The organism is Streptomyces sp. NPDC059874 (assembly GCF_042731135.1).
Taxonomy (GTDB): domain Bacteria; phylum Actinomycetota; class Actinomycetes; order Streptomycetales; family Streptomycetaceae; genus Streptomyces.
Genome location: NZ_JBHWJY010000014.1, coordinates 1 through 109,110 on the forward strand (window position 1 = coordinate 1; position 109,110 = coordinate 109,110).

General features: G+C 72.0%; 113 protein-coding genes and 2 pseudogenes (1 of these 115 only partly in view). 58 read left to right on the plus strand and 57 right to left on the minus strand.

Going from position 1 to position 109,110, the window contains the following annotated elements:
* Nucleotides 1-377: 377 nt before the first annotated feature.
* On the plus strand, nt 378-1,235 hold the full coding sequence (locus ACFV9H_RS10790; protein ID WP_385396200.1) for a helix-turn-helix domain-containing protein: 858 nt from the start codon (nt 378-380) through the stop codon (nt 1,233-1,235).
* A 3-nt stretch (nt 1,236-1,238) separates the two neighbouring features.
* Here the strand turns inward: ACFV9H_RS10790 and ACFV9H_RS10795 are convergent, their stop codons facing one another.
* From ACFV9H_RS10795 to ACFV9H_RS10810, 4 genes are all read right to left on the minus strand, one after another.
* On the minus strand, nt 1,239-4,685 hold the full coding sequence (locus tag ACFV9H_RS10795; RefSeq protein ID WP_385396202.1) for an endo-alpha-N-acetylgalactosaminidase family protein: 3,447 nt from the start codon (nt 4,683-4,685) through the stop codon (nt 1,239-1,241).
* A gap of 169 nt (nt 4,686-4,854) precedes the next feature.
* On the minus strand, nt 4,855-5,229 hold the full coding sequence (locus ACFV9H_RS10800; protein ID WP_385396204.1) for a YbjQ family protein: 375 nt from the start codon (nt 5,227-5,229) through the stop codon (nt 4,855-4,857).
* 52 nt (nt 5,230-5,281) lie between these two features.
* Nucleotides 5,282-5,953 (minus strand): response regulator, encoded by a 672-nt coding sequence (locus tag ACFV9H_RS10805; protein ID WP_385396206.1) that lies wholly within the window; start codon nt 5,951-5,953, stop codon nt 5,282-5,284.
* Nucleotides 5,928-7,154: a sensor histidine kinase gene (locus ACFV9H_RS10810; RefSeq protein ID WP_385396208.1), complete on the minus strand. Its 1,227-nt coding sequence runs from the start codon at nt 7,152-7,154 to the stop codon at nt 5,928-5,930. The genes ACFV9H_RS10805 and ACFV9H_RS10810 overlap by 26 nt, the downstream gene beginning before the upstream one ends.
* A gap of 401 nt (nt 7,155-7,555) precedes the next feature.
* Here ACFV9H_RS10810 and ACFV9H_RS10815 point away from each other — a divergent pair, with 401 nt between their 5' ends.
* A complete protein-coding gene (locus ACFV9H_RS10815; RefSeq protein WP_385396210.1) occupies nt 7,556-8,029 on the plus strand; it encodes a hypothetical protein in 474 nt (157 codons plus the stop codon).
* 18 nt (nt 8,030-8,047) lie between these two features.
* On the opposite strand, the gene ACFV9H_RS10820 is transcribed toward ACFV9H_RS10815, so the two are convergent.
* The 6 genes from ACFV9H_RS10820 to ACFV9H_RS10845 all read right to left on the minus strand — a co-directional run bounded on the left by ACFV9H_RS10820 (nt 8,048) and on the right by ACFV9H_RS10845 (nt 12,918).
* A complete protein-coding gene (locus tag ACFV9H_RS10820) occupies nt 8,048-8,395 on the minus strand; it encodes an NTP pyrophosphohydrolase (protein ID WP_385396212.1) in 348 nt (115 codons plus the stop codon).
* A 21-nt stretch (nt 8,396-8,416) separates the two neighbouring features.
* Complete coding sequence (locus tag ACFV9H_RS10825; protein ID WP_385396214.1) at nt 8,417-9,448, minus strand: AAA family ATPase; 1,032 nt, start codon at nt 9,446-9,448, stop codon at nt 8,417-8,419.
* A gap of 3 nt (nt 9,449-9,451) precedes the next feature.
* Complete coding sequence (locus ACFV9H_RS10830) at nt 9,452-10,660, minus strand: RNA ligase (RefSeq protein ID WP_385396216.1); 1,209 nt, start codon at nt 10,658-10,660, stop codon at nt 9,452-9,454.
* Nucleotides 10,661-10,717: 57 nt separating this feature from the next.
* Nucleotides 10,718-11,404 (minus strand): epimerase, encoded by a 687-nt coding sequence (locus tag ACFV9H_RS10835; protein WP_385396218.1) that lies wholly within the window; start codon nt 11,402-11,404, stop codon nt 10,718-10,720.
* Nucleotides 11,405-11,425: 21 nt separating this feature from the next.
* Entirely contained in the window at nt 11,426-11,860 is a 435-nt protein-coding gene (locus ACFV9H_RS10840) for a VOC family protein (protein WP_385396220.1), read from the minus strand.
* An 80-nt stretch (nt 11,861-11,940) separates the two neighbouring features.
* Nucleotides 11,941-12,918: a tellurite resistance/C4-dicarboxylate transporter family protein gene (locus tag ACFV9H_RS10845; RefSeq protein ID WP_385396222.1), complete on the minus strand. Its 978-nt coding sequence runs from the start codon at nt 12,916-12,918 to the stop codon at nt 11,941-11,943.
* Between the two features lie 170 nt (nt 12,919-13,088).
* On the opposite strand from ACFV9H_RS10845, the gene ACFV9H_RS10850 reads away from it, so the two are divergent.
* The 4 genes from ACFV9H_RS10850 to ACFV9H_RS10865 all read left to right on the plus strand — a co-directional run bounded on the left by ACFV9H_RS10850 (nt 13,089) and on the right by ACFV9H_RS10865 (nt 18,055).
* Nucleotides 13,089-14,129: a helix-turn-helix domain-containing protein gene (locus ACFV9H_RS10850; RefSeq protein ID WP_385396224.1), complete on the plus strand. Its 1,041-nt coding sequence runs from the start codon at nt 13,089-13,091 to the stop codon at nt 14,127-14,129.
* Between the two features lie 272 nt (nt 14,130-14,401).
* A complete protein-coding gene (locus ACFV9H_RS10855; protein ID WP_385396226.1) occupies nt 14,402-16,003 on the plus strand; it encodes a N,N-dimethylformamidase beta subunit family domain-containing protein in 1,602 nt (533 codons plus the stop codon).
* A gap of 72 nt (nt 16,004-16,075) precedes the next feature.
* Nucleotides 16,076-17,458 (plus strand): LCP family protein, encoded by a 1,383-nt coding sequence (locus ACFV9H_RS10860; protein WP_385396228.1) that lies wholly within the window; start codon nt 16,076-16,078, stop codon nt 17,456-17,458.
* Between the two features lie 18 nt (nt 17,459-17,476).
* Complete coding sequence (locus ACFV9H_RS10865; protein WP_385396230.1) at nt 17,477-18,055, plus strand: YdeI family protein; 579 nt, start codon at nt 17,477-17,479, stop codon at nt 18,053-18,055.
* A gap of 216 nt (nt 18,056-18,271) precedes the next feature.
* Here the strand turns inward: ACFV9H_RS10865 and ACFV9H_RS10870 are convergent, their stop codons facing one another.
* Nucleotides 18,272-18,703 carry a DUF5997 family protein gene (locus ACFV9H_RS10870; protein WP_385396232.1) on the minus strand — a complete coding sequence of 144 codons (432 nt, stop codon included), beginning with the start codon at nt 18,701-18,703 and terminating at the stop codon, nt 18,272-18,274.
* A gap of 58 nt (nt 18,704-18,761) precedes the next feature.
* Between ACFV9H_RS10870 and ACFV9H_RS10875 the strand changes: the two genes are divergently transcribed.
* The 4 genes from ACFV9H_RS10875 (at nt 18,762) to ACFV9H_RS10890 (ending at nt 22,998) form a co-directional block, all read left to right on the plus strand.
* The gene (locus tag ACFV9H_RS10875) at nt 18,762-19,562 is read left to right on the plus strand and encodes a LysR family substrate-binding domain-containing protein (protein WP_385396234.1); all 801 of its coding nucleotides are present in this window, start codon (nt 18,762-18,764) and stop codon (nt 19,560-19,562) included.
* A gap of 226 nt (nt 19,563-19,788) precedes the next feature.
* The gene (locus ACFV9H_RS10880; RefSeq protein WP_385396236.1) at nt 19,789-20,979 is read left to right on the plus strand and encodes a PP2C family protein-serine/threonine phosphatase; all 1,191 of its coding nucleotides are present in this window, start codon (nt 19,789-19,791) and stop codon (nt 20,977-20,979) included.
* Nucleotides 20,980-20,998: 19 nt separating this feature from the next.
* Nucleotides 20,999-21,370 carry a VOC family protein gene (locus ACFV9H_RS10885; RefSeq protein ID WP_385396238.1) on the plus strand — a complete coding sequence of 124 codons (372 nt, stop codon included), beginning with the start codon at nt 20,999-21,001 and terminating at the stop codon, nt 21,368-21,370.
* A 140-nt stretch (nt 21,371-21,510) separates the two neighbouring features.
* Nucleotides 21,511-22,998: a cellulose binding domain-containing protein gene (locus ACFV9H_RS10890; protein WP_385396240.1), complete on the plus strand. Its 1,488-nt coding sequence runs from the start codon at nt 21,511-21,513 to the stop codon at nt 22,996-22,998.
* Between the two features lie 87 nt (nt 22,999-23,085).
* Here the strand turns inward: ACFV9H_RS10890 and ACFV9H_RS10895 are convergent, their stop codons facing one another.
* Nucleotides 23,086-24,096 carry a hypothetical protein gene (locus ACFV9H_RS10895; RefSeq protein WP_385396242.1) on the minus strand — a complete coding sequence of 337 codons (1,011 nt, stop codon included), beginning with the start codon at nt 24,094-24,096 and terminating at the stop codon, nt 23,086-23,088.
* Between the two features lie 42 nt (nt 24,097-24,138).
* A complete protein-coding gene (locus ACFV9H_RS10900) occupies nt 24,139-24,810 on the minus strand; it encodes an HAD family hydrolase (protein ID WP_385396244.1) in 672 nt (223 codons plus the stop codon).
* 416 nt (nt 24,811-25,226) lie between these two features.
* On the opposite strand from ACFV9H_RS10900, the gene ACFV9H_RS10905 reads away from it, so the two are divergent.
* Nucleotides 25,227-25,970: a carbonic anhydrase gene (locus ACFV9H_RS10905; RefSeq protein ID WP_385396246.1), complete on the plus strand. Its 744-nt coding sequence runs from the start codon at nt 25,227-25,229 to the stop codon at nt 25,968-25,970.
* Between the two features lie 108 nt (nt 25,971-26,078).
* On the opposite strand, the gene ACFV9H_RS10910 is transcribed toward ACFV9H_RS10905, so the two are convergent.
* Nucleotides 26,079-26,318, minus strand: a complete 240-nt coding sequence (locus tag ACFV9H_RS10910) for a chaplin (RefSeq protein WP_385396248.1) — start codon at nt 26,316-26,318, stop codon at nt 26,079-26,081.
* Between the two features lie 182 nt (nt 26,319-26,500).
* Here ACFV9H_RS10910 and ACFV9H_RS10915 point away from each other — a divergent pair, with 182 nt between their 5' ends.
* Nucleotides 26,501-26,851: an ArsR/SmtB family transcription factor gene (locus tag ACFV9H_RS10915; protein ID WP_385396250.1), complete on the plus strand. Its 351-nt coding sequence runs from the start codon at nt 26,501-26,503 to the stop codon at nt 26,849-26,851.
* Nucleotides 26,852-26,973: 122 nt separating this feature from the next.
* Nucleotides 26,974-28,206, plus strand: a complete 1,233-nt coding sequence (locus tag ACFV9H_RS10920) for an MFS transporter (protein ID WP_385396252.1) — start codon at nt 26,974-26,976, stop codon at nt 28,204-28,206.
* 13 nt (nt 28,207-28,219) lie between these two features.
* Here ACFV9H_RS10920 and ACFV9H_RS10925 read toward each other — a convergent pair whose 3' ends face one another.
* The gene (locus ACFV9H_RS10925) at nt 28,220-28,879 is read right to left on the minus strand and encodes a DUF1326 domain-containing protein (RefSeq protein ID WP_385396254.1); all 660 of its coding nucleotides are present in this window, start codon (nt 28,877-28,879) and stop codon (nt 28,220-28,222) included.
* Between the two features lie 129 nt (nt 28,880-29,008).
* Between ACFV9H_RS10925 and ACFV9H_RS10930 the strand changes: the two genes are divergently transcribed.
* The 5 genes from ACFV9H_RS10930 to ACFV9H_RS10950 are packed head-to-tail and all read left to right on the plus strand — an operon-like array spanning nt 29,009 to nt 33,067.
* Nucleotides 29,009-29,872 (plus strand): DUF2182 domain-containing protein, encoded by an 864-nt coding sequence (locus ACFV9H_RS10930; RefSeq protein WP_385396256.1) that lies wholly within the window; start codon nt 29,009-29,011, stop codon nt 29,870-29,872.
* 16 nt (nt 29,873-29,888) lie between these two features.
* On the plus strand, nt 29,889-30,089 hold the full coding sequence (locus tag ACFV9H_RS10935) for a DUF5988 family protein (RefSeq protein ID WP_385396258.1): 201 nt from the start codon (nt 29,889-29,891) through the stop codon (nt 30,087-30,089).
* Nucleotides 30,090-30,142: 53 nt separating this feature from the next.
* The gene (locus ACFV9H_RS10940; RefSeq protein WP_385396260.1) at nt 30,143-30,523 is read left to right on the plus strand and encodes a hypothetical protein; all 381 of its coding nucleotides are present in this window, start codon (nt 30,143-30,145) and stop codon (nt 30,521-30,523) included.
* Nucleotides 30,524-30,575: 52 nt separating this feature from the next.
* Nucleotides 30,576-31,760, plus strand: a complete 1,185-nt coding sequence (locus tag ACFV9H_RS10945) for a pyridoxal-phosphate dependent enzyme (RefSeq protein WP_385396262.1) — start codon at nt 30,576-30,578, stop codon at nt 31,758-31,760.
* Nucleotides 31,757-33,067, plus strand: a complete 1,311-nt coding sequence (locus ACFV9H_RS10950) for an MFS transporter (RefSeq protein ID WP_385396264.1) — start codon at nt 31,757-31,759, stop codon at nt 33,065-33,067. The genes ACFV9H_RS10945 and ACFV9H_RS10950 overlap by 4 nt, the downstream gene beginning before the upstream one ends.
* A gap of 12 nt (nt 33,068-33,079) precedes the next feature.
* On the opposite strand, the gene ACFV9H_RS10955 is transcribed toward ACFV9H_RS10950, so the two are convergent.
* Nucleotides 33,080-34,879, minus strand: coding sequence for a beta-galactosidase family protein (locus ACFV9H_RS10955; RefSeq protein ID WP_385396266.1), 1,800 nt, complete (start codon nt 34,877-34,879; stop codon nt 33,080-33,082).
* A 135-nt stretch (nt 34,880-35,014) separates the two neighbouring features.
* Here ACFV9H_RS10955 and ACFV9H_RS10960 point away from each other — a divergent pair, with 135 nt between their 5' ends.
* Complete coding sequence (locus ACFV9H_RS10960; protein ID WP_385396268.1) at nt 35,015-36,136, plus strand: substrate-binding domain-containing protein; 1,122 nt, start codon at nt 35,015-35,017, stop codon at nt 36,134-36,136.
* Nucleotides 36,137-36,260: 124 nt separating this feature from the next.
* Nucleotides 36,261-38,645 (plus strand): polysaccharide lyase 8 family protein, encoded by a 2,385-nt coding sequence (locus tag ACFV9H_RS10965; protein WP_385396270.1) that lies wholly within the window; start codon nt 36,261-36,263, stop codon nt 38,643-38,645.
* On the opposite strand, the gene ACFV9H_RS10970 is transcribed toward ACFV9H_RS10965, so the two are convergent.
* From ACFV9H_RS10970 to ACFV9H_RS10995, 6 genes are all read right to left on the minus strand, one after another.
* A complete protein-coding gene (locus tag ACFV9H_RS10970) occupies nt 38,626-39,276 on the minus strand; it encodes an HAD family hydrolase (RefSeq protein ID WP_385396272.1) in 651 nt (216 codons plus the stop codon). The genes ACFV9H_RS10965 and ACFV9H_RS10970 overlap by 20 nt on opposite strands.
* Nucleotide 39,277: 1 nt before the next feature.
* A complete protein-coding gene (locus ACFV9H_RS10975) occupies nt 39,278-40,168 on the minus strand; it encodes an alkaline phosphatase family protein (protein WP_385396274.1) in 891 nt (296 codons plus the stop codon).
* A gap of 49 nt (nt 40,169-40,217) precedes the next feature.
* Entirely contained in the window at nt 40,218-41,072 is an 855-nt protein-coding gene (locus tag ACFV9H_RS10980; RefSeq protein ID WP_385396276.1) for a carbohydrate ABC transporter permease, read from the minus strand.
* Nucleotides 41,069-41,884: a carbohydrate ABC transporter permease gene (locus tag ACFV9H_RS10985; RefSeq protein ID WP_385396444.1), complete on the minus strand. Its 816-nt coding sequence runs from the start codon at nt 41,882-41,884 to the stop codon at nt 41,069-41,071. The genes ACFV9H_RS10980 and ACFV9H_RS10985 overlap by 4 nt, the downstream gene beginning before the upstream one ends.
* A 202-nt stretch (nt 41,885-42,086) precedes the next feature.
* A complete protein-coding gene (locus tag ACFV9H_RS10990) occupies nt 42,087-43,394 on the minus strand; it encodes an ABC transporter substrate-binding protein (protein ID WP_385396278.1) in 1,308 nt (435 codons plus the stop codon).
* A gap of 180 nt (nt 43,395-43,574) precedes the next feature.
* Nucleotides 43,575-44,591 (minus strand): hydroxyacid dehydrogenase, encoded by a 1,017-nt coding sequence (locus tag ACFV9H_RS10995; protein ID WP_385396280.1) that lies wholly within the window; start codon nt 44,589-44,591, stop codon nt 43,575-43,577.
* A 176-nt stretch (nt 44,592-44,767) separates the two neighbouring features.
* Here ACFV9H_RS10995 and ACFV9H_RS11000 point away from each other — a divergent pair, with 176 nt between their 5' ends.
* The 3 genes from ACFV9H_RS11000 to ACFV9H_RS11010 all read left to right on the plus strand — a co-directional run bounded on the left by ACFV9H_RS11000 (nt 44,768) and on the right by ACFV9H_RS11010 (nt 46,765).
* Nucleotides 44,768-45,958, plus strand: coding sequence for an MFS transporter (locus ACFV9H_RS11000; protein ID WP_385396282.1), 1,191 nt, complete (start codon nt 44,768-44,770; stop codon nt 45,956-45,958).
* Nucleotides 45,959-46,040: 82 nt separating this feature from the next.
* Complete coding sequence (locus ACFV9H_RS11005; protein ID WP_385396284.1) at nt 46,041-46,292, plus strand: DUF6213 family protein; 252 nt, start codon at nt 46,041-46,043, stop codon at nt 46,290-46,292.
* A 122-nt stretch (nt 46,293-46,414) separates the two neighbouring features.
* Nucleotides 46,415-46,765, plus strand: a complete 351-nt coding sequence (locus ACFV9H_RS11010; protein ID WP_385396285.1) for a hypothetical protein — start codon at nt 46,415-46,417, stop codon at nt 46,763-46,765.
* A 22-nt stretch (nt 46,766-46,787) separates the two neighbouring features.
* Here ACFV9H_RS11010 and ACFV9H_RS11015 read toward each other — a convergent pair whose 3' ends face one another.
* The 8 genes from ACFV9H_RS11015 to ACFV9H_RS11050 all read right to left on the minus strand — a co-directional run bounded on the left by ACFV9H_RS11015 (nt 46,788) and on the right by ACFV9H_RS11050 (nt 54,490).
* Nucleotides 46,788-47,090 (minus strand): putative quinol monooxygenase, encoded by a 303-nt coding sequence (locus tag ACFV9H_RS11015; protein ID WP_385396286.1) that lies wholly within the window; start codon nt 47,088-47,090, stop codon nt 46,788-46,790.
* A 110-nt stretch (nt 47,091-47,200) separates the two neighbouring features.
* Nucleotides 47,201-48,067, minus strand: a complete 867-nt coding sequence (locus tag ACFV9H_RS11020; RefSeq protein ID WP_385396287.1) for a geranyl diphosphate 2-C-methyltransferase — start codon at nt 48,065-48,067, stop codon at nt 47,201-47,203.
* A 15-nt stretch (nt 48,068-48,082) separates the two neighbouring features.
* Complete coding sequence (locus ACFV9H_RS11025; protein ID WP_385396288.1) at nt 48,083-49,411, minus strand: family 2 encapsulin nanocompartment cargo protein terpene cyclase; 1,329 nt, start codon at nt 49,409-49,411, stop codon at nt 48,083-48,085.
* A gap of 130 nt (nt 49,412-49,541) precedes the next feature.
* The gene (locus ACFV9H_RS11030) at nt 49,542-50,954 is read right to left on the minus strand and encodes a family 2B encapsulin nanocompartment shell protein (RefSeq protein WP_385396290.1); all 1,413 of its coding nucleotides are present in this window, start codon (nt 50,952-50,954) and stop codon (nt 49,542-49,544) included.
* A 436-nt stretch (nt 50,955-51,390) separates the two neighbouring features.
* Entirely contained in the window at nt 51,391-51,894 is a 504-nt protein-coding gene (locus ACFV9H_RS11035) for a hypothetical protein (protein WP_385396292.1), read from the minus strand.
* Nucleotides 51,895-52,034: 140 nt separating this feature from the next.
* Entirely contained in the window at nt 52,035-52,655 is a 621-nt protein-coding gene (locus tag ACFV9H_RS11040; RefSeq protein ID WP_385396294.1) for a nucleoside/nucleotide kinase family protein, read from the minus strand.
* A gap of 27 nt (nt 52,656-52,682) precedes the next feature.
* The gene (locus tag ACFV9H_RS11045; protein ID WP_385396296.1) at nt 52,683-53,495 is read right to left on the minus strand and encodes an ABC transporter permease; all 813 of its coding nucleotides are present in this window, start codon (nt 53,493-53,495) and stop codon (nt 52,683-52,685) included.
* The gene (locus ACFV9H_RS11050; RefSeq protein WP_385396298.1) at nt 53,492-54,490 is read right to left on the minus strand and encodes an ATP-binding cassette domain-containing protein; all 999 of its coding nucleotides are present in this window, start codon (nt 54,488-54,490) and stop codon (nt 53,492-53,494) included. The genes ACFV9H_RS11045 and ACFV9H_RS11050 overlap by 4 nt, the downstream gene beginning before the upstream one ends.
* 269 nt (nt 54,491-54,759) lie before the next feature.
* Here ACFV9H_RS11050 and ACFV9H_RS11055 point away from each other — a divergent pair, with 269 nt between their 5' ends.
* From ACFV9H_RS11055 to hypE, 15 genes and pseudogenes are all read left to right on the plus strand, one after another.
* A complete protein-coding gene (locus tag ACFV9H_RS11055; protein ID WP_385396300.1) occupies nt 54,760-56,535 on the plus strand; it encodes an enoyl-CoA hydratase-related protein in 1,776 nt (591 codons plus the stop codon).
* A 101-nt stretch (nt 56,536-56,636) separates the two neighbouring features.
* Nucleotides 56,637-57,692, plus strand: a complete 1,056-nt coding sequence (locus ACFV9H_RS11060) for a hydrogenase expression protein HypE (protein WP_385396302.1) — start codon at nt 56,637-56,639, stop codon at nt 57,690-57,692.
* Between the two features lie 62 nt (nt 57,693-57,754).
* Nucleotides 57,755-59,539, plus strand: a complete 1,785-nt coding sequence (locus ACFV9H_RS11065; RefSeq protein WP_385396304.1) for a nickel-dependent hydrogenase large subunit — start codon at nt 57,755-57,757, stop codon at nt 59,537-59,539.
* The gene (locus ACFV9H_RS11070; RefSeq protein WP_385396306.1) at nt 59,536-60,072 is read left to right on the plus strand and encodes a hypothetical protein; all 537 of its coding nucleotides are present in this window, start codon (nt 59,536-59,538) and stop codon (nt 60,070-60,072) included. Before ACFV9H_RS11065 ends, ACFV9H_RS11070 begins: the two co-directional genes overlap by 4 nt.
* On the plus strand, nt 60,069-60,722 hold the full coding sequence (locus tag ACFV9H_RS11075) for a DUF5947 family protein (protein ID WP_385396308.1): 654 nt from the start codon (nt 60,069-60,071) through the stop codon (nt 60,720-60,722). The genes ACFV9H_RS11070 and ACFV9H_RS11075 overlap by 4 nt, the downstream gene beginning before the upstream one ends.
* The gene (locus ACFV9H_RS11080; protein WP_385396310.1) at nt 60,719-61,417 is read left to right on the plus strand and encodes a DUF6084 family protein; all 699 of its coding nucleotides are present in this window, start codon (nt 60,719-60,721) and stop codon (nt 61,415-61,417) included. Before ACFV9H_RS11075 ends, ACFV9H_RS11080 begins: the two co-directional genes overlap by 4 nt.
* A complete protein-coding gene (locus tag ACFV9H_RS11085) occupies nt 61,414-62,820 on the plus strand; it encodes a hypothetical protein (protein WP_385396312.1) in 1,407 nt (468 codons plus the stop codon). The genes ACFV9H_RS11080 and ACFV9H_RS11085 overlap by 4 nt, the downstream gene beginning before the upstream one ends.
* Nucleotides 62,817-63,365, plus strand: coding sequence for a hydrogenase maturation protease (locus ACFV9H_RS11090; protein WP_385396314.1), 549 nt, complete (start codon nt 62,817-62,819; stop codon nt 63,363-63,365). The genes ACFV9H_RS11085 and ACFV9H_RS11090 overlap by 4 nt, the downstream gene beginning before the upstream one ends.
* On the plus strand, nt 63,362-63,463 hold the full coding sequence (locus ACFV9H_RS11095; protein WP_385396316.1) for a DUF6893 family small protein: 102 nt from the start codon (nt 63,362-63,364) through the stop codon (nt 63,461-63,463). The genes ACFV9H_RS11090 and ACFV9H_RS11095 overlap by 4 nt, the downstream gene beginning before the upstream one ends.
* A gap of 134 nt (nt 63,464-63,597) precedes the next feature.
* Nucleotides 63,598-64,005, plus strand: a complete 408-nt coding sequence (locus ACFV9H_RS11100; RefSeq protein WP_385396318.1) for a hydrogenase maturation nickel metallochaperone HypA — start codon at nt 63,598-63,600, stop codon at nt 64,003-64,005.
* Nucleotides 64,006-64,008: 3 nt separating this feature from the next.
* Nucleotides 64,009-64,866 (plus strand): annotated as a pseudogene (hypB, locus tag ACFV9H_RS11105) (hydrogenase nickel incorporation protein HypB); the annotation flags it as partial.
* Nucleotides 64,867-65,039: 173 nt separating this feature from the next.
* A complete protein-coding gene (gene hypF / locus ACFV9H_RS11110) occupies nt 65,040-67,445 on the plus strand; it encodes a carbamoyltransferase HypF (RefSeq protein ID WP_385396320.1) in 2,406 nt (801 codons plus the stop codon).
* Nucleotides 67,414-67,701, plus strand: a complete 288-nt coding sequence (locus tag ACFV9H_RS11115) for a HypC/HybG/HupF family hydrogenase formation chaperone (protein WP_385396322.1) — start codon at nt 67,414-67,416, stop codon at nt 67,699-67,701. The genes hypF and ACFV9H_RS11115 overlap by 32 nt, the downstream gene beginning before the upstream one ends.
* Nucleotides 67,698-68,840, plus strand: coding sequence for a hydrogenase formation protein HypD (gene hypD / locus ACFV9H_RS11120; protein WP_385396324.1), 1,143 nt, complete (start codon nt 67,698-67,700; stop codon nt 68,838-68,840). Before ACFV9H_RS11115 ends, hypD begins: the two co-directional genes overlap by 4 nt.
* Nucleotides 68,833-69,897: a hydrogenase expression/formation protein HypE gene (hypE, locus tag ACFV9H_RS11125; protein WP_385396326.1), complete on the plus strand. Its 1,065-nt coding sequence runs from the start codon at nt 68,833-68,835 to the stop codon at nt 69,895-69,897. Before hypD ends, hypE begins: the two co-directional genes overlap by 8 nt.
* An 87-nt stretch (nt 69,898-69,984) precedes the next feature.
* Here hypE and ACFV9H_RS11130 read toward each other — a convergent pair whose 3' ends face one another.
* From ACFV9H_RS11130 to ACFV9H_RS11160, 7 genes are read right to left on the minus strand one after another with little or no spacing between them, the layout of a single operon-like run.
* Entirely contained in the window at nt 69,985-71,847 is a 1,863-nt protein-coding gene (locus tag ACFV9H_RS11130; protein WP_385396328.1) for a complex I subunit 5 family protein, read from the minus strand.
* A 14-nt stretch (nt 71,848-71,861) separates the two neighbouring features.
* On the minus strand, nt 71,862-72,233 hold the full coding sequence (locus ACFV9H_RS11135) for an NADH-quinone oxidoreductase subunit K (RefSeq protein ID WP_385396330.1): 372 nt from the start codon (nt 72,231-72,233) through the stop codon (nt 71,862-71,864).
* Nucleotides 72,230-72,958, minus strand: a complete 729-nt coding sequence (locus tag ACFV9H_RS11140) for an MnhB domain-containing protein (protein ID WP_385396332.1) — start codon at nt 72,956-72,958, stop codon at nt 72,230-72,232. Before ACFV9H_RS11140 ends, ACFV9H_RS11135 begins: the two co-directional genes overlap by 4 nt.
* Nucleotides 72,955-73,224, minus strand: a complete 270-nt coding sequence (locus tag ACFV9H_RS11145) for a hydrogenase subunit MbhD domain-containing protein (RefSeq protein WP_385396334.1) — start codon at nt 73,222-73,224, stop codon at nt 72,955-72,957. Before ACFV9H_RS11145 ends, ACFV9H_RS11140 begins: the two co-directional genes overlap by 4 nt.
* Nucleotides 73,221-73,529 (minus strand): monovalent cation/H(+) antiporter subunit G, encoded by a 309-nt coding sequence (locus ACFV9H_RS11150; protein ID WP_385396336.1) that lies wholly within the window; start codon nt 73,527-73,529, stop codon nt 73,221-73,223. Before ACFV9H_RS11150 ends, ACFV9H_RS11145 begins: the two co-directional genes overlap by 4 nt.
* A 1-nt stretch (nt 73,530) precedes the next feature.
* Complete coding sequence (locus tag ACFV9H_RS11155) at nt 73,531-73,839, minus strand: MrpF/PhaF family protein (RefSeq protein ID WP_385396338.1); 309 nt, start codon at nt 73,837-73,839, stop codon at nt 73,531-73,533.
* Nucleotides 73,836-74,300: a hypothetical protein gene (locus tag ACFV9H_RS11160; protein ID WP_385396340.1), complete on the minus strand. Its 465-nt coding sequence runs from the start codon at nt 74,298-74,300 to the stop codon at nt 73,836-73,838. The genes ACFV9H_RS11155 and ACFV9H_RS11160 overlap by 4 nt, the downstream gene beginning before the upstream one ends.
* Nucleotides 74,301-74,527: 227 nt before the next feature.
* Between ACFV9H_RS11160 and ACFV9H_RS11165 the strand changes: the two genes are divergently transcribed.
* Entirely contained in the window at nt 74,528-76,795 is a 2,268-nt protein-coding gene (locus ACFV9H_RS11165) for a SpoIIE family protein phosphatase (RefSeq protein WP_385396342.1), read from the plus strand.
* A 22-nt stretch (nt 76,796-76,817) separates the two neighbouring features.
* Here the strand turns inward: ACFV9H_RS11165 and ACFV9H_RS11170 are convergent, their stop codons facing one another.
* Entirely contained in the window at nt 76,818-79,733 is a 2,916-nt protein-coding gene (locus tag ACFV9H_RS11170; protein ID WP_385396344.1) for a HAMP domain-containing protein, read from the minus strand.
* A 131-nt stretch (nt 79,734-79,864) separates the two neighbouring features.
* On the opposite strand from ACFV9H_RS11170, the gene ACFV9H_RS11175 reads away from it, so the two are divergent.
* The gene (locus tag ACFV9H_RS11175) at nt 79,865-80,794 is read left to right on the plus strand and encodes a SigB/SigF/SigG family RNA polymerase sigma factor (protein WP_385396346.1); all 930 of its coding nucleotides are present in this window, start codon (nt 79,865-79,867) and stop codon (nt 80,792-80,794) included.
* Nucleotides 80,795-80,807: 13 nt separating this feature from the next.
* Here the strand turns inward: ACFV9H_RS11175 and ACFV9H_RS11180 are convergent, their stop codons facing one another.
* Together ACFV9H_RS11180 and ACFV9H_RS11185 are read right to left on the minus strand one after the other, a co-directional pair.
* Entirely contained in the window at nt 80,808-81,374 is a 567-nt protein-coding gene (locus ACFV9H_RS11180) for an ATP-binding protein (RefSeq protein WP_385396348.1), read from the minus strand.
* A 12-nt stretch (nt 81,375-81,386) separates the two neighbouring features.
* A complete protein-coding gene (locus ACFV9H_RS11185) occupies nt 81,387-81,758 on the minus strand; it encodes an STAS domain-containing protein (protein WP_385396350.1) in 372 nt (123 codons plus the stop codon).
* A 144-nt stretch (nt 81,759-81,902) separates the two neighbouring features.
* Between ACFV9H_RS11185 and ACFV9H_RS11190 the strand changes: the two genes are divergently transcribed.
* On the plus strand, nt 81,903-82,718 hold the full coding sequence (locus ACFV9H_RS11190; RefSeq protein WP_385396352.1) for a VOC family protein: 816 nt from the start codon (nt 81,903-81,905) through the stop codon (nt 82,716-82,718).
* 116 nt (nt 82,719-82,834) lie between these two features.
* On the opposite strand, the gene ACFV9H_RS11195 is transcribed toward ACFV9H_RS11190, so the two are convergent.
* The 4 genes from ACFV9H_RS11195 to ACFV9H_RS11210 all read right to left on the minus strand — a co-directional run bounded on the left by ACFV9H_RS11195 (nt 82,835) and on the right by ACFV9H_RS11210 (nt 85,532).
* On the minus strand, nt 82,835-83,290 hold the full coding sequence (locus tag ACFV9H_RS11195) for a universal stress protein (RefSeq protein WP_385396354.1): 456 nt from the start codon (nt 83,288-83,290) through the stop codon (nt 82,835-82,837).
* 18 nt (nt 83,291-83,308) lie between these two features.
* Entirely contained in the window at nt 83,309-83,464 is a 156-nt protein-coding gene (locus ACFV9H_RS11200; protein ID WP_385396356.1) for a DUF6131 family protein, read from the minus strand.
* Nucleotides 83,465-83,578: 114 nt separating this feature from the next.
* Entirely contained in the window at nt 83,579-84,838 is a 1,260-nt protein-coding gene (locus tag ACFV9H_RS11205) for a cytochrome P450 (protein WP_385396358.1), read from the minus strand.
* Between the two features lie 400 nt (nt 84,839-85,238).
* Entirely contained in the window at nt 85,239-85,532 is a 294-nt protein-coding gene (locus ACFV9H_RS11210; RefSeq protein ID WP_385396360.1) for an acylphosphatase, read from the minus strand.
* A gap of 106 nt (nt 85,533-85,638) precedes the next feature.
* Here ACFV9H_RS11210 and ACFV9H_RS11215 point away from each other — a divergent pair, with 106 nt between their 5' ends.
* Nucleotides 85,639-86,595 carry a nucleoside hydrolase gene (locus ACFV9H_RS11215; protein ID WP_385396362.1) on the plus strand — a complete coding sequence of 319 codons (957 nt, stop codon included), beginning with the start codon at nt 85,639-85,641 and terminating at the stop codon, nt 86,593-86,595.
* A 108-nt stretch (nt 86,596-86,703) separates the two neighbouring features.
* Nucleotides 86,704-87,108: a hypothetical protein gene (locus tag ACFV9H_RS11220; RefSeq protein ID WP_385396364.1), complete on the plus strand. Its 405-nt coding sequence runs from the start codon at nt 86,704-86,706 to the stop codon at nt 87,106-87,108.
* A 39-nt stretch (nt 87,109-87,147) separates the two neighbouring features.
* Here the strand turns inward: ACFV9H_RS11220 and ACFV9H_RS11225 are convergent, their stop codons facing one another.
* A complete protein-coding gene (locus ACFV9H_RS11225) occupies nt 87,148-88,539 on the minus strand; it encodes a (2,3-dihydroxybenzoyl)adenylate synthase (protein WP_385396366.1) in 1,392 nt (463 codons plus the stop codon).
* Nucleotides 88,540-88,670: 131 nt separating this feature from the next.
* On the opposite strand from ACFV9H_RS11225, the gene ACFV9H_RS11230 reads away from it, so the two are divergent.
* From ACFV9H_RS11230 to ACFV9H_RS11245, 4 genes are all read left to right on the plus strand, one after another.
* Nucleotides 88,671-89,165: a MarR family winged helix-turn-helix transcriptional regulator gene (locus ACFV9H_RS11230; protein ID WP_385396368.1), complete on the plus strand. Its 495-nt coding sequence runs from the start codon at nt 88,671-88,673 to the stop codon at nt 89,163-89,165.
* Nucleotides 89,162-89,626 carry a MarR family transcriptional regulator gene (locus tag ACFV9H_RS11235; protein WP_385396370.1) on the plus strand — a complete coding sequence of 155 codons (465 nt, stop codon included), beginning with the start codon at nt 89,162-89,164 and terminating at the stop codon, nt 89,624-89,626. Before ACFV9H_RS11230 ends, ACFV9H_RS11235 begins: the two co-directional genes overlap by 4 nt.
* 26 nt (nt 89,627-89,652) lie before the next feature.
* A complete protein-coding gene (locus tag ACFV9H_RS11240) occupies nt 89,653-90,822 on the plus strand; it encodes a winged helix DNA-binding domain-containing protein (RefSeq protein WP_385396372.1) in 1,170 nt (389 codons plus the stop codon).
* 108 nt (nt 90,823-90,930) lie between these two features.
* A complete protein-coding gene (locus ACFV9H_RS11245; protein WP_385396374.1) occupies nt 90,931-91,410 on the plus strand; it encodes a DUF6328 family protein in 480 nt (159 codons plus the stop codon).
* Between the two features lie 12 nt (nt 91,411-91,422).
* On the opposite strand, the gene ACFV9H_RS11250 is transcribed toward ACFV9H_RS11245, so the two are convergent.
* Both ACFV9H_RS11250 and ACFV9H_RS11255 read right to left on the minus strand, forming a co-directional pair.
* Nucleotides 91,423-91,842, minus strand: coding sequence for an ATP-binding protein (locus ACFV9H_RS11250; protein ID WP_385396376.1), 420 nt, complete (start codon nt 91,840-91,842; stop codon nt 91,423-91,425).
* A gap of 91 nt (nt 91,843-91,933) precedes the next feature.
* Nucleotides 91,934-92,182, minus strand: a complete 249-nt coding sequence (locus ACFV9H_RS11255) for a hypothetical protein (RefSeq protein WP_385396378.1) — start codon at nt 92,180-92,182, stop codon at nt 91,934-91,936.
* Between the two features lie 287 nt (nt 92,183-92,469).
* Between ACFV9H_RS11255 and katG the strand changes: the two genes are divergently transcribed.
* The 6 genes from katG to ACFV9H_RS11285 all read left to right on the plus strand — a co-directional run bounded on the left by katG (nt 92,470) and on the right by ACFV9H_RS11285 (nt 97,791).
* Nucleotides 92,470-94,659: a catalase/peroxidase HPI gene (gene katG, locus ACFV9H_RS11260; RefSeq protein ID WP_385396380.1), complete on the plus strand. Its 2,190-nt coding sequence runs from the start codon at nt 92,470-92,472 to the stop codon at nt 94,657-94,659.
* A gap of 221 nt (nt 94,660-94,880) precedes the next feature.
* Complete coding sequence (locus ACFV9H_RS11265; RefSeq protein WP_385396382.1) at nt 94,881-95,156, plus strand: isoamylase early set domain-containing protein; 276 nt, start codon at nt 94,881-94,883, stop codon at nt 95,154-95,156.
* A gap of 211 nt (nt 95,157-95,367) precedes the next feature.
* The gene (locus ACFV9H_RS11270) at nt 95,368-96,369 is read left to right on the plus strand and encodes a Ku protein (RefSeq protein WP_385396384.1); all 1,002 of its coding nucleotides are present in this window, start codon (nt 95,368-95,370) and stop codon (nt 96,367-96,369) included.
* 72 nt (nt 96,370-96,441) lie between these two features.
* Nucleotides 96,442-96,807, plus strand: coding sequence for an ArsR family transcriptional regulator (locus ACFV9H_RS11275; RefSeq protein ID WP_385396386.1), 366 nt, complete (start codon nt 96,442-96,444; stop codon nt 96,805-96,807).
* 23 nt (nt 96,808-96,830) lie between these two features.
* Nucleotides 96,831-97,244, plus strand: a complete 414-nt coding sequence (locus ACFV9H_RS11280; protein ID WP_385396388.1) for an STAS domain-containing protein — start codon at nt 96,831-96,833, stop codon at nt 97,242-97,244.
* 46 nt (nt 97,245-97,290) lie between these two features.
* Nucleotides 97,291-97,791 carry a hemerythrin domain-containing protein gene (locus ACFV9H_RS11285; protein ID WP_385396390.1) on the plus strand — a complete coding sequence of 167 codons (501 nt, stop codon included), beginning with the start codon at nt 97,291-97,293 and terminating at the stop codon, nt 97,789-97,791.
* Nucleotides 97,792-97,828: 37 nt separating this feature from the next.
* Here the strand turns inward: ACFV9H_RS11285 and ACFV9H_RS11290 are convergent.
* Nucleotides 97,829-98,829, minus strand: a pseudogene (locus tag ACFV9H_RS11290) (glutathione S-transferase family protein).
* 42 nt (nt 98,830-98,871) lie between these two features.
* Entirely contained in the window at nt 98,872-100,488 is a 1,617-nt protein-coding gene (locus ACFV9H_RS11295; protein ID WP_385396392.1) for a phospholipase D family protein, read from the minus strand.
* A gap of 138 nt (nt 100,489-100,626) precedes the next feature.
* Here ACFV9H_RS11295 and ACFV9H_RS11300 point away from each other — a divergent pair, with 138 nt between their 5' ends.
* The 3 genes from ACFV9H_RS11300 (at nt 100,627) to ACFV9H_RS11310 (ending at nt 102,135) form a co-directional block, all read left to right on the plus strand.
* On the plus strand, nt 100,627-101,163 hold the full coding sequence (locus ACFV9H_RS11300) for a hypothetical protein (RefSeq protein ID WP_385396394.1): 537 nt from the start codon (nt 100,627-100,629) through the stop codon (nt 101,161-101,163).
* 45 nt (nt 101,164-101,208) lie between these two features.
* Complete coding sequence (locus ACFV9H_RS11305) at nt 101,209-101,679, plus strand: hypothetical protein (protein ID WP_385396396.1); 471 nt, start codon at nt 101,209-101,211, stop codon at nt 101,677-101,679.
* A gap of 84 nt (nt 101,680-101,763) precedes the next feature.
* On the plus strand, nt 101,764-102,135 hold the full coding sequence (locus tag ACFV9H_RS11310) for a hypothetical protein (protein ID WP_385396398.1): 372 nt from the start codon (nt 101,764-101,766) through the stop codon (nt 102,133-102,135).
* A gap of 308 nt (nt 102,136-102,443) precedes the next feature.
* On the opposite strand, the gene ACFV9H_RS11315 is transcribed toward ACFV9H_RS11310, so the two are convergent.
* Both ACFV9H_RS11315 and ACFV9H_RS11320 read right to left on the minus strand, forming a co-directional pair.
* The gene (locus ACFV9H_RS11315) at nt 102,444-103,097 is read right to left on the minus strand and encodes a DNA alkylation repair protein (RefSeq protein ID WP_385396446.1); all 654 of its coding nucleotides are present in this window, start codon (nt 103,095-103,097) and stop codon (nt 102,444-102,446) included.
* A gap of 106 nt (nt 103,098-103,203) precedes the next feature.
* On the minus strand, nt 103,204-103,626 hold the full coding sequence (locus ACFV9H_RS11320) for a CBS domain-containing protein (RefSeq protein WP_385396400.1): 423 nt from the start codon (nt 103,624-103,626) through the stop codon (nt 103,204-103,206).
* Between the two features lie 169 nt (nt 103,627-103,795).
* Here ACFV9H_RS11320 and ACFV9H_RS11325 point away from each other — a divergent pair, with 169 nt between their 5' ends.
* A complete protein-coding gene (locus tag ACFV9H_RS11325) occupies nt 103,796-103,951 on the plus strand; it encodes a CsbD family protein (protein ID WP_385396448.1) in 156 nt (51 codons plus the stop codon).
* Between the two features lie 97 nt (nt 103,952-104,048).
* Here the strand turns inward: ACFV9H_RS11325 and ACFV9H_RS11330 are convergent, their stop codons facing one another.
* The 3 genes from ACFV9H_RS11330 to ACFV9H_RS11340 form a co-directional block, all read right to left on the minus strand.
* Nucleotides 104,049-104,609, minus strand: a complete 561-nt coding sequence (locus ACFV9H_RS11330; protein WP_385396402.1) for a type 1 glutamine amidotransferase domain-containing protein — start codon at nt 104,607-104,609, stop codon at nt 104,049-104,051.
* A gap of 126 nt (nt 104,610-104,735) precedes the next feature.
* Complete coding sequence (locus ACFV9H_RS11335) at nt 104,736-105,422, minus strand: UdgX family uracil-DNA binding protein (protein ID WP_385396404.1); 687 nt, start codon at nt 105,420-105,422, stop codon at nt 104,736-104,738.
* Nucleotides 105,423-105,570: 148 nt separating this feature from the next.
* Nucleotides 105,571-106,107: an isochorismatase family cysteine hydrolase gene (locus tag ACFV9H_RS11340; RefSeq protein ID WP_385396406.1), complete on the minus strand. Its 537-nt coding sequence runs from the start codon at nt 106,105-106,107 to the stop codon at nt 105,571-105,573.
* Nucleotides 106,108-106,241: 134 nt separating this feature from the next.
* Between ACFV9H_RS11340 and ACFV9H_RS11345 the strand changes: the two genes are divergently transcribed.
* On the plus strand, nt 106,242-107,198 hold the full coding sequence (locus ACFV9H_RS11345; RefSeq protein ID WP_385396408.1) for a TIGR03557 family F420-dependent LLM class oxidoreductase: 957 nt from the start codon (nt 106,242-106,244) through the stop codon (nt 107,196-107,198).
* 112 nt (nt 107,199-107,310) lie between these two features.
* On the opposite strand, the gene ACFV9H_RS11350 is transcribed toward ACFV9H_RS11345, so the two are convergent.
* The 3 genes from ACFV9H_RS11350 to ACFV9H_RS11360 all read right to left on the minus strand — a co-directional run.
* Complete coding sequence (locus ACFV9H_RS11350) at nt 107,311-107,994, minus strand: hypothetical protein (RefSeq protein ID WP_385396410.1); 684 nt, start codon at nt 107,992-107,994, stop codon at nt 107,311-107,313.
* A 78-nt stretch (nt 107,995-108,072) separates the two neighbouring features.
* Nucleotides 108,073-108,774, minus strand: coding sequence for a HemK2/MTQ2 family protein methyltransferase (locus ACFV9H_RS11355; RefSeq protein ID WP_385396412.1), 702 nt, complete (start codon nt 108,772-108,774; stop codon nt 108,073-108,075).
* Between the two features lie 43 nt (nt 108,775-108,817).
* Nucleotides 108,818-109,110, minus strand: the end of a protein-coding gene (locus ACFV9H_RS11360) for a hypothetical protein (RefSeq protein WP_385396414.1). The gene runs 1,243 nt beyond the window's last position; 293 of the gene's 1,536 nt are visible here — the last part of the coding sequence; the start codon falls outside the window, past its right edge; it ends in the stop codon at nt 108,818-108,820.

The following is a 109,110-nucleotide window of genomic DNA, read 5'->3' on the forward strand; positions in this document are numbered from 1 at the left end:
CTGCGGGGACGCCCCGCAGTGCCCCCGCTCCCCCCGACGACCAAAACCCCGCCCCGTGGGTCGGGAGCGTGCCGTTGGGGTGGGGACACGGCGGAGTGTCCCCGCAGGACGAGCGCGCAACCACGCTCCCTGTCGAAGCACCTGCCAAGTGCGCGAGGACGAGGAGATGCTCCGGCGGGGCACCGCCCCAACCCAGGCCGATCCCGGCCCAGGAAACTCCAGCCTCGCCGGCGATTGAGGCGCGGGGTCCGGGGCGGAGCCCCGGCAACGAAGCCGCCCCGACCAGGCCGGTCCCGGCCAGGGGACAAACCCAGCCCCGCCGGGAGGCACCCCGCGTCCCCTTGAGGGCGCCCCGCCCGGTGGATCACAATCCGCAGATGCCGACGCCCCCTCACCCCGCACCCCCGTACAGCAGTTGGATGCGGTACTTCTCCCCCACCGCCAACCATGTCCGGCTCGGCCTGGTCTGCCTCGGCGTGGGGGTGCAGGAGGGCCTGCTGCCGGTCGTGGGCCCGCGTGCGCTCGACCACTACGTCGCCGTGGTGGTCACCCGCGGCCGGGGATGGTTCAGCCACGGCGGGCGGCCGCCGCAACCGGTGACCGCGCCCGCCCTGCTCTGGCTGCTGCCCGGGGTGGAGCACCACTACGGGCCCGATCCGCGGACCGGCTGGGACGAGTGCTTCGTCGACTTCTCGGGTGCGGGCGTCGCCGCGTACACGGACCTCGGCTACGTCACCCCCGACCACCCGGTGGTCGCGTTGGGCGGGACGGCCGGGGTGCGGCACGTGGTCGACGGGATCGTACGGGCCGCGCGGCGCGGCGGACCGCTGCTGGAGGTCGAGGCGGCGGCCGCCGTGCACGCGCTGCTGGTGGCCCTGCGCTACGCCCGCGCCGAGGTCTCCCGGCACGGGGACGCGGTGATGGACGCCCTGGCGCGGGACGCCCTGCTGCCGATATCGGTGGCCGAGCACGCCGCCCGGCTCGGCATGCCGCTGCCCGAACTGCGTTGGGCGGTGCGGCGCAGTACCGGGGAGGGGGTCAAGGAGTACCTCCTCGGGATCAGGCTGAGCCGGGCCAAGGAACTGCTGGCCCGCACCGACCTGCCGGTCGCGGGGATCGCCCGGCGGGTCGGGTACGAGGATCCGGCCTACTTCAGCCGGTTGTTCAGCCGCCGGGTGGGCATGTCCCCCGTCCGCTTCCGCGCCCAGGAGTCGGTACGGGGGCCCGCCCGGTGAACCTCACGACCGGTGGCCGATGTTGAGCTCCGCGACCGAGGTCCACGGATTGCCGCTCACCTCGCTCGTGGCCTTGAGCTTGACGTAGCGCGCGGTGCGCGGGGTGAAGGAGACGTTCTGCTGGGCGGTGGTGTTCGGGAAGGTGCCCGAGGCGGCGGCGGTCCCCCAGTTCGCCCCGTCGGTGGAGGTGAGCACCTGGTAGCCGGCGATGCGTCCGTTGGACTGCGTCTGCCGGGGCAGGTAGTGCAGGGCCGACACGTTGTACGAGGCTCCGAGGTCGAGGGTGATCTCGTGCGGCATGGGGGCGGTGGTCGCGTACCACTGGGTGTGCCAGATGGTGGCGGCGTCGCCGTCCAGGACGTTGGCCGCGCCGCCATTCTCCCCGGTGGTCTCCTGGCTGTCGACCGCCTTCACGCTCATCTGGCCCTGCGGTACGAGGAGTTCTCCGCCGCCTCCCGCTCCGAGGTCGTCGACCGTCAGGTCGTCGAGGATCAGGTCGGCCTCGTTGTGCGAGCCCTCGGGGGTGATCTTCCGTACACCGATCCAGGCGTCGGCCCCGGCGGTGAAGGTGGTGCTGAAGGTGGTGGGCGTACGGGCCTGGTCCAGCGCGGCGGTGGTCTCGGTGGAGCCGGAACCGGTGACGAACTGGTAGTCGCCGCTGAAGCCGGCCTCGTAGGTGAAGCTCACCTTGTACGAGCGGCCCTGGCTCAGCCGCAGGGTCTGCGGGAGGGTGCGGTAGACGAGACCGGTGCGCTCCTCGTGCGATTTCAGCGAGTTCTGGCCGCCGATCACGTCGTCGACCAGCTTGCCGTTCCAACCGGCCTGCGTGTACGGGGTGTTGCGCTGGGCGATGTGTGTGCGCGGGTCGGTCGCCGAGCCGCCGGCGCCGCCGAACACGAAGGGGCCCCAGCCGGCGTCGACGTTCTCGAAGTCCTCGGCGAACCAGTGGCCGCCGAGCGGGGTTCGGGCGGAGGGGACCACGCGGACGTCGTCCAGGTAGACGGTGCCGGTGCCGGATCCGGCGGCCGCGGACAGCTTCAGGGTGGCGGTGGACTGCCCGGCGGGGACGTCGAAGAGCACCTTCATGCGCTGCGTCTTGGTGCCGTTCTTCTCGCTCCCGCCGAGGTTGTTCGTCAGGGGCGAGGAGTCGGCGTACACGGAGGCGGCGCTGCCGCCGGTCGGGGTGACGGTGAGGGTGGTGGCCCGGCCGGTCGGGGTGGAGACCCAGACGGAGGCGGCGTAGGTGCCGGGGGCGAGGCCGGTGAGCTGCTGGGAGACGGCGGGGGTGGTGCCGGGTGCGAAGGTGAGCTCGCTCTGGCCCTGGGCGTTGCGGGCGACGGCGGCTCCGGTCCCGGTGACGGTCCAGGCGTTCAGGTTGCCCGCGTAGAAGGAGGGGTCCTTGACCAGGGTGCCCTCGCCCCACTTGGGGTCGGGCTGGGCCGGTGCCGCGCCGTTGGTGACGACGTACGCGGTCCGGGCGGTGGCGCTCAGGGTCACCGTGTTGCCCGTGCCGACGGTGAGGTCACCGACCGACTGGCGTCCGGTGTCGGTCAGTTTGTAGAGCTTGGGCTCGCTCCAGCCGGTGGGGAGGGTCCAGGTGGTGGAGCCGCCCTTGTCGTTCCAGTGGTACAGCTTGCCGTCGCGGGGCAGCAGGTAGGCGTCACCGGACAGGACGGTACGGCCGCCCGTGGCGATCCGGCGTTTGTTGCCGGCGGTGGTGACGGTGGTGCCGTTCGCGAGGGTGACCGTGTCGGCGGTCCACTTCACGATCGGGGATTCCTGCAGGTACTTGGTCGGCAGGTTGACGCCGAAGGTGGTGTTCTGGAAGGCGGTGAAGTCCTTCTTGCCCTGCCAGCCCTCGTAGGCGGTGACCTCGGCGCCGCCGAGCAGCGGGTTGCGGGCGATCCAGTCGTCCTTGGCGTGGTTGGCGATGAACCGGGCGATGGTGGAGTTGATGCCCTTCAGGTCGCTGCCGCCGTAATTGACGTCAGCGGCCCAGTGGTGCCAGAGGGACTGCTCGGTGAGGGTGTTCGGAAATTCCGTGGTCAGCTGGAGGCCGAGGCCGGAGATCTCGCGCTGGAGCCTGCGCGAGACGTAGCCGTCGCCGTACCAGACGTCCACGTAGAGGAAGTCGAGGCCGGGGGCCGCTGTTTTGAGGTCCTGGAGGCGCTTCAGCCGCTCGCCGGACTGGCCGTCCTTGCGGGTGTCGACGTAGTAGGACTGGTCGAGCCAGTCCCAGCCGAGCCCGCCGCTCTGGTGGGCCGGGTCGAAGGTCGCGGAGACCGGGTACTCCTCGGTGGCGTTGACGTGCACCCCGAAGTCGGCGTTGTAGGCGTGGCCGGCGGTGGTGAGGGTGTTCAGGTCGACGGCGCCGCCCAGTTTGGTGCCGATGTTCTTGTAGTCCATGTGCGCGGAGTCGTGGCCCTCGGAGGCGTACCCCTTGAGGAGGACGAACTGGCCGAGGCCGTCCGTGGCGAGGCTCACCCGTTTGGTCTCGTCGAGGGTCTGGGCGAAGGGATGGGTGGCCTGGGAGGCGAAGTTGAAGGGGATCCGCTGGACGACCCGGTCGGCGGTCTGCTGCCAGCCGGTGGGCGGGGTCCAGATGTCGCGGTAGGCGACGGCGGCGTCCTGCCAGTCGACGACCGAGTCCGCGTTGCGGTCGGCGGTGATCGCGACGCGCGCGTACGGGAGCGGCTCGGTGTCGGTGTCGGCGGCGCCCGCGGCCCGGTAGAGCCAGGAGCCGCTCCACAGGCCGGCGCGGCGGTAGGCGCCCTTGTCGGTGACGCGCTTGGCGATCCGGCCGTTCTCCCGGGCGGTGCCGCCGGAGGGCTGGTCGTAGAGGGAGTTGGAGTCGATGGCGGCGGCCAGCTTGCCGGTGTTGGCCAGGCCGTGCATCACGGTGATCGCGGCGGAGTCGACGGGGGTGTTCGCGGTGACGGAGGTGAAGGTGTCCCCGGTGCCGGTGGTCGCGGTGTGCATGGTGGCCGTGGCGAGGGCGGCGCCCGGCTGGTCGCTGCGGACGCTGACGAGATGGTGGTCGGGGATCGCGAGGCTGCGCACGCGCAACGCGGGGGTGTCCTCGATCGCGGTGACCTTGAACTCCACGGTGGAGCCGGTCACCGAGATCCGGGATCTGATGGTCACTCCGGAGAAGGCCAGCGCGTAGTCCACACCGGAGGCGGAAGGGGTCGAGGTCACGGTGGGCGTGTAACCGGTCCCGTTGACGAGCACGGTGCTCAGCGCGTCCTCGTTGCCGTGCAGTACGTCCCCGGTGGCGCGCCGCGTGTAGCCGATGACGCGGGGGAAGCCGCTGTCCACGCTGACGGACAGCTCGGGCGAGGTGATCGTCACGGGCACGGCCGCCGCGGCGGGGGCGGCGGGGGCGGCCACGACCAGCGTGGCGACCAGACCGGCCACCGCGGCCACGGCCAGCCAGAGAGGGGTGCGCATGGGGCCTCCGGGAGTCGGCGCTTCCTTGGCGGAAGACCGCTCACGGCGAAGACACCCCGAGCGGTCCGCTCACTGGTCTGACAGCTTGCGGACCGGGGCAGGGCAATCCCATGGACAAAGCGGAGCGCCGTCCTGGACTTACGTGGGGGGGGCGGGCGTCGGGCGTGGATCAGGTGGAGGCGGGGACCAGGACCACGGCCGTCCCGTAGGCGCACACCTCGGTCCCCACGTCGGCGGCGTCGGTGACGTCGAAACGCATCATCAGCACGGCGTTCGCGCCCCGCGCCTTCGCCTGCTCGATGAGCCGGTCCATGGCCTGGTTGCGGGTTTCCACCAGGGTCTTGGTGAGGCCCTTCAGCTCGCCGCCGATCATCGACTTCAGGCCGGCGCCGATCTGGCTGCCCAGGTGCCGGGAGCGCACGGTGAGGCCGAAGACCTCGCCGATGACCTGCTCGACCCGGTATCCGGGGACGTCGTTCGTCGTCACGACGAGGATGCCGGTCTCGTGCGCCCCGACGCCGCCGCCGTAGTCTTCGATTCCCATGGCAGCCACTTTCGCCCGGCCCGCCGCCGACCGCATCCGCAGCCGGGCGGCGTCAGGGCATCCGGGCGACGATGCCGCACTCGTGGGCCAGGACCACGGCCTGGGCGCGGCTGGCCAGCGCCAACTTGCTCATGCAGCGGTGGACGTGCGTCTTGACGGTGGCGGCGCTGAGGACGAGCCGCACGGCGATGTCGGCGTTGGAGAGCCCGGCTCCGACCAGGCCGAGCACCTCCCGCTCGCGCGGGGTCAGGGTGTCCAGGCCGGGGTGGGCGGGGCGGGCCGGGACGGGGACGGTGTACGCGTCGATCAGCCCGCGCAGGGCGCGGGGGCTGAACAGCATCTCGCCGGCGTGCACGGTGGCGATGGCGGCGAGCAGCCGGTCGGGCGGGGTGTCCTTGACGAGGAAGCCGGCCGCCCCGACCCGGAGCGCGCGCAACACGTACTCGTCGGAGTCGAAGGTCGTGAGGACGAGCACCTTGGGCCCGCCGTCGGCCGAGTCTTCCCGGCCGGCCGCCACGATCCGCTCGGTGGCGGCGATCCCGTCCGTGCCGGGCATCCGGATGTCCATGAGGACGACGTCGGGCCGCTTCTCGGCGGCGAGCCGGACCGCCTCCTCGCCGTGCTCGGCCTCGCCGACGACCTCGAAGCCCGGCGCGGCGGTCAGCAGCGCGGTCAGGCCGGACCGGATCAGGAACTGGTCATCGACGACGAGTACGGACGGCATCCGCGTCATCCCCTCCCGGTCGGGGCACGGGGACCCGCAGACTGACTTCGAATCCGCCCTCGGGCGCGGGCGCGGCGGTCACCGTGCCGTGGTAGATCGTCGCCCGCTCGCGCATGCCGATCAACCCCTGACCGGTGGCTCTGCCGGGGCCGGCCGGCGCGTGGGCCGGCGTGCGTCCGCTCCCGGCGTCCTTGACCCGTACGCGCACCTCGTCCGCGCCGTAGTGGACGCGGACGGTGGTGGGCGCCTGCGGGGCGTGCTTGATCACGTTGGTGAGGGCCTCCTGGACCACCCGGTACGCGCACAGGTCGATCCCCGGCGGCAGCACGTACGCCGTGCCGGTGACCCGTACGTCCACGGGCACCCCGGCTTCCCCGACTCGTTTGACCAGCTCGTCCAGCCGGCCGAGTCCCTGCACCTCGCCGCTCGGCCCGTCCGGGCCGGGCTCCGGTCCCTCCTCTCGGAGCACCACGAGCATCCGGCGCATCTCGGCCAGGGCCTCGCGGGCGCTGTCCCCCACGGTGTCCAGGGCCCGGCGGGCGGTCGGCGGGTCGGAGGAGAACACGTAGGAGGCGAGCCCGGTCTGGACGGAGATCACCGAGACGTGGTGGGCGATGACGTCGTGCAGTTCGCGGGCGATCTGGATGCGCTCCTCCATGACGGCCCGGCGGGCCTTCTCCTCCTGCTCCAGCCGCAGCCGGCGGGTGAGTTCGCGCAGCCTGCGCGCGCCGTCGCCGACGACCCAGCAGACGACGGTCATCACGGTCACGAAGCCGACGCTGAGCGCGCCGATCCCCGGCTCGGCGAGCCGGGTCCCCCACAAGAACACGACCAGCGCCCCGGCGGCGCACCGCATCGAGACGCGGCGGGGCCGCAGGGAGGCCACGGTGTAGAGCGCGGTGGCCAGACCGCAGACGGCGACGACGTGGTAGTAGCCGAGGGTCAAGTAGGCGGCGACGCAGAGCCCGGTGCCACACAGGACGGCCACGGGGAACCGGCGGCGCAGTACGAGCGGGAGGTAGATCGCGGCGAGGAGACCATAGGCGAGCCCGTCGGTGTCCCGCCAATAGCCGTTGGGATCGGGCCAGTTGTGGAGCAGGGTGGAAGAGATCCAGAGCGAGCCGACAGCCCACACGATCTCGCCGACGACCGGTAGCCCCGCTCGGAGCCGGACCGTCGCCGGGTGTGTGGCCAAGTGCACGTCAACCCCCCTTGTGTACACCCATGGTTGTACATGGTCGCCACCCTGGGGGGTAGCCGGGTTTCAACCCGTGGATGGGCGCGGCCGGGTCCCGCCGGCCCGTACGTTTCTCCCGTGCCGGTTCACCGGCCGGCATCGGCCCTGTCCCCCCGGGGCCCCCGCAGCGCGGCCGTGCCCGTTCGGGGGCGGGCACGGCCACGCACGCGCGCATCCTTCGCGCTCCGGCCGCGGGTGACGTCGTACGGCGACCGCGCTGCGGGTTGGGCATATCGGGCTAACGGACGGTGCGCCACCGGAAGGGTGGCCTCCGCTCTCGCCATAGTCGTCCGTGGCAACCGCCCGGTTGCCGTCCCGGGCCGCTCGCGGCGGCCGGGCGGACGTCTTCGTACAGGAGCCGGCTCATGCTGAAGCCCACCAAGACCATCTTCGCCCTCGCCGCCGGAAGCCTGGTGCTCGGTCTGGTCGGGGCGAGCTCCGCGGTCGCGGAGGACGACGGGTTCAAGGCCGCGGCCCACCCCCTCGGCAAGGTCGTCTCGAAGGGCCCGCTGAAGGTCCGGAGCAAGCCGACCACCCACGCGCGGACCGTCGGCCAGGTGTACCCGCACAGCAAGGTCGAGCTCTGGTGCAAGGAGCACGGCGAGTACGTCGACGGGAACAACATCTGGTACCGCCTGGTCGACCGGCACGGCAACTCGGACAACGGCAACTGGCAGAACGGCGACTCGGAGAACGGCAGCTCTGAGCACGGGGACTGGCAGAACGGCGCCGGCCGGCCGAACGGCAGAGGCTCGGACGGCGACAAGGCGTACGGCGAGGAGCGCTGGGTGTCCGCCCGCTACGTCCGGAACCTCGACCGGGTGAAGCCCTGCTACTGAGCGCCGGCCCGCTCCGGTTCAGTCCTGCGGGCGTACGGCACGCGGCCCCACGCACCGCGCGCCGTGCGCCCGTACCCGCTCGCGCAGTTCGCGGTCGGCCGTGACCACCACGACGCCGCGCTCCGCGTGGGCCGCCGCCAGCTCGACGATCCGGTCGTCGCCGCTGCCGGGCGCCGGGTCCACCCGTACTCCGGGAACGGACTCGACGCCCCGGGCCGCGCCTTCGACGACGAGGATGATCTCCTCGCCGGCGTCGCGCGCGGCCAGCCGGTCGCGCAGTCGCTCGGCCGCGCCCCGCCGGTCCCGCCACCAGCCGTCGGGCACCGATCCGACGACGTTCGCGGCGTCCACGATCAGCACGGTCATCCCGGGTGCTCCGCCCTGTTCCTAGAAGTCGCCGTAGTTGACCTGCCAGGTCGGCAGGCCCATCCGACGCCAGATCGCGACCACCCGGTCCCGGTCGTCGAGGGACACCCGTACCGCGTACCGGTGGCGCACGTGCGCGTCGAACAACTCCGCCTTCACCACGTCGTCGCGGCGCGTGTCGCCCGCGGCGCGCATCCACAGCTCGTCGTACGGCACTTCGTGGCGCGCGAGCCAGGATTCGGTCTGCGGCCGATGCTCCTCGCTCCGCCCCGACAGCAGCACGATCGCGTCGCCGTCGGCACGTCGGAAGGCGTCCAGGGCGTGGCGGACCGGCTCGTTGAGCAGGTCGAGCTCGCAGCGCGAGAAGTCGTACGGCCCCCGGTCGCCCGTCAGCGCGAGGGTGCCATCTATGTCACACATCACCGCGGCGGGCAGGGCCGGGTCGGGGACGTACTCCGTCACCGGGGGCACGGCGGCCGCGCCGGAACCGCCGTTCATCCACTCCGAGGTCAGCCGCCAGCCGCCCTTGCGGGCGTTTCGGTGCTTCTCGGCCAGAACGCGGATGATCTCCTCGCCGACCTGGCGCTCCCGGGCGGCGTCCCGGCGCAGGCACTCCTCCAGCGGGACGTCGGTGTAGTCGTGCACGACGAAGGTCGCGAGACCGCCGACGGCCGCCTTGAGCCGCTTGGGGATGTGCTTGGTCAGGTGGGTGTTGTCGACGACCACGTCGAAGCCGCCGTCGACCGCCGCGCGGACCGCCGCGTCCTGGATCGCCAGCACCGTCTGCTCGTGCGCGAAGCTGCGGCCACGTTCGGGGTCTGGCAGGTCGAGCATGCTGCGCAGGTCGTCGAGGTTGACGCGGCGCATGCGCCCGCCCGACTCGGCCTGCAGGGCGCGCGCGGCCGTGGTCTTGCCGGAGGCCGGCAGGCCGGTCATGACGTGCACGACGGGCAGCCGGTCCTCCGTGGTCGCGGCCTCGCTCGCTGCTTCGGCGCCTGCCTCGGCGGCCACCTCGGCGGCTTCGGTCGCGGGCACGGGCGTCTCCTCGGACACGGGTCAGTTCTCCTCGTCGTTCGTGTAGGGGTCGGACGCCTCGGGGCGGACGAACCGCCAGACGACCAGGTCCGTGGGCTTGCCGTCCAGGCGCAGGAACATCGCGGCGCGGATGCCCCGGTCGGGCAGCTCCCTCACGGCGCCAGCGAAGGCCCCTCGGTCGGCGGCCAGGTGCGCGAGTCCCGCGTACGCCTCCGTCACCGCGCGCTCGCGCCGCTCGGCCTCGTCCTCGAACCGGGCGATCACCTCGCGCACCCAGGTGTCGAACTCGTCGGGCACCTGGTCGAGCAGCGCGTCGAGCGGCTTGCCGCCCGAGGCCTCGATCTCGGCGACCGTGCAGCCGAGGCCCTGCGCGACCTGCTTGGCGGGCAGGCCGGCGAACCGCTGGACGCCGTGGGCACGCCAGATGTCCCGCTCGGTGACCTTGGTGAGCACCCGGTGGAGCCGTACGTACTCGGACAGCTTGGCCTTCGCACGGACGCCGGACGCGAAGCGCAGGACGAAGCCCTCCGCGTCGGTGCCGGTCGCCGCGGCGCCGCCGGGCAGGGTGTTGGACTCGGCCAGCGCGATCAGCTCGCCGAGGGGCATGGCGGGCCACACCGTGACGACGGAGCCGATGCCCGCCCAGTGGGCCGCGGCCTCGGCGAGCGGGAGTTCCGTGCCGTCCTGGCCGAAGGCGGCGAGGAGCACGAGGTCGCGCCGGTCGCCGTAGTCGACGACGATGCGGTTGCCCGGGTACAGGATCTCGGCGAGGTAGGTGACGCCGGGGCGCAGTCCCGCCGTGTCCTTGCCGTCGAGGCGGCGCTGGGCCCAGGTCGCCTGCGCGCTGATGAAGGAGCCCTTGGAGGCCACGTGCCAGCGGCCGGCGTAGTGGAAGACCACGGCGAGGCTGCCGTCGACCTTGTCGTACACCTCGAACGGCTCGTCGGGGAGGGCGGGGGCGTAGGGCCGGCCCGACTCGTGCTCGCTGACGTTGAAGAACTTCGGCAGCGGCAGCGCGACGATCGCGCCGGTGGTGTCGTCGGCGACGAGTCCGCGGCAGCGCGTGGTGACCTGGTTCCAGACGTGCTCGTACTGTGCCGTCCGCGTGTACGTGTAGATGGACAGCGGCAGTTCGGGGTGCGTCTTGCGGGTCACGTACCCGGCGTCGATCGCCTGGGTGAGCGCCTGCGCGGGCAGCAGTTCGTGCAGAGTCAGGGTCTCCTGGCTCATGGGTTCCTCCCGGATCGAGATGCGTCATTCTGACGCGCGGGAGGGTCTGCCCGGTACTCAATTATGCCTGGTCACGGCTCCACCCAGGCGGTTGATGTCGGCAGGCCGCAGGATGTGCCCCGGGACCTCGGTGCCGGGTGTGGCGACGGCGATCATGGCGCGGCCGAACGCCTCGGAGGTGATGACGAGGTTCGGCGCGACGCGGCGGACGATCGGGATCAGCGGCGCGGCGAGCGCGTACAGGGTGCGGTTGAGCCGGCTCTTGGAGGGCACTCCGCGCACCGGCTGGACGATGCCGGGGCGGAACATGTAGGCGCGGAAGGGCAGTTCCAGCAGGTCGTTCTCGGTCTTCCCCTTGACCCGGGCCCACATGAGCCGGCCGCGCTCGGTGCTGTCCGTGCCCTCGCCGGAGACGAAGACGAAGGTCAGCCCGGGGTTGGCGGCGGCCAGCGGCCGGGCCACCGCGAGCGTCAGGTCGTACGTGACGTGCCGGTACTCCTCTTCCTTCATGCCGACGGAGGAGACGCCGAGGCAGAAGAAACAGGCGTCGTAGTCGGCCGGGTCGACGCCCGCGGCGACGAGGTCGGAGGGATCGTCCTGGACGCACTCCCGGAGCTTGGGGTGGCTGACGCCGAGCGGGGTGCGTCCGATGGCGAGCACGCTCTCGACGGAGTCGTCGCGCAGACACTCGCGCAGGACGCCCCGGCCGAGCATTCCGGTGGCGCCGAAGAGGATGACGTTCACGGGGCCAGAGTAGGGGGTCGGTCAGTGCGAGACGCAGAGCTCGTTGCCCTGCGGGTCGGCGAGCGTCGTCCACACGGAGGGGCCCTGGCGGCCCTCGTGGAGGAACGTCGCCCCCTTCGTGAGGAGGCGTTCCACCACCTCCCGCGGGTCGTCGGGGCCGGTACGGACATCGAAGTGCACCCGGTTCTTGACCGTCTTGGGGTCGAGGACGAACTGGAACAGCACCCGGGGCGCCCGCTCCAGCCCTTCGGGGTGACGGATCGCGGCGCCGGCCTTCCAGACGAGGGTGCCGCGGTGGGTGGTGGTGTCTTCCTCGGTCGCCCGCCCGGCGGTGATCATGCTGCGGATGAACTCCTCGTCGCTCGGTTCCACTTCCCACCCGAGGGCGTCGGCCCACCAGTCTGCGAGCGCGTGCGGTTCGGCCGAGTCGATGGTCACCTGGAACGTGTATGCCATGCGGGGACCCTACTGAGACGCCCCCCGGTGCCGCCACCGGAGCGGCTGACGGGAGGCGGGGAGGAGGCGGGGCGCCGGCATCAGGGCGTGTTCCCGGGGCCGGGCAGTCCTTCTCGCGGGCGTTCGGGCCGGTGGTGGGAGGCCAGCATGGCGGCGCAGGTGAACAGGCAGGCGGCCACCGCGATCCAGAGCAGTACCTCGCCCAGCGGGCGCAGCCACGCGATGCCCGCCGGTTCGGCCACGGAGAGGCAGGCGGCGGCCGTCATGCCGAGGGGGAAGACCGTGGACCACCGCCGGATGTCGTAGCGCGGCCGGGGGTGGCGCAGTTCGGCGCCCAGGAGGACCACGTACCAGGCGAGGGACAGCGCGAGCGCGATCAGCGTGACGGTACGCAGGGCCGTGTGCGCGGCGCCGGTCCATACGGGTGACGCGGTGAGTTTGGAACCGGCGAGGGCGGAGATGGCCAGCGCCCCGCCCGCCACCCAGTGGTCTCCCGCGCCGCCCTCCACCTCACGCAGGTCGAAGCGCAGCAGGGCGGCCAGGTAGAGCAGCAAACCGAGGACGAAGAAGGCCAGAGCCGCCCAGGCCGGCCAGTCGTGATGGCCCGCCTCGGCCAGGACCGCGGCGAGGACGGCGATCCCCTGCGTGGCCACGCAGACCAGGAAGGCCACCCCGGGCATGCGCCGCCGCCAGTGCCGTACGACGTGCAGCATCAGCACCGGCCAGAGCGCGGCGGCCAGCGCGAGCAGCGCCGCGGCCACGGTCTGCCAGCCGAGCGCGGAGAGCCGGGTGCCGAGCACGGTGGTGGCGGCGACGGCCGTCAGGGCCGCGGGGGTGTCGGCCTCCGAGCGGAACCGCCGGCGGTCGCCCAGCAGGCGGGCCGTGAAATCCGCGGCCAGGACCGACCACAACGCCCCGGCCACGACCAGCGCCGCCAGCGACAGCACCTCGTGCCCGGTCAGGTGCAGGCCGATGGAGATGACGCCGGTGGCCATGACGGCGGCTCCCGCCGCCGGCGGGAGTCCGGCCCACCAGCCGCGGCCAGGAAGAGGGCTCATCGTTCCAGCGGACCCCACCGGCCGCCGCGCCGCCAGCGGACGAACCCGGACGGGCAGGAGGTCCGGACGGGCCGGCGAGGGTCGGCCCGTGGACACGTGCGGGCCGGATCGGGGTTTTCCGCCATGCTGGAGGTGGCCGGAATACGCCGCCGTTCAGGGAGTTGCGAGAGATGTGGTCGTCGATGTCCTCCGCCGCCGTGCCGGCCCGGGACAGGTTCGAGTGGTTCTCCGACATGGTCGCCCGGACGCTGGAGCCCGTGTCGCTCAGCGTCGAGGATCCGAGCGCGTTTCGCGCGGAGGTCTCCGTGGCGAGCCTGGGAGCGGCGGTGCAGGTGTCGGCCTTCTCCTACTCCCCGCTGTTCTCCCGCCGCACCCCGGCGCTCATCCGGCAGGGCGACCCGGAGCAGTACCAATTGGGGTTGGTGACCGGGAGTTCCATGTGGATGTCCCAGCGCCGCAACGAATCGGGGCTGGTCGTCGGCGACATGCTGCTGTGGGACACCTCGTACCCCTGGGAGGCCGGCGCCCCGTCGGGAGGCGAGACGGTGCGGGCCGTCATCCTCCAGCTGCCCAAGTCCGCGCTGCCGCTGCCCGCCGGAAAGGTCGAGCGGCTGCTCGCACAGCGGATTCCGGGCGAGCGCGGGATGGGGGCGATCCTCAGTCGGTTCATCGGCACGCTGGGCGAGCACGCCGCCGAGTGCGGGCCGCAGGAGCTGGCCCGGCTGGGCACGATCGCGCTCGATCTGGCCACGGCCTGCCTGGCCCAGCACGTCGACGCCTACGACGCCCTGCCCGGCGAGGTCCGCGACCGGGCGCTGCGGGAGCGGATCGACGTTTTCATCGACGACAACCTCGGCAGTACGGAGCTGACTCCGCAGGCCATAGCCGCCCGCCACCACATATCGCTGCGCCGCCTGCACCAGCTGTTCCAGGGCCAGCCGGAGAGCATCGCGGCCTCCGTGCGCCGCCGCCGGCTGGAGCGCTGCCACGCGGACCTGGTCCGCCCCGAATCGCACGCACGGCCGGTGCAGGCGATCGCCGCGCGCTGGGGCTTCACCAATGCCGCGGTCTTCAGCCGCGCCTTCCGCGCGGCCTACGGGGTCACCCCTACCGAGCTGCGCAAACAGGCCGGTAAACCTCATTGCGCGAATGATCAAAAGACCCTGCGCGCGATGCACACTCCGGGCCGGGGACCGGCCCTAGGCTCGTAGCGAGACGAGGGCTGCCGGTCCGTCACAGGGGTACGGATCGGCAGGCTCCGCGGACTGACGCGCTGCTGCGGCGGCGGCCGTGCGGGTCCGCTCACGTCGCGAGCGCGGTCGAGTCACCACGGGGATCAGGAGTCACCGTGGTACTCGGCCGCGTTCGCCGTTTCCGCGGGCGCCGGCCGGCAAGAAGGGGAACTCCGCGCGTGCCGTCGGCTCCGCCGCGCGGCATCCGGGTAGCGTCGGGATCCGCCCGTGCGGATTTCCGAGGTGATGGCGTGGATCGGACGGATGGCCCGAGCAGGACCGGGGACCACCGCAAGGGGCCCGGGCGTCGGACGGTTCTGGGGTTCGCCGCCGCCCTCGCACCGTGGCCCGGCGGTACGGCGGCGGCTCGTGCCGACACCGGTGGCCAGGCCCCCGTACACCGTGCGCCGACGGGCTGCGGGCTCGATGTGGTGGCCGAGAACTCGCTGCCCGGTTCCCCCGATTGGCGGATCACCCGGGCCGGGCCCGCGCGGGCCGTCGAGGGTTTCGCCGAGCGCGTCAGTGTGTGCTCCGGGGAGTCGTTCGGGTTGCGCGTGTCGACGACGGCCGCCTCCTACACCGTCTCCGCGTACCGGATGGGCTGGTACGGAGGGGCCAGGGCCCGACTGGTGTGGCGCTCGCCCGCCCTGCCGGGCGTCCTGCAGCCGAAGGCCCGGCTCGATCCGGCCACGCGGATGGTGCGCGCCGACTGGCGTCGGACGGCGAACGTGGACACTTCCGGCTGGCCGGAGGGAAGTTACCTGTTGCGCCTGGACGCCGGGGACGGCCGTGCGCAGCGGTTCGTGCCCGTCACCGTCCGGTCCCCGTCGGCGGACGGCCGTACCGTGGTGGTGAATTCGGTGGCCACCTGGCAGGCCTACAACCAGTGGGGCGGCACGGATTTGTACAAGGGGGCGACGGGCAAGCACGGCTCGCGGTCCCTCCAGGTCACCTTCGACCGCCCCTACAGGAACAGGAACGGCGCCGGCCAGTTCATGGTCTTCGAGGCACCCGTGATCGCCCTGGCCGAGCGCCTGGGCCTGCCCCTGGCCTACGCCACGGGCGTGGACGTGGCCCGTGATCCGGAGTTCCTGAAGGGCGCGGCCTGCCTGCTCTCGCTGGGCCACGACGAGTACTGGAGCCCCGAGCAGCGCCGCCACGTGACCCGGGCGCGGGACACGGGGACGAACCTGGCCGTCCTCGGCGCCAACTGCTGTTACCGGCGCGTCCGTTTCGAGGACTCGCCCGTGGGGCCGGACCGCGTCGTGGTCTGCTACAAGGACGACTACGCCCAGGACCCGGGCTACCGGCGGGGAGCCCCGCCCACGAACGATTTCCGGCGCGCGCCCGCACCCGACCCGGAGAGCTCGCTGCTCGGTGTCATCTACGACGGCTATCCGGTCGACGCCCCGTACGTGGTGACCCACCCGGAGCACTGGCTCCTGGCGGGTACCGGGGCGCGGGCGGGAGATTCCTTCCCCCACCTGGTGGGAGTCGAGTTCGACCGGGTGAATCCGGCGTTCCCGACGCCTCGGCCGGTCGAGGTGCTCGCGCATTCGCCGGTGGTGTGCAAGGGACGGGCCTCGTACGCGGACACGGCGTACGTGTCGCTTCCGGGTGGGGCCGCGGTCTTCGCGACGGGCACCATGCGCTGGGTCGAAGCCTTGGACGCGAGCGGTCCCGGAGGCGGCAGGTCCAACCACGGCCTCGACGCACGTGCCGGGCACTTCACCCGTACCGTCACCGCCAACGTCCTGCGGGCGTTCGCGCGGGGGCCGGCCGGGCTCGCCGCACCCGCACGGGACAATCTGGCCACCCACTACGGGGACACGGCCACGGCTTCCGGCGCGTAGTACCTCGGCCTCACGCACACCGGCGGTACCGTCGCCGTCTGCACCTTTCGGCACTATTTCCGGGGATGTGCGTTGCGTAGATTCACCGTTGCCCTCACGCTGCTGGCAACCCTCGCCGGGGGCTCCTACGCGGGCTCGCAGGCAATGTCCGCCGAGCGCGGCGGACAAGTCGCCGGACGGGGCACGAACATCCTCGTCGTCGGCATCGACAGTCGTGCGGGCCTGTCCGCCGCCGAGAAGCGGCGCCTCCACGTGGGCGGCAAGGGCTGCAACTGCACCGACGTGATGATGCTCGTTCACCTTTCCGAGGACCAGCGGCGCGCGAGCATCGTCTCCATTCCCCGCGACTCCTACGTCCAGTACGCCGATCTGACGGCCCCACCCGCCGCCCCCGGCCCCGCCCGCCTCGGAAAGATCAACGGGGCGTTCGCGCTCGGCGCCGGCCCGCTCAGCGTACGGACCGTCGAGAAGGCCACCGGTCTGCGCGTCGACCACTACCTGGAGACCGGCTTCACCGGCTTCGAGCAGGCCGTCAATGACCTCGGTGGCGCGCCCGTGTGCACGGACAAGCCCCTCCAGGACGACGGTTCCGGGCTCGACATCGCCGCGGGCGTCCACCGCCTCGACGGGAACGGAGCACTGCGCTACGCCCGGGCCCGGCACGTCACCAACCGGCCGGGAGACCTCGGCCGTGTCCGCCGCCAGCAGCGCCTGGTGAACGACCTGCTGGCCCGCCTCACCGCCGAGGGCGCCCTGGCCAACCCGGCCAGGGCGACTCGTACGGCCCGGATCCTGCTGAAGTCCGTACGCACCGACGAGCGGACAGGGCTGCTCGACCTGGTCCGCATCGGCTGGGCCCTGGGCCGGCTGCGGCCGGCGGACATCGAGTCCGCCACCGTCCCGATCCGGATCTTCGACCACCGCGTGCCCGGAGTGGGTTCCACCCTGGTGTGGGACGAGGCCCGCTCGGCCGCGTTGTGGAACGCTTTGGGCGCGGACCGTCCCATCACGGGCGACCCCCGCATCCACCCCGTTCCGGAGACGCCGGCCGGGACGAATCCCGCAGGGATCGCGGTCCGCGTGGACGACGCGACCGTCGCCAAGGCTCTCCGCCGCAACGGGTTCCTCGTCACCGACACCTCGCCGTCCGCGCCGGCCGTGCGCCCCGAGGGACCTCCGGTGATCAGGCACGCCCCCGGCCGGGAAGAGGACGCGGCCACCCTCGCGGCCGCGCTGCCCGGAGCCCGCCTCGTGGCCGTCGCGGGCCACGACAAGTCCTTCGACGTCGCGGTGGGCTCGCGGCCCGTCGTGGTCAAGACCGTCACCTACGACCGCAACACGGTCGATGGCGCCCCGGTGACCGCCGACGCCCTGCGCTGTCCCGGCAGGGCGGGTTCCCCGGTGCCCGCCGTTTCCCCGGTCGTCCCCGCCGTTACGGGCGGCCGTACGGGCTGAGCGCCATATCCTGGCCCCATGGACGATCTTGACGGTGTGGAGATCATCGCCTTCGCGGACGGCGAGGCGTTCGAGACCTGGCTCGCCGAGCACCACGGGCGCCGCGAGGGCCTATGGATCAAGGTGGCGAAGAAGAAGTCCGGCATCCCGACGGTCACCGATGACGAGCTGGTCGACATAGGGCTGTGCTACGGCTGGATCTCCGGTCAGCGCCGGTCGCTCGACGAGCTGTACTACCTCCAGAAGTACGTGCCCCGCCGCCCGAGGAGCCTGTGGTCACAGGTCAACGTCGACAAGGTCGCGGCGCTGACGGCGGCGGGGCGGATGCGCGAACCGGGGTTGGCCGAGGTCCGCAAGGCGCAGGCGGACGGCCGGTGGACCGCCGCGTACGAGTCGCAGAAGACGGCCGCCGTGCCGCCCGACCTCGCGGCGGAGCTCGACGCCCGCCCCGAGGCGAAGCGGGCGTTCGAGGCGCTCGACAGGTCCGCGCGCTACCAGGTGATCCTGCCGCTGCTCCAGGCCCTCACGCCCGCGGCCCGGCAGGCCCGGCTCGACCGGGCCCTGCTGCGGCTGACGGCCGGCGAGGGACCGGGCTGATCCCCGTCCCACAACCGTCATGTCGGCACTCTTCCTTGATCCCCCGTGTGGTCCGCGCCCTCGCCCGGACCGGGTGAGACCAACCCTGCCGGGCGGCGCGAGGAAGATCGATTACCTCCCGGGTAATGCCGGATCGAGGGGAGCGCGAAAGCCGTCAGGCCCGGCTCCCCCATGGGGAAGCCGGGCCTGACGGGACGGGTCGGCGAGGGCCGCGGATCAGGAGCGCGAGCCGCCGGACTTCTCGGCCTTCTGAGCCTTTTCCGCCTTCTCGGCCTTCTCGGCCTGCATCTCCTTGATGCGGACCGCTTCCTTGCGGACCTCGGCCTGCGTGGCGCGCTCGCGCTGCAGCCACTCGGGAGACTCCTGCTTCAGGGCCTCGATCTGCTCGGTGGTGAGGGGCTCGGTGACCCCGCCGCGGGCGAGGCCCGCGATGGACACGCCCAGCTTCGCCGCGACCACCGGGCGGGGGTGCGGTCCGTTGCGCCGAAGGTCCTGCAGCCACTGGGGCGGGTCGGCCTGGAGCGCACTCAATTCACTGCGCGAGACGACACCCTCCTGGAACTCTGCGGGGGTGGCCTCGAGGTACACGCCCAGCTTCTTCGCCGCGGTCGCGGGCTTCATAGTCTGGGTGTTCTGGTGCGACGTCATGGTGTCAAGAGTATCGAGCGTGTGCGCTACCTCCGACCACGACCGGTAACCTGGCGGGGTGACAGGCTCGGAAGTACCCCATTCGTTCCGTCTCGCCTATGTACCGGGCGTGACCCCCACCAAGTGGGTACGGATCTGGAACGAGCGGCTGCCCGACATCCCGCTGACCCTCGTCCAGGTGTCCCCCACCGAGGCGTTCGGCGCGTTGCGCGGCGGATCCGCCGACGCGGGTTTCGTCCGGCTGCCGGTCGACCGTACGGATCTCAGCGCCATCCCCCTCTACACCGAGACCACCGTGGTCGTGATCCCCAAGGACCACCTGGTGGCGGCGGTCGAGGAGATCACCACCGCGGACCTCTCCGACGAGATCGTGCTGCACCCCCTCGACGACACCCTCGACTGGGAGAAGCTGCCGGGCCGGCCCGCCATCGAGCGCCCCGCCACGACGGCGGACGCCATCGAGCTGGTGGCCGCGGGCATCGGCGTCCTCGTCGTCCCGCAGTCCCTGGCCCGCCTCCACCACCGCAAGGACCTCACGTACCGGCCCGTCACGGACGCGCCCGAGTCGCGCGTCGCGCTGTCGTGGCCGCAGGTCGAGACCACCCCCGACCTGGTCGAGGAGTTCATCGGCATCGTCCGCGGCCGTACGGTCAACAGCACGCGCGGCCGGGGGCCGACGCCGCCGCAGCCGAAGACCAAGCGGGCCCACGCGGGCGGGGCGGCGAAGCGGAAGCCCACGGCGGGCGGCAAGTCCGGCGGCAAAGCGGGCGGCAAGAACCCGCGCGGAGGCTCCGCGAGCCCCAAGGGCGCGAAGAGCTCGAAGACCGCGAAGCGCGGGAAGCCTCCCCGCCGCCCCTAGTGCTGTGACCGGAAAGGTTCACCGGGTCACGGCGCTCGGCACGGCACCTCGCCGCGTTGTCGGACCGCGCAAGTACGTCCAGTACGAGCCGCGGCCCTCCGCCTTGCGATGCACCGCACCGGACGTCGCGGGCCAGGCGCCACTTTGACGGCCCCGCGCCGACAAGGAGCGGGTGCGACGGCCTCGCGTGGCGGATCCGGGCGGCCGCGCGGTGTATTCAGGTGGGATGGATCTTCGGCCGCCACGCACGTCTCGGCAACGGACCCGGCAGGTGCGCCACGCGCAGCTCGCGGTTCCGTTCGCGCTGATCGCCCTCGTGACCGTGGTCGACGTCCTGGCGCCGCCCGACGTGCACCTCGGTCCGTTCCTGGTGGCCGCGCCCGCCGTCACGGCCTCGTTCCGCGGTCCCCGGATGACCGGCTTCGTCGGTCTGGTCGCCGTGCTCGCCCAGGCGGTGGTCGCGACGACCCGCACCACCCTGACCGACCTGAACCACACCTTCCAGATCATCGCCCTCATCATGATCTCGGTGTTCGTGACCCTCTTCGCCCACCTGCGCGAGGTCCACGAGAAGGAGCTGATCCAGCTGCGCTCGGTGGCCGAGACCGCCCAGCAGGTGGTCCTGCGGCCGCTGCGCGACCGGATCGGCCCGCTGCGCATCGCCTCCGTCTACCTGGCGGCCGCCGCCGAGGCCCAGATCGGCGGTGACCTGTACGCCGCCGCCCGTACCGCCACCAGCACGCGGCTGATCATCGGCGATGTCCGCGGCAAGGGCCTGGACGCGGTCGGGGAAGCCGCGCTGGTCCTCGGGGCCTTCCGGGCGGCCGCGCACCAGGAGGCCGATCTGCGGGGGCTGGTGAACTACCTGGAGGGGGCGGTCGCCCCCGACCTGTACGACGTCACGGGCCCGGACGAGAGCGAGGACGCGCGCACGGGCTCGGGAGACGGCGCGGGGGACGGCGCGGGGTCGAGTTCGGGCTCGGCGTCGGGTGAGGACGAGGGCTTCACCACGGCGGCCGTGCTGGACATCCCCGACGGCGAGCCGGTGCTGCACCTCGTCAGCTGCGGCCATCCACCGCCGCTGCTCCTGCTGCGCGACGGCCGGGCCGTTCCCCTCGAAGTGACGCATCCGGCACCGCCCCTGGGCCTCGCCGGGCTCGTGGACGGCGCGGTCACCGCGCAGACCTTCGACTTCGCGGCGGGTGACGTCCTGCTCCTCTACACGGACGGGGTGCTGGAGGCGCGGGACCGGGCAGGGGAGTTCTACCCCCTCACCGAACGCGTGGTCGCCTGGACCGGCCTGCACCCCCAGGCCGTCCTGGACCACCTGTGCGCCGATCTGCTGGCCCATGTGGTCGGCCGCACCCTCGGTGACGACGCAGCGATGGTGGCGATCGAGCGGCTTCCGCGTCCGTAGCGTTTGCAAGAATCCGATCATGCTGAGCATCGGAACGATCGTCATGGGCGCCGCCGACGTGCGGCGGGCCGCGGAATTCTGGGGCCGGGCGCTGGGGTACGTGCCGCGCGACGGCGAGGTGGACGAGCGCTGGACCGTGCTGGTCCCCGCCGACGGCGGCGGGCCCGACCTCGCGCTCGGGCGCAGCGCGACGCCCGTACAGGACCGCCCGCGCGTCCACCTCGACCTGTACGCGGCGGACGCGGCGGAGCAAGAGGCGGAGGTGGCGCGGCTGGTGGCCCTGGGGGCCCGGCACGTGGACTGGGACTCCTACCCCGAGGACCCCGATTTCGTGGTGCTGGCCGACACCGAGGGCAACCGTTTCTGCGTCATCGACGCCACGCACGGCTGAGCCTTAACACCTGCCTTTCACTTCCTTAAGCGGAACCTAAGCCTCTGGGGTGCCGCCCCCAAACGAACGAATGTCCGTTTCGGGGCGGCTAGCGTGCTGCCGCATCCCCAACTCCCCAGTAACACAGAGGCAGGCACGCCATGGGCAGCACAGTCGGGCACCGGCGCAGGACGAGCCGTACGGCAAAGGTCACGGGAGCGGTTCTCGCGGCGGCGGTGATCGGTGGCGCCGTGTTCGCGTTCGCCGGCACCGCCCAGGCCGGCTCCGTCGGCGCCGTGTACACGAAGTCCAGCTCGTGGAGCGGTGGTTACACCGGCCAGTACGTCATCACCAACAACTCCGGCCAGGCGCAGGCGGGTTGGAAGCTCCAGTTCGACCTGCCGGCGGGCACGAAGATCGACTCCCTCTGGAACGGCACCCACACCGTCGAGGGACGGCGCGTCACCGTGAAGCCCGCGGGCTGGAACCGTGAGTTGGCGGCCGGCGCCTCGGTCACCGTCGGCTTCGTCGCGAGCGGCGCCGGCGCCCCGGGCGACCCCACCGGCTGCCTGATCAACGGTCTGAAGTGCTCGGTGGACCAGGGCGCGACGGCCCAGCCGAGCGGGCGCCCCACCGCCCGACCCACCGCCACGTCGACCCCGACGGCGCCCGCCACCTCCCCCGCGCCGACGAAGACCACGAACCCGACCCCCACGGCCCCGACCACCCCTCCCCCCACCAGTGGTGGCGGCGTCGCCGGAGCGCGCTTCGCCCCGTACGTGGACACCTCGCTGTACCCCTCCTACGACCTCGTGGACACGGCGACCAAGACCGGCGTGAAGGAGTTCCACCTCGCCTTCATCACCTCCGGCGGCGGCTGCGCTCCGTTGTGGGGCGGGGTCACCGACCTGGCGAGCGACCGGGTCGCGTCCCAGATCGGCGCGCTGCGCGCGAAGGGCGGGGACGTCCGCGTCTCCTTCGGCGGGGCGGCCGGGCACGAACTGGCCCTGAACTGCGCCACCGTGGACGACCTGGCCGCCGCGTACGGGAAGGTCATCGACCAGTACCGGCTGACGAAGGTCGACTTCGACATCGAGGGCGCGGCCCTGCCGGACACGGCGGCCAACGCCCGCCGGGCCCAGGCCATCGCCCGCCTGCAGAAGTCCCACCCGGGCCTGGACGTGGCGTTCACGCTCCCGGTGATGCCGGAGGGCCTGACCCAGCCGGGGGTGGCCCTGCTGGCCGACGCGAAGAAGAACGGCGTGCGCGTCGACGCCGTGAACATCATGGCGATGGACTACGGGCCGGCGTACAGCGGGGACATGGGCCAGTACGCGATCCAGGCCGCGACGGCGACCCAGGCCCAGCTGAAGGGAGTCCTCGGCCTGTCGGACGCGGCGGCGTGGAAGGCGGTGGCCGTCACCCCGATGATCGGCGTCAACGACGTCACGAGCGAGATCTTCACCGTCTCGGACGCGACGCAGCTGGTGGACTTCGCGGCGTCGAAGGGCATCGGCCGCCTGGCGATGTGGTCGGCGACCCGCGACAAGCAGTGCGCGTCGGGCGCGGTGCCGTACGCGGACGCCACCTGCAGCTCGATCCTCCAGCAGCCGCTGGCGTTCACGAAGGCGTTCGCCGCCCTCAAGTAGCCCGCGCGCGGGGTTTCCCCGCACGGGACAGGCCGAACCGGGAACCCTCCCACCCGTTTCGGCCTACCGCCCGAGCGGCTCTCCGCGTCACCTCTTGGCGGGCTGCACCTTGGCGAACCAGGCGGCGGTCTCCGCCGCGTCGAGTACCCGGTCCAGCACCAGGTCGCCCCGCATCCCGGGGAAGAAGCGCCCCGCCGGCCAGGCGCGCCGGTACGGCGGGGGGTCGAGGACGAGGAGGCGGGCGCCGTCGATGACGGGGATGTCGGTCGGCGTGCCCTCGTTGAAGATCCAGGTGCCGTCCGGGCCGACCAGGTTGAAGGACCCGACCGTCTCGACCTGCCCCGGCGCGTCCCGGCACACGGCGATCTCCTGGGGCGACGGGGCCTGGCCCGGCAGGTGCTTCCCGCCGATGAGCACGCCCGCGAGCAGGGTGTGCAGCTGGAAGTTGTCGCCGATTCCGCTCATCCGCAGGGCGTAGCCGGTCCCGGTATCGCGGTGCAGGACGACGAGCGGTTCGTCGTCCAGTACGCGCAGCGCGTACGCGAGGCACCTGAACTCGTGGTCAGAGGCCTCGGCGACCCGCTCCACGAGGGCGAGCAGCTCCGCCGTGCCCGCGGACTCCCGGCGTACGGCGGGGTCGTTGAGCACGGCGACGCTCGCCATCTCCCACTGGGGCAGGGTGAACCAGCCGACGGCAGGCTCGTACCCCGCCCGCTCGATGATCTCCTCGGTCAGCTCGTCGTCCGGATCGGGCAGTTCACCGCCGCCCGTGTCCGCCCAGCGGGCGCAGAAGTCGGCCGCGAGCGCGAACGTCTCGCGTGCCCCGGCGAGGATGCCGGGCGCGCACGCCGACACGTCCGCGCCCCGTTCCACACACGCCCCGATGACCACCGCGACGGCGGCCCGCGGCCCGTGTGGCACTGAGGGGAGCAACGTCGCCAACCGCGGTCCGGCCTCCCGGAGCTCGCCGTCCCCGGCCTTCGCAGCGGCGCGGTGGAGTCGCGCGAACGCCTCCTGCGCCGCGTCCCCGTCCTGCGCGCGCACGGCCTTCTCGAAGTCGGCCACGGCGCCCGGGAACCTCTTCTTTCCGAATATCATCCGCACATACTGCACCACCGCGCTATCCGGGGAATGCGCAGGTCAGACGGTGTGTACGGAACGCCCCGCAGCGGCGACGAGGCGCGGCAGGTCGCGCATGTCGTGGAACACGACCGTGTCGGCGCCTTCGAGCCGTTCGGCCGGGGTCAGGCCGCCCGCGTAGCCGAACGCCCGCATGCCCGCCGCTCGCGCGGCCTGGACGCCGGGGTGGCTGTCCTCGACCACCGCGCAGGCCTCCGGGTCGACGCCCATCCGCTCCGCGGCGTACAGGAAGAGGTCCGGGGCCGGCTTGCCGCGGGCGACTTCGGTCGCGCTGTGGATGCGGCCCGCGAAGCGCTCGTAGAGACCGGTGCGGCCGAGGGTGTGCCGCATCTTCTCGTGGGAGCCGCTGGAGGCCACGCAGGTCGGCAGGGTGAGGGCATCGAGCGCCTCGGGCAGTCCGTCGACGGCGGACAGGCCCTCGTCGACCGCCTCGCGGTGCAGCTGCTCGAACCGCTCCGACCAGATCGCCGCCGTGCCCTCCCCGAGCCGCGCCGCGATCTGCTCGCGGATGGAGGCGCTGGAGCGTCCGATGAACCGCTCGACGACCTCCCGTTCGGTGAGCGGCCACCCCAACTCCGCCCCGAGGGCGACCTGTACGCGCAGCGCCATGCGTTCACTGTCGACGAGCACCCCGTCGCAGTCGAATATCACGAGCTCAATCGGCTTGATCATCCCGGCAGCATAGAGCCGACCGGGTATGCGACACCCCGTGGCCGGGGGACCGTGGGGGCATTGGTCCGATCCGCGCCGATCTCCCCTGGACAGGCACCGCGCTCATGCTCGTCCTCGACTCCTCCCGTGCGGACACCGCCCCGGCCCGCCGCGCCGCCGACCGTTTCCGCGGACCCGGTGCCCGTGGGTGGACGCAGACCGTCCGGGCCCGTGTCGGCGGCGAGTCCGTGGAGGCCGTCTGGCACGCGGACGCGACGGTGCGGGGCACTGCGAGGGCGGCGCCAACACTCCTCGTCCCGGCATGAGTTCCCACATCCTGAGAGGATTCCGAACCCATCCGGCCTGCGACGAGCGGTTCGCGCCATTGTGGCCGGTAGATCAACTGTGTCCGGGGTTACCCGGGTTACCGTCCCGCCATGCCTTCGAACACGCGAACCACTCCCGCCCCCGCCCCCAGTCGCCGCACCCTGCTGCGCACCGCCGTGGCGGGCACGGCCGTGGCCGGCGCCGGCCTCGCCCTCGGTCCCGCCACCTCCGCCTCCGCCGCCTCGTGGGAGGCGGAGAGCGCCGAGCGCGTCACCACTCCCGCGCAGGCGCTGCGCCGACTGGCCGCGGGCAACGAGCGCTGGCGCACGCTGCGCCAGCAACACCCGCACGAGTCCGCGTACTTGCGTCGCCGGCTCGTCGAGGGGCAGCAGCCGTTCGCGATCGTGCTGGGCTGCGTCGACTCGCGGGTACCCCCGGAGCTGGTCTTCGACCAGGGCCTGGGCGATCTCCTGACCGTCCGGTCGGCGGGCGAGGTACTGGACGAGGCCGTGCTCGGGAGCATCGCGTACGGGGTGCTGGAACTGCACATACCTCTGGTGCTCGTCCTGGCCCACCAGTCCTGCGGGGCCGTCGCCGCGGCCGTCCACGCCGACGAGACCAACGAGCCGCTCCCGGCGCACATCCAGTACCTGGCCGATCAGATACGACCGTCCATCGATCACAACCAGCACGGGAACGCGCGCGTCGACGCCACGATCAACGCGCACGTACGTAACGTGCGCCGCAAGTTGGCGGCCGAGCCCGACATCGCGGCGAAGGTGGCCTCGGGCGAACTGGCCGTGGTCGCCGCCCGCTACGAGCTGAGCGACCAGCGTGTACGCACGCTGGCCTAGACCCAGCCGTCCGCCCCGCCCGTCGAGAACCGAAAGAAAACCATCCGGCCCGGCCCCGCGTCTTCGCGGAGCCGGGCCGGGACAAGCCAGGGGTCGTGACGGTGGGCGTCAGACGTTGACGCAGGTGTTGCCGGCGGCCGGGTTGAGCGCGCCGATCACGTTCACGGTGTTCCCACACACATTGATCGGAATGTGGATCGGGATCTGGACGACATTGCCCGAGAGCACGCCCGGCGAGCCGTACGCGACGCCCGTGGCGGTGGAGTCGGCCGAGGCCACGGACGCACCGCCGATGACCACGAGCCCGGCCGCCAGGGCAAGACCCGCGCTCTTCCACATACGCAACATGTGACTTCTCCTCGCAACGACACAGCGGAGCCGGAGCACCGCACGGCCCCGACCGGGGCCATCCCCCGTTCCTTCGGCAGCCGACCGCCGCGAGCCCTGTCCCGAGCCGCCCGGTTCCCCCGAAGAGGTGGCCCGCCCCCCTCCGTTCGGAGGTATCGGCGCCCGCGCCCTACGATGTGCGCATGAGTGAGGGCATGCACCTGGCAGGTGCGCGGGACGCGCAGCAGCGGGGTGACCGGCTGGAGGCCGCCGCCTCCGTGCTGGCCCTGCTCTCCGACCGGACCCGCCTGGCCCTGCTCGACGAGCTCGGCCGGGGCGAGGCGGACGTCACCACCCTCACCGAGGTCTGCGGGGCGGCCCGGCCCTCCGTCAGCCAGCACCTCGCGAAGCTCCGCCTGGCGGGACTGGTCACCGCCCGCAAGGACGGGCGGCGCGTCGTGTACGCCCTGCGCCACGGGCATCTGCGGCGGCTGGTGGACGAGGCGCTGAACGTCGCCGACCACCAGCTGCACTCCTTGCCCCCGCACGACTGAGGTCGGACCGGGAGGAAGCCTCCCCGAACCCGCCCCTGAACCCGTGACCAATACGTGCATAGGTACGCACACGTTGGCTACGATGAGATCCTCCCCGCGAACCGCCGACAGGGAGGGGTCCGATGCTCTCCGCATGGCGCAACCGCACCTTCCGCCACCTGTTCACCGCCCACGCCGTCGCCCTGACCGGCACCGGACTCGCGACCGTCGCACTGGGCCTGCTCGCCTACGACCTGGCCGGGGACCGTGCCTCGGCGGTGCTCGGGACCACGCTGGCGATCAAGATGATCGCCTACGTCGCCATCGCCCCCGTGGCCTGCGCCGTGACCCGCCGCATCCCGCGCCGGACGCTGCTGGTCGCGACGGACCTCGTCCGCGCGGCGGTCGCGCTCGTCCTGCCGTTCGTGACCGAGATCTGGCAGGTCTACGTCCTGATCTTCCTCCTCCAGTCGGCGTCGGCTGCCTTCACGCCCGCCTTCCAGGCCACCATCCCCGCGCTCTTCCCCTCCGAACGCGATTACACCCGCGCCCTGTCGATGGCCCGGCTCGCCTACGACCTGGAGAGCCTGTCCAGTCCGGCCCTGGCCGCGGCCCTGCTCACCCTGGTCTCCTACGACTGGCTGTTCGCCGGGACGACCCTCGGCTTCCTCGCCTCCGCCGCCTTGATCGTGTCCACGCTCCTGCCCGGACCGGGTCCGGCCGGGCGGACCGCCGGGGTCCGCGCCGGGGCCTCGTACGGCGTCCGCCTGTTCTGGGCCGTCCCCCGGCTGCGGGCCCTGCTCGCCCTCGACCTGGCGGTCGCCGCCGCCGGGGCGATCGTCTTCGTGAACACCGTCGTCCTGGTCCAGGGCCACCTCGGCCGGCCCGCGAGCGCCGTCTCGCTGGCCCTGGGCTCGTACGGGGCCGGCTCCATGCTCACCGCGCTGCTCCTCCCCCGCCTGCTGCGCCGGTTCACCGACCGCGCCGTCATGCTCGCGGCCGCCTTCGCCCTGCCCGCGGTCCTGGCGGGTGTCGCCGCGCTCACCGCCGCCACCCCGGGCCCCTGGTCCTGGCCCGCGCTCCTGACCGCCTGGGCCGCCGTCGGCGCCGGCTGTTCGGCCGTGTTGACTCCGGGCGGGCGCGTGATCCGCGACTGCGTCTGCGACGCCGAACTGCCCGCCGCCTTCGCCGCCCGGTTCTCGCTCTCCCACGGCTGCTGGCTGTTCACCTACCCGCTCGCAGGCTGGCTCGCAGCGGGCGCAGGCCTCCCCGTCACCGCCGCCGCCCTGGGTGTGGTCTCCCTGGGCGCGGCCACCGCCGCACTCGCCGTCCGGCCGGCCTCCGCACCCCGGCCGGCCGTGCGGCAGCCCGCGTAGGGCCCGCCGGGCTTCAGGCGTCGGGGCCGCTCCAGTCGAAGGGGATGTGCTTGCTGGACTGGCCCTCGCGGTTCCACTGGAAGCCGAACGCGTCGGCCCGGTCCGCCGTCGCCACGCCCCAGGTCACGACCTGGCCCGGCCCGGTCTCGCTGCCCGGCACATTGGTCGACTGGACCCGCTTGCCCTCCGGTGTCGTCGGCCCGCCGAGCGCCACGGCGCCGGCCTCGACCAGGCCCGGAATCGCGGCCCTCCAGCCGCCGAGGTCCTCGTCGATCTCGAACTCGATGGAGGCGAAGTCCATGCCCCGCATCTCGGCACCGAGCTGGGCCACCAGCTCCGCGGGCCAGCCACCCGCCTGGCCGCCGAAGATCATCTGAAGGGCTCCGCGCTGCGCTTCGTCCGCGCGCTCGTCGAAGAAGACCGCCGCGTACGCGTCGGTGTGTTCGCCCGACCACACGTTGCCGACGAAGGAGCCGAGCATCAGCACGTTGAGCCCATCCAGCGACACGTCGCCGTAGGTTCCCTCATTGACGTGCCAGGCGAGGATGCCGTCGCAGGCCCCGTAGGTGGGTGGCTGCGCAAACTCACACGGGCAGGGAACGTTGCACCTGCACGTATCGAACCAGTCTCCCGCAACGTGCCATCTCGGAACGGTCACCGTGGTCTCGGACATGGTCCCGCCTCCTCAGGAGGTCCCTGTGACCATTCTCCGCCCCGCACCCCGGCCCCACCAGATCGAGCGGGCACCGGCCGCGGTTGTGTGCTGTGCTGGAGGTGTCCTCGCGCCTTCGGGAGGAGTGCCATGCCGCACATCCGACTGGCGCCACCGGCCCCCACCGGGCCGGGCGTCCTGCTGCCGAGGCGCGATCTGACCCTCGCCTGGATCCTGCTGACGCTGCTCGCCGCTCTCGCCTGGGCGCTGACCGTCGCGCAGTCCCGCGAGATGGGCACGGGCTCCGGCACGATGGGCATGGCGCTGCCGCCGTTCCTGCTGCTCTGGGTGGTCATGATGGCGGCGATGATGCTGCCCTCGGTGGCGCCGGTCGCCGTGACCTGGGTGCGGGCCATCGGCCGTACGTCGGCGGGCCCGGTCCGGGCGGTCCGGACAGCGGAGTTCCTCGTCGGCTACCTGCTCGCCTGGACGGCCTTCGGGCTGGTCGCGTACGGGCTGTTCGCCGCGACCGACCGGCTGCTCGACGGCAACCCGGAGGCGGGCCGCTGGATCGGCGCGGGCGCGTTCCTGCTGGCGGCGATCCAGCAGTTCGGGCCGCTGAAGTCGGTCTGCCTGCGGCACTGCCGCAGCCCGATGTTCCAGCTGCTGCGGTACTCCCGCTTCCGGCCGTGGGCCAAGGACCTGCGGGTGGGCGCGCACCACGGGACGTACTGCGTCGGCTGCTGCTGGGGCCTGATGATCATCCTCATTCCGCTCGGGGTGATGAACGTGGCCGCCATGGCGGGGCTGTCCGCCGTGATCTTCCTGGAGAAGCTGTGGCGGCAGGGGCCGTGGTTCGCCTGGGCGGTCGGCGCCGTCTTCCTGGTCCTGGCCGTGCTCGCCCCCTTCCAGGACTGGCTGCTCCCGGGCCTTCAGGCCACGGACCCGTCGATGGACATGGAACACATGGACGACATGGACCACATGGGCCGGATGCCGGGCCGGACACCGTAGTGAGAGGAGTGGAGACATGGCGAACAAGGCAGTGCTGGAGGGCGGACCGGGCGACCTGCCCGAGCGGATCGTCCCCGTCCCCGCCCCCGGCGAAGACCTCAAGGTCCCGCACCGCGGCGGCTACGAGCACTTCCGCGGCACTTCGCGGACCCAGGAGGGCCCCGAGGGCCGACTGCCCGTCTACGAGTGGTGGGAACGTACGGAAATCGCCGAGTGATGTTGACCGAATCGCAGCCTGGCGTCACGTGAGGGAGAAGCTAAGATCACGGCATGGTCACAGCCCGCACCCACCCAGGCACGTCATGGGTACGTGGTCTGCTCGTGGCCGTCCTCACCGCGCTGCTCTTCGCGGCGTTCCACTGCTCCTCCTATCCACATGGCGACGGCCGCGGACACACCGCTTCCACCGCGTCGGCGGGGCACGAGGAGCCCGCGCATTCCGAGCACGGTTCCGCCTGCGCCACACCCTCGCTGACCCCGCAGTCCCAGGGCGGCGCCCCGGGGACGGTGGGGGCGGAGGTCGCGCTCCCCGTCGCCGATGCCGCGCCCGCTTCGTCGGCGGGCCCGGTCGCGCCGCCCCGCGCGCACCTCTCACCGATAGACCGATCAGGCCGCTCCACGCTGACCAGCGTGTGTCGATGGCGCGTATAGGCCGCTCCAGCACCACGAGCACCTGACGCATCTTCGATTCGAGAGCGGAAAAATGCATACATCGATCACCGACGTGACGCCCCCTGCCCGCACGGCCCTGTCGGGGCTGGTCGGCAACACCCCGCTGCTCCACGTGTCGGAGCCGCTGGCCCCGGCCGGACGCGGCTTCTGGGCGAAGTTGGAGGGATTCAACCCCGGCGGCATCAAGGACCGCCCCGGCCTGCACATGGTCGAGCGCGCCCGCGCCCGGGGGGATCTGAAGCCGGGGGCCCGGATCATCGAGTCCACGAGCGGCACCCTCGGTCTGGGCCTCGCCCTCGCCGGCATGGTCTACGGACATCCGGTCACCCTGGTCACCGACCCCGGCCTGGAATCCTCGATGACCCGGCTGCTGACCGCGTACGGGGCCCAGGTCAACGTCGTCTCCGAACCGCACGTCACCGGCGGCTGGCAGCAGGCCCGCCGCGACCGCGTGACCCAGCTGCTGGAGCAGTACCCGGGCGCGTGGTGCCCGGACCAGTACAACAACCCCGACAACACCACGGCGTACACCCCGCTCGCCCTCGAACTCGCCACCGCGATGGGGCACATCGACGTCCTGGTGTGCAGCGTCGGCACCGGCGGACACTCGGCGGGTGTCTCCCGTGTCCTGCGCCGGCTCTACCCCGAGCTGACGCTGGTGGGAGTGGACACCGTGGGGTCAACCATCTTCGGCCAGCCCGCCCGGACCCGGCTGATGCGCGGGCTCGGGTCGAGCATCTATCCCCGCAACGTCGCCTACGAGCAGTTCTCCGAAGTGCACTGGGTGGCCCCGGCGGAGGCCGTGTGGGCCTGCCGGCAACTCGCCGCGTCCCACTACGCCACGGGCGGCTGGAGCGTCGGCGCGGTCGCGCTCGTCGCCGGCTGGCTGGCCCGGTCGCTGCCCGCGGACACCCGGATCGCGGCGGTCTTCCCCGACGGGCCCCAGCGCTACCTGAGCACCGTGTACGACGACGACTACTGCGCGGCCCACGGCCTGCTCGGCGACTCCCCGGCCGCCGAGCCCGACACGATCGGCGCTCTGGACGAGAAGGAGGTCACGCGCTGGACGCGCTGCGCCTCCGTGGTCGACCCGCTCACCCTCGGCGCGGACGCGAACGGCGTCTCCGCGAGCGGTGCGGACGCGCGCGGTGCGGACGCGAGCGGTGCGGACGCGAGCGGTGCGGACGCGAGCGGTGCGGAGGAGCCGGTCCGATGAAGGGCACCATCGCGCAGGTCCGTACGTACGAGCGCAGCGTGCAGCTGTTGATGGTGAACCAGTTCACCATCAACCTCGGCTTCTACATGCTCATGCCCTACCTGGCCGCGCACCTGGCGGGGCCGCTGGGGCTCGCCGGCTGGACGATCGGGCTGATCCTCGGCGTGCGCAACTTCAGCCAGCAGGGCATGTTCCTGATCGGCGGGACCCTCGCCGACCGGTTCGGCTACAAGCCGATGATCATCACCGGGCTGGTGCTGCGCACCGTCGGTTTCGCGACCCTCGGGCTGGTCGACTCCGTGCCCGCGCTCATCGGCGCCTCCGCCGCGACCGGGCTGGCCGGGGCCCTGTTCAACCCGGCCACCCGGGCCTATCTGGCCGTGGACACGGGTGAGCGCCGGGTCGAGGCCTTCGCCCTGTTCAACGTCTTCTACCAGGCGGGCATCCTGCTGGGCCCGCTGGTGGGCATGGTGCTGACGGGGGTCGACTTCCGCGTCACCTGTCTGGTCGCCGCCGGGATCTTCGCCGTCCTGAGCCTCGTCCAGATCCGGTCCCTGCCCGCGCGCAGGGGGGACGACGCCGGGGCCCCACGGCAGGACGGCGACCCGCGTGAGGGTGTGCTCGCCCAGTGGCGCGGCATCCTCGCGAACCGGCCGTTCCTGCTCTTCTCCCTGGCCATGATCGGCTCGTACGTCATGACGTTCCAGGTGTACCTGGCCCTGCCGCTGGAGGTCCGGCGGCTGGGCGGTGAGGGCGCGGGCGGCACGGCGGCGGTGGCGGTGCTGTTCGCCGTGTCCGGGTTGAGCACGATCCTGTTCCAGACCAGGGTCACCGCCTGGTGCAAGGCGCGCATGGAGCCGGGCCGGGCCCTGGTCTGGGGGCTGCTGACGATGGCGGCGGCCTTCCTGCCGCTGTTGGCCGCGACGGCGTTGCCGGTGCCGGGCGGCGGGGTGGGGCTGTGGCTGCTGGCCTCGGTGCCCCCGGCGCTGGCCGCCCTGCTGCTCGCGCTGGGCACGATGGTCGCGTACCCCTTCGAGATGGACACCATCGTCCGGCTCTCGGGCGACCGCCTGGTGGCCACGCACTACGGGTTCTACAACACCGTCTGCGGGGTCGGCATCGCGCTCGGCAACCTGCTCACCGGCGCGGCGCTGGACGCGGCCAGGGCCGCCGGTGTGTCGGCGCTCCCGTGGCTGGCGCTGTTCGCCCTGGGCCTGGGGTGCGCGGCCGCCCTCTACGGGCTGCACCGGACCGGCCGCCTCGCGGCGCCCGCGGTCGTCGCGCCTCCCCGCGGGGTGACCGTCTGACCTGAGGCCGCTTCAGCTCTGCCGCCCCGGTGTGGGGGCCGGGTCGCCGAGGTCGGGCTCGTCGCGGATCGCCAGGGTGGCGGGGTTCGCGCCGTCCAGTTCCAGAACGACGATCTCGTTGCGGCCCGGCCTCAGCAGCGGCCAGGGGAGGTAGAGCGAGCCCTGCGGGCCGCGCGACCAATAGCGGCCCAGGCAGAAGCCGTTGACCCAGATGTAGCCCTTGCCCCAGCCGGTCGGGGCGATCCAGCCGTCGGCGGGCGCGTCCACCTCGAACCAACCCCGGTGGAAGACCGGACCGCCCTCGGGCAGCGACGTGTCGGGGCCCTCGGCACGGCCCCAGGGCAGCGGGCCGACGGCCGCGGCCACGTCGATCGGGTGGGCCTCGTATCCGTGCACCCACTGCAAGGCGTGCCGGACGCCCTTGACGATGCCCTTGCGCCCGCCGACCAGGGGGCCGTAGTTGACCCGCCCCATCGACTCCACGAGGACGTCGACCGAGCGCCGCTCCCCCGGGACGGCCACCTCCAAGGCCGGCCGGTCCCCGTCGAGGACCGCCGCGAGCTTCCCGTCGAGGAACAGGTGCGCCCGGTCGGCGAGGCCGTCCAGGGTGAGCGGCAGCGGCGGGCGGGGGCCCGGCAGGGCGGTGCGGTAGAGCACCAGTCCGTGGGTGAGGCCGAGTTGCTCGAACGTGGGCGGGGTCGACACGACCACCGGGTCGGGGCTCAGTACGTCGAGTACGTCGAACAACCGCAGGGACTCCGTCAGCCGCACCTCGCCGGGCGTCAGCAGCGGCGCCGGCTCGGGTACGTCCGGGAGTGGTTCGGTCGCGTACCCGGCCAGCACCTCGCGGAAGCGCCGGAACTTCTCGGTCGCCGCGCCGCGCTCGTCGACGGGGGCGTCGTAGTCGTAGGACGTGACGGTGGGGGCGTGCGCACCGGCGTGGTCGGGGCCGCCGCGGTTGGCTCCGGCCCAGGTCCCGAAGTTGGTGCCGCCGTGCGCCATGTAGACGTTCACCGAGGCACCGGCGGCGAGCATCCGGTCCAGGACGTCGGCCGCGTCCGTCGCGTCCCGGGTGGTGTGGCGCTCGCCCCAGTGGTCGAACCAGCCGTTCCAGTACTCCATGCAGAACGGCGGGTCCTGGGGCCGGTGTTCGGCGAGGGCGGCGAAGGCGCCTTCCGGGTCGCTGCCGAAGTTCACGGTGGCGAGCACGCCGGGGAGGGTGCCTCCGGTGAGCATGTGGGCCTCGGGACCGTCCGAGGTGAACAGCGGTACGTCGATGCCCCGCCGCACCAGGCCGTCGGCGAGGTCCCGCAGATAGGCCTGGTCCGAGCCGTACGAGCCGTACTCGTTCTCGACCTGGACCATCAGGACGTTGCCGCCCCGGGTGATCTGGTGCTCGGCGATCAGCGGGACCAGTACGTCGAACCAGCGGTCGACGGCCTCCAGGTACGGCTCGTCCAGGCAGCGCAGCCGGACGTCGTCCCGGCCGGTGAGCCAGGCCGGCAGCCCGCCGTTCTCCCATTCGGCGCAGATGTAGGGCCCGGGGCGGACGATGGCGTGCAGACCGGCCTCCGCCGCCCGGGTCAGGAACTCCCCCAGCGCCGGGAGGTCGTGGTGGACGCCCGGCTCGGGTTCGTGGAGGTTCCACGGAACGTACGTCTCCACGCAGTTGAGGCCCATCGCACGGAGCATCCGCAGCCGGTGCGGCCACTGCTCGGGCAGCACGCGGAAGTAGTGCAGCGCGCCGGAGAGCACTCGGTGGGGGCTGCCGTCGAGGAGGAAGCCGCCGGGCGTGACGTCGAACTGAGGCATCCGCGCTGCTCTCTTCGTTCCGTTTCGGCCAGAAGGCGGAAAGTACTACCGCCGCGCCGAAATCTAGGGAATGGTCGATACGAACGTCAAGAGCGATCGATCAATACAATCGCCCGCTGTCATGAGGGAGCCCAGGTGCGCGACCATGTCCGCGAACGTCACGAACGAGCGGTCGCCATCGCCCGCGAACACGGCAGCCTGAGTATCGCCGACCTCGCCGCCCTGCTGGAAGTCTCCGTGGTCACCGCCCGCCGCGACGCGGAACTGCTCGTCTCCGAGGGGCGGCTCGGGCGGGTGCACGGCTCGGTGGTGTGGCCGGGGACCGGACGGCCGGCGCCCCTTCCGCCCTCCCCACGGACCCGGACGGGGACGATGGTCGGCATGGTCGTACCGACCATGCGCCACTCCTTCTCCGAGGTCGTCCAGGGCGCCCGCGCGGTGCTCTCCGAGCGCGGGGCGCGGCTCGTGCTGGGACTGTCCGGCTACTTCGCCGACGAGGACCGGAGCCAGATCCGGCGACTCGTCGCCTCCGGGGCCGACGGGCTGCTGGTGACCCCCGGTTGGGAGGACGGGATACCCGGCCCCGGCGAGGCCGACACGATCCTGGAGGCCCCGGTGCCCACCGTGCTCGTCGAGCGGTGGACCCTGACCGGCAGCCCGGCCGACGCCCTGGACCGGGTGCGCTCCGACTCCGCCCACGGGGCGGGCTTGGCCGTCCACCACCTGGCCGCGCTCGGCCACCGGCGCATCGTGCCGGCGCTCCAGCACAGCCCGCACGCCCGGCAGTTGAAGGCGGGCTTCGCCTCCGCGCTGACCGCACTCGGCCTTCCACCGGCCCCGTCGCCCGGCTTCGCCCCGGGCAGCACGAGCTCCGAGTCGGAGCGCTACGACCTCACCCTGGAGTACCTGCGCGGCTGCGTACGCGAACGCGGGGTCACCGCCGCGCTCGTGCACAGCGACGCCGACGCCGTCGTCCTGCTGCCGCGCCTCCAGGCCCTCGGGATCCGAATCCCCGAGGACCTCGCGCTGGTGGCGTACGACGACGAGGTGTCCGGGCTGTCGGAGCCGGCCCTGACCGCCGTCGCCCCGCCCCGGCGCGCGGTGGGCGCGGCAGCCGCCCGGCTGCTGCTGGACCGGCTCGACCGGCTCGATGACGGGAGCCGGGAGCACGCACCGCGGCACCACGTCGAGTTGCTGCCCCGGCTGCACGTCCGCCACTCCTGCGGCGGCTCGACCGCACACGCGGCGACCGTATGAACGAATCGATCTCTACGCGCCTCTTGAGCATTATTTCGATCGCGTGCTAGAAACCGGTCAGTGGGGCACCCCCTGTCGTGGCCCGCCGTCCGGCGAGCCGGCGCGCCCCGGTTCTGGAGGCTCCATGTCCAGCCCATGGTCCCGCCGCTCCTTCCTCCGTCTCTCCACCAGTGCCGCCCTGTTGGGCTCGGTGTCCACCGGCGGCGCCGCCTTCGCCGCCGACGCGTACGACACCCTCCGGCTCAGGTGGCGGGACATGGTGCTGGGCACCGGCTTCGACCCCGCGGCCGCCCCCTTCGCGGAGAAGCTGGCGCTCCTGGGCACCCAGGCCGGCGAGTTCCGCTCGACGATGACCCCCGTCAGCGGATCCCTGTGGCCGGATCTGCCCCTTACCGTCTCCGGCTCGATCACCACCAGCTACTACCGGCTCGGCACCATGGCCCAGGCGTACGCCCAGCCCGGCACGGGCCTGACCGGGGCCGCGGCACTGCTCACCGAGATCACGACCGGCCTCGACCATCTCCACGACCAGGCCTACAACCCGTCGAAGAGCCAGTTCGGCAACTGGTGGGACTTCCAGATCGGCTCGCCGCAGACCCTGTTGGACATCAGCACGGTCCTCCACGACCAGCTGTCCGCCGGCCGGCTGGCCAACCACCTTGCCGCCGTCGACCGGTTCGTCCCCGACTCGCTCGTCTCCCAGTACACCGGAACCAGCACCGGCGCCAACCGGGTCGACCTGTGCCGCTCGCTGGCCCTGCGCGGTGTGCTCGGCAAGAACGCGGCCAAGATCGCCCTCGCCCGCGACGCCCTCTCCCCCGTCTTCCCGTTCGTCACCGTCGGAGACGGCTTCTATGCCGACGGCTCCTTCGTCCAGCACACCCACCTCTCCTACACGGGCTCCTACGGCGCGGTACTGCTCGGTGGACTGGCCGGCCTGTTCTCGCTGCTGAACGGCTCGACGTGGGCGGTCACCGACCCCAATCGGCAGATCGTCCTGGACTCGGTGGAGAGGTCCTTCGCGCCGTTCCTCTACAACGGCCTGATGATGGACTCGGTCTCCGGGCGCTCGACCAGCCGCGGCAACCCGAGGACCAACGCGTACGGTTTCCAGGGCGGCGACCACGGACGTGGCCACGGCGTCCTCTCCTCCATCGCCCTGCTGGGCACGGCCGCGAGCGGCGCGGAGAACCAGCGCTGGCGCGGCCTGGTGAAGGGCTGGGCGCAGCGGGACTACTACAGCCCCGTACTCACCGACACCGACCTGAGCGTCGCCGCGCTGGCCCGGCTCAAGTCGGTCCAGGAAGACAACGCCGTCACCGCGCTCGCCGAGCCGACCGGGCACGGGCTCTTCCCCAGCATGGACCGGGCGGTCCACCGCCGTCCCGGCTGGGCGGCCTCGATCAGCATGGCCTCCAAGCGGATGGGGCTGTACGAGACGGGCAACGGGGAGAACCTGCGCGGCTGGCACGCCGGGGCCGGCATGCTCCAGTGGTGGGGGGACACGTACGCCAACGGCCAGTACACGGACGCCTTCTGGCCCACCGTGGATCCGTACCGGCTGCCGGGGACCACGGTCTCGAAGAAGGCGCTCGCCGACGCCGAGGGCGGCGCGTGGGGTCTGCCGAGACCGGACGTCAACTGGGTCGGCGGGGCCACGGACGGGGAGTACGCCGCCATCGGCCAGTTCGTCCGCGGGCTGTCGAGCACGCTCTACGCCAAGAAGTCCTGGTTCTGCCTGGCCGACTCCATCGTCTGCCTGGCGGGATCCGTCCGGTGCACCGACGGCGCCGCGGTCGAGACGGTGGTCGAGAACCGCAACCTCGGCGCCACCGGCGCTCACGCTTTCACCGTGAACGGCACCGCCCGGTCCACCGCACTCGGCTGGTCGGCCACCCTCAGCGGCGTCAAGTGGGCGCAGATCGCCGGTCACGGCGGGTACGTGTTTCCCGGCGGGGCCACGATCAAGGCGCTGCGCGAGGCCCGGACCGGTTCCTGGCACGACATCAACACGGGCGGCACCACCGACCCGATGACCCGCCGCTACCTGACCCTCTGGTTCGACCACGGCGTGGACCCGGTCGATGCCGCCTGCTCCTACATCCTGATGCCCGGCGCCGGCACGGCCACCACGGCCGCCCGGGCCGCCGACACCGGCTGGCTGACCGTCCTCGCCAACGCCAACGACCAGCAGGGCATCGTGGTTCCCCCGCTCGGCGTCACCGCCGTCAACTTCTGGTTCGCCGGTACCGTCGGCGCCCTCACCGCCTCCGCCCCTGCCTGCGTGCTGGTCCGGGAGCACGGCGACGGTACCGCGACGCTCTGCGTCAGCGACCCGATGCGGATGCAGAGCGGCCTCACCGTCACGTGGCACCGCCCCGTGGCCTCGGTGATCTCCCAACCGACCACCGTCACCTCCGCGACCACCGGCTCCGCCCTCACCCTCACCTTCGGGGACCTCACCGGGAAGGCCGGGGCCACCCAGAGGATCAGGGTCGCGCTGGGCTGATCGAGCCGAGCAGCAGCGGATCCACCCCGGTCAGCCGGTCGACTACCAGTCGCCCCGGCGCCGGGGGGATCGGCACCGTGGAGGGCACGACCAGCACGGAGCAGCCCGCCGCCTCGGCGGATGCCGTACCCGTGGGGCTGTCCTCCACGGCCACGCAGGAGCGGGGATCGACGCCCAGGGCCCGGGCCGCGGCGAGATACGGGTCGGGGTGCGGCTTGGTCCGCGGGGTCTCGCCGTCCGCGACGGTGACGGCGAACCGGTGCGGGCCGAGGCCGGCCAGGACCAGGTCGACGATCGACCGGCTGGACGCGGAGACGAGCCCGAGCGGGATTCCGGCCGCGCCGAGCGCGTCGAGCAGTTCCAGCGCGCCCGGCATGGGTCGGGGGCCTCGGGCGACCCGCTCCCGGAATCCCGCCAGCAGCGCCTCGCCGATCTCCTCCACCGGGCGCTCGCCGCCGCAGATCGCGTGCAGGTGCGCGGCCGTGTCGGTGGCCGAACGCCCCACCACGGCCGGTGCGTCGGCGCCGGTCAGCGGGTGCCCCAGGGATCGGGCCACGGTTTCGGTCGCCCGCCACCACAGGGGCTCGGTGTCGACGAGGGTTCCGTCCATGTCGAAGAACACCGCGCGCATGTCAGCGTCCGGCCGGGGCGAGGTGGGCGGCGGGCGCCGTGAAGGGCAGCCCGTCGAGGGTCCAGTGCGAGTCGGCCTCGCGGTCGAGGGCGGCGTACACCTGGGCGGCGACGTCCTCGAAGCGCAGCTGCCGGGCGGGCGGTTCGGCGGCGATGCCCGGGCCGCGGCAGGCGACCCAGGCCGTGCGTTCCTCCGCGGTGCGTCCGCCGTGCCCGCCGGAGTCCCGGTGGCCGTGGTCGGTGACCACGATGACAGTCCAGGCCTCCTCCTCGTACGTGGTCCGCGACCGGACGGCGGTGAGCAGCCGGCCGAGGTGTTCGTCGGCCCGCCCGATCGCCCGCAGGTACGCGTCGCCGCAGCCGTGCAGGTGCCCGGTCTCGTCGACCGAGCCCAGGTAGACGAAGGAGACCTCGGGGTCGTCGGTCTCCAGCACGTGGACGGCCTCCGCGGTGACCTGTTCGTCACATACCAGCCAGTCCTCGCTGGTGTCCGCGCGCGGCGCGATGTACGAGAGCCGGCTCGGGGCGGCGAACAGGGGGCCGCCGTCCCGGACCAGTAGCAGCGGCTCCCAGCCGCCGGCCACGAAGGTCCCGCGCCGGTCCTGCCGGGCGAGCCGCGTGGTGAAGTCCGGGAAGACGTCGAGGCGGTGGCCCGCGAAGTGGTTGCCGTGGACGCCGTGCTTGGCGACGCCCACGCCGGTGACGATGGTGGCCCAACAGGGGCCGGACATGGTGGGGGTGGCTTCGTCGATCTCGATCGGGGCGAGGAATCCGGCGACGGCCACGGCGTCGAGGTGCGGGGTGGCCACGGCGGCGAGCAGGTCGAGTCGGACCCCGTCGATGCCGACGACGAGGACGCGACGGCGGTGGTCGGGGCCGGGTGAGGTGGTCAACGGCGGTGTCCCGTCTCGGGTGGATGAATGGGGTCGTCGGACCGCCGGTCTACTTCACCGCTCCGGCGGTCAGGCCCGACCGCCAGAAGCGCTGGAGGCAGAGGAAGGCGATGACCAGCGGGATCACGGCGATGAGCGAGCCGGTGATGGCGAGGGAGTACATCTCGGGGCTCTCGGTGATCGAGATGTTCCACATGTGCAGGCCGAGGTTGACCGGGTACAGGTTCTTGTCGTTCAGCATGACCAGCGCGCCGTAGAAGTTGTTCCAGCTCGCGGTGAAGGAGAAGAGGAACAGCGTCATGAATCCGGGGGCGAGCATGGGCAGGGCTATCCTGCGGAAGGTCCGGACCTCGCCCGCGCCGTCGACCCTGGCCGCCTCGATGACCTCGTACGGGACGTAGCCCTCGGAGAAGACCCGGGCGAGGTAGACGCCGAACGGGTTGACGAGGGAAGGGATCAGCAGCGCCCAGTAGGTGTTGGTGATCCCCGCCTTGGAGGCCAGCAGGTACATCGGCAGGGTCAGCACCGCACCCGGTACCAGGACCCCCGCCAGGACCACGGAGAAGAGCCGCTCCTTGCCCACGAAGGCGTACTTGTCGAAGGCGTATCCGGCGGCGACGGAGATGAGCGAGGAGAGGGCGGAGCCGACGACGGCGTAGAGGACCGTGTTGAGCAGCCAGCGTCCGTAGATGCCGTCGTTGTGGGTGAAGACCTCGTGGATGTTGGAGAAGAGGTTGAACTCGCCGAGGGTGAAGCCGTTCGTGGCGAAGAGGTCGCGGCGGTTCTTGGTGGCGGCGATGAGCAGCCAACTGATCGGCATCAGCGTGTAGAGCGCCAGCGTGATCAGTACGGTGTTCACGGCGGTCTTGGAGGCCCAGGCGCGGGGGGCCCTTCGCGTGCTCATGATTCCTGCCACCGCTTCCCTGTCAGGGTGACGACGAAGGACAGAGCTCCGGCCACGACGGCGAGCAGCAGCGACGCGGCGGCCGCGCCGGCGTAGTCCTGGTCGATGAACGCCTTGCTGACGATGTACATGGTGGGCGACCAGTCGTTGCCGAGGGCCTGGGCCTTGTCGGAGAGCAGCTTGGGCTCGGTGAAGAGCTGGACGGCTCCGACGCAGGTGAACAGGACGGTCATGACCACCGAGGAGCGGATGATGGGCACCTTGATGCCCAGGGCGATGCGCCAGGCCCCGGCGCCGTCGACCGTGGCGGCCTCGATGACCTCGCGTGGTACGGCCTGGAGCGCGGCGAAGAAGATCACCATGTTGTAGCCGACCCACTGCCAGACGGCGATGTTGACCATCGAGGAGAGGGCGTGGCCGGGTGAGAAGAAGTTCCAGCTGCCGCCCGCGCCGTCGATCCAGTCGATCACGGGGCTGAGTCCGGGGGTGTAGAGGTAGATCCAGATGATCGCGGCGATCAGCCCGGGTACGGCGTGCGGCAGGAAGAAGGCGAGCTGGAAGAAGCGTTTGGCCCGCGCGTAGGCCGAATCCACCAGCAGGGCCAGGCCCAGCGCCCCGCCGATCATCACCGGGATGTAGAGCAGGCAGTAGCCGGCGACGTGCAGGAAGGATGCCCGGAACGTCGGATCGGAGAGCACCGCGGAGTAGTTGCCGAGACCCACGAAGGTTCGTTCGACGCCGCCGAACCCGAGCCCCGAGGACTGCTCCCTGAAGACGCTCATCCATCCCGCGTACACGACCGGCGCCACCATGACGAGGGCGAACAGGACGAAGAAGGGAACGAGGAACAGGGCCACGGCTCCGCGTTGGTTGCGGCGCAGCGCGCTTCCGGCGGGCGCCGCGATGGTGGCCGGGGTGGTGGGCGGTGATGCCACGGGGGGGGCTCCTTGGCGGTGCGGGGCTTCAACGAGGGGGTGGCCGCGAGCCGGGGGCTGCGGCGGCCACCCCGGCTGGTCACTTGGCGAGCTTGAGACCGCGGCTCTCGATCGCCGCCCGGGCCGATTCCTGCGCCTTCACCAGGCCGTTGGCCAGGCCGTTCTTTGCCGCCTCGTCCTTGAAGTCGGCGTTGACCTTGCCCCAGACCGGGCCCCAGGTCCATCCGGGGACGATGGTGGAGATCTGGTCACCGGTCAGCTTGTAGAGGTCCTGGCCGTCGAAGTACGAGGTGTCGAAGGCCTTCGCCGCCACCGCGGCCATGGCCGGGTTCGCGGGCAGGGCGCTGCTCGGGTTCTTCAGGGCGCTGATCCGGGCCTCCATCGCGGCCGGGTCCGTGGTCACCCACTTGATGAACTCGGCGGCCGCCTTGGTGTGCTTGCTGCCCTTCGTCACGGCGAAGCTGGTGCCGCCGTACATGCCGCTGGCCGGGGTGCCCCAGTTCGGGACGGGGGCGACACCCCACTTGCCCTTGAGGTCCGGCATGGCGGCGATCATGCCGCCGGCGCTCCAGGAGGCGCCGAGGATGCTGACGGACGTGCCGTCCGCCTTGGACTTGTTCTCCTCGGGCGTGCCGGCGCCGTGGTTGAAGACGAGGTCGTCCTTGAGCATGCCCTGCCAGAAGGCGGCGACCTTCTGGGACGGGGCGTCGTTGATCTCCGGCTTCCAGGCCCCGTCCTTGATCTGGAACCACTTGGAGCCGGCCTGCCAGGAGAGGGCCGCCTCCAGGGGGGTGTCGGTCGGGAAGGACCCGATGCGCGCCTTGGGGTCGGCGGCCTTGATCCTCTCGGCCGCGGCTCGGTACTCGTCCCACGTCTTCGGCACGGTCACGCCGTACTTCTCGAACAGGTCCTTGCGGTAGAAGTACACCTGCGGAGTGGCGTCGAAGGGGACCGACCAGGTCTTGCCGCCGAAGGTCACCAGGTCCTGGACACCCGCCGGGAAGCTCTTCCTGACCAGCTCGCCGGAGGTGGCCGTGAGGTCCTCCAGGTAACCCTGGCTCGCGAACTCCGGGACCATGCTGTACTCGATGGTCGCCACGTCGGGAGCGTCGCCCGCCTTGATCGCATTGCTGATCTTGCTGTAGCCGTCCGCGCCACCCGGTATCTGGGAGAACCGGACCTGGATGTCGGTGTGCGTCTTGTTGAACGCGGCGGCCGCGGCCTCGGCGCCGCTGGTCCAGGTCCAGTAGGTGAGGGTGACGGGCTGGCCGTCGTCCTTGGCGGCAGACGACGTGGCGGAATCAGAGCCGGCGCAGGCGGAGGTCAGCAGGGCGAGGGACACCGCTGCGGCCACCGCGCCGTGGGCACGCAAGGACTGAACCTTCATGTGAACTGCTCCTTGGCGAGTGGGCTGAACGGCTTGAATCATTCGCCCATGATTCTTGAACGTCAAGACCATGTGAACTATTGATCAAAACGATCGGATCGGATTGGCCGAATGCCCCGTTCCATGGTCGATCAGGTGTGACCGGGCCGGGCGCCCGGGGCCGAGCGCCCGGGTCGACCGTCAGGCCGTGCGGTCGAGTTCCTCGCGGTGGACCTCGTGCAGGAAGGGCAGGCCGGCGGCGTAGCGGATGATCTCCTCGACGGCCGAATCGGCCATGCGGTGCAGTTCGTTGCCGAGCGATCCCGCGATGTGCGGGGTGAGCAGCACGTTGGGCAGGTCGTACAGCGGGGAGTCGGCCGGCAGCACCTCCGGCTCGGTGACGTCGATGACCGCCTGGATCCGACCGGTGGCCAACTCCCGGGTGAGGGCGGCCGGATCGACGAGCGAGCCGCGGGCGGTGTTGATCAGGGTGGCGCCGTCGCGCATCAGCGCCAGCCGTCGCCGGTCGATCATCGACCGGGTCTCGGGCAGGGCGGGCGCGTGCAGGCTGACCACGTCGGAGATCCGGCACAGTTCGTCGAGGCCCACGCCTCGGACGCCGAGGGCCCGGGCCTGCTCCTCGCTCACGTACGGGTCGTACAGGACCGGTTCGAGATCGTACGGGCGCAGCAGCTCGATCACCCGGCGGCCGATCCGGGAGGCGCCGACGATGCCGACCGTCCGCCGATAGTTGCCCGCGTGGCCGTACCGCAGGTGCCAGGCGTGCTGGAGGCCGCGGACGCTGCGGTACTCGTCGCGGAGCTGCAACACCCGCTTGTTGGAGAGCAGCACCATGGCCACCGTGTACTCCGCCACCGGCAGGGAGTTCGCCTGCGCGGCCGAGGAGACGATGATGCCGCGCTCCCAACAGGCGTCGGTGACGAAGTGCTTGACGGAACCGGCGGCGTGGACGACCGCCTTGAGACGGGGTGCGGCCGCCAGCACGTCGGCGTCGACGGCGGGGGCGCCCCAGAAGGTGAACAGGATCTCGGCCTCCGCCAGGGCCGCCCCCACCTCGGGTCTGCCGAAGTCGTCGGCGACGAGCTCCGGGTCGAGTTCGGCCACCGCCCGGAGCCGGTGGGCCGTGGCGTCGTCGAACAGGCGGGGCAGAAGCTCGGGGGCCATCGCGAGCAGGACCCGCGGGCGGCGAAGTGGCATCTGGGGGTGCTCCTTGCGGCTGAGTGGGGCCGCGCCGACTCTACGAACTCGCGATTCGATCGTCAAGATCTATCAATCATATAGCTCTACTCGATCGAAACGATCGATAATCCTCGCGGCGCGCCGGATGCGTGCCGCCCCGGTCCGGGACGGCGCGCGGGGTTACCGTCGGCGCCATGGACGGTGATCGCCAAGGATGGCGTCAGTGCGTGCTCGGCGGGGTGGTGTTCGCCGTGTGCATGGCGGGCACCACGCTGCCGACCCCCCTCTACGGGCTCTACCAGGAGAAGTTCGGGTTCTCCGAACTGATCGTGACCGTCGTGTACGCCGTGTACGCCTTCGGGGTCATCGGCGTGCTGCTGCTGGCGGGCAACGCCTCCGACACCATGGGCCGCCGTCCGGTGCTGCTCGCGGGCCTGGGGTTCGCGGCGGCGAGCGCCGTCTGCTTCCTGTGCGCCACCGGGCTCGGTTGGCTGTACGCCGGGCGACTGCTCTCGGGACTGTCCGCCGGCCTGTTCACCGGCGCCGCCACGGCCTACGTGATGGAGCTGGCGCCCGACCGCGGCGCCTCCCGGGCCACGTTCGTGGCGACGGCCGCCAACATGGGCGGGCTGGGCTGCGGCCCACTGCTCGCCGGGCTGCTCGCGCAGTACGCCCCGTGGCCGCTCTACCTGCCGTTCGTCGTGCACCTGGCCCTGGTGGCCGGCTCGGCGGCCGTCCTGCTGCTGCTTCCGGAAACCGTGCGGGCGCGCCGGCCGTGGCGCACCGTACGCCCCCAGCGGCCCGGCCTGCCCGCACAGGTGCGGGCGGTGTTCGCGCCGGCGGCGATCGCCTCGTTCGTGGGGTTCGCGCTGTTCGGGGTGTTCACCTCGGTCAGCCCCGCGTTCCTCGCGCAGTCCTTGGACGTGCACAACCACGCGGTGAGCGGGCTGGTCGTCGCGGTCGCCTTCTTCGCCTCGACCGCCGGGCAGCTCGCCGTCGGCCGGGTCGGGGTCGGGCGGTCACTCCCCCTGGGTTGCGTGGGGCTCTTCATCGGACTCGCGCTGCTCGCCGGCGCGCTGCGGTGGGACCTGCTGCCGCTGGTGGTGCTGAGCGCGCTCGTCGGCGGGACCGGGCAGGGCCTGGCGTTCCGCGGAGCGCTGGCCGCGGTGGCCGCGGCCTCCCCCGCGGACCGGCGCGCGGCGGTGATCTCGACCCTGTTCGTGGTGGCGTACGCGGGCATCTCGGTGCCGGTGATCGGCGTGGGCCTGCTCGTGGCCCCGGTCGGGCTGGAGGGCGCGGGTCTGGTGTTCATCGCCTGTATGGCCGCCCTGGTCGCGACCGCCTTCGGCTACCTGCTCCGGCGGCCCGTCCGCGCGAGAACGTGACCGCAGGTCCGGAGGTTGGTGCCCGGCGAACCGGGTAAGCGCCCGATGGAACATTCGCTGTCGGCCGCGGGGAGGCGGTTTCATGATCCAGGTGACCATACCGCTGATTCCCACCGCACAGGGTGGCCCGCTGATCCCCGCCGACCAGGTCACCGCCCTGCTTCGGCGCATCGCGGTGGACTGGGTGCACTCGGTCGACACCGGCGAGATGGCGGCCGACGCCGGAACCGTGCAGAACCTGGCCGAAGTACTGAGCGAGCTCGCCGACAGCATCGACGTCGAATGCATCGCCTTCACCTCCGTCCCGGACCGCCAACCGCGCGCCTGGGAGTGAGACTGCATTCCGTGGGCCCGTCGCGTTTCCCCCGCCCTCGCGGCGGGGATGTAGGCGAAACGTGTGAGCGGTCCCGAACGGGGTAGCCGCAGACCAGGCACCGAGTCTCGGGAGGTGTGGCCATGGACGGCCCCGAGCTCTCCCAGCAGGAGCGCATGATCCTCGACGACATCGAGGCCAAGCTGCGTGCCGACCAGCTCCTCGACCGCAGGCTGCGGACGCTGCGCCGGGGCGTCAGGCCGTGGACGGGTTCCTGGAGCGACGCCCGCAGTCCCGGCCTCGTGCTCTACACGTGCCTGCTCGCCATATCCTCCGTGGCGGCGTTCGTACGGGCCGTGACCACGACTTCGACGGCGGCGCTCTGGGTCTTCGCCGCCTTGTGGGTTCCCACCGCGATCTGCCTGGTCCGACTGCTGTGCCGCTGGGGCCGCGCCGCGGCTGCGGCGGCGGCGGCCAAGCGTACGAAGACCTGACGGGCGGCGGCCGGCGCCGGGGTCAGGCCAGAGGGGCGGCGACGAGCTCGATGACCTCGGCGGGCCCCGCCCGGAATGCCGGGCTCGCGGCGTCGGCTTCGATCATGTGCGGGGTGACGTCGTGCGCGGCGAGCGCCTCCTTCGACGCCCACCGCTCGATGAGGACGAAACGGTCGGGCTCGCCGGTCACCTGGTGCATGTCGTACTGCAGGCACCCGTCTTCGGCCCGCACGATGGGCGCGAGACGCTCGAACGCGGCGACCTGCTCCGAGCCGCGGCCCGGAAGTGTGCTGATGTGGATGACGAGTTGCACCGGCTGTGACATGCCCCGGATCCTATCCGGCGCCCCCGCGCCGCCCGCCCGGGGGGCGACCGTCCGAGGCGCCGGAAGGGGCCGGGCCGTCGGGTGACGGTCCCGGCCCCTTCGGCTGTCGGTCAGACGCGGTCGGCCGCGATCAGGACGTATTGGAAGGAGCCGTCCTTGTAGGAGTTGATGAACGCCTCTTCGATGCCGGTGACCAGGGAGGACGTGGCCCGCAGCTCCCAGTAGGGCAGGGTCGCGGGAGTCAGGTCGATCACGGCCTGCGGTACGAGGCGGTTGTCGGCCATGGCGCGCAGGTACTCCCGGCGGGAGTGGATGTTGCACTCGAAGTGCGCGTTGATCTGGGAGACCCACTTCGAGGGCTGGCCGTAACGCGGGTTCCAGCAGCCGGTGATGGTCACGTAGCGGCCGCCCACCTGCAGGATGCGGGAGTGTTCGGCGAAGAGGTCGTGCAGGTCGACGTACATGCTCGACTCGTTGTTCCACGAGCCCGCGGCCTGACCGGTCTCGAAGGGCGTGTTGAGCATGTTGCAGACGCGGGCCCGGACGTGGTCCGCGATGCCGAGTTCACGGGCACGCTGGTTGCCGAAGTCGGCCTGCTTGGTCGACAGGGTGACGCCCTCGACCTTGCACCCGAAGCGCTGGTGGGCCATGACCATCGAGCCGCCGCGGCCGCAGCCGGCGTCCACGAGCGTGTCGTCGCGCCCGATGGGGCCGAGGTGGTCCAGGAGGACCTCGGCCTGCGCCGACTCCAGGCGGTGGAGCTCGGCGATCAGCTTCTTCTCGTATTCGCTGTCCTCGGTGTCGCCGAGGGCGGCGTGGTCGATGTCGCCGATGCCGTAGTGGTGGTGGTAAAGGCCGTCGACGTCGCCGAGCCGCAGGTTCACGGGCCGGGCTTCGTTGTTCCAGTATCGGGCGATGTCCCCCTGGTAGGCCGTCGCCGGGGCGGGGATGAAGGTGGAGAGATCGGTGCTAGTCATAGAAATGTCCCATCCTTACCAGAAATCGGGGAGGCTGTAGCGATAGGTGTTGGTCTGGTGCCAGTAGTGGTTGCCGTCGACCCATACGGCCACTCCCCGCAGGAAGCGCAGCAGGCTCGGTACGGGGCAGGCGGCGGCCAGGGCGGCGGATTCGGATTCGAAGTCGTGCATGAGCTCGTTGTGGACCTCGACCGCCTTCAGGTAGGCATCCCGCTCGGAGACGCCCTCTCGTTCGGCGATCACCACGGGCAGGTTCAGGTGCCGGCCGGGACTGGCGAGTTCCTTCGTGTACGAGTACAGGTCGTTGACGATGGTGCTGACGTTCCCGGCGAGCGCGAGGACCCGCTGCATGGCGGGCTGGGCGTGCAGGTCCGCCGGCAGTTCGTAGCCGCCGACGGTGTCGGTGATGGTCGGGCACGGGCGGAAGTTGTTGAACTGCCGCATCGCGAGGTACTCCCACACCTCGGGCATGTGGTCCGTCTGGGCCCAGGCGCCCTCGGCGAGGTACCCCAGGTGCAGACGGGCCATGTCGTGCCGGAACCGGTCGGCCTGGGAGGGGGTGGACTGTTGGACGAAGTACTCCATGGCGGACCGGTAGGAGCGCCGCGGGGCGTCCGCGTGGAGCGACTCCGCCCAACCGGGGTGGTACTCCTTCGTCGTGTGAAGGGGATCGAGGGCGGTGTGCGCCAGCAGCAGGCGGCCCCCGAGACCGATCGGCGAGCCTCCGTGGTCCTCGCAGTACATGTCGTCGACCGCGTTCTCGGCGACCATCAGCCGCGCGGCGATCATCAGGTGGTCGATGGTCGGAGCGTCCGGATGGCAGGCGACCATGTAGCGCCCGGTGGAGAATCCGTCGAACTCGCCTTCCCAGTCCTCGGGGTACAGCTCGATCTCGTCCAGCGCCCAGTCCTTGATCCTGCGACTGAGCTCCGCCACCCGCGCCGGATCGGGCTCCGGCACCGGGTGGTAGTAGAGACCCGGGATGTGGAGGGCCTCCACCGGAGCCACCGACACCTCGGCCTCCGGAGGCATCGGCGGCTCCGCGCGCCGAGCCAGACTCAGGGCCGCCGTGCCCAGGCCGCTGGGGCCGCGAAGGATCCGTTCCATGGCAGCGCTGGGACCCCCTTCGGTCACGGGGACCTCCACGGGGGCGTCCACCGGGACGTCCCCCGCGGCGGGGCCGCGACCGAAGGGCAGGGTCGGCGCGGAAGGCAGGGCGGCGGCGACATGGGCTGGGGCGTTGATGTGGGCGTTGACTTGGGCGTTGGCGAGGACATCGGCCCCGAAGCGGGCCGCGGCTGCGGGCAGGCTCGACTGCAGAGGGGAAAGCCCAGGATCGGGCATCCGTAACTCCTTGGTGAGGTGGTTGGGCTGTCCCGGATCCCGGGCGTGCTCGACCGGCCCGGGACGATCCGGGCCGTCGTGGCCGTGGTGGCCGGCGACGCGGCCGTCACGGCCGTCCGCCGGACACCCCCTAGTCGCGCCTACGGGCGATCTGTACGTTCTCCAGCACACCGAGCGCGTCGGGCACCAGGATCGCGGCGGAGTAGTAGGTGGTGACGAGGTAGGAGATGATCGCCTGCTCGTTGATGCCCATGAAGCGCACGGACAGGCCCGGCTCGTACTCCTCCGGCAGCCCGGTCTGGCGCAGACCGATGACGCCCTGGTTGTCCTCGCCGGTTCGCATGGCGAGGATTGAGCTGGTGTTCTCCCTGCTGATCGGGATCTTGTTGCAGGGCAGGATCGGAACCCCGCGCCACGCCGGGACCGACTGCCCGCCGACGTCGACGTGATCCGGGTACAGCCCGCGGGCGTTGAGCTCGCGCCCGATCGCCGCGATCGTCTTGGGGTGGGCCAGGAGGAGTTTGGTGCCACGGCGGCGGCAGAGCAGCTCGTCGAGGTCGTCCGGGGTGGGCGGGCCGGAGTGGGTCTGGATCCGCTGCTTGAAGTCGGCGTTGTGGAGCAGGCCGAACTCCCGGTTGTTGACCAGTTCGTGCTCCTGGCGCTCGCGCAGGGCCTCGATGGTGAGCCTGAGCTGCTCCTCGGTCTGGTTGTGCGGCCCGTTGTAGAGGTCGGCGACCCTCGTGTGGACCCGCAGCACGGTCTGCGCGATGGAGAGTTCGTACTCGCGCGGCTTGAGTTCGTAGTCGACGAAGGCGCCGGGCAGATCGGCCTCGCCGAAGTGGCCGGCCGACATCGCGATCTCGGCCTCGCCGTGCTTGTTCTGCCGCTGGTGGGGAAGGGAGCTGAACTGCTGGATGTGGGCCTGGAGGCCGGGGGCCGCGGCCAGCACGGCGGCGAAGTCGGCGCGGGACAGGGTGAGCAGGGTGCCGGGGGTCTCGGCTGTGGCGGTGTAGTCCCAGCCGGCCTCGCCGTCCAGCAGGGCGTTCTCGCCGAACCGGTCGCCGTCGGCGAGAGTGGCGACGGCGACCTCGTCGCCGTACTTGCCGACGGCGGTCTGGCTGATCCGACCGTGGGCGATCAGGTGGATGTGCTCGGCGGGGGCGCCGCGTTGGACCAGCACCTCGCCGGCGCGGAACTCGCGCTGCACGCACCGGCCGGCGAGCGTGGTCAGCACCTCCACGTCGTCGAAGCCCCGCAGCAGGGCCAGTTCGGCGAGTTCACGGGGAATCACCCGGACGTCGGCACCGTCCTGGACGAACTCGATGCGCCCGTCGCCGACGGTGTAGCTGAGTCGGCGGTTCACTCGGTAGGTGCCACCCTTGGTCTCCACCCAGGGGAGCATCCGCAGCAGCCAGCGAGAGGTGATCTCCTGCATCTGCGGGGCGGACTTGGTCGTGCTGGCAAGGTTGCGGGCAGCGGCCGTGCTCAGGCTGGACTGCCGGGGTTGGTCCAGCTGAGCCTCGGGGCTGGTGTCAACGGTCATCGGACGAGCTCTCCTTCTTAAGGGCGGCGATCAGCGCATGCGCGCATCACCGGTGAAAGAGGAAAAAGAGGGCGAATATCTGCGGATCCGTCCAGATCCGGGGGAACACTAGTGGTCCCTGCGCCCAAATGACCTTGATTGAACGCCGCTAGTACCTCGATGCAGTGATCTTGCCTTGTGTCGGGTTTGACCCGACTACCGACAGTATTCGGACAGAGGCGGGGCCCGCCTGGCGCGGAACTCCGAGACCAGCAGGAGCTTCACCCGATGGCCGATTCGGATCCGGCCAAGTGCGCCCCCGACCGCCCCCGGCGCCCGTTCACTCCTCCCGGCGGGCTCCTGAGCCCGAAAAGTCGGCCACGGCACACGGGAACGGCCCCGTCGGTGTCATACCGACGGGGCCGCGATCCTGCCGAGTTGCCGGCTGGGCGAAGCCTCAGCTCTTCGTCACGGAGGAGACGACGCATTCCTTGTACTCGCTGCCGTCGCCCTTGCCGGTGTACGGCGTCGTGGCCTCGGCCTGCTGGGACGCGCCCGCCTTGACCTTGAGAGCGGCCACCTTGGCCTGGGCGGTGGTCGCGGTCGACGTGGCGTCCCCGCGGAACTTCATCGTGATGTTGTAGGTGTAGTCCAGCGAACCGCTGTTGGTGACGGTGAGCCGGGCGACGAGGTTCTTGCCCTCCAGCTTGCAGCTGTCGATCTTGATGTCGCGCTCGGCCTTGTTGCTGCTGGAACCACCAGTGGTGGTGGTGCCGCCCGTGCTGCCGCTGGTGCCGGTGCTGCTGCTGTCGCTGCCGTTGCTGCCGCCGCCGGAGCTGCTGGAGTTGGAGTGCGAACCGCTGCTCCCGCCGCAGCTGGCGCCGTGGGAACCACGGGCTCCGGTGAGTGCGACGACGGCGATGCCGAAGACTGCGACCGCGCGGACATGACGAAGCTTCACGTTGAACCCCCGTTGGAATACCAGTAAGTGACAGGGCCCGCCTTGACGGGCGCATGCCACCCTAACAGCGGCCACGGACAGTCTCGTTCCATGGCGACTGCCTGCGCGAACGGACCGGCACGGAAAACGGAGGGGTTGCGTCAGCCCATCTCGAGGACGAGGTCGGCGCGGTGGCGGCCCGAGGCGACGAGGCGGGCGTTCGGTTCGTCCGAGCGGGCCACCCACGCGCGTGCGTACGCCGGTTCCTTGCCGTGGCGTACGTGCCGGTCGACCAGCCGCCGGACGCGCAGCGCCTCGTCCGGGGCGAGGTACCAGGCCTCGTCCAGCAGCGGCCGCACCGAGGCCCACTCCCCGGCGTCGTGCAGCAGGTGGTTCCCCTCGGTGATCACCAGCGGTACGCCCGGAGGGACGGGGACGCTGCCCGCGATCGGCTCCTCCAGGGAACGGTCGAAGGCGGGTGCGTAGACCGTGGCCCCGTCGGATCCGCGCAGGCGGCGCAGCAGGGAGACGTACCCGGCCGCGTCGAAGGTGTCCGGGGCGCCCTTGCGGTCGGCCCGTCCCAGCCGGGCCAGTTCGGCCTGGGCGAGGTGGAAGCCGTCCATCGGGACCACCACGGCCGTCTCCGGCCCGAGCGCCTCGGCGAGCCGGGCGGCCGGCGTCGATTTTCCGGCCCCCGGCGGCCCGGCGATGCCGAGGATCCGCCGGCCGCCTCGGGCGGCCGGCGCCGCCGCCCGCGCCACCTGTTCCGTCGTCGTCCGCACCTTCACATCCTGCCCGAGCCGGACACTTCAGCGGTCCTGGGAACGGTACGCGCGCATCGCCAGCGGCATGAAGACGGCGGCGATGCCCGCCGCCCAGACCAGGGACCACATGATCGGCCGGCCCGCGGGCGTGCCGAGCAGGAGCCCGCGGAAGGCGTCCGACAGGTGCGTGACGGGATTGACCTCCACCCAGGCCTGGAGCCAGCCGGGCATGGTGGAAACCTGGGCGAAGGCACTGCTGGTGAACGTGATCGGGAAGATCACCGTGAAGGCGTAGACCTGCACCTTCTCCGGGTCGCCGGCCACCATCCCGATGAGCACCGCCGTCCACGAGACGGCGGCGGCGAAGATCAGCAGCAGCACCGCCGCACCGAGGAAGCCCGCGAAGCCTCCGCTGACCTCGAAGCCCAGCAGCATGCCCAACGCGATCATCAGCACCATGGCCCAGAGTTGTTTGACCAGGTCGGCGGTGATGCGTCCGAAGAGCGGTGCCGAGCGGGCGATGGGCAGACTCCGCAGTCGGTCGAAGACCCCCTTCGTGAGGTCGGAGTTCAGCGACATGGCGGTGTACATGCTCATGAAGAGCGTGTTCTGGACGATGATCCCCGCGAGCGCGTACTGGAGGTAGTCGCGTGGAGAGCCCGCCATCTGTCCGCCGAAGACGTAGGTGAACAGGAACACGAACATGATCGGCGTGATGCTGTAGTCCACGAGTTCCAGGGGGTTGTGCTTGACCGAGACCAGGCTGCGCCACGCCATGGTCGCCGTCTGCCGCACGGCCGCGAGGGGGCGCACCCTGCCGCCGCGGCCGAGACCGTCGGTGATCGTCGTGGTCGTCATGACGGGCTCCCGGCGTTGACGGACCGGTCGTCGAGGTCCGCGAGCTCTTCCGAGGGCCCTTCCGGCTCCGCGCGGTGTCCGGTGAGCACCATGAACACCTCGTCGAGGGAGGAGCGCCGCAGGGTGAGTTCACCGACCTCGATGCCCACCTGGTCCAGTCTGCGCACGACGTTCGGCATCAGCGCCGGGTCGTTGACCGGGGCTGTGATCCCGTCGCCTTCGATCTTGGTCTGCGGCCCGGCCGCCTCCGTGATCAGGGCGTGCGCCGCGCCCAGATCGGCCGCACGGGCGGGACGCAGTTGCAGGACTTGGCCGCCGACCTGCGACTTCAGCTCGTCCGGGGTGCCGTCGGCGATCACCCGCCCCTTGTCGATCACCACGATGTTGTCGGCGAGTCGGTCGGCCTCGTCCAGGTACTGGGTGGTGAGCAGGGTGGTCATGCCCTCCGAGACCAGCACGCGCAGCATGTCCCACACCTCGCCGCGACTGTGCGGATCGAGCCCCGTGGTGGGCTCGTCGAGGAAGAGGATCTGCGGCCGCCCGACGAGGCTGGCCGCCAGGTCGAGGCGTCGCCGCATGCCTCCCGAGTACGCCTTGGCGGCCCGCCCCGCCGCGTCGGTCAGATGGAAGCGGTCGAGCAGCTCGGCCGCACGGGCCCGGGCCTCCCCCCGCGTCATCCCGAGCAGCCGGCCGATCATCAGCAGGTTCTCCGTACCGGTGAGGTTCTCGTCCACCGCGGCGTACTGCCCGGTGAGGCCGATGAGGGCACGGACCCGCCCCGCCTGCCGTACGACGTCGTGTCCGCCGACCTCGGCGCGCCCCTGGTCCGGTCGCAGGAGCGTGGCGAAGATGCGCACCGCCGTCGTCTTCCCGGCGCCGTTGGGGCCGAGCAGCCCGCACACCGTCCCGGCCGGAACCTGAAGATCCACCCCGGCCAGCGCGTGGGTCTCCTTGAACCGCTTGGCCAGGCCCTCGGCCCGGATCGCGTGCGTCATGGGATCACCTCGTTTCCCCGCGGGAAGCGCCGTCGGTCCTCACCACTGTGACGCATGCCACTGACAGGCGCTTGGCAGCGAGGCGCGCCCACGCTGCCGCCGAGCGGCCCCGCACGCTTGCGCGTTCGGGTGACACCGGCCGCCGGGTTCCGCGCGCTCGCCGCCCGCGTCCCGGAGGATCTCAGGCGGCCGGTCATGCCCCGGTCACTCACTGCCGATCCGGCCGGGCACCTCGCGGCCGCGGATCCGGTCCGTCGCAGGGAGACCCCGTGCACGTCCTGCTCGTCGCGAGCGCTTTCAACAGCCTCACCCAGCGGGTCCACGCCGAGCTGCGCGATCACGGCCACGGCGTCGCGGTGGAGCTGGCGCTCCCGTCCGTCGATCTGGCCGGTGCGGTCCGCCGGCACCGGCCGGACCTGGTGGTCGCGCCGATGCTGACGTCGGCGGTGCCCGAGGAGGTCTGGTCCGCCCACACCTGTCTGATCGTCCACCCGGGCCCCGTCGGGGACCGGGGCCCTTCCTCGCTCGACAGGGCCGTCCAGGACGGGGTCCCTCGGTGGGGCGTCACCGTGCTGCAGGCCAATGCGGAGATGGACGCCGGCGATGTGTGGGCCACGGTCGAATGCCCCGTGCCGGACCCGCCCGAGTCCAAGAGCGCCTGGTACCGGGGCGAGGTCGCCGACGCGGCCCTGGAGGCCGTCCTGCTCGCCGTGGACCGCTTCGCCTCCGGCACGTACACCCCCGAGCCGCAGTCCGGGGGCCGCGCCCGCCCCCTGCTGCGCCAGGAGGACCGCCGGATCGACTGGCTGCGGGACGACACCGAGCGGGTGTTGCGCGTACTGCGCGCCGCCGACTCGCGGCCGGGCGTACGGGACGAGCTGCTCGGCGGCACGTGGTTCCTGCACGGCGGTCACCCCGAGGACGGGCTGCGCGGCCGCCCTGGCGAGCTGATCGCCACCAGGGCGGGCGCGGTCTGCCGGGCCACCGCCGACGGAGCCGTCTGGATCCCGGAGCTACGGGCCCCCCGCGCGCCGGGCCAACCTGCCGCTCCCAAGCTCCCGGCCACGCTCGCGCTCGGGGACCTGCTGCCCGCGCTGCCGGAGCTTCCCGCCCCGACGCAAGCCCGCCCCGGCGCCCGCACCTGGTCCGAGATCGACTACCGCGAGGAGGGCGGGGCCGGGTTCCTGTCGTTCTCCTTCCCCGGCGGCGCGATGAGCACCGCCGACTGCCGGCGCCTGCTGGACGCCTACCGCGCGGCCTGTACCCGACCGACCTCGGTGCTCGTGCTCGGCGGCGGCCGGGACTTCTTCTCCAACGGCATCCACCTCGGCGTCATCGAGGCCGCGGCCGACCCCGCCGAGGAGTCCTGGGCCAACATCAACGCCATGGACGACCTGGTGGAGGCCGTCCTCACCACCACCGACCGGCTGGTGGTCGCCGCCCTGGGCGGGAACGCGGCCGCCGGCGGGGCCGTGCTGGCCCTCGCCGCCGACGAGGTGTGGTGCCGCTCGGGCGTGATCCTCAATCCGCACTACCGGCTGATGGGCCTGTACGGCTCGGAGTTCTGGACGTACACCCTGCCGCGCCGGGTCGGACCCGCGGTCGCGGAGCGCCTCACCACCGAGGCCCTGCCGCTGAGCGCCGAGTCCGCCCGGCGGCTCGGCCTGGTCGACCGGACGATCGGCTGCCCGCCCGCGGTGTTCGCCGACCGGGCCACGGCGCTCGCCGCGCAACTCGCAGGCCACCCGGCCACCGCCGCGCGGATCGCCGGGAAGAAGGCGCGCCGGGAGCTCGACGAGGCGGAGCGCCCGCTGGCCGCCTACCGCGCGGCCGAGCTGGACCGGATGCGGCAGACCTTCTTCGACCCGCAGGCTCCGTACCACGCCCTGCGCCGGGCCTTCGTGCGCAAGGAACGCCCCGGCGCCACCCCGCCCCATCTCGCACGGCCCGTACCGGGTCGGCACGGGTCGCCGCCACCCGCGCGATCGGCTCCCGTCACCGGACCGGCCGTACATGACGGGGCACCCGACCCCGCCGGCTGCTAGCAAGAAGGGTGGGGCCGACGAGTCCCGGGCGGTGACCGGCCGTCCCGTCGAGCCCCTCGCTTCCTCCCCCTCCCCCTCCCCCGTCCCAAGGAGGCATCCGCATGGTTGCAGCAACGCAGGCCCCGGTAGAGGACCCCCTGATCCACATCCTCTGGATCAACGCCGGCTTGAGCTGCGACGGCGACTCCGTGTCCCTGACCGCGGCGATGCAGCCGAGCATCGAGGAGATCGTGACGGGGACACTGCCCGGGCTCCCCCGGATCGCCGTGCACTGGCCGCTCATCGACTTCGAGTGCGGTCCCGTAGGCGGCGCGGACACGTTCATCGAGTGGTTCTTCAAGGGCGAGCGGGGGGAGATCGATCCGTTCGTGCTGGTGGTGGAGGGATCCATCCCCAACGAGAAGATCAAGCCCGAGGGTTACTGGTGCGGCTTCGGCGACGATCCGGCCACCGGGCAGCCCATCACCACCAGCGAGTGGATCGACCGGCTGGCGCCCAAGGCCCTCGCCGTGGTGGCCATCGGCACCTGCGCCACGTACGGCGGCATCCACGCGATGGAGGGCAATCCGACCGGCGCGATGGGCGTGCCCGACTACCTGGGCTGGGATTGGAAGTCCCAGGCGGGGATCCCGATCGTGTGCGTGCCGGGCTGTCCCATCCAGCCGGACAACTTCTCGGAGACCCTGACGTACCTGCTCTACCAGGCGGCGGGCTCGGCCCCGATGATCCCGCTGGACGACAAGCTGCGGCCCACGTGGCTGTTCGGGGCCACCGTCCATGAGGGCTGCGACCGCGCGGGCTACTACGAGCAGGGCCAGTTCGCCGAGACCTACGACTCCCCCAAGTGCCTGGTGAAGATCGGCTGTTGGGGTCCGGTGGTCAAGTGCAACGTGCCCAAGCGCGGCTGGATCAACGGCGTCGGTGGCTGCCCGAACGTGGGTGGCATCTGCATCGCCTGCACGATGCCCGGCTTCCCCGACAAGTTCATGCCGTTCATGGACAAGCCGCCGGGCGCCACGGTCTCCACCAACGCCAGCGGGGCGTACGGCGCCCTGATCCGCAGGCTCCGGGCGATCACGCTGCACACCGTGGACCAGGAACCCAAGTGGCGCCGCACCGGCCAGAAGTTGACCACCGGCTACCGCCCGCCCTGGTGACGGTCCCCCGGCCCCCGGCACACCTCCTCCTCCCGCACTGAAGAAGGGTCACGGCAGACACGATGGAACCGAAGACGAAGGCGGCCGGCGACGGCAGCGGCCTGGTCGAGATGGCGTGGGATCCGATCACCCGGATCGTGGGCAGCCTCGGCATCCACACGAAGATCGACTTCAAGCAGAAGCGGGTCGCCGAGTGCTACAGCACCTCGTCGGTCTTCCGTGGCTACAGCGTCTTCATGCGCGGCAAGGACCCCCGCGACGCGCACTTCATCACCAGCCGCATCTGCGGCATCTGCGGTGACAACCACGCGACGTGTTCCGTGTACGCGCAGAACATGGCCTACGGGGTGAAGCCGCCGCACCTCGCCGAATGGATCATCAACCTCGGCGAGTCCGCGGAGTACATGTTCGACCACAACATCTTCCAGGAGAACCTGGTCGGGGTCGACTACTGCGAGAAGATGGTCCGCGAGACCAACCCCGGGGTGCTGGAGCTGGCCGAGCGGACCCAGGCCCCGCACGCCGGCGAGCACGGCTACCGCACCATCGCCGACATCATGCGCTCGCTCAACCCCATCGAGGGCGAGTTCTACCGCGAGGCGCTCCAGGTCAGCCGCTACACACGGGAGATGTTCTGTCTGATGGAGGGGCGCCACGTGCACCCCTCCACGCTCTACCCGGGCGGCGTCGGCACCATCGCCTCGGTCCAGCTCTTCACCGACTACATGAGCCGCCTGATGCGGTACGTGGAGTTCATGAAGAAGGTGGTGCCGCTGCACGACGACCTGTTCGACTTCTTCTACGAGGCCCTGCCCGGCTACGAGGAAGTCGGCCGCCGGCGCGTGCTGTTGGGTTGCTGGGGCGCCCTCAACGACCCCGAGTACTGCGACTTCACGTACGCCAACATGACCGACTGGGGACGGAAGATGTTCGTCACCCCGGGCGTGATCGTGGACGGCAAGCTGGTCACCAACGACCTCACCGAGATCAACCTGGGCATCCGCATCCTGCTGGGCAGCTCGTACTACGACGACTGGGAGGGACGCGAGCAGTTCGTCACGCACGACCCGCTCGGCAACCCGGTCGACCCGCGCCACCCGTGGAACCAGCACACCATCCCGGCTCCGCAGAAGCGCAACTTCGACGACAAGTACAGCTGGGTGATGTCGCCCCGCTGGTTCGACGGCAAGGACCACCTGGCGCTCGACACCGGCGGCGGCCCGATCGCCCGGCTGTGGTCGACGGCGCTGTCCGGACTGGTCGACGTCGGCTACGTCAAGGCCACCGGGCACAGCGTGGTCATCAACCTGCCGAAGACGATGACCAAGCCCGAGACGCGCTTCGAGTGGCAGATCCCGAAGTGGAGCAACGCCCTGGAGCGCAACCGCGCCCGCACCTACTTCCAGGCGTACGCGGCGGCCATCGCTCTGCACTGCGCCGAGAAGGGACTGGCGGAGGTCCGCGCCGGACGCACCCAGACCTGGGAGAAGTTCGAGGTGCCGAACGAGTCGATCGGCGTCGGCTTCACCGAGGCCGTACGGGGCGTCCTGTCGCACCACATGGTGATCCGCGACGGAAAGATCGCCAACTACCACCCGTATCCGCCGACCCCGTGGAACGCCAGCACCCGCGACACCTTCGGCACACCGGGACCCTACGAGGACGCCGTGCAGAACACCCCCATCTTCGAGGAGAACCCCCCGGAGAACTTCAAGGGCATCGACATCATGCGGGCGGTGCGCAGCTTCGACCCGTGTCTGCCGTGCGGCGTGCACATGTACGTCGGCGGCGGCAAGACCGTCAAGACCATGCACGTGCCCACCGGCCTGAGCGGGCTGGGCGGATGAGCGCCGTGCACGCGGGCGCCCGGGTGGACGCACGGCAGGCGGGGCGCCGAGTGGACGAGGTGCTCGACCGGCTCTCCGCCACGGGCGACCGGGCGGCCTGCGCGGCCGCCGAGGAACTGGTGCGGGTCCTCATGGAGTTCTACGGGGCGGGGCTCGCCCGGATCACGGAGCGGCTCGGCGAGAGCGGCCTGCGTCCGCTGCTGGACGACGACCTCGTGGCGAGCCTGCTGGCCCTGCACGACCTGAACCCCGAGGACGTGGACGTACGGATCGGGCGGGCGCTGCGGGCCGCACGGGAGCCCGCGGAGCTGATCGGCTTCGACCCGGCTTCGGGCGTGCTGCGGCTGCGCGCCCCGGCTGCCGGCGGCTGCGGCTGCGGCGGTTCGGAGGCCTCCGGTGTGCCGCAGGAGGTGACGGACGCCCTGGCGGCCTTCGCTCCCGAGGTGACCTCCGTGGAGGTGGAGACGGCGGCGCCGGCCCCGGCCCTGCTGCAGATCGGCACCCGGACGCACGCCCCGGCACGGGTCCGGTGAGCGGGCCGGCTTCGGCCGCGCGCGGCCTGCGCCGGTTCGCCGGGGCGCGCCCGCCACGCCCCGAGACCTGCGAACTGTGCGGGGTGGTGGTGCCCGAGGACGGCCACCGCCACCTGGTGGAGATCGAGCGGCGGGCCCTGGTGTGCGCCTGCACCGCCTGCGCGCTGCTCTTCGACCGGCCGGGGGCGGTCACCGGCCGCTTCCGCGCCGTCCCGGACCGCTATCTGACCGATCCGGGGCATCCGCTCGACGACGGCGCCTGGGAGGCCCTCCAGATCCCCGTCGGGGTGGCCTTCCTCTTCCGCAACGCCGCGCTGGACCGCCTGGTCGCGCTCTACCCGAGCCCCGCCGGGGCCACCGAGAGCGAACTCGACCCGGAGACCTGGCAGGGCGTGCTCGGCGCCGGACGGCTGGCCGCCCTGCTGGAACCCGACGTGGAGGCGCTGCTGCTGCACCGCGCGGAGGGCCGCACCACCTGCCACCTGGTGCCCATCGACATCTGCTACGAGCTGGTGGGGCGGATGCGGCTGCTGTGGCAGGGCTTCGACGGAGGCGCGGAGGCCCGCGAAGCGCTGCGCGTCTTCTTCGAACGGGTCGAGCGGCGGGCCCGGGCGCTCGCGCCGGACGCGGTGGAAGCGGGCCGGCCATGACGGAGTTCGCCTTCGCCTGCACCGGCGTGCGCGCCGACCCGTACGCCGCCGGTCCGACCCTGGTCTTCAGGCTGCGCGTGACCACCTCGCCCGGGGTCCGGGTGCACGCCGTCGCCCTGCGCTGCCAGATCCGCGTCGAACCCGCCCGCCGGCGGTACGGCCCGGTGGAGGCGGACGGGCTGGCCGACCTGTTCGGTGCCCCCTCCCGCTGGGGATCCACCCTCCAGCCGGTGCAGTTCGCGCAGGTTTCGGTGATGATCCCGAGCTTCACCGGGGAGACCGAGGTCGACCTGGTGGTGCCGTGCACCTACGACATGGACATCGCGGCGACCCGGTACTTCGCCGCGCTCCAGGGCGGTGACGCGCCGCTGCTGATGCTGTTCTCCGGGACCGCGTTCACCGGGGCGGGCGGGTTCGTCGTCGAACCGGTGCCCTGGGACCGCGAGGCGGCCTACCGGATGCCGGTGGCCGTGTGGCGGGAGATGGTCGAGCAGCACTTCCCCGGCTGCGGCTGGCTGCGGCTGCCCGCCGACACGATGGCCGACCTGCTCGCCTTCCGTTCCCGACACGCCCTCCCCTCCTGGGAGGCGACCGTACGCGCCCTCCTGGACACCGCGGCCGCGGCGGGACCGCCGCCGCCCGCGGTCCGGTTGGGGGCGGCGCCACCGCGCGTCACCGAGAGGACGGCTCCGTGACCACGACCGCCGACACGGCAGTACCGGCAACCCGATTCGAGACGGCCCGGCAGGTGGCGGACGCCGTCCTCTTCGAGGGGTACGTCCTCTACCCGTACCGGGCGTCGGCCGCGAAGAACCGGATGCGCTGGCAGTTCGGCGTGCTCGTGCCGCCCGCCTGGGCGCCCGCGCACGAGGAGCACACCTTCCAGCGGACCGAGATCCTGCTGGAGCCCCGGGGCGCGGCGACGCTCTCCCTGGAGCTGCGCTTCCTGCACGCCCAGCGCCGTACGGTCCAACAGGCCCGCCCCGACGGCTCGTTCGAGGAGGTGGCCGAACTGCACCTGGCCGACCGGGTCCTGGTCCCCTGGGACGAGGGCACCGAGGAGCGGGTCGAGGTGTCCGTCCCGGTGGCCGAACTGGCGGGCGCCGAGGCCCTCTTCCCCTTCGCCCGGCCCGCCCGCGAGGAGGTCGAGCCCGTCGTCGACGGCGACGGCCGCACGGTCGGCCGCCTGGTGCGGCGTACGGAGCGGGTCAGCGGCATCCTGCGGCTCTCCGGCGCCGAACTCGGCGGCCCCTACCGGGTGCTGAAGCTCTCGGCGGTGGTGGAGAACACCAGCCCTTGGGCCCCGGACGAGGGTTCCGCGACGCGCGAGGAGGCGCTGCCCCGCTCGCTCGTCGCCGCCCACCTGCTGCTTGGGGTGAGCTCCGGATCCTTCCTGTCGATGACCGACCCGCCCGAGTGGGCCAAGGGTGCGGTCGCGACCTGCGAGAACCGGCACACGTGGCCGGTGCTGGCGGGCGAGCCCGGCCGGGCGGACGTGGTCCTGTCCTCGCCCATCATCCTGGAGGACCACCCCGCCATCGCGCCCGAGAGCGCCGGCGCCATGTACGACGCCACCGAGATCGACGAGATCCTGGCCCTGCGCACCGCGGCCCTCACCGACCAGGAGAAGCGGGAGGCGCGCGGGACGGATCCCCGGGCGGCCGCCGTGATCGACCTGGCCGATTCGATGCCGCCCGAGGTGCTGGAGCGGCTGCACGGGGCGGTCCGGGGCCTGCGCGACATCACCGGCGAGGCCGGGGGCGAGGACCTCGGGGCGCTGTTCCGCCCCGAGTCCCCCTGGTGGGATCCGGCCGGCGCGGACCCCGTGGAACCGGTCCCCGAGCACGTCACGGTCGAGGGCGTCCGGGTGGGGGTCGGCAGCCGTGTGGTCCTGCGCCCCGGGCTGCGGCGGACCGACGCCCAGGACCTGTTCCTCCAGGGCCGCACCGCCCGGGTCGAGGCCGTCCTGCACGATGTCGACGGGGGCGTGCACCTCGCGGTGACCGTGGAGGGCGACCCGGGCGCGGACATCCGCCGGGAGCAGGGCAGGTTCCTCTACTTCCAGCCGGACGAGGTCACCCCCGAGGAGCGCGCGTGAGCGGCCGGACCCTGATCGCCGGCATCGGCAACGTCTTCCTCGGCGACGACGGCTTCGGCGTGGAGACCCTGCGGGCGCTGTCCTCGTACGCGCTGCCGCCGGGCGTGGAGGCGGTGGACTTCGGGGTGCGCGGGGTCCACCTCGCCTACCAGTTGCTCGACGACTACGACACCGTCGTCCTCGTCGACGCCACGGCGCGCGGCGGGGCCCCCGGCACCCTGTACCTGATCGAGGTCGGCGACGACGACGGCGACGCCCGCATCGCGCCGGGAGGGGCCGCCCTCGACGGCCACGACATGTCGCCCGACACCGTCCTCGCCCTGTTGGACACGCTCTGCGCCGGGACCGGCACCGCGCCGCCCCGGCGCATGCTGGTCCTCGGGTGCGAACCCGCCTGCGTCGAGGAAGGCATCGGCCTGAGCGGGCCGGTGGCCGACGCCGTGCCGGAGGCCGTGCGGATGCTCCTGGACCTGCTCCCGCAGGAGGAGGCGCCGGAGGCCGAAGCGGATGACCAGAACCGCCGTGAACTGAGGAGAACCCCATGAAGAAGGCCGTCCTTGGCGCAGTCGGCGCCGTCGCCCTGCTCGCCGTGCTCATGCAGCTGCCCGACATCAAGCGCTACCTGCACATCCGCAGCATGTGAGCCCGTAGGGCCTTTGGAACCGTACGCCCCGGCGCCCGAATGGCGTACGGGGCGTACCGGCCGTCGGCGTGCCCGAGCGCGCCGTCCCCGCCCTACCGGTGTAATGAGCCCCGGCAGGACGGAGACCAGGTCCCATGCACGAGATGTCGATCGCCGTGGCCGTCGTGGGCCAGGTGGAAGAGGCGGCCCCCGAATCGGTGGGCGGCGTGAGCCGAGTGGAGCTCCAGGTCGGGGAATTGGCCGGGGTGGTCCCGGACTCCCTCGCCTTCTGCTTCGAACTGGCCTGCGCCGGAACGGTCCTGGAGGGTGCGGAGCTCGTCACCCGGTCCGTCCCGGCCCGCGCGCGCTGCGCCGCCTGCACGGGCGAATGGGCCGTGGGCATGCCCCCCGAACTGTGCTGTCCCGGCTGCGGAAGGGCCACGGAGGTGGAGCTGCTCTCGGGACGCGAGCTGCGCATCCTCACCGTGACCTGGGAGGACGCCCGGGATCCAGATGCCCCGACCGCGGTCCCCTGCCGCGCACCGATCTCCGAGGAGGCCTGAACCATGTGCCGAGTGGTCGACCTGCAACAGGCGGTGCTCGCCAAGAACGACGGGGCCGCGCAGGCACTGCGCGCCGAACTCACGGCCCGCGGGACGACGGTCGTCAACCTGCTGTCCAGCCCGGGCAGCGGCAAGACCGCCCTCCTGGAGCGGGAACTGCTGCTCGCGCGGGAGCGGGGGGTGGCCGTGGCCGCCCTGACGGCGGACCTGGCCACCGAGAACGACGCGGTGCGGCTGGCCCGTTCGGGGGCGCCGGTGAAGCAGGTGCTGACCGACGGGCTCTGCCACCTGGAGGCCGTGATGCTGGGGCGGCACCTGGAGGGGTGGCTGCCCGAGGAGACCCGGCTGCTGTTCGTCGAGAACGTCGGCAACCTGGTCTGCCCGGCCTCGTACGACCTCGGGGAGTCGCTTCGCGTGGTCCTCGCGTCGGTGACCGAGGGCGAGGACAAGCCGCTGAAGTACCCGACCGCCTTCGGGTTGGCCCAGCTGGTCGTGGTCACCAAGACCGACATCGCGCAGGCCGTCGAGTTCGACGAGGCGGCCTTCCGCGCGAACGTCCAGCGGGTCAATCCGGGGGTGGAGGTGGTGCTCACCTCGGCCCGCGCGGGCGAGGGCCTGGGCATCCTGCTGGACCGGGCGCAGGCGGTCGGGGCGGGGACCGCGGCGCACGCTCCGGTGATGGCACAGGCGTGCGCGTGCGCTCCCGCGCCGGGCGCCGGCCGCGGGCACGACAGCCACGGGCCCGGCCACACGCACGGACCGGGACATGCGCCCGGACACGGGCACGAGCCGGGGCACAAGCACGAGCCCGGGCATGCGCATGACCACGAGCCGGGACACGCGCACGGGCCCGGGCCGGGAGGCACGCACGGGCCGGGGCCTGCGCATGAGCACGGGCCGGGGCACAGGCCCGTGGCCGGGCCCGGGCCGGCGCACGACCACGGGCACGGGCCGGCGCACGGGCACGGCCCTGCGCACGGGCCGACGCTGACGCCCACGCCTACGCCCGCGCCAGCGCAATCGCAGACCCGCTGATGGAGTCCCCGCAGCGCCGCCGGGTCACCGTCCGGGGCGTGGTCCAGGGCGTCGGCTTCCGGCCGTACGTCTACGCCCGCGCCACCGGACTCGGCCTGGCCGGACACGTCACCAACACCCCGGAGGGCGTGGTGACCGAGGTCGAGGGCGCGCCCGCCGCCGTCTCGGCCTTCTGTGAACGCCTCGCGGCGGACGCGCCCCCGCTGGCCGTGGTGGACGCCGTGGACCACTTCGAGGTCCCGGTGGTCGGCGTTGGCGGGTTCTCGATCATCGCCTCCCGGAGCGGCGGCCCGGCCCGGACCCTGGTCTCCCCGGACACGGCCACCTGCGCCGCCTGTCTCGCGGAGCTGGCCGATCCGGCCGACCGGCGCCACCGGCACCCCTTCATCACGTGCACGCACTGCGGTCCCCGCTTCACCATCGTCACCGGGCTGCCCTACGACCGCGCCCACACGACCATGGCCGGCTTCCCGATGTGCGCCGACTGCGCCCGCGAGTACGCCGATCCGGCCGACCGGCGCTTCCACGCGCAGCCGGTGGCCTGCCCGTCCTGCGGGCCCCGGCTGCGGCTGTTGCTCGCCGCGGGCGCGAAGGCCCCGTACGAGCTCACCGGTACCGATCCGGTCGCCGAAGCCCGCCGGCTGCTGACCCGGGGCGCGATCCTGGCGGTCAAGGGGCTCGGCGGTTACCACCTGGCCTGCGATGCCACCCGACCGGGCGCCGTCGCGGAACTGCGCCGGCGCAAGTCCCGCGGCGACAAGCCCTTCGCCGTGATGGCGCGCGACCTCGCCGGGGCGGAGCGACTGGCGCACGTCGGCCCCGAAGAACGTGCCCTGCTCACCGGGAAAGTCCGGCCCGTCGTGCTGCTCCGCAGGCGCGCCGGGGTCCAGGGTCCGGTCGAGGAGGTCGCCCCGCGCAGCCCCGACCTCGGTGTCATGCTCCCGTACACACCGGTCCACCACCTGCTGTTCGGGCTTCCCGGCGATCCCCCCGGTCCCGAGCTGCTCGTCATGACCAGCGGGAACCTCGCGGGCGAGCCCATCGTCACGGACGAGGCCGAGGCACTGGAGCGACTGGCCGGCCTCGCCGACGGATGGCTCACGCACGACCGCCCCATCCACGTGCCGTGCGACGACTCGGTGGTGCGGGTGTGCGACGGTGCCACACTGCTGGTCCGGCGCTCGCGCGGCTACGCCCCGCTGCCGGTCGCGCTGCCGCTGCCGGTCCCCGCCACCCTGGCCACCGGGGGCGACTTGAAGAACGCCCTCTGTCTCGGCGAGGGCCGTCGCGCCTGGCTGTCGGCGCACATCGGCGACATGGACGACCTCGCCACCCAGGTCGCTTTCGAGCGGGCCGAGCGACAGCTCGAGTCCATCACCGGCGTCTCCCCCGAGCTCCTGGCCACCGACCGGCATCCCGGATACCGGTCGGGCCGGTGGGCGGCGCGCAACTCGGGGGGCCGACCGCTGGTGCGCGTGCAGCACCACCACGCGCACATCGCGTCCGCGATGGCCGAACACGGCCTGGACGGCGGCCGGCGGGTGATCGGCATCGCCTTCGACGGCACCGGTTACGGCGACGACGACGCGGTGTGGGGCGGCGAGGTGCTCCTGGCCGACTACGCCGGATACACCCGCTTCGCCCATCTCGCGTACGTGCCGCTGCCGGGCGGTGACGCCGCCGTGCACCGGCCGTACCGGATGGCCCTGTCGCACCTGTGGGCGGCGGGCATCCCCTGGGATCCGGACCTGCCGTGTGTGAGCAGCTGCCCGGGGGACGAACTGCGCGTGTTGTCCCGCCAGTTGGAACTCGACCTGAACTGCGCGGCGACCTCCAGCATGGGGCGCCTCTTCGACGCCGTCTCCTCACTGGCGGGCGTCTGCCACCGCTCCGGCTACGAGGCCCAGGCGGCGATGGAGCTGGAGAGCGCCGCGCTGCGGGCACCGGGGCGCGAGGGCCCCGACCCCGACCCCGGACCCTACGCCTTCGCCCTGAACCTCCCGGCGCCCGACGCCGGCGACGACCCGATCACCGCGGATCCGGCACCCCTGCTGGCGGCGGCGGTCGCCGACCTGCGGGCGGGCGTGGAGCCCTCGGTGATCGCGGCCCGCTTCCATGCCTGCGTCACCGCGCTCGTCGCCAGGCTGTGCGTCCTCGCGCGCGAGCGGCACGGGCTGGACACGGTGGTGCTGACCGGCGGGGTCTTCGCCAACACCCTGCTGTCCTCGGCCTGCGCCCGCGCGCTGCGCGAGCACGGATTCACCGTACTGCGGCACCGTCATGTCCCGCCGAACGACGGCGGCCTGGCACTCGGTCAGCTCATGGTGGCGGCCGCCCGCGACGTCCCCGACCCCCCACAGCGAGGAGAGACCCATGTGCCTGGCGGTACCCGGCAGAGTGCTTGACATCGGGGAGCGGGACGGCACCCGCATGGCCACCGTGGACTTCGGCGGCGTACAGAAGGAGGTGTGCCTGGAGTACCTGCCGGACCTCCGGGTCGGCGAGTACGCCATCGTCCACGTGGGGTTCGCCCTGCAACGCCTGGACGAGGAGTCCGCCAAGCAGACCCTTGAGCTCTTCGCGGAACTCGGCATGTTGCAGGAGGAGTTCGGCGACCCGTGGGAACTGGCCGCGGAGGCCGGCGAGGGAGTGCAGCAGTGAAGTACATCGACGAATTCCAGGACCCGGACCTCGCGCGCCGGCTGCTGGACGAGATCCACGCCACGGTGACCCGGCCCTGGGCGCTGATGGAAGTGTGCGGCGGCCAGACACACACCATCATCCGGCACGGCATCGATCAACTCCTGCCCGATCAGGTGGAGTTGATCCACGGGCCGGGCTGTCCGGTCTGCGTCACCCCGCTGGAGGTCATCGACAAGGCGCTGGAGATCGCCTCCCGGCCGGGTGTGATCTTCTGTTCCTTCGGGGACATGCTCCGGGTGCCGGGGACCGGCCGCGACCTGTTCCGGGTACGGAGCGAGGGCGGCGACGTACGGGTGGTCTACTCCCCGCTCGACGCCCTGACGATCGCCCGACAGAACCCGGATCGCGAGGTGGTGTTCTTCGGGATCGGCTTCGAGACCACCGCCCCGCCGAACGCGATGACGGTCCATCAGGCGAAGCGGCTGGGCATCCCCAACTTCAGTCTGCTGGTGTCGCACGTCCGGGTTCCCCCGGCCATCGAGGCCATCATGCGCTCGCCCAGCTGCCGGGTGCAGGGCTTCCTCGCCGCCGGGCACGTCTGCAGCGTCATGGGCGTGGCGGAGTACCCGGAACTCGCGGCGCGGTACCGAGTCCCGATCGTGGTGACGGGCTTCGAGCCGCTGGACATCCTCGAAGGCGTACGGCGGACCGTGCGCCAGCTCGAACGGGGCGAGCACACGGTGGAGAACGCCTACGCGCGCGCCGTCCGCCCGGAGGGCAATCCGGCCGCCCTCGCCGTGCTGGGGGACGTCTTCGAGGTCACCGACCGGGCCTGGCGCGGCATCGGGGTCATCCCGGACAGCGGCTGGCGACTGTCGGACCGCTACCGGGAGTTCGACGCCGAGCACCGTTTCTCGGTCAGCGGCATCACCACGCGGGAGCCCGCGGAGTGCCGCAGCGGCGAGGTGCTCCAGGGGCTCATCAAGCCGCACGAGTGCGCGGCCTTCGGCACGCTGTGCACCCCGCGCACGCCGCTCGGCGCCACGATGGTCTCCAGCGAGGGCGCCTGCGCCGCGTACTACCTCTACCGCCGGCTCGACCTGCAGGCCGCGCCGAGCTCCCCGACGACGCCGCTGGAGGCGAGCCCCGTTGGCTGAGACCGCACCACTGGACATCACCGGCTGGACCTGCCCGGCCCCGCTGCGCGACCACCCCCGGGTGGTGATGGGCCACGGCGGGGGCGGCGCCCTCTCCGCCGAGCTCGTCGAGCACCTCTTCCTCCCGGCGTTCGGCGGCACCGCCCTGGCCCAGCTGGGGGACTCGGCCGCGCTGTCCCTGGGCGGGGTGCGGCTGGCCTTCTCCACGGACTCCTACGTGGTGCGCCCGCTGTTCTTCCCCGGTGGCTGCATCGGCGATCTGGCGGTCAACGGCACGGTGAACGACCTGGCGATGAGCGGCGCCGAACCGGCCTTCCTCTCCTGCGGGTTCATCCTGGAGGAGGGGGTCGAGCTGTCCGTCGTCTCGCGGGTGGCCCGGGCGATGGGCGACGCCGCCCGGGCGGCGGGCGTGGAGGTGGCCACCGGCGACACCAAGGTCGTCGAGAGCGGGCACGGGGACGGGATCTACGTCAACACCGCGGGCATCGGGGTCATCCCCGCCGGGGTGGACCTGCGCCCGCAGCGGGTGGTGCCCGGCGACGTGGTGATCGTCAGCGGTGACATCGGACTGCACGGCGTGGCCATCATGAGCGTCCGGGAGGGCCTGGAGTTCGGCGTGGACATCGAGAGCGACTGCGCGCCGCTGGGCGGTCTCGTACGGAGCATGCTCGCGGTCACCCCGGACCTGCACGTCCTGCGCGACCCCACCCGCGGCGGTCTGGCCGCCTCGCTGAACGAGATCGCGACGGCCTCCGGCACCGGCGTGGTCATCGAGGAGGCCCGCGTCCCCGTCCCGCCGGCCGTCGCGAACGCCTGCTCGATCCTCGGCCTGGACCCGCTCTACGTGGCCAACGAGGGCAAGCTCGTGGCCTTCGTGCCGCGCGAGCACGCCGAGGCCGTGCTCGACGCGATGCGGGCGCATCCGCTGGGCCGCGGGGCGACCGTGATCGGCGAGGCGGTGGACGCCCACCCCGGCATGGTCGTGGCGCGCACCCGGCTGGGCGGCACCCGCGTGGTCGACCTGCCGATCGGGGAGCAGCTCCCACGGATCTGCTGAGCACGATCCGGGTGGCCCGGGGCTCGGGGGTGTCCGGCAGATCGGGACCCTGGTGCTGTGACCGGAGAGGTTCACCGGGTCACAGCACTAGCTCCGGGCGGCGAAGGCCGCCAGGAGCGCCGCCGTCCCGGCCAGCAGCCAGGCCACGTAGTCGCCGACGTGCCCCGAGTGCAGCCGCCGCAGGGGCACGATCGCGTACGTGGTCACCCGCCCGGCCCACTCGCCGGTACGCCGCGCCAGCGGACCCCGCAGCGCGGGACCCCACAGCGCGGCGGCGGCCAGGCCCGCGGCGGCCCCGGCCGACAGCGTCCCGAGGGCCATCCCGGCCGGCGTCCAGGCGGCTTCGGGAGCGTGCCCGGCGGGCGGGGCGGTGCGTCCGGCCACGGCGTCCCGATAACCGGGCGCATCGCAGAACAGCACGGCCGCCTCGGCGAGGGCCCGGCCGAACTCCGGGACCAGGCCCAGTGTCAGGGATCCCCCGAGCAGGACGCAGGGGACGACCACCATCGGCCACGGAACCCGCCGGCGGGGATCGCGGATCTCCGGCTCCTCGTCCTTGCCGGTGGTTTCCGGGCCCGTCTGCCGGGCCGGCGTCGGGGCGCCTCGGCCGGCGAACACCCGTACGCCCGCCCTCAGTACGGCTCCCCCGGTGACCGCGGGCACCAGCACGAACAGCGGGATCAGCCAGGCGTTGCCCGCCTCCGCGGCGTGCTCGACGACCGCCTTGCCGAGTCCCGTCGCGAACGGCGGCAGCCCGGCCAGGGCGAGCCCGCCCGCCGCGAACAGCACCCCGGCGGGCGCGAGATCGCGGCCGCGACCGTACAGGCCGTGTTCGTCCACCGAGCCGTGCCGGTCCAGCAGCACCCCCACGAGCCCGAACAGGGCGGCCTTGGCTCCGGCGTGGCCGGCGGCGTAGACGGCGACCCCGGTCGTGGCCGCCGGGGTCAGCAGGGCCGATCCGCACAGGAAGAGGCCCAGATGGCCGATGGTGGAGAAGGCCAGCATCCGCTTGAGGTGCCGCTGCTGCCAGCACAGCACCGCCCCGGTCACCGCCGTGACGGCGCCCAGGACCAGGAAGACGGCGCGAAACGATTCCGCCGGGATGCCGCCGGGGCCGGAGAACACCGTCCAGTAGATGCGCAGCAGTCCGTACAGGCCGAGTTCCACCATCACCCCGGAGAGCAGCATGCACACGGGTGTGGGCGCCTCGGCGTGTGCGTCGGGCAGCCAGAAGTGGAAGGGCACGGCGGCCGCCTTGACCAGCATGGCGGTGGCGACCAGGACGAACGCGACGGTGACCGCGAGGTCGGCGGGCCGCCCCGCCAGTTCCTCGCCGATGCGCGCGAAGGCCAGTTCGCCGGTACGGGCGTAGAGCAGACCGATGCCCAGCAGTGCGCAGTATCCGGCGAGGGAACCGGTGAGGGCGAAGGCCAACGCGCCTTGCAGGGGCCGTGATTCTTCGATCCGGTAGCCGGTGAGGGCGTAGGCGGCGGCGCCCATCAGCTCCAGGAAGACGAAGGCGTTGAACAGGTCCCCGGTGAGCGCGAATCCGCACATCCCGGCCTCGAACAGCAGGATCAGCGCCGGGAAGGTGCCGCCCTGCCGGCCGCCCGGATCCGGTTCGTCGAAGTAGTACCAGGAGTAGCCGATGGCGGCGAGGACCAGGGCCCCCGCCAGCAGCGCGATCCCGGCCCCCAGCCGGTCGGTGGCGAGCACGATGCCCACGCCCCGTCCGTCGGCGGCCGGGGTCCAGGCGCCGATCCAGGAGACCGACCGCCCTTCCGTACCCGTCCAGAGCCGGGCGAGCAGGACCAGTTGGGCCGTCGCCCAGGCCAGGGCGAGCGCGTCGGCGGCCGCCCTGGGCAGCCACCGCCCGGCGACGGCCAGGACGACCGCGCCGAGCAGCGGGCAGACCACGGCCAGCGGGAGCAGGTCGGCGGTGTCTGTCATGGGCACCTCGCGCGTCAGCCCTTGAGGCCGGTCAGCGCGTCGGGATCGGCCGTGCCGTGCCGTTTGGCGATCTGCAGGACCAGGGCCAGCAGCAGCGCGGTGAGCGCGGCGCCGACCACGACGTCGGTCAGGGCGAGGGCCTGTGCCACGGGGTCCACGACGGGCGTGCCGGCCGGGATGTCGGTGAAGTAGGGGGCGGTGCCGCCGCGCCGGTAGCCGACGGCGACGAGCAGGACGTACGTCCCCGACTGCACCACGGTCAGGCATCCGATGGCGTGCACCGAATCGCGACTGGTCACGAGCCCGTACACGCCCGCGAGGAAGATCCACCCGGCGGCGAGGTACGGGAGCAGCCCGAGCGGCTGCGGAGGGGGCTGCGGCGTCATGTGGACTCGATCTCCAGTGCCTGGTCGATGAAGGCGGCGAGCAGGACCACCAGCGCGGAGCCCACCTCCACGCCGACGGCCGCGTTGAGCAGGGGCACCAGGCCGCCGGAGGTCAGTTGTCCGAGGGTGCCCAGTGGCAGGACGTTCTCCAGGTAGGCCGCTCCGACGGCGAGGGGGACCAGGCCCAGGGCGGCGAAGGCCCCGGCGCCGATGGCGTCGGCCACGTCGAGGGCGGCGCGCGGTCTGACCCGTCGCAGCACGCGGTAGTCGGCGGCCAGGTAGGCCACGTGGAGACCGGTGGCCAGCACCACGCCGCCCTGGAAGCCTCCACCGGGGGTGAGTTGACCGTGGGCGACCACGTAGACGCCGGTGACCAGCGCGATCGGCAGGAGCAGCGTGCCCAGCAGCCGGGTGGTGGGCTGGACCCGGCCCGGCCGGGGGCGTACGAGGCGTTCGTCGCGGGCCCGTCGTAGCAGCAGGGCGGCGCCCAGTACGGAGGTGAAGAGGATGAACTCCTCGCCCAGGGTGTCGAATCCGCGCTGGTCGAAGGTGACCGAGGCGACCACGTTGGCGGTGCGCTGGTCCAGCGCGGCCGGTACCGCACGATCGGCGTAGGGGTGGAACGGGCCGCCGAAGGCGGGAAGCTTCCCGCACGCGGCGGCGTATCCCGCGGCGATCAGCAGGGCCGCGACCCAGAACACCGAGATGCGTGCGGCGCGGGTCACTTCTCCCCCTCCTCCCTCCGGTCGGCCACCGCACGGATCTTGCGCACGGTCAGCAGGATCAGCAGCGGGGTCACCACCGCGGCGACCGCCAACTGCGACAGGGCCACGTCCGGGGCCTGGAGCAGGGTGAACAACAGCGCGAGGAGCAGCCCGAGGGCGCTGAGCACCACGGCCTGGCGGACCGGGTCCCTGGTCCGGACGGCCGCGGTGGCGACGGCGGTCACGAGGAGGACGGTGGCGTCGGCGAGCAGTTCGGTGGCGATCACGTGCCGGAGTCCCCGGACAGCCGGCCCTCGTGCTCGGCGGTGACCCGGCCCACGGCCAGTGTGGTCAGCGTGCCGCCGAGCACCATCAGAGCGGCGATGACGAGGAACTTGACGGCGCCCCGGCCCGGCGGGGCGTCGACGGCCAGTGCGAGCAGGGTCAGCGGCGCGCCGAGCGAGGTGCCCGGTGCCAGCGCGTGCAGTCGTGCGTACGGGCGGGGCAGGGTCCGGAAGGCGAGGACGGCGAAGAGGAGGACGGCGGTCCCGGCGGCGAGCAGGACCGTGGCGCAGACGGTACGGGGGTCCATGTCAGCGGGCGCCGGTCCGGCGCGCGGAGCCCTCGCGCGGCCTGCCGAGGAACCGGGCGAACGCCAGGACTCCGACGGGTCCGAGCAGGGCGAGGGCCAGCCCGAGGTCGGTGTACGCGGTGCGGCCGAGGCCGCGGGCGGCCAGCAGCAGGATCACGGTGACCAGGGTGCCGGTCATCGCGAGCCCGGCCAGCCGGTCGACCGGCGTGCCCCGGCCGCAGGTGAGCAGTACGGGCGGCAGGCCGAGCACCAGCAGCACTCCGGCCGCCACGAGCCAGGCGTTCCAGTCGGTTCCGTACGCGCCGCTCACCGGTCCCTCCCGCTGACGAGGGCCTGCTCCAGTGCGCTCGCCGGGCCGGGCAGGGTGTGCACGAGCATCCGGCCGCCGCGCCCGAGGTCGACGACGTACAGGCCGGGGGTGGTCGCGAGCAGCCCGCAGGCCCAGGCCGCGCCGGCTCCGCGGCGCAGCGTCATGGTGTGGAACCGGCCGGTGACCCGGCGGCCCCGCAGCACGCGGGTGACGAGGACGGCCAGCCGCCAGGTGTCGGCCAGCAGGGTGCCGGGACAGTGGAGCAGGGCCGGAAGCAGCCGGGCCAGGCCGCCCGCGCGGGCATCGGCGGCGATCCGTACGGCCCGGGCGGCCACGGCGCCGAGCAGGGCTCCCGCGGCCGCCACGGCCAGTTCGGGCCAGGACAGGGTCTCGACGAACAGCACCTGGAGGACCAGGCCGCCCGTCCACCAGGCGATCAGCTCCGCCGCGGCTCTTGCCACTGCCCCTCCCCCGTCGGGTGTCCGCATTCGACAGGACCCAGGTGTACCGCCGTGCGCCGCGCCGTCCGGTGTCGCGCGCCGCCGCGCCGGTGAGCCCGGGCCACGCGTCACCGGTCCGGCGTACTCGGGAGCGCGGGACGGCCGATCGCGCACCCGTGCGGTGTCGTTTCACACTGGGGGGCGAGGGAAGTCGCGTCCACGGGGGCCGACCGCCGGAGGTGACGTCCATGACCGAGCCGGGCCCGGCCGGTGTGCCGTCCGGCAGTTCGTTGGCCGCCGCCGTCACCGATCTGACCGCGGAGGTCGCGTCCCTCCATGCCGACCGCGCCCGTCGGCGCCTGCTCGATCTCGCCACCGGCGTGCTCTCGGCTCAGCTGTCCATCCCGCCCGACGAGGCCGCGGACCACCTGGTTCGGCTGGCGGTGTCCACGGGGCTCGGGGCCGTGGACACCGCCGTCGACATCGTCAACGCGGCCGTGGGCCTGCTCGTCGTCGAGGTGCCCGACGGGCAGTCCGGGGCCGCGTCCGAGGCACGCCGGGCCCGTCGCAGTGCGGCGGCGGCCCTCGCCGCGGACACGGCCGGCGAAGCGCTGGACACGCTGCTGGAAGGCGGCCTGCGTCCCCTCGGCGTCCGGGCGGTGTTCCTGTGGCGGCGCACCGAGACGGGCTGCCTGGAGCTGGTCGGGCAGGCCGGTGCGAGCCGCCCGGAGGCCACGCACTGGCAGTGGATGCCGCCCGAGTGCGGGGGCCCGCTGCACCGGGCGATGCGGGGAGGCACCCCCGTCTGGCTGCCGGACGGCACGGACGTGGACGCGCCCGCCGGCTCGGCCCGGCTGCCGGGAGCCGTACCGAAGGCCGCCCGGGTGCTGTTTCCGCTGCGGCCGGCGGGCGGGACGGCCGGGCTGCTCCTCGCCGTGTGGGAGGAGCCCGTACCGCTGGATGAAGGAATGCGCAGGGAGTTCACCGACTTGGCGCAGCCCGCGGCGCACGTCTTGGACTGGACGCGGGACGAGGAGGGCGGGCCCCGCTGCCTGACCGCCCTGCTGGACCTGTTGGAGCAGCCCGCGGCGATCGTCCGGGCGCCCGAGGGGGGCCCGGCGGTCGTCGAGTTCGCCAATCCGGCCGCCCGCAGGGCCGTCGGCGAGATCCACGATCACGTGGGCAGGCCGGTCGCGCAGGTCTTCCCGTACGCCCACGAGGGTCTGGTACGGCTGATCGCGGCGGCGGCCGGTGGCGGCGGGCCGCAGATCGTCCCCGGCCTGCCGGAGGACGGACTGGCCCCGCAGTCGGGCTCCATGGCGCACGTGCGCGTACTGGCCCTCGCGAGGGAGCGGGCCGTGGTGGTCTGGGACACCGTCGACACGAGCCCGGTGCTGGTCCGCGTGCTCGGGCGGCTGGAGCGGGTCGCCTGGTTCGAGGACGATCTGGTCACCGGCAGGTCCCGGTGGAGCGCGAAGGCGTACGCGCTCTTCGGTCTGGAGCCCGGAGCGGACCCGCTGCCGCTGCGCACGCTCGGACCACGGGTGCACACGGAGGACGGCGACGTCCTGAAGCGGATGCTGTCCGCCCTGATGGACCGGCGGGACGGCGCCCAGGGGCTGCTGCGGGTGGTGCGGCCCGACGGCGGGGTGCGCCGCGTCCAGATCGCGGCCGAGCCCGTCCTGACGCGGGGCGTGCTGACCGGGCTGGCGGGCGTGTACCAGGACGTCACGGCGCAGCACCACACCGAGGTCGCCCTCAACGCCAGCTTCGACCGGCTCACGGCCGCGCAGGCGGAGGCCGAGTTGCGCAACCGGGTGGTGCTCCGGCTCCAGCAGGCGATCCAGCCGGAGACGCCGGCGCTGGAGACACTGCCGGGCCTGGAGATCGCGGCCCGCTACCGGCCGGCCGTCGCGGAGTACCGGGTGGGCGGCGACTGGTACGACGTACACCCGCTGCCGGTCGGGCGGGTGCTCGTCTCGGTCGGTGACGTCGCAGGGCACGGCATCGACGCGGCGACCGCGATGACGACCCTGCGCAACGCGCTGCGCGGACTGGCCGTCACGGGCGGGGCGCCCGGAGAGCTGATGGGATGGCTCAACGAGGTGGCCCTGCGCGCGCCCGGCCAGCCGACGGCCACCGCCCTGTGCGCACTGTACGACTCCGCCGAACGGACGCTGTGCTGGACGACGGCCGGGCACCTGCCGCCGCTGCTGGTGCGGGACGGGCAGGGGCGGTTCCTGGAGCCGCCGCACACGGTCCTGCTGGGTGCCTTGCCCGGAGCCGCGTATCCGGAGGAGGTCACCCGGGTGCTTCCCGGCGACCTGCTGCTCTTCTACACGGACGGGCTGGTCGAGCGGCGACACGAGGGGCTGGACGACAGCCTGGCGGTGTTGCGGCGCGCCGCCGAGCGGCTCGGGGCGGGCCGTACGGACGAGCTGGCCGACCGGCTGATGGCGAGGGTCAGCGGGGACACGGACGACGACACGAGTCTGGTGGTGCTGCGGGTGTGCTGACGCTCGGCGGTCCTGCCGGCGCTCAGCGGTCCGGGGCCGGCAGGCAGGCGCGGATCCTGGCGATCAGGACCTCCGGGGCCACCGGCTTGGCGACGTAGTCGGTCGCCCCGGCGGCCAGCGCTTCGGCCTCGTCGCCCGGCATGGCCTTGGCGGTGACGACGATGACGGGGAGGTCACCGAGGCCGGGCAGCCGGCGGATGGCGCGGGTGGTCTCGTACCCGTCCATCCCGGCCATCATCAGGTCCATCACCACGAGGTCCACCTGCTCTCCGCCCGTGAGCAGTGCGATCCCCGCCTCCCCCCGGTCCGCGGCCAGGACCCGGATGCCCGCCTCCTGGAGCATCGCCGTCATCGCGAAGACGTTGCGGGCGTCGTCGTCGATCACGAGGACGGTCCGGCCGGCCGGCCCGGTGTCCGCGGCCCGTCCCTCGCCGCCTGCCCGTGCTCCGTGCGGCTGCTCCGCGGTTCCGTGTCCGGATCCGGGGCTTCCGCGGCCGTCGCGTGCCGGCAGGTACAGCGTGAAACGGCTGCCCCGGCCTTCCGTGCTCTGTGCCAGGAGGACGCCGCCGAGCAGCCGGGCGACCTCGCGGCTGATGGAGAGCCCGAGGCCGGTTCCGCCGTAGGCGCGGGAGGTCGCCGGATCGCCCTGCTGGAAGGCGCCGAAGACGGACTCCAGCCGGTCGGTGGGGATGCCGATGCCGGTGTCGGCGACGTGGAAGGCGATCACGTCGGCGCCGTGCAGGAGCGTCGGGGGCAGCTCTTCGGGGGCGGCCCTGTCCACGTGCACGGTCACCCGGCCGGCTTCGGTGAACTTCAGCGCGTTGGAGAGCAGGTTGCGCAGTATCTGACGCAGCCGGGCCTCGTCGACGATCAGATCGTCGGGGACGTCCGGGGCGGCGGCGACGGTGAGCTCCAGGTTCCGCTCGTCGGCGACGGGCCGGAAGGTGGTGTCCAGGTAGTCGAGCAGGCGGCGTAGCGAGACCGGTTCCGGGTGGACGTCCATCTTTCCGGCCTCGACCTTGGACAGGTCGAGGATGTCGTTGATCAATTGCAGCAGGTCGGATCCGGCGGAGTGGATGACGGTCGCGTAGTCGACCTGTTTCTCGGTCAGGTTGCCCTCGGGGTTGTGCGCCAGGAGCTGGGCGAGGATGAGCAGGCTGTTGAGCGGGGTGCGCAGTTCGTGGCTCATGTTGGCCAGGAATTCCGACTTGTACATGGAGGTGCGCGACAACTGCCGGGCGCGTTCCTCCAGTTCCTGGCGGGCCTGTTCGATCTCCAGGTTCTTGCGCTCGATGTCGCGGTTGCGGTCGGCCAGGAGGGCCGCCTGCTCCTTCAACTCGGCGTTGGAGCGTTTGAGTTCCTGCTGGCCTACCTGTAGCTCGTGGGATCGGGAGCGGAGTTCCGCCGTCAGCTGCTGGGACCGCTCCAGGAGCTCGTCGGTGCGGGCGTTGGCGATCAGCGAGCGGACGTTGACGCCGAGCATCTCGGTGAGCTGGTCGAGGAAGTCCCGGTGCAACGGGCGCATCGGGCGCAGGGCCGCCAGCTCCACCGCGCCCAGCACCTGGTCCTCGGCGACGATCGGCAGGACGGTCAGCGTGGTCGCGTCGGTGGCTCCGGTGCCGGAGGCGATCGTCGCGTACCCGGGCGGCAGGTCGTTCACGGTGATGGCCCGGCGGCCGGCGGCGGCCTCGCCGACCAGGGACTGGCCGATCCGGAAGCGGCGCGGGCCGGTGCCCGGCTCGTCGGGCAGCCCGTACGTGGCGATGGCGACGAGTTCGGTGCCGTCCGGCCCCTCCTGGGCCAGGAAGAAGCTGCCGTACTGCGCGTCCACCAGGGGCGGCACCTCGCGCATGATCAGCTGAGCGACGGCGGGCAGGTCCCGGATGCCCTGGATCTGTCGGGAGACCCGCGCCAGGCCGGCACCGAGCCACTCCTGCTCCTCGTTGGCCCGGGTGGTGGCGCGCAGCGACTCGACCATGGCGTTGATGTTGTCCCTGAGTTCGCCGACTTCGCCCGGGGCGTCCACGGTGATCGAGCGGGTCAGGTCGCCCTCGGCGACGGCTCCGGTCACCTCGGCGATGGCCCGTACCTGCCGGGTGAGGTTGCCCGCCAGCTCGTTGACGTTCTCCGTCAGCCGCTTCCAGGTGCCCGATACGTCGGCCACCTCGGCCTGGCCGCCGAGCCGGCCCTCGCTGCCGACCTCGCGGGCCACCCGGGTGACTTCGGCGGCGAAGGACGACAGTTGGTCGACCATGGTGTTGATGGTGGTCTTGAGCTCCAGGATCTCCCCGCGGGCGTCCACGTCGATCTTGCGGGTGAGGTCGCCGCGCGCCACGGCCGTGGTGACCTGCGCGATGTTGCGCACCTGGTTGGTCAGGTTGGTGGCCATCGAGTTGACGTTGTCGGTGAGGTCCTTCCACGTTCCGGAGACGCCGTGGACGGTGGCCTGACCGCCCAGGTTCCCCTCGGTGCCCACCTCGCGGGCCACGCGGGTGACCTCTTCCGCGAAGGCCGAGAGCCGGTCGACCATGGTGTTGATGGTCTCCTTCAGCTCCAGGATCTCACCGCTCGCGTCCACCCGGATCTTCTGCGTGAGGTCGCCCCGTGCCACGGCGGTCGCCACCTGGGAGATGTTGCGCACCTGGGAGGTCAGGTTGTCGGCCATGCTGTTGACACCGGTGGTGAGTTCGCGCCAGACGCCGCCCGTGCGCGGGACCCTGGCGTGGCCGCCGAGCAGCCCCTGGCCTCCGACCTCCTGGGCGACGCGGGTGACCTCGGCCGTGACCAGGGACAGCCGCTCGACCATCCGGTTGTAGACGGCCGCGATCTCCCCGGGGAGGCCCTCGGCGTCGTCCGGCAGCCGAGCGGTGAGGTCCCCGTCGTGGACGGCCGTGAGGCTCGCGAGCAGCTTTTCGAGGATCCGGTCGGAATCGTTCATGTCTGACCTCGCTGCGTCCACTGTGACACGGCGAAGGGTCAACCCGCCCGCCCTGGGGTATATCCCCGTCGAAGGCCACGACGGTCCCGATGTGCCAAACGGGCACCGGACCACCCCGTCGGAGGATTCCCATGTCAGCCCTTTCCCGCGACACAGCGGAGCCCGTCCATACCGCCTACCGCACCGCCTACCGCGCGACCGCCCTCGACGTCCCGAAACTCCCCGAGATCCCCGAGGACCCGCTCGGAGTCAGCACCTCCGACGCCCGGGTCCTGTCGGTCTCGCTGTTCCGGCGGCTGAACGCACTCACCGAGGGAACCGCCGAGTATTCGTACGTCCGCAATACGCTCGTCGAACTCAACCTCAGCCTGGTGAAGTACGCCGCCCGCCGGTTCCACAACCGCAGCGAGCCGACGGAGGACATCGTCCAGGTGGGTACGATCGGCCTGATCAAGGCCATCAACCGGTACGACGTCGAGCGCGGGGTCGAGTTCGCGACGTTCGCGCTGCCCACCATCACCGGCGAGATGAAGCGGTTCTTCAGGGACACCTCCTGGGCCGTGAAGGTTCCGAGGCGACTGCAGGAACTGCGGCTCGACATCGCCAAGGCGCACGACGTCCTGGAGCAGGGGCTGGGCAGGCGGCCCACCGACCACGAGCTCGCGGAGCGCCTGGGCATCGACGACGACGCCCTGGCGGAGGGGCGCCGGGCCGCGAACGGATACACCGCGGGCTCCTTCGACAGGCCCGCCGGGGACGAGCCGGAGGCGAACGCGGCGCCCCAGACGCTGGGGGTCGAAGAGCCCGCGTACGAACTGATCGAGAGCCTGGAGTCCCTCAAGCCGCTCCTCGCCGACCTCGGCGAACGCGACCGGCTGATCCTTTCGCTGCGGTTCGGGGAGGACCTGACCCAGGCGGAGATCGGCGACCGGCTCGGGGTCTCCCAGATGCAGGTCTCCCGGCTGCTGGGCCGGATCATGGCGAAGCTGCGGACCGGTCTGCTGACGGACGGCGACGCGCCGGAGCCGGACATCCGGGGCGCGGCCGCGCACGACGAGTGAGGGCGCGCGACGGTTACGCGCGGGACCGCCCGGCGCCGCTCCTGCCCACGTCGCCCCTGTCGTGGTCGCCCCTGTCGGGGCCCTTGGCCCTGTGGTCTTGGCCCTTGGCCCTGTGCCGGGACCACCAGGACCGCTCGTCCTGTGCCTCCACGAACCCGCGGGGTGCGGAGACCTCCAGCCAGACGCGTTTGCCGCCGTCCAGGGGCTCCGCGCCCCAGCTCCGGGCCAGCCGGTCCACGATGAGCAGCCCGTGCCCTCCGGGTCGGGCGGGGTGTGAGCGGGGCTGGAGCACCGGGAGGGTCGGGCTCCGGTCGGTCACCTCGACGCGCAGGCCGTCACCGGTGCGCCGGAGCAGGAGCGAACTCGGGCCGCCGCCGTGCAGGCGCGCGTTGGCCACCAGCTCGGACACGAGCAACAGGACGTCCTCTGCGTCCGCCTCCGCATCGGGGTCCGAAGCGGGTAGCCACTCCCAATCGGTCAGCGCCCGCTTGGTGAAGTCCCGGCACCGCGTGACGACGTCCTCCTCCTCGGCGCCGAGCACGAAGACCCGACTCCGTTCCGGTGAACGCCGCTCGTTCATCACGCGCCTCCGCTAACGGTGCTGCGGATGTCCTGCCAGTGCCTCTGCGACGTCGGCGTACACGGAAAAGATCTCGTCCGCGCCGGTGATGCGGAACATTCGCTCGACCGGCCTACGAAGGCCCACGAGCTCGATCCTGGACCCGGCCCGCTCGGCCGTGAGCCGGCCGCGCAACAAGACGTTCAACCCCGTCGAATCGCAGAAGCCCACGTCGGAGAAGTCGACCAGCACACGCTCGCCACCCTCGGCGGGGACGGCTTGGAGCGCCTCCCTCAGCGGTTCGGCCGTATCGTGGTCCAGCTCTCCGCCGAGCTTGAGGACGGTCGCCCCGCGGACGTGCCGTACTTCGCACGTGAACCGGTCGCCCTCCGCTGTGGAAGCCATGGGGAGCCCCCTTCCGCCTCTGACTCTGCACGGCGCCTACCCGGAGGTGCGCCGGCCAATCGCGTCGCCGACCCCTCGATGGGCATATGTGGCCACAATGAGGGGAGCAGCAAATTCCGGAGCGTCTGACGAGAGGAGGCTGCCGTGGTGCTGGTGGCAGCGGACGCGCCGGGTGCGCCGTGCTGGCTGAGCCTGATGACGCGCGACCTGCAGGATGCGGAGCGCTTCTACGGGGCTGTGCTGGGCTGGACCTTCCGGCGCGGGGTGTTCGGGCGGGCCTCCTCGGTGGCCGAGCTGGACGGCGTACCGGTGGCGGGGATCGGGGCGATGGCGGTGGCGCCGGACGCACCCGTGGCGTGGACCGTGTACTTCGCGGTCGACGACGCCGACGCGGCCGTGGCCGGGATCCGGGAGCGCGGGGGCACGGTCGGCGTGGGGCCGGTGTCATATCCACCCCGCGGGCGGGCGGCCCTCGCCACCGATCCCGAGGGGGCGGCTTTCGGCGTCTGGGAGGGAGAAGCGCTCACCGAGTGGCGCGTCGGTGAGGGCGAGGCACCCGCATGGGTGGAACTGCACACGCGCAACGCCTTCGACGCGGCCGTCTTCTACGGCGAGGTCCTGGAGTGGGTGGGGCACCAGGAGAAGGAAGAGGACGACCACGCCGGATGCTGCGAGGTCTCGTACGAGGAGGACCAGGTCGTGCTGCGGCGTGCGGGCCGGCCCGTGGCTCGCTTGAACAGCGGCCCGGTCGAGGCGACCGCCGAGAGGCCGCAGCTGCGGCCCCGCTGGCTGGTCCACTTCAAGGTCCCGGATCTGCGGCGGGCGCAGCGCGCGGTCGTCGAAAACGGCGGCACCCTCGTCCCGGACGCCCCCGGATGGAGCAGCGAGCAGCAACGCGTGACGGTGTGCGATCCGGACGGCGGCCTGTTCACGCTCGACCAGTCACCCCCCGCCGCCTGATCCACCCGCGTTTCGGCCATGGAAGTGGGGCCAGGACCGACCCGCAGGTCGTCCCGGCCCCACCGGCCCCTCGCTCCTCGGTGTCCTCCGGCTCCGGCCATGCGAGAACGCCGTACTCAGCTCGACGCCGAACCCGCTTGCGAGCGGACGAGGACGACCGGGCAGGGCGCGTGCGCGGCGCACTGCTGGCCGACCGAGCCCAGCAGCAGGCTGGCGAAGCCGCCCCGGCCCCTGCTGCCCACGACCAACAGCTCGGCGCCGGCGGACGCCCCGATCAGGACCTTCGCCGCGGAGCCACGCACCACGTGCTGTTCCAACGGCACCTCGCCGACCTGACGGAGCACCTTCTCGATCTCGTCGGTGAGATCCTTCCTGGCCTGCTCCTCGTCGAACGCGACGTCCGCCGCCGGTGCGGACCAGCCCGCCGCGCCGGGCAGGTCGTACGCCGCCACGGCGTCCACGGTCCCCGCGATGAGGCGTGCGTACCGCACGGCCCACCGGAGCGCCTCGTAGGAGGCGGGGGAGCCGTCGACGCCCACCACCACACGGGGAGTATGACCACTGGTGTCCATGGCCTCATCCCACCTCCCTCACCAGTAGTGGCGACGGCCGCCGACCGCGTGCCCGACCGACCCCAAGAGCCACAGGACCGCACCCACCACGACCAGGATGATGCCGATGGTCCAGAGGATGCCGATGCCGGTCAGCCAGCCGATAAGCAACAAGATGATTCCAAGGACAAGCATGATGTCCCTCGATCCCGCGGAGAATGTCGGCGGAGCGATCTGTTCCACCTCGGTCCCGCAGACGGCTTCTACCCTCCTGCTCCACCCCTTATCAGGGGATCGTGAATCTTCCGGTCAGCGGACCAGGGCGCGCTTGAGTTCGGAGCGGGGTTCGAGTTCGAGGACGAACCCGCTGCGCGGCCGGGTGGGTATCCGGCTCAGCGGGATGGACAGGTCTTGTTGCGGTACGTCGAGGTCCAGGTGGGCGAGGGCCGACGACAGCGTCGTGAGCAGGGAGAGGGTGATGTCCTCGCCCGGGCACCGATGGCCGGTCCGCGCGTCGCCTCCGCCCTGCGGGATCAGTTCGTCGCGGCCGGGTTCGTGGCCCAGGAAGCGCCCCGGGGCGAAGTGGTACGGCCGCTCCCACAGCGCGGGATCGTGGTGGTGCCCGTACACGTCCAGGAGGAGGAGGGTCCCGGCCGGGACCTCGTCTCCGGCGTAGGTGAGGTCACGGGCGGCCAGGCCTGCGACGAAGGGCACGAAGGGGTAGAAGCGGCGGACTTCGTGGGCGAACGCGCGGGCGTGGGCGGGGCCGATGTCGCGCAGTTGGTCCCGCTGGCCGGGGTGGCGGTGGAGCGCGTGCGCGGCGAAGGTGACGAACCAGGTGATGGCGACGGTCGGACGGATGATGTTGAGGAGTTCGACGGCCGCCGTGTGCGGATCGAGCAGGGTGCCGTCCGGCTCCCGGTACAGGGCGACCGTCTCCACCACCGTCCCGGAGCGCAGGCGCGGGTCGTGTTCGCGGGCACGGTCGACGGCGGCCAGGAGGCCCTGCTCCTGGCGCTGCCGGGCGCGGCGGGCCCGTACGTGCCGGGGCCCGGCGGTGGCGAAACCGTCCACCATGGCCACGCAGTCCTCGGCGATCTCACGGGCCGCGTCGTCGGGGACGGGCAGACCCATCCAGTCGCACACCGCTCCCGCGAGCAGCGCGGCCACTTCGTCGAACAGCACCACCCTGCGGCCCTCCCAGTCGATCACGGCGTCGCGCCAGCCGCTCTCGACCCGGGCGCTCAGACCGCCGACGCCCTCCGGTGACATGAGCAGCGACACGAGCAGTTCCTTGCGCCCCCGGTGGTCCGCCCCGTCCAGGGTGTGGACCGCTCCCCTGCCGAAGAGGGTGTCGAGCACCGGCGCCGGCAGCGCGCCGTGCCGCTGGACGCGGCTCTCGTCGTAGAAGAGGGCGACGGCCTCGGGACCGTGCAGCAGTACTGCGGGGCGCCCCATCAGGCGGGTGTGGACCACCGGCGCCCCGTCATGGGCGCGGCGCAGGTCCGGGGCCCAGGCATAGCCGTGGGTCAGCAGGGAAAGGGTGCTGTCGATGTGGTGACCGGACATGCCGTGCGCCTACCCGGGCCGGGCGCGCGCATTCGGGCCGGGGGCCGGATCGGGGTCCGGGGCCGGTTTGGGTGCCGGTCGCGGAGCCTGCGGATCACCGGGCCACGGATGCGTGGGAGGCGCCGGGTTGGGCTCCGACGGATCACGCGGGTGGGGATGCGTGGGCGGGCCGGTTCTCTGATGCCTCATGCCCCACACCTACCCCGGTCCGCGAGCCGTAGACCCGACGGCGCCGTACCGGCGGAGCTGCGTTCCCGCAGCGCGGGGGCCCTTGCCGACCTCGTCCCGCCGCGTGACTTCGTACGATTCACCGATGGCCTGGTACGCGTGAGTCCGGCGCCCGAGGCGGCCGAGCGGTTGCGCGCGGCGTGAAACGGGCAGCAGCGCGAAACAGGACGCGTCAGCCCGCGTCCCGGGGTGTGGGCCGTACGTCGAAGCCGCGCGGTTCCTCCGGCGCGGCGGTCTCCTCGCGGACCTCGACGCCGCGGACCACGGCCGCGGCCGGCCCCGTACGGGCCCAGCGCACCATCGCTTCGACGGCGTTCTCGTCCCCTTCGAACAGGGCCTCGACATCGCCGTCGGGCAGGTTGCGCACCCACCCCGACACCCCGTGCGCCAGCGCCTCGCGGCGGCAGGTGTCCCGGAAGAACACCCCTTGCACGGTTCCCGACACGATCACGCGTTTGCGCACCATGCGCCGACCATACGGCGGGATCGAGCCGTTCTCCCGGCGCCTTCCCGACACGGCACCGGGCCGGCGGCACACTGGAGGGTCCACGCCCCGGACCCGGAGGACCGACGTGCCCGTTCCGATCATCATCGACTGCGATCCCGGACACGACGACGCCCTCGCGATCATGCTGGCGGCCGGCGACCCGGCGGTCGACCTGCTGGCCATCACCACGGTCGCGGGCAATCAGACGCTCGAAAAGACCACCCTCAACGCGCGCCGCGTCTGCACGGTCGCCGGGATCACCGACGTGCCCGTCGCGGCCGGCTGCGACCGGCCGCTCGTCCAGCCGCTCGGCGTCGCGGAAGACGTGCACGGGGCCTCCGGGCTCGACGGGCCGATGTTCCCGGAGCCCACCGTCGACGTCGTCCCGGAGCACGCGGTGGAGCTCATCCACCGGACGCTGGCCGGGCATCCGGAGCCGGTCACCCTCGTCCCGACCGCACCGTTGACCAACATCGCCCTCCTGCTGACCCGCTATCCACAGGACGCTTCCCGGATCCGCGAGATCGTCCTGATGGGCGGCTCGACGGAGCGGGGCAACCGCACCCCGGCGGCCGAGTTCAACGTCCTCACGGATCCGGAAGCCGCGGACATCGTCTTCCGCAGCGGCGTGCCCGTCACCATGTGCGGCCTCAACGTCACCCATCAGGCGCTGGCCACGCCCGAGGTGCTGGCCCGCTTCGAGGGGCTCGGTACGCCCCTCGGGCGCGTGTGCGTCGAACTGCTGACCTTCTTCGCGTCCACTTACCGCCGGTTGTGGGGGTTCCCGCACCCGCCGCTGCACGACCCCGTGGCAGTGGCCCGCGTCATCGACCCCGGGCTCGTGCACTGCGTCGACGCCAACGTCGTCGTGGAGTTGCACGGCCGGTACACGCGCGGCGCCACCGTGGTGGACCTGCACCGCTACGTGGACCGCCCGGTCAACGCCCAGGCGGCGGTGCGTTTGGAGGCCGACTTGTTCTGGGACCGGATGGTCGCCGCCGTCGCGGCGCTCGGAGCACGGACGCCGCCCGAGCGGGGGTAGATCGGGAGAGGCACAGGCGGCTCGCCGCATCCGGATAATGGAACGGACCTGGCCACCGGCGTGCGCTCGCGCGGTCGCGGCCCGACCGACCGGAGAGGCGAAGGATCGATGACGCTCGAAAAGGGCCGTCGGGTGAAACTGGCGGCGGACCTCAGGCTGACCGGCTCGGTCACCCTGGCCGGTGACGATCCGGTGGCGCCGGTCGCCGTCGCCGGCTCCCTGTCCCTGGCGTCGGGCACCGGGGGCATCGTCGAGCAGGTGACCGATCACCGTCACGAGCAGCTCGAACAGAGCCATGAGGTCCGTGAGTACGTACGACTCAAGTCGCTCCTGGACGACTTCGGCCACCAGATGCCCCCGGGGAGCAGGAAGCAGCTCGAAGAGCAGGTCGACGCCCTCGAACCCGAATGGCTCGCCCACCAGGGGCAGGAGCCCCGCGTGACGGTCCGCGTCCGCCTCGACAACGGCTTCGTCCTCGACGAGGCGCGGGAAGACCTCTTCACCTCCGCCTGACGCTTCGGCGGGAGCTCCGGGCCTTCGCGGCCCGGCTCGTCACGGGCCGGCCGCCTCGTCGCGGTCGTCCCGCGGCGGGACGTCGTCGAGGCGGCCGGTCACCACCAGGTTGCCGTCCGCGGTGCGCCGCGCGAGGTCGCCGGTGCGGAGGTAGCCGTCGGCTGTGAAGGCACGTGCGTTGTCTTCTGGCGCCCGGTAGTAGCCCCGCGGGGTGTACGGACCGCGGGCGAGGAGTTCACCGGGCTCCCCGTCGGGCACGTCCTTGCCGTCGCCGTCGACGATGCGGAGCTCGTCGTCGGGCGAGAGCGGGCGGCCCTGCGTGGTGAGCACGGTCTCGTCCGGATCGGTCGGCCGAGTGAGGGTGAGCACCCCCTCGGCCATGCAGAAGACCTGCTGTAGGCGGCAGCCCAGTTCCGGCCCCATCCGTTCCGCGGTCGCCCGCCGCAGGGTCCCGCCGCCGATCTGCACGAGCCGCAGGCTGCTCAAGTCGGCCTGCACCGTGGGTAGTACGTCGAGCCAGAGCCGGGCCACGGCGGGCACCACGGAGGTGATGGTGACCCGCTCCCGTCCGATGGCCGCGAGGCATTCGGCGGGTCCCGGGTTCTCGACGAGGACGACCGTGCCGCCGACGGAGAGGGTCCCGACGACGCCGGGGCCGCCGAAGGCGAGGTTGGACTCGGGGGGCAGCGCGGCGAGATGGACGTCGTCCTCGGTGAGCGACACCAGCTCGGCGGCGGCCCGCGCCTGGTAGGCGTAGTCGTTGTGGGTACGCGGAACGAGACGGGGCGCCGCGGTGGTACCGCCGGAGGGCAGGAGGAACGCCACCTGGTCGGCGCTCTGCGCGAGCACCGGATCGGGCGGGGCGTCGATGGAGTCGAGCGGGCTGTAGTGGCAGCCCGACGGGTCGACCGTCAGGCCACCGCCGTACGGGGACGAGGCGCCCGGCGCCTCAACGGTGAACACCCGCCGCAGGAACGGCACTCGGGCCGCGATGTCCGCGACCATCGCCGTGTGGTCGAATCCCCGGTAGGTCGAGGGACCGACGTACCCGACGGCCTGGGTGACCCTCACCATGTGATCCACTTCGGACGCGCGGTACGAGACCGGGCAGAACACGGGGACCACGCCGGCGCGCATCAGCGCGAACACGGTGGTGACGAACTCGGGAACGTTCGGCAGCTGGACGACGACCCGTTGCCCGGTCCGGATGCCCCGCTGCCGGATTCCGGCGGCCATCCGGTCCACGCGCCGGTTCAGGGCGGCGTACGTGACGCGGGTGGCGCCGTGGACGAGCGCGGTCCGCGGCCCGTACTGCAGGGCCCAGTCGCGCAGCAGGTTGTCCAACCTGTTGCCACGCCAGTGCCCGGCCATCCAGTAGCGGTCGACGAACTCCTCGGGCCAGGGCGCGCAACCGCCGAGCATGGACGTCATGCGGCAATCCAATCCGTCACCACCCGTACGCGCAATGCGCTTTCTCGACCACGGACGTCGGATTCGATCAGCGGAAAGACCAACGGGGAAAATAGTAGCCATGGACATAGTAGCTATGTACTCTATCCACCATGAGCAAGGATTCACCGGGCCCCACGCCCGGATTTCTGGTGTGGCGACTCGCCAACAAGTGGCGCGTCGCGGTCGATCGCGCGGTGGCTCCGCTGGGACTCACCCACGCGCAGTACTCACTGGTGGCGTCGCTGCACGGCATGCAGCGCGCCGGTGAGCGGCCCAGTCAGCGCCGACTCGCCGACCACACCGGCCTGGAGGCGCTGTACGTGTCCAAGCTGGCGCGTGCCCTGGAGTCGGCCGGCCTGATCGAGCGCACCCGCGATCCCCGCGACCCGCGCGCCGTACAACTCGCCCTCACCGAGCAGGGCGAGGCCGTCACACGGCGGGCCATCGCGGTGGTCCAGGAACTGCTCCAGCAGTTGCTGGAGCCGCTCGGCGGCCTCGACGCCCCGCGGACGCGCGCGTTCACCGAGGAACTGACGACCCTGCTCGACGCACCTCTCGCTCCATCCCTGCCGACCGACGAGAGCACTCAGGAGACGACACCATGACCGTCACCACCGCACCCGTACCCGCACTCGCACCCGCCGCCGACGCCCGCGCCCTCGGCCTGGCCCACTACGCCGCCCGCGGCCTCCTGGAACACGTCCTGGGCCGGCACGGCATGACGTTCCAGCAGCAGGTCGCCCTGCGCGCCGCCGCCACCGCCGACGCCCCGCGGACGCCGGAGGATCTCGTCATCCAGGTCCAGAGCTCCCTCAAGGCCGATCCGGCCGACATCCGCGCCACTCTCGACGAGCTGCTGGCCAAGCAGCTGCTCGTCACGGACGGCGCACACCTTCGGCCCACGGATGCGGGGCGCGAGCTGCTCGCCGCCGTCGGCGCGGAGACCGCTCCCGTCACCGCCCGCGTCTGGGGCGGGATACCCGCCGAAGACCTGGCCGCCGCCGGCCGCGTCCTCACCCTCGTCACCGAGCGCGCCAACGCGGCGCTCGCGGCGCTCACCGCCTGACCGCCTGGCGACCGTAGCGTGGAGCCATGACCGCGATCTCGGTGTCCTGGGATGCCGCGAGCACCCGCCGCATGGACCGGCAGGGGCTCCTCACCCCCGCCACGACCGCCGAGTCCTCGCCCGCCGACATCGCCGGGCGGATGCTCGGCGCGCACGCCCAGGTCGCGTCCGCGGCGGAACTCTCCATCGCGCTGCGCCTGGACGGCGCGACCCGCACGGACGTACGCGACGCACTGACCGGCGGGCAGGGCGCCCGCCCGGGCACGCTGGTCAAGACGTTCGGACCGCGCGGCACCATCCATCTGCTGCCGGCCCGGGACCTGCCCTGGTGGACCGGCGCCCTTTCGAGCGTTCCCGCCCGCCCGAGCCCCTTCCGACCCGAGGCCCGGATGACGCACGCCCAGACCGGCGAGGTCATCGCCGCGATCGGCGACGCCCTGACCGGCACCGAACTGACGGTGGACGAGCTCACCGAGGCGATCGTGGCGCGGACCGGCCCCTGGGCCGCGGACCCGGTGATGCCCGCCTTCCAGACCATGTGGCCGCGCTGGCGCCAGGTCACGCACACCGCCGCCCACCACGGAGTGCTGGCCTTCGGCCGCGACCGGGGGCGCAAGGTCACGTACACCAATCCCGGCTGCACCCCCGCCTCCCCCACCCGGTCGCTGCACGCACTGGTCGACCGCTACCTGCGCGCCTACGGGCCCGCCACCGCCCAGGACTTCGCCACCTGGCTCGCCGCACCCGCCGGCTGGGCCGCCGAGCTCTTCGCCTCCCTCGCGCGGAAGGACCGCATCGAGGAGGTGTCCTTCGCGTCCGGCCGGGCCTGGCTGGCCGCCTCGGACACCGTCTTCCCGGACGAACCCCCGCGCGGCGTGCGACTGCTGCCCTACTTCGACGCGTACGTCATCGCCACCCGCCCCCGCGAGCTGCTCTTCCCGGGCGCCGCGGCCACCCGCGCCCTGGCCGGCGGCCAGGCCGGCAACCACCCCGTCCTGCTGATCGACGCCGTGGCCGCCGGTGTCTGGCACCAGCGCCGTACGGGGCGCCGCATCGCGCTCACCGTGGAGCCACTGCGGCGGCTGGGCAAGGCCCACCGCCGCGCACTGGACGAACAGGTGGAGCGTACGGGCGCGATGCTCGAAGGAACCGCGGAGCTCACGCTCGGCAAGGTCACCGTGGGCCCCCACGCCTGACACAACGCGGCCGTGTGGCACGGGCGTGGCGGGGGCGCGTGGGGGGCAGCTCTGATTCACGACGCCTGGGCCGGGTAGGGGCCGGGCGGTGCGAGGGAGGTGTCGAGCATGTCCACGGAGGCCGAACGGGACGAGACCCCGACGGAGCGCGCGGACCGGCGCTGGCAGGAACTCATGCAGGAGATCCGTGTCGCCCAGACCGGCGTCCAGATCCTCTTCGGATTCCTGCTCACGGTCGTCTTCACCCCGGTGTTCCGCGGCCTGAGCGACACCGACAAGACGACCTACATCGTCACGGTGATCCTGGGCTCGCTCGCCACGGGTGCGCTCATCGGGCCGGTCGCCTTCCACCGCGTGGTCTCGGGCCGGCGCATCAAACCCGAGGCGGTCACCTGGGCCGCGCGCCTGACCTTCATCGGGCTGCTCCTGCTGCTCGCCACCTGCTCCTCGGCCCTCTTCCTCGTCCTGCGCGTCGCGTCGGACAACGCCCTCGTGCCGTGGCTCGTGGGAGGAGTGGTGACCTGGTACCTGCTGTGCTGGTTCGCGCTGCCCATGTGGGTCCGGCTGCGTCACACCTCCGAGGAGTGACGCTGGCCGGCCTCAGCGGGGGACGTGGACGTGAATGGTCTTGCCGCGCCGCGGGCCGTGGTGTCGGATCTCCACATCGGTCCCGAGCCGGTTGACCAGGTGCCATCCCCATCCGCCTTCACCCCGACCATCGGGCCGCCTGAGCTGCGGCTCCGCGTTGCTGGAGTCCGTGACGTCGACGTCGACGCCGTCGGGCCGCAGGTGGAGGTCGAGCGCACAGCCTCCGGAGGTGTGCCGGACGGCATTGGTGACGAGCTCGCTGATCACCAGCAGGGCGGCGTCCAACGCGATGGGCGCGAACGCGGGCCCCCGGTGCGCGGAGGCCGCGAGGAACTCGCGGGCCGCGCGGCGGGCGTCGGCAACCGCACCCCGACCGTTCAGATCCAGATCCAGGTCCAGGTGCAGGTGCGGTGTCGAATAGAGAGGCAGCATGGAACGGGCTCTCCAAGAGCCGGTATAACGCTTACCTTCGTGCGCCTTCCCGATCCCGCCGCCTTCACTCCCCCCGCGGGCGTCGGCTGCGTCATCGCGTTCTCCAGTGGTACTTTCCGCCGCCCACCCACCGGACCTCGTCCGGGTCGTCCAGGTCGTGGATCACGAGGCCGGCGGCCGCTGAGATCAGGAGCACGTCCGTCATGGACCTGGCGGTGCTGACGACCTCCCCGTCGATCTCCACGATGCGGAACGGCGGATCATCCGGATGCACGCCGGGTTGCACGCCGAGTACCCAGACCCGCGCCGCGGGAATGTACGGGCTCGCGCTTTCGGTCATGCGCACTCGCCTCCACTCCATGGCAGGAGCACCGCGAGGCGGCCCCTGCTTCCATGCCGGCCGTTTTTGCCGGAAATCGAGATCATCAGAATATCCCGCACCTGATCCCTGCGGACTTCGGACTTTGTCTGCTTGTTACTCGGGGTGCTCTGCGTGTTCTCGCGGCGGCGCGGTGCACGGTGCGCGACCATACGGGCGCGGGTCGCAGTGCTCGAGTCGGAAAAGCAGACAGCGTCAAGAGCCGGCAACCAGCGTATGGAAACACCGAGACAGGAAGAAGGACGGACGTGCCCGGCAGCGAGAGCGAGAATCCAGCAATCCCCTCCCCCACCCCCACGCCGAGTCGGCCCAGGACGAACCGGGACTGGTGGCCGAATCAGCTGGACCTCCAGGTTCTCCACCAGCACTCGCCTCGATCCAATCCGATGGGCGAGGACTTCAACTACGCGGAAGAGTTCGCGACCCTGGACGTCGACGCGCTGAAGCGGGACGTCTTCGAGATGATGACGACCTCGCAGGACTGGTGGCCTGCCGACTACGGCCACTACGGGCCGCTCTTCATCCGGATGAGTTGGCACGCCGCGGGCACGTACCGCATCGCCGACGGCCGGGGCGGTGGCGGCTCGGGCGCTCAGCGTTTCGCCCCGCTCAACAGTTGGCCGGACAACGCGAGCCTCGACAAGGCGCGCCGTTTGCTCTGGCCGATCAAGCAGAAGTACGGCCGGAAGATCTCATGGGCCGACCTTCTGGTTTTCACCGGCAACTGCGCGATGGATTCGATGGGCTTCAAGACGTTCGGATTCGGCTTCGGACGAGAGGACATCTGGGAACCGGAGGAAATCTTCTGGGGGCCCGAGGACACATGGCTCGGAGATGAGCGCTACAGCGGCGACAGGAATCTCACGGGTCCTTTCGGTGCGGTCCAGATGGGGCTGATCTACGTCAACCCGGAAGGCCCCAACGGAAACCCGGATCCGATCGCCGCCGCCAGGGACATTCGCGAGACGTTCGGGCGCATGGCGATGAACGACGAGGAGACGGTCGCGCTCATCGTCGGCGGCCACACCTTCGGCAAGTGCCACGGCGCGGTCGGGCCCGAGTACGTCGGCCCGGAACCCGAGGCCTGCCCGATCGAGCTGCAGGGCCTCGGTTGGACGAATTCGTACGGCAGCGGCAAGGGGGTCGACACGCTCACCAGCGGGCTCGAGGGCGCCTGGACCACCGAGCCGACCAAGTGGGACAACGGCTACCTGGACAACCTGTTCCGGTACGACTGGGAGCTGACGACCAGCCCGGCCGGTGCGCACCAGTGGACCCCCACGGACGCCTCGGCCCAGGGCACGGTGCCCGATGCGCACGATCCGTCGAAGCGGCACGCTCCCATGATGCTGACGACGGACCTCTCGCTGAAGCTGGATCCGATCTACGGGCCGATCTCGAAGAGCTTCCACGAGAACCCCGCCAAGCTCGCGGACGCCTTCGCCAAGGCCTGGTACAAGCTGCTGCACCGCGACATGGGGCCCATCTCGCGTTACCTCGGCCCGTGGATCCCCGCGCCGCAGCTGTGGCAGGACCCCGTGCCCGAGGTCGATCACGCACTCGTCGGGGAAGCGGAGATCGCCGACCTCAAGGCCCGTGTCCTCGCCTCGGGACTGTCCGTCTCCCAGCTGGCAGCCACCGCCTGGGCGGCCGCTGCGAGCTTCCGCGGCACCGACAAGCGGGGCGGGGCGAACGGGGCCCGGATTCGACTCGCACCGCAGAAGGACTGGGAGGTCAACGCCTCGCCCGAGGTGACCGAGGTGGTGCGGACCCTGGACCGGATCCGGCAGGAGTTCAACGACTCGCAGGCCGGCGGAACGTCGGTCTCGCTCGCCGATCTGATCGTCCTGGGCGGGTGCGCGGCCGTCGAGCGGGCCGCGAAGGACGCCGGGCACGACGTCACGGTCCCGTTCTCACCGGGCCGCACGGACGCCTCGCAGGAGCAGACCGACGTGGAGGCGTTCGCCGTGCTCGAACCCAGGGCGGACGGGTTCCGCAATTACCTGCGGGCCGGCGAGAAGCTGTCGCCGGAAACCCTGCTCCTGGACCGAGCCAGCCTGTTGACCCTGACCGCACCCGAGCTGACGGTGCTGACCGGCGGCATGAGGGCCCTGAACACCGGCTTCCGGGGCTCCCGGCACGGCGTGTTCACCGAGCGGCCGGAGACGTTGACCAACGACTTCTTCGTCAACCTGCTCGACATGGGTACGGAGTGGAAGGCGTCGACCTCGACGGAGAACGTGTTCGAAGGGCGGGATCGCGCCACGGACGAGGTCAAGTGGACCGCCACCGCGGTCGACCTCGTCTTCGGTTCGAACTCCCAGCTCCGAGCCCTCTCGGAGGTGTACGCGTCCGACGACGCGGGAGAGAAGTTCGTGCGCGACTTCGTGGCGGCGTGGGACAAGGTGATGAACCTCGACAGGTTCGACCTCGTCTGACGTACCGCACGAACGTCAGGACCCGGCCGGGGTGATGGTGACTACGGGCCCGGCCGGGGTCTCCACATTGGCACACGAAGTGACGCCGTGCACCATTTGTGTCACCGGACGCAGCGGGCGGGTGACCCTGTCGCGCGAGTGGGGGCGTCGGCGTGCGGGCTCGCCGTGGCCCGTCGACGATGGACCGCGTACCCGTCCGCTGCTGTCGTCAGGAGCCCCCCATGCTGGAGCGCACTCTGCGCAAGGACCGCACCGAGGTCACCTTCGTCCTCCCCGCCGACACCCCGCCCGGCCCGGTCAGTGTCGTGGGTGACTTCAACGACTGGCAGCCCGGCGCCCACATGTTGAAGCGGCGCAAGGACGGCAAGCGCGCCGTCACCGTGGAGCTGGCCGGTGAGCGCACCTACTCGTTCCGCTACCTGGCCGCCGGGGACTACTGGTTCAACGACGACACCGCCGGTGACCAGGACGGCTCCAACAGTCGCCTCCACACCTGATCGTCCGTCCCGCCGGCATCGGCCGCGATGGCGGCGGGCCGTGTCGTCTCCCCCGCCCCGGGTAGGAGCCCGGTGCGGGGTGCGGTCCTGGCCTCATGGCTGCGACGGGGGCCGCATCCCGCCCTCCCGGGCACGGTCCCGGGCCCGGAATGCCTCACGGGAAGCGGGCAGGGGCCGGCCCCGACAGCCAACGCGAGGGACGGTGATCGTCATGGCGCGTCCGGTGTGGGCGGGAGTTCTGTCGTTCGGGCTGGTCAGCCTGCCGGTGGGCCTCTACACGGCGACCGACAGCCACACGATCCGGTTCCACCAGCTTCAGAGGGGCACCGCGGACCGGATCCGCAACCGGCGCGTGAACGAGCGGACCGGGAAGGAAGTCGAGCTCGACGACATCGTCAAGGGTTACGACGCCGGCGACGAGTACGTGCTGGTCGAGCCCGGAGAGCTCGACGACATAGCGCCCGGGCGCTCCCAGACCCTGGAGATCAGCGGGTTCGTCGACCTCGACCAGGTCGCTCCGATCTTCTTCGACAAGACCTACTACGTCGGCCCCAAGGGCAGGGAGTACGCCAAGGTGTACGGCCTGCTGCAGACGGCCCTGGCGAAGGCGAACCGGGCGGGCGTCGCCACCTTCGTGATGCGCGGCCGCGAGTACCTGATCGCGCTGAAGGCAGAGGACGGCATCCTGACCCTGCACACGCTGCACTGGGCCGACGAGATCCGCGATCCGCACCGGGAGATCCCCGACCTGCCCCGCACCACTCGGGTCAGCGCGAGCGAGATGGAGATGGCCGAGCAGCTCATCAGCGCCCTGTCGATGGACTGGGACCCCGAGGACTTCCAGGACACCTTCCAGGAGAAGGTCTCCGCCCTCATCGAGGCGAAGAAGTCGGGCGAGACGGTCGAGAAGGCCGAGCCCCCGGCCGAGGCCACCGGCGCCGTGGACCTCATGAAGGCGTTGCGCGCGAGCGTCGAGCGGGCCCGCAGCCCCAAGGACACCGGGGAGAAGGCCACCGCGAGCGGCACGGCGCGGGGGAGCACACCGGCCGCGAAGAAGCGCGTGACCGCCAAGAGCCGGTCGACCTCCTCGCTCGGCTCGCTCAGCTCACTCACGAAGGCCGAGCTCTACAAGAAGGCCGCGGCCGCTCATGTTCCCGGCCGATCCTCCATGACCCACGACGAGCTCGCCGACGCCCTCGCTTCTCGGCGCTGACTCCCGCACGGCGGACCGGTCGGCCGATTCAGGTCTGGCGAAACCGGAATCCCGAATCATACAATTTCGGGCATGGAGCCTGTCGAGCCGCGGACCAGCTGGACCTTCGTCACCAACCACGCCCGGATCCTCGCGATGATCATGCGTGATCCGGAAACGCGGCTGCGTGACATGGCCGGGGCCTGCCGGCTGACCGAACGCGCGGCCCAGGCCATCGTCACCGACCTGGAGAACGCCGGCTACCTCACCCGAGCCCGCCGCGGCCGCCGCAACCACTACCGGATCACGCCCGGCACCCTCTTCCGTCACCCGGCCGAAGGACGGCACGAGATCGCGGATCTCCTGAAGCTGCTGGCCGAGCTCGACCCCCCACCGGACGGGCCGCCACCGCCCGCCCCGGCCGTGCGCCGGGCGGGATCGGGTCGCACGAACGCATGAGATGGCTTTGAAGGGAGAAGGCCATGCCCGCCTACTTCCCGCGCACGCCCGCCACTCCCGCGGACACCGGCGCCACCTTGCCCCCTCCCGCCATCTCCGTGGACTTCGAAGCGGGTCCCCAGCGCATACTGGCCCGCGTGCGGGGAGAGATCGACATCGATCACGCGAACGCCCTGCGCGAGGACCTCGTCTCGGCCCTGGAGGCCAGCCGTCTCGGCCTCGACGTCGATCTGTCCGGCGTCACCTTCTGCGACAGCTCGGGCCTGCACCTTCTGCTGGACTTGAACAGGATGGCCTCCGGGACCGGCAAGAGCCTCGTACTGACCGCTCTCAGCCGCCGTGTCTCGCGCCTGCTCGATGTCACCGGCACGCAGGAGGTGTTCACCGTCCGTGGCCCTGCGGACCCCACCGGTTCCGGGCGGGCGAGTCCCGCATGAAGGGCCCGAGCGGGGGCAGCCGCCCCGAAACGAGGAGGCGAATCGTATGGCGGGCAAGGAGAAGGACCAGGACGTCGTCGCGGTGATCCTCAAGGACCACCGCACCATGGAGGACCTGTTCCGCCGCATGCGGAGCGTCGAGGCCGACCGCGCGAAGGCGCTGGAGGAGTTCTCGGCCCTGCTCATCGCACACGGCGAGGCGGAGGAAGCCGAGGTCTACGGCGCGCTCAAACGCTTCAAGGGCGTCGACAACGAGGAAGTGGAGCACGGGGAGAAGGAGCACGCCGAGGGCAACGAGGCGCTGCTGGCCCTGCTGGAAGTGGACGACGTCGGCTCCGACGAGTGGGACGCGCGACTGGAGGACCTGGTCGAGGCGGTGACCCACCACGTGGACGAGGAGGAGCGGACGATCCTCAACGGCGCCCGGGAGAACGTCCCCGACGAGCGCAGGGCCGAACTCGGCGCCGCGTTCCTGCGGGAACGCGAGGAGCGGCTGGCGTCCGACTGCGGCAGCATCGAGAACGTGCGCGGCATCGTCAAGGGCTGACGACCTGAGGCAGCTCTCGTTCAGGGGGAGCGCGCGTTCAGGCGAGCGGGGTGTGGTCGGCCGGTACCGCCTCCTCGGGCGCGACCGGCCCGGGCGCGGTGCCGTCGCCGAAGGGACGGCCGCCGAGGGCGTCGCGGCCGTGCGGCGCGAGCCAGGCGGTCGGGTCGGGGCCCGCCGGCACGATCCCGGTGGGGTTGATGTCGTCGTGCACCAGGTAGTAGTGCCGCTTGATGTGGTCGAAATCGACGGTGTCGCCGAAGCCGGGCGTCTGGAACAGGTCCCGCGCGTACGCCCAGAGCACCGGCATCTCGGTCAGTTTGTGCCGGTTGCACTTGAAGTGGCCGTGGTAGACGGCGTCGAAGCGCACGAGCGTGGTGAACAGCCGTACGTCTGCTTCGGTGATGGTGCCGCCGACGAGGTAGCGGGAGCGTTCCAGGCGGGCTGAGAGCCAGTCCAGCCGGGCGAACAGCCGCGCGTACGCGTCCTCGTACGCCTCCTGGGTACCGGCGAACCCCGCCTCGTAGACCGCGTTGTTGACGTCCCGGTAGACCACCTCGTTCACGGCGTCGCCCGCGTCGTGGGCGGGTAGAGCGCCGGCGCCCCGGGGCGGTGGTACGGCGCCCACTCCAGCGACATGTCGAGCGTGATCCGGGGGAAGTCGTTGGTCACGACCTTGCCGGTCGGGACGTCCACGACGGCCGGCACGGTGATGCCCCGGTCGTAGGCCGGGTCGCGCGCGAGGTAGGCCTCCTGGAGCCGCTCGATGCCGAGCACCGGGTCGCGCCCGCCGGGATCGAGGTCGAAGGTCCAGCTGCGCTCGTCGTGCACGGGCCCGGCGACGGCCATCGGAAGCGCCTCCTCCAGCCCGAGGAGCCGCCGTACGATCACGGCCCGGCTCGCCCACGGACAGGCCCGGCTGACCACCAGGCGGTACCGGCCGGGCTCCACCGGGTAACCCTCGCGCCCGTCGGCAGTGATCCGCGTGGTGATGTAGCGGCTGTCGCGGGAGTAACCCTTGCCGCGGCTCACGTAGCTCACGCCCGGCGCCTACCCGCTATCGGCGGGGAAACCCTCCCGCCATCAGAAAGCGTTGTGGCGGCGCAGTCCGAAGGGGCGTCCGTCCGGGTCGACCAGGACGTGGTGCAGCGGAGTCGCGAGCACCCGCTTGGCCTTGGGCAGCTCGGGCGGAACGTACCGGCGCAGACGGCCCGGCGGCCGTGGACCGCGGCGGCCGCCCTCGTGCCAGGCGTCCAGGGCGGCGGCCGTCTCCTGGAAGGCGGCGAACGCGGTCACCGGGTCGCACAGCACGTCCTGCGGCCGCTGCCCCGATCCGTCCTGTGCTTCCAGGTGCTCGCTCATGAGCTCCAGGCGCAGCTCGCGGGCGAAGGCGCGCGCTCCGTCGCCGAGACCTCCCGGGTCGGCAGGGGCCCGTGGGTCCGGCCTCTGGTCGAGGACGACGCAGCTGAGTTCCGAATCGTGCGTCCACGAACGGAGGTTGATGTTGTCGGAGCCGACGGAGGCCCAGGCGTCGTCGATCACGCACACCTTGGCGTGCACGTAGACGGGGGTTCCCGCGGGGTTCTCCAGGCCGTAGACCGCGACGCGGTCGCCGCCGGCGCGGCGCAGTTCGTCCAGGGCCGTGATCCGCCCGATCAGGTTCATCGGCAGGGTGAGCGGGCCGTCCTGCTCCGGGACCAGGGGGATGACGCCGATCAGTCGCAGTTGTCGGTGCGTTCTCAGCGCCTGGGCGAAGCAGTCCACCACCCGGGGGGACCACAGGTACTGGTCCTCCAGGTAGATCAGTGACCGGGCCCGGCGCAGCGCCTTCATGTAGCCGCGCGCGATGCTGAACTCGCCGTCGGGGGCGAAGGGGTAGCCGTGCAGCAGCCGGTTCGGATACGTGCGCAGCACCTGCACGGTGTGCGTGCCGCAGGGTGCCGGATCGGCTGTCTGCGGCGGCAGGGCGTCCGCGTTGGTGTCCTCGCGGTGCAGCAGTTCCCGCACGCGGACGAGGGGGCTGCGGCTGAGTGGCGACGGGTCCTGCCAGCGTTCGCGGAAGACGGCCTCGATGTCGCCGACGGCCGGTCCCCGCAGGGCGAGCTGGACGTCGTGCCATGGCGGGTGCGGCCCGTACGCGGAGGCCATCGGCAGCGACTGGCGGTCGCCGCGGTGGGTGGCGTCGTCGTTGCGGTTGTGGCAGAGGTCGATGCCGCCGACGTACGCGACGTCCAGCTCGGGGCGTCCCGGGTGGCGCAGCACCACCATCTTCTGGTGGTGTGACCCGCCCGGCCGCACCCGCAGGTCGAGCAGGCACTCGCCGCCGCCCTGCTCGATCGCCTGCTCGAGGTGCCGGTTCTCCGCTTCGCTGAAGTGGAGGCCGTCCAGGTGCGAGCGCCACAGCAGCCCCTTGACCACGACACCGCGCTCCGCCGCCCGACACAGGACGGTACCGATCTCGGTACCGGGTCCGTCGAGTCGCTCGTCGGAATCGCCGCGCCAGTCGGTGAACAGGAGCAGGTCGCCCACGCGCATCGCGCTGATCCCCGCCAAGAGCTCCGCGAAGTACGCGGCGCCGTGAACCAGGGCCCGGGCGCGGTTGCCCTCCGACCAGGCCGACCCGTCCGGGTGGCGCTCGTCCAGGCGCGTCGCGGCGTTGCCGCGTTCGTCCACTGTCAGCATCCAGTCTGCGTACCTCACGGCATCGGACCTCCGGCCGACGCCTACCCACCGCACGCGCGCTCACTCGGACCGTGCCCCTGTTTTGAACGGGCTGTCCTGGGCAGACGCCGCTGCGTCGAACACCGGAACGATGAAGACGGCACCGCGGAGGATTCGATGTCAACCACCACACTTCTCGCCGTCCTGATCCCGGTCGCCGTCGTGGTGATCCTCGCAGGCATCGCCGCGTGGATGTTCCAGCGGCGGCGCCGGCTGCAGGAGCGGTTCGGTCCGGAATACGAACGGACCGTGGACGACATGGGCAGCAGGCACGCCGCCCACACCGAACTGCGGGACCGCGAGGTCCAGCACGACAACCTCGACATCAGGGAACTCCCCGCCGAGTCGCGGCACCGTTACGCCGACGCGTGGACCACCGTCCAGCAGCGCTTCGTCGACCGGCCGGAAGGCGCGGTCGGGCAGGCGGACGATCTGATCACCCACGTGATGCGGGACCGCGGCTACCCCACCGAGGGCTACGAGGAGCAGCTGCGCGAGCTGTCCGTCGAGCACGGGCGGACCCTGGAGCACTACCGCGCGGCGCACGAGGTCAACATGCGCAGCAGCAAGGGGCAGGCAACCACGGAGGAGCTGCGCGGGGCCATGGTGCACTACCGCGCGCTCTTCGACGAACTGGTCGGGACGACGAGGTGACACGAGATGCAGCGGGAAGAAGAACAGCGGAACGAGGAACAGAGCTTGACCACGGAGCAGTTGGCGCGCTCCGGAGCGGATGAGCAGCAGCCCCCGATGTACCCGGGTGAGGCGACCGCCGACGACACCCTGGAGGAGGACCGCGAGGAGATGCGGCAGGAGACGGACGTCTCCGACGCGGAGGAGACCGCCTACGACGAAGACCGGCAGGCCTCGTCGGAGACGGCGCCCGTCCCCGACGAAGGATCCGAGGCGCTGCTCCCCGAGCAGGCGGCCGAGCAGTACCAGAAGACCTGGGGCGAGATTCAGGCCCGCTTCGTGGACGACCCGCAGGGGGCGGTGCGCGACGCCGACGGCCTGGTCGCCGAGGTCATGCAGACCCTCGCCGGAACCTTCTCCGAGCACAAGAGGGAACTGGAGAGCCAGTGGCAGCAGGGCGAAGAGGTGGCCACCGAGGACCTGCGGCTGGCGCTGCAGCGGTACCGGTCCTTCTTCGGCCGGCTGCTGCGCACCTGACGGTGGGGGCTTGCCCCGCCGTCTGTCCCGCGCCTGGCCGGCAGGGGCCCGTTTCGGCGGGCCTCTGCCGGGCAGGCGCGGGGCATGACGTTCGCACATCCGGCGGAAAAGGGCAGACCAGGGCGGCTCGGCCGCTTCGACAAGCTGGCGGAGCTCGCCTCGAACTTCACGAGTTCCGCGCTCTTCTCCTGCTTGTGCTTCCTTCTGGTGGCCGCTTTCGCGACCGTCCATCTGTTTCACATGCCGTTGGAATGGCAGCACCTGGCCGGTGACGCCATGGGCGCGGTGTCCCTGCTGCTGCTCGCCCTGCTCAAGAACTCCGAGCGCCGGGCCGAGCACGCGATCCAACGCAAGCTGGACGCCATCGCCGTCGCTCTCCTGGAGCAACAGGAGGGGGCGTGGCGCACGGCTCACCGGGACCTGGAGGAGGCCATCGGGATCGAGGATCAGGAATAGGCCGCACGCGCACGCGGACAGCGGCATGTCCGGGAACACACGAGAGCCCCATCGAGCGGAATCTCGCTCGAACGTCACATGTGAGGTCACAAGGTGAGCGTTGTGGAGTGGACCACAGAACCCGAACCCGAGGGCCCGGCCCCCGTACCGGAGCGACCGGATCCCGTACCCCGTGATCCGAATCCCCCCGACCCCGGCGAAAAGCCGCCCGGCCCTCCCCCGCCGCCGCCCGAGCCGTCCCCCAGCGAACGGCCGGTGGTACCTGAACCTCCCGACTGACGGCGGCCGAGGGGGCGGTCCGTGGCCGATCACGCCATGGTCGCGTCTCCCTGCCGACGCACCATCTCGGTGATCCAGACGGGCGCGAACGGAGACGTGCAGCCCGGGGACGTGGGGTAGTCCTTGAGCACCTCCAGGCGCTCGCCGATGTCGAGGGCACGAGCGCGGTGCTCGGCGTGCTCGATCCCGATCTGGGCCAGGCAGTGGTTCATCGCCCACTGCAGGCGGTCCGGGGCGTCCTTCATCTCCGCCTCGATGACGTCGAGCAGTCCTGCGAGGTCGAGGCCGTCCGGCTTCTTCGCCACGCGTTCGGTCGTCAGCGCCCAGCCGGCACTGGCGACCACCGGATCCGGATCTGCGGACCAGATCAGGCGCAGTCCTTCGGAGTGCGGGCTCTTCTTCACCACGTAGTTCACGAGCCAGTCGTGCACCTTGGGTGTGCGCGCCGCGCGCAGCATGGCGTCCAACTCGTCACGCTCGAAGGCCTTGGGGCGGCAGATCAGCATCGCCAGCAGTCTCGCGGCGGTGTCATCGGTCTCCCAGAGCCCGCGCGCGAGTTCCTGCTGCGTCTTCAGTCGCTTCGCGAGCGCGCGCAGCTTGCCGAGGTTCACACCGTGGTCGTCACCGTGTCTCTCGTTGACCTCGCGTGCCTTCGGGTCCTCGAGCTCGGCCAGCTCGGCCATCACCTCGGCCACCGCGTCGGCCACCACCGTTTCGGCCACCTCGGCCTCCTCTCCCTCACGTACGAGATTCAGCCTAGGGGGAGGAGGCGGCCGACAGCGGCGGACCTCAGGTGTCGGGCTCGGCGGCCGCGATGGCCGCGAAGGCCGAACCCGGATCCCGTTCGACGGCGAGGTCGCCCAGGGTGACGACGCCGACCAGTTCACCGTCCTCGGTTTGCACGGGCAGTCGCCTCAGCTTGTGCCGGCGCATGAGGTCGGCGGCCTGGTCGACGTCGTCGCCGGGACTGACGGTGATCGGTTCGGTGCTGCAGATCGCGTGGACCGTCGTGTCGGCGGGGTCGCGGTTCTCGGCCATGGCGCGTATCACGAGGTCCCGATCGGTCAGGATGCCGCGTAGTCGACCCTCGTCGACGACCAGGACGTCCCCGATACCCGCGTCCCGCATGACCCGGGCCGCTTCGGCCAGTGATGTCAGCTTCTCGACGGTCACCGGCTTCTCCGTCATCACCTCGTGGACTCGTCGGGTCATGACTTCCTCCCGCTGCTGGAAGCGGTTCCTGCCCGGCGCCTACCCGCCCCGGCGAGCGGTACGCCCCCTGGAGCCGCGGCCCGCGAGTTTGGGGCGTCGGGAACGGGTTAAACGCTGCGAAGGACCGATTCCGAGCGAGGGGAGTCATATCGTGTCCGGCGAAGAGAAGATGAAGGCCAAGAAGGAACAGGCGGTGGGCAAGGCCAAGGAAGCCGCGGGCCGCACCGTCGGCAACGAGCGTCTCACCGCGAAGGGGCGTGCGGAGCAGGTCAAGGGCGATGCCCGCGAGGCCAAGGAGAAGATCAAGGACGCCTTGGAGGAGTAGGTAGCGGAGCGCATGCCCGCCCCTTACCCGTGCGAAGGCCGCCCCGGGACGCTCGTCCCAAGGCGGCCTTCCCCTTTCGCCTCAGGTAGGCGTTGCATCAGGTACGCGCGGCCGAAGCGTTCCGCGTGTCGGCGAACTCCCTCACCAAGACGGAGCAGAAGGCATCCAGGTCGGCGGGCTTGCGGCTGGTGACCAGCGTCGCGGGCGCCGCGTGGCAGACCTGCACCTCCTCGTCCACCCAGGTGCCGCCCGCGTTGCGGATGTCGGTCGCCAGGCTCGGCCACGAGGTCAGCGTCCGGCCCCGTAGGACATCCGCCTCCACGAGGGTCCACGGCGCGTGGCAGATCGCCGCGACCGGCTTGCCGGCCTCGAAGAAGCTCCGCACGAACCCGACCGCCCGCTCGTTCATGCGCAGGGCGTCGGGGTTGGCGACTCCCCCGGGCAGGACGAGCGCGTCGAATGCGTCCGAGGTGTCGCCGGCGAGTACATGATCGACGGCATGGGTGCCGCCCTTGTCGAAGTGTCTGAACGCCTGGACCCTTCCGGGCTCCGTCGAGACCAGCTGCGGAATCCAGCCCTTCTCCTCCACCGCTTTCCAGGGTGCGGTCAGTTCGATCTCCTCCACGCCCTCGGGCGCGGTCAGGAACGCGATGCGCACGTCGCTCACTTCCTTCGCTGGGTCGGTCTCCGGCCACGCGTGGCCGTGACCGGACACGCCGTGCGCCTACCCGGGCCGGGGGCCCGCATTCGGGTTCGGGTGCGGCCACACCCGGCATCCGCGCGATCACTCCAGCACGGCGGCGGCCACGGAGAGGTCCGCCACCAGCCCCGAGAAGGCGGCCTCGCGGTCGTCCGCCCGCAGGACCGCGGAGGGATGGACCGTCGCCAGCAGCTGCCCGGCGGCCGGGGCCGTCTCCCCGCCGTCCAGCGCGGGCATCGGCAGCAGGACGCCACGCCGCTCGCCCACCCGGAAGGAGGAGCCGAGCAGCGCCCTGCCCGCCGTTCCGCCCAGGACCACCAGCACTTCGGGGTCGACCAGCCGGAGTTCCTCGATCAGCCAGGGTCGGCAGGCGGTCATCTCCCGCAGGTTCGGCGCCTTGTGGATGCGGCGCTTGCCGCGCGGGGCGGGCGTGAACTTGAAGTGTTTGACCACGTTGGTGAGGTACGCGTCCTCGTCGCCGAGCCCTGCCTCGTCGAGCGCCCTGCGCAGCAGCCGCCCCGCCGGGCCCACGAACGGCTCCCCTCGTACGTCCTCCTGGTCGCCGGGCTGCTCCCCGACCAGCATCAGCCGCGCACGGGCTGGGCCCGCGCCGAAGACCGTCTGCGTGGCGTCCAGGAACAGCGGGCACCCCTGGCATCCGGCCGCCGCCCGTCGCAGGCTCGCCAGACCCCCGCGCGAGGGCAGGTAGGGACTCGCGTCGTACCCCTGACCAGCGGCCGCGGCCGGGGCGGCGCTCGCGCTCGCGTCCATCGCCGCCACCACCTCCACACCCGGATCCGGCTGCCGCGTTCCGGTTCGCCCCGTGGACGCGGCACCACCGGTCGGCAGTCGGCGCCTGCCCCGGCCCCCCCACCCGAAACGGCCGGGTGCGCGGCAGGTGCGCCGACGCCCGGCTGGGCTACCGGAAGGCGTCGGCGGCGGCCACGATGCGTGCGGACATGTTGATCTCCATCATGCGCAGCGCGGCCTCGGCCAGGTCCGGGTGGATGTGGGCGACGGCGTCCCGGGCAACCGTCACGGGGAGGTGGCGGATGTGCGCGTCGAGGGCGGAGTAGAGCACGCACTGCTCCGTGACCTGCCCGCACAGCACGAGCCGGTCCACATCGAGCGAACCCAGCAGATAGGCGAGCGGTGTCTCGTAGAAGATGGAATGGCGTGCCTTGACCACGAAGTACGAGGATTCGTCGGGCCTCACGGGCTCGACGAGGTCCGCGTGCGCCCCGGTGAGGGCCGCGTCCAGGATCTCGCCGTGGTGGGAGCGCCACCTTCCGAAGTTGTCGTTGGCGTAGACCACGGGGACCTCCCGCGCCCTGGCCTGTTCGAGGAGGTCCACCACCGCGGGCAGGGCCCGCGCGACGGACGGGACCAGGATGTCGGCGTCCTCGTGGTCGTACGTGTTGAGCATGTCGATGATGACAAGTGCGGTCGTCGCCATGGCCGCCAACCTCGCAGACCGATGACCTCGCGGCGAGCAGGCCCGCGCGCGTCACCGTTGGCGTGTTTGTCCCCCGGGGCTCGGGGCACGCGCCGACCAGGGGCCGTTCACCCGTCCGTGGAGGCACGAGAGCCATGACGTCGTTCGGCTACTTCCTGGCCTGTGAGGAATTCACCCCGGGCCAGCTCCTCGATCAGGCCCGCCGGGCCCGCGCCGCGGGTTTCAGTCGCCTTGCCATCTCCGACCACTTCCACCCCTGGAACGACGCGCAGGGCAACAGCCCGTTGGTCTGGTCGATGATCGGGGCGCTGTCGCAGGCCGTGGACCTACCGGTGATCACCCTGGTGACCTGCCCCACCATGCGTCTGCATCCGGCGGTGACGGCCCAGGCAGCGGCCACGTCGAGCCGTCTGCTCGACGGCAGGTTCGCCCTGGGCGTGGGCACCGGCGAGGCTCTCAACGAGCACGTCCTGGGCGACCGCTGGCCACCGTTCGACGAGCGCGCCGAGATGCTGGAGGAAGCCGTCGAGGTGATGCGGAAGCTCTTCACGGGCCGCCAGATCAGCCACCGCGGGCAGTACTACACGGTGGAGAACGCCCGCCTGTACACCGCACCGCACGCACGGCTACCGGTCCACGTCTCCGGCTTCGGCCCGAAGGCGGCCGAGCTCGCCGGCCGCATCGGCGACGGGTTGGTCACCATGGGCCCCGACCAGGAGGCCATCGGCCGGTTCCGGGACGCGGGAGGCGAAGGCAAGCCCGTGATCGGCGGCCTCAAGGTGTGCTGGGACGAGGACCGCGAGAAGGCCGTGGACACGGCGCACCGGCTGTGGCCCACGGAACAGTTGCCCGGCGAACTCAACCAGATCCTGCCGACCCCGGCCCATTTCGAACAGGCGAGCCAACTCGTCACCCGCCGTCAGGTGGCGGAGGCCGTCACGTGCGGCGACGACGTAGAGGAGCACGTGGGCGCCGTCCGCGCCTACGTGGACGCGGGCTTCGAGGAGGTGTACGTCGGGCAGATCGGCCCCGACAACGAGGCCTTCTTCGCCGCCTACCGCGACAAGGTGCTGCCCGCCCTCGGCGGGTGAGACCTTCGACCGGGACACCGCGCGAGCGTGCGCCGCCCTCGCCCCGGCGCACGGGAAGAAGGTCCGAGGTGCTCGCGGTGGCCGCGATGGTGATCCTTGTCCGTCTGTCCGCCTATCCGCGCCGGCGTGGCTCGCCCGAGTCCAAGCCGGACGGCGCGTCCCACCCGTCCACCGGCGTCGCGGGCAGGCTCTCCTGCCCCGCCGCATCGGCGGTGAAGACCTGGGCGGCGCGTTCGTCGCGGAGGGACTCCAGGATCCGGATCTGCCGCTCGGCGCGCCGCAGGAGCTCCCTGAGGCGAACGCCGTCGATGCGGGGATCCGTGTCCGCAACGGCCTGGAGCGAGCGCCAGGCGCATGCCTTGCCTTCGACGCCCAGCCGCATGGCCTCCAGTTCCACGACGTCGCTGAGCGGGGAACGGGACACGACGCGTCCGTTGAGCTTGAGCCTGCCCGCCTTCTCGGCGAGCCGGCCGAGGGCGATGCGGCTTCGCATCACGGGGACCTGGAGGTCGGTCATGATGCGGCGCAGGCTCTCCAGGTCCTGGGCGACTTCCTGGGCCATGGCCGCCAGCGGCGGCCCGAGGGGGGTGCCTCGATGGGCCCGTGCCGCGCGGCGCAGGAGTTCCACGCCCGCGCCGGCGCCGGTCAGGTGGTCGTTGAGGTAGATGGCGAGGAGTCGCGAACGGCTGTTCATGGCGGTGTCTCCGGAGGTGTGGGGTACGGGTGGCCGGGCCCGGCCGTCGACCAGGCCGGGGCCGCCGACATCCTGACCGGCGGTGGTCAGGGGCCTGGTCATGGGCGGCTGGGCCCGGCGCCGGGGCTCGGCCGCCGGCCGGCGGGCGGGGCAGGACGTGGACGCGTCGGGGCGTCACGGTCAAAGGCGCTGGGCACGGATGATCACCAGCTGTTCCCACTCGGCGCCCTCGGCTGCCAGGCCCTGACCCTCCAGCCAGGCACGGCGGGCGCGCAGCACCGGCCCCCACGGCACCGAGGCGTGCAGGACGATCCGTGCGCTGAGCCCGGCCCGTTCCAGACGCCGCACGGTGGTTCGCGGGCCGCACATCCCGGAGTGGACCATGAGCAGAACTCCGCCGGGGCGCAGCATGGCGGCGGCCGTCGCGCAGATCCTGTCGATGATCAGGCGTCCCGTCGGACCGGCGTCCCAGGCGCGTGCGGCGCCGTGCGTCGGCAGCCGGGTGTCCGGGGAGGGGACGTACGGAGGGTTGGCGAGGACGAGGTCGAACCGCCTGCCCCGGGTGCGCAGGGCGAAGTCGCCGTGGAGTACGCGGAGCGGCAGCCGGTGGCGCAGGGCGTTCACGTACGTCGCGAGGACGGCGGGCCAGGAGACGTCGACCGCGGTGACCCGGGCTCCCCTGCCCGCCGCGTGCAGCGCGAGGGCACCGGTGCCGGTGCCGATCTCCATCACCGCCGCGGCGGGCCGCAGTTCCTCCCGGGCGAAGGCCTCGTCCAGCAGTCTGGTGTCGGCCTGCGGGCGGTAGACGCCGGGTGGCGCGAGCAGCCGGGGCCGGGGACGGCCCGGCCGTCCTGTGGTCGGTGCGGTACGGGGCGTGGTCATGGGCTCGCTTCCCGGTGGGGTTGTCTCGTTCGGCACGGGGCACCTAACCCGTCCTGAGCCGCCGAAACCCCACATCGGCCGAGGGAGAGATGTAGGCCCGGTAGCCGGGTACGCCCTGGATGTCGGGCAGTGGGTGGGGGCGCCAGCCGCGGGCCCACGGCGGGGGCCGGTTCCCCTGGACGAGGACGGCCACCGGACGGGTGCGGGCGAGCGCCACGAGTTCCTCCGCGGTGATGCTGCCGTCGTGGCCGCCGTGGACCTGACGGGACGCGCACCCGGTGTGGAAGGCCGCCCGGACGCCCTCGCTGCCGCTGATCACGCACGGCGGGCGAAGGC

What these genes read in the sequence shown, in the direction of transcription:
- ACFV9H_RS11080 (WP_385396310.1), top strand. Translation starts at nt 60,719, where the DNA reads ATGACGGAGTTCGCCTTCGCCTGCACCGGCGTGCGCGCCGACCCGTAC.
- ACFV9H_RS11300 (WP_385396394.1), top strand. Translation starts at nt 100,627, where the DNA reads ATGTCAACCACCACACTTCTCGCCGTCCTGATCCCGGTCGCCGTCGTG.
- ACFV9H_RS11240 (WP_385396372.1), top strand. Translation starts at nt 89,653, where the DNA reads ATGACCGCGATCTCGGTGTCCTGGGATGCCGCGAGCACCCGCCGCATG.
- ACFV9H_RS11010 (WP_385396285.1), top strand. Translation starts at nt 46,415, where the DNA reads ATGGACGGCCCCGAGCTCTCCCAGCAGGAGCGCATGATCCTCGACGAC.
- ACFV9H_RS10950 (WP_385396264.1), top strand. Translation starts at nt 31,757, where the DNA reads ATGAAGGGCACCATCGCGCAGGTCCGTACGTACGAGCGCAGCGTGCAG.
- ACFV9H_RS11345 (WP_385396408.1), top strand. Translation starts at nt 106,242, where the DNA reads ATGACGTCGTTCGGCTACTTCCTGGCCTGTGAGGAATTCACCCCGGGC.
- ACFV9H_RS10880 (WP_385396236.1), top strand. Translation starts at nt 19,789, where the DNA reads ATGGATCTTCGGCCGCCACGCACGTCTCGGCAACGGACCCGGCAGGTG.
- ACFV9H_RS11195 (WP_385396354.1), bottom strand. Translation starts at nt 83,290, where the DNA reads ATGGACACCAGTGGTCATACTCCCCGTGTGGTGGTGGGCGTCGACGGC.
- ACFV9H_RS10970 (WP_385396272.1), bottom strand. Translation starts at nt 39,276, where the DNA reads ATGCGCGCGGTGTTCTTCGACATGGACGGAACCCTCGTCGACACCGAG.
- ACFV9H_RS11185 (WP_385396350.1), bottom strand. Translation starts at nt 81,758, where the DNA reads ATGGCTTCCACAGCGGAGGGCGACCGGTTCACGTGCGAAGTACGGCAC.
- ACFV9H_RS10845 (WP_385396222.1), bottom strand. Translation starts at nt 12,918, where the DNA reads ATGAGCCCTCTTCCTGGCCGCGGCTGGTGGGCCGGACTCCCGCCGGCG.
- ACFV9H_RS10850 (WP_385396224.1), top strand. Translation starts at nt 13,089, where the DNA reads ATGTGGTCGTCGATGTCCTCCGCCGCCGTGCCGGCCCGGGACAGGTTC.
- ACFV9H_RS11165 (WP_385396342.1), top strand. Translation starts at nt 74,528, where the DNA reads ATGACCGAGCCGGGCCCGGCCGGTGTGCCGTCCGGCAGTTCGTTGGCC.
- ACFV9H_RS11200 (WP_385396356.1), bottom strand. Translation starts at nt 83,464, where the DNA reads ATGCTTGTCCTTGGAATCATCTTGTTGCTTATCGGCTGGCTGACCGGC.
- ACFV9H_RS11265 (WP_385396382.1), top strand. Translation starts at nt 94,881, where the DNA reads ATGCTGGAGCGCACTCTGCGCAAGGACCGCACCGAGGTCACCTTCGTC.
- ACFV9H_RS10885 (WP_385396238.1), top strand. Translation starts at nt 20,999, where the DNA reads ATGCTGAGCATCGGAACGATCGTCATGGGCGCCGCCGACGTGCGGCGG.
- hypF (WP_385396320.1), top strand. Translation starts at nt 65,040, where the DNA reads ATGGAGTCCCCGCAGCGCCGCCGGGTCACCGTCCGGGGCGTGGTCCAG.
- ACFV9H_RS11005 (WP_385396284.1), top strand. Translation starts at nt 46,041, where the DNA reads ATGATCCAGGTGACCATACCGCTGATTCCCACCGCACAGGGTGGCCCG.
- ACFV9H_RS11225 (WP_385396366.1), bottom strand. Translation starts at nt 88,539, where the DNA reads ATGACGTCCATGCTCGGCGGTTGCGCGCCCTGGCCCGAGGAGTTCGTC.
- ACFV9H_RS11180 (WP_385396348.1), bottom strand. Translation starts at nt 81,374, where the DNA reads ATGAACGAGCGGCGTTCACCGGAACGGAGTCGGGTCTTCGTGCTCGGC.
- ACFV9H_RS11210 (WP_385396360.1), bottom strand. Translation starts at nt 85,532, where the DNA reads ATGGTGCGCAAACGCGTGATCGTGTCGGGAACCGTGCAAGGGGTGTTC.
- ACFV9H_RS10820 (WP_385396212.1), bottom strand. Translation starts at nt 8,395, where the DNA reads ATGACCGTGCTGATCGTGGACGCCGCGAACGTCGTCGGATCGGTGCCC.
- ACFV9H_RS11060 (WP_385396302.1), top strand. Translation starts at nt 56,637, where the DNA reads ATGGTTGCAGCAACGCAGGCCCCGGTAGAGGACCCCCTGATCCACATC.
- ACFV9H_RS10985 (WP_385396444.1), bottom strand. Translation starts at nt 41,884, where the DNA reads ATGGTGGCGCCGGTCGTGTACGCGGGATGGATGAGCGTCTTCAGGGAG.
- ACFV9H_RS11050 (WP_385396298.1), bottom strand. Translation starts at nt 54,490, where the DNA reads ATGACGCACGCGATCCGGGCCGAGGGCCTGGCCAAGCGGTTCAAGGAG.
- ACFV9H_RS11280 (WP_385396388.1), top strand. Translation starts at nt 96,831, where the DNA reads ATGCCCGCCTACTTCCCGCGCACGCCCGCCACTCCCGCGGACACCGGC.
- ACFV9H_RS11320 (WP_385396400.1), bottom strand. Translation starts at nt 103,626, where the DNA reads ATGACCCGACGAGTCCACGAGGTGATGACGGAGAAGCCGGTGACCGTC.
- ACFV9H_RS11335 (WP_385396404.1), bottom strand. Translation starts at nt 105,422, where the DNA reads ATGGACGCGAGCGCGAGCGCCGCCCCGGCCGCGGCCGCTGGTCAGGGG.
- ACFV9H_RS10905 (WP_385396246.1), top strand. Translation starts at nt 25,227, where the DNA reads ATGCCTTCGAACACGCGAACCACTCCCGCCCCCGCCCCCAGTCGCCGC.
- ACFV9H_RS11245 (WP_385396374.1), top strand. Translation starts at nt 90,931, where the DNA reads ATGTCCACGGAGGCCGAACGGGACGAGACCCCGACGGAGCGCGCGGAC.
- ACFV9H_RS10900 (WP_385396244.1), bottom strand. Translation starts at nt 24,810, where the DNA reads ATGATCAAGCCGATTGAGCTCGTGATATTCGACTGCGACGGGGTGCTC.
- ACFV9H_RS11250 (WP_385396376.1), bottom strand. Translation starts at nt 91,842, where the DNA reads ATGCTGCCTCTCTATTCGACACCGCACCTGCACCTGGACCTGGATCTG.
- ACFV9H_RS11175 (WP_385396346.1), top strand. Translation starts at nt 79,865, where the DNA reads ATGTCAGCCCTTTCCCGCGACACAGCGGAGCCCGTCCATACCGCCTAC.
- ACFV9H_RS11325 (WP_385396448.1), top strand. Translation starts at nt 103,796, where the DNA reads ATGAAGGCCAAGAAGGAACAGGCGGTGGGCAAGGCCAAGGAAGCCGCG.
- ACFV9H_RS10840 (WP_385396220.1), bottom strand. Translation starts at nt 11,860, where the DNA reads ATGGCATACACGTTCCAGGTGACCATCGACTCGGCCGAACCGCACGCG.
- ACFV9H_RS11275 (WP_385396386.1), top strand. Translation starts at nt 96,442, where the DNA reads ATGGAGCCTGTCGAGCCGCGGACCAGCTGGACCTTCGTCACCAACCAC.
- ACFV9H_RS10805 (WP_385396206.1), bottom strand. Translation starts at nt 5,953, where the DNA reads ATGCCGTCCGTACTCGTCGTCGATGACCAGTTCCTGATCCGGTCCGGC.
- ACFV9H_RS10870 (WP_385396232.1), bottom strand. Translation starts at nt 18,703, where the DNA reads ATGACGTCGCACCAGAACACCCAGACTATGAAGCCCGCGACCGCGGCG.
- ACFV9H_RS11310 (WP_385396398.1), top strand. Translation starts at nt 101,764, where the DNA reads ATGACGTTCGCACATCCGGCGGAAAAGGGCAGACCAGGGCGGCTCGGC.
- ACFV9H_RS11000 (WP_385396282.1), top strand. Translation starts at nt 44,768, where the DNA reads ATGGACGGTGATCGCCAAGGATGGCGTCAGTGCGTGCTCGGCGGGGTG.
- ACFV9H_RS10945 (WP_385396262.1), top strand. Translation starts at nt 30,576, where the DNA reads ATGCATACATCGATCACCGACGTGACGCCCCCTGCCCGCACGGCCCTG.
- ACFV9H_RS10865 (WP_385396230.1), top strand. Translation starts at nt 17,477, where the DNA reads ATGGACGATCTTGACGGTGTGGAGATCATCGCCTTCGCGGACGGCGAG.
- ACFV9H_RS11205 (WP_385396358.1), bottom strand. Translation starts at nt 84,838, where the DNA reads ATGTCCGGTCACCACATCGACAGCACCCTTTCCCTGCTGACCCACGGC.
- ACFV9H_RS11230 (WP_385396368.1), top strand. Translation starts at nt 88,671, where the DNA reads ATGAGCAAGGATTCACCGGGCCCCACGCCCGGATTTCTGGTGTGGCGA.
- ACFV9H_RS11025 (WP_385396288.1), bottom strand. Translation starts at nt 49,411, where the DNA reads ATGCCCGATCCTGGGCTTTCCCCTCTGCAGTCGAGCCTGCCCGCAGCC.
- ACFV9H_RS11235 (WP_385396370.1), top strand. Translation starts at nt 89,162, where the DNA reads ATGACCGTCACCACCGCACCCGTACCCGCACTCGCACCCGCCGCCGAC.
- ACFV9H_RS10795 (WP_385396202.1), bottom strand. Translation starts at nt 4,685, where the DNA reads ATGCGCACCCCTCTCTGGCTGGCCGTGGCCGCGGTGGCCGGTCTGGTC.
- ACFV9H_RS10990 (WP_385396278.1), bottom strand. Translation starts at nt 43,394, where the DNA reads ATGAAGGTTCAGTCCTTGCGTGCCCACGGCGCGGTGGCCGCAGCGGTG.
- ACFV9H_RS10920 (WP_385396252.1), top strand. Translation starts at nt 26,974, where the DNA reads ATGCTCTCCGCATGGCGCAACCGCACCTTCCGCCACCTGTTCACCGCC.
- ACFV9H_RS10980 (WP_385396276.1), bottom strand. Translation starts at nt 41,072, where the DNA reads ATGAGCACGCGAAGGGCCCCCCGCGCCTGGGCCTCCAAGACCGCCGTG.
- ACFV9H_RS11340 (WP_385396406.1), bottom strand. Translation starts at nt 106,107, where the DNA reads ATGGCGACGACCGCACTTGTCATCATCGACATGCTCAACACGTACGAC.
- ACFV9H_RS11270 (WP_385396384.1), top strand. Translation starts at nt 95,368, where the DNA reads ATGGCGCGTCCGGTGTGGGCGGGAGTTCTGTCGTTCGGGCTGGTCAGC.
- ACFV9H_RS11095 (WP_385396316.1), top strand. Translation starts at nt 63,362, where the DNA reads ATGAAGAAGGCCGTCCTTGGCGCAGTCGGCGCCGTCGCCCTGCTCGCC.
- ACFV9H_RS10965 (WP_385396270.1), top strand. Translation starts at nt 36,261, where the DNA reads ATGTCCAGCCCATGGTCCCGCCGCTCCTTCCTCCGTCTCTCCACCAGT.
- ACFV9H_RS11100 (WP_385396318.1), top strand. Translation starts at nt 63,598, where the DNA reads ATGCACGAGATGTCGATCGCCGTGGCCGTCGTGGGCCAGGTGGAAGAG.
- ACFV9H_RS11045 (WP_385396296.1), bottom strand. Translation starts at nt 53,495, where the DNA reads ATGACGACCACGACGATCACCGACGGTCTCGGCCGCGGCGGCAGGGTG.
- ACFV9H_RS11355 (WP_385396412.1), bottom strand. Translation starts at nt 108,774, where the DNA reads ATGACCACGCCCCGTACCGCACCGACCACAGGACGGCCGGGCCGTCCC.
- ACFV9H_RS11315 (WP_385396446.1), bottom strand. Translation starts at nt 103,097, where the DNA reads ATGGCCGAGCTGGCCGAGCTCGAGGACCCGAAGGCACGCGAGGTCAAC.
- ACFV9H_RS10910 (WP_385396248.1), bottom strand. Translation starts at nt 26,318, where the DNA reads ATGTTGCGTATGTGGAAGAGCGCGGGTCTTGCCCTGGCGGCCGGGCTC.
- ACFV9H_RS11030 (WP_385396290.1), bottom strand. Translation starts at nt 50,954, where the DNA reads ATGACCGTTGACACCAGCCCCGAGGCTCAGCTGGACCAACCCCGGCAG.
- ACFV9H_RS10925 (WP_385396254.1), bottom strand. Translation starts at nt 28,879, where the DNA reads ATGTCCGAGACCACGGTGACCGTTCCGAGATGGCACGTTGCGGGAGAC.
- ACFV9H_RS11130 (WP_385396328.1), bottom strand. Translation starts at nt 71,847, where the DNA reads ATGACAGACACCGCCGACCTGCTCCCGCTGGCCGTGGTCTGCCCGCTG.
- ACFV9H_RS11065 (WP_385396304.1), top strand. Translation starts at nt 57,755, where the DNA reads ATGGAACCGAAGACGAAGGCGGCCGGCGACGGCAGCGGCCTGGTCGAG.
- ACFV9H_RS10800 (WP_385396204.1), bottom strand. Translation starts at nt 5,229, where the DNA reads ATGGGAATCGAAGACTACGGCGGCGGCGTCGGGGCGCACGAGACCGGC.
- ACFV9H_RS11115 (WP_385396322.1), top strand. Translation starts at nt 67,414, where the DNA reads ATGTGCCTGGCGGTACCCGGCAGAGTGCTTGACATCGGGGAGCGGGAC.
- ACFV9H_RS11135 (WP_385396330.1), bottom strand. Translation starts at nt 72,233, where the DNA reads ATGACGCCGCAGCCCCCTCCGCAGCCGCTCGGGCTGCTCCCGTACCTC.
- ACFV9H_RS11170 (WP_385396344.1), bottom strand. Translation starts at nt 79,733, where the DNA reads ATGAACGATTCCGACCGGATCCTCGAAAAGCTGCTCGCGAGCCTCACG.
- ACFV9H_RS10955 (WP_385396266.1), bottom strand. Translation starts at nt 34,879, where the DNA reads ATGCCTCAGTTCGACGTCACGCCCGGCGGCTTCCTCCTCGACGGCAGC.
- ACFV9H_RS11070 (WP_385396306.1), top strand. Translation starts at nt 59,536, where the DNA reads ATGAGCGCCGTGCACGCGGGCGCCCGGGTGGACGCACGGCAGGCGGGG.
- ACFV9H_RS10815 (WP_385396210.1), top strand. Translation starts at nt 7,556, where the DNA reads ATGCTGAAGCCCACCAAGACCATCTTCGCCCTCGCCGCCGGAAGCCTG.
- ACFV9H_RS11015 (WP_385396286.1), bottom strand. Translation starts at nt 47,090, where the DNA reads ATGTCACAGCCGGTGCAACTCGTCATCCACATCAGCACACTTCCGGGC.
- ACFV9H_RS10890 (WP_385396240.1), top strand. Translation starts at nt 21,511, where the DNA reads ATGGGCAGCACAGTCGGGCACCGGCGCAGGACGAGCCGTACGGCAAAG.
- ACFV9H_RS10930 (WP_385396256.1), top strand. Translation starts at nt 29,009, where the DNA reads ATGCCGCACATCCGACTGGCGCCACCGGCCCCCACCGGGCCGGGCGTC.
- ACFV9H_RS10995 (WP_385396280.1), bottom strand. Translation starts at nt 44,591, where the DNA reads ATGCCACTTCGCCGCCCGCGGGTCCTGCTCGCGATGGCCCCCGAGCTT.
- ACFV9H_RS11255 (WP_385396378.1), bottom strand. Translation starts at nt 92,182, where the DNA reads ATGACCGAAAGCGCGAGCCCGTACATTCCCGCGGCGCGGGTCTGGGTA.
- ACFV9H_RS11350 (WP_385396410.1), bottom strand. Translation starts at nt 107,994, where the DNA reads ATGACCAGGCCCCTGACCACCGCCGGTCAGGATGTCGGCGGCCCCGGC.
- ACFV9H_RS11285 (WP_385396390.1), top strand. Translation starts at nt 97,291, where the DNA reads ATGGCGGGCAAGGAGAAGGACCAGGACGTCGTCGCGGTGATCCTCAAG.
- ACFV9H_RS10830 (WP_385396216.1), bottom strand. Translation starts at nt 10,660, where the DNA reads ATGAGCCAGGAGACCCTGACTCTGCACGAACTGCTGCCCGCGCAGGCG.
- ACFV9H_RS10790 (WP_385396200.1), top strand. Translation starts at nt 378, where the DNA reads ATGCCGACGCCCCCTCACCCCGCACCCCCGTACAGCAGTTGGATGCGG.
- ACFV9H_RS10935 (WP_385396258.1), top strand. Translation starts at nt 29,889, where the DNA reads ATGGCGAACAAGGCAGTGCTGGAGGGCGGACCGGGCGACCTGCCCGAG.
- ACFV9H_RS10895 (WP_385396242.1), bottom strand. Translation starts at nt 24,096, where the DNA reads ATGATATTCGGAAAGAAGAGGTTCCCGGGCGCCGTGGCCGACTTCGAG.
- ACFV9H_RS11020 (WP_385396287.1), bottom strand. Translation starts at nt 48,067, where the DNA reads ATGACTAGCACCGATCTCTCCACCTTCATCCCCGCCCCGGCGACGGCC.
- ACFV9H_RS11150 (WP_385396336.1), bottom strand. Translation starts at nt 73,529, where the DNA reads ATGGACCCCCGTACCGTCTGCGCCACGGTCCTGCTCGCCGCCGGGACC.
- ACFV9H_RS11220 (WP_385396364.1), top strand. Translation starts at nt 86,704, where the DNA reads ATGACGCTCGAAAAGGGCCGTCGGGTGAAACTGGCGGCGGACCTCAGG.
- ACFV9H_RS10940 (WP_385396260.1), top strand. Translation starts at nt 30,143, where the DNA reads ATGGTCACAGCCCGCACCCACCCAGGCACGTCATGGGTACGTGGTCTG.
- ACFV9H_RS10915 (WP_385396250.1), top strand. Translation starts at nt 26,501, where the DNA reads ATGAGTGAGGGCATGCACCTGGCAGGTGCGCGGGACGCGCAGCAGCGG.